The following is a 115343-nucleotide window of genomic DNA, read 5'->3' as shown; positions in this document are numbered from 1 at the left end:
CTCAGGATGTTAGCCTTATGACCCGGGCTATTCATCCACGCGGTCATAACTTCCTGAGGGGTCTTCTGGCCCATAGCGATATTCTCGCCGGCTGCCTTATAGGTAATACCAAAGGCCGACATCATATCGAAAGGTGATCCGTAGGTCGGAGATGTGTGTGAGAAATAGTTGTTCGAACGCATGTCCGCAGCCTTCGCCGCTGCCACTTTGTTCAGGCTGTCCAGTGCGGAGACAGGGGCTAGTCCAGCTGCAGCGCGCTCTTTGTTCACCAGTGCAACTACTTGCTGTGTGTAGCTGGAGGCGTTAGTACCCACCGCAGGAACTGCAGATGGTGCCGGAGCCGGGGTTACCACAGGTTTTGCAGTGGCAACGGGTGCCGGTGCTGGCTTAGCAGTGGCTGCCGGTGCTGCTGTAGCCACTGGTGCTGCTGTGGCAATCGGCTTAACCGGAGCTGCCGGCTGTGCTGCTGCTGGCGTTGTGTATACAAAGGTTTTAGTGACAGTGTACGTATTGCCACCCAGTACGAAAGTCTTCGAATTGTTCTGTGTGAAATATTCCATGAGCTGTGCGAAATTCATATCTGATCCGGCTGCCGCAGGGGCTCCGGCTGCTGCTGCTTTTGCTTGTAATGGAAGAGAAATGCCAAGCGCCATAACAGCGGCTACGCTTCCACCTATCACTTTTCTCAAAGTCTTGCTTTTCATTCTGCCATCTCCTTAATCTTCGTTGTGGTATATCGTGCTGCCAGGGGTGTCGGTCTACAAATGTTACAAAGTTGTAATCTGTTCCTACGTCATTGTAACACAAAACTATCAGCTGTGCGCTTCTAAATTCTGTAATTTTATAGATAGAGAGGCTTGTCCCCACCAGCAGCGGCAAATGAAACAGCATTGCCGTCCTTTTCAGGACGGCTGTTGGTTCTACTCTTTTATATCGGCGCTTCTATCGCTTATTTTAATGAAAAGACTGCCAGAACTCCCCTTCGGTTGAGATCAGGCCCATAATCTCTGCATAGGGAATGCGGAAGGTTGGAAATCCTGCCGAATAAGGAGCAATCTCATAAGGGGCAAAATACAGGTATAGTGCCTCCGCATCCACATAAAAGGGCTGATCCGCTGTAATGCCTTTATACGTGTCAGGGAAAACATAGGAATACTGCGGATCATTCTTAATCTGCTTGCCGACAATCTCACTGAGCTTCTGCACATATTTGCTTCCGGGCTTGAACAGGTCACTGAGCGTGTAGAATTTACCGGTGCGCAGATTGATATGCTCATAGATCCGGGTGGGCATGCCGTGCGCAGCGCCGAACGGAAAATGATAACCGCTAAGCTCCAGCACCAGCAGATTCTTGCGGAAGAAGGAGACGGCGAAATCCCCCGTATAGCTGAAATCCTGCGTGCCTCCCCCCGTCCCCGCCCCGTATGGGAGCGACAGAATGCGCAGCTTGTCATTTACCGCCCTCGAGACCTCTGCAACCGCGATCCCTTCCACTACCGGATAATAGACCAGATAATCCCGGTTCGGCTTATATTTCTTCTCCAGCACAGAGTATGGCGGTCTGAGCGGTATGACCCCGTTTTGACGCCAGACCTGCTTGCCTTTACGGTCATAATAGGAGGTGCGCAGATCAATATCCGCACGGATCAGGCTGCCGCTGAAGGACAGTGACCCTGAGCCAGGAATGACCGGGGGCTGGGCAGCTTTTTTCCCGCTGGTATCAATAAAATACGTATCCTTGGCATCGTACACCGACGCGAGTCCCTGCTGATAATTGTTCACACCCAGCAGCGGATGGGTGCTGAGAATTCTTCCGGTCAGCGCATCGGCTATAACATAGCTGGAGCCTCTGTAGGGCTGATCCGCATACAGCGGGGTCCCCAGCGCCACACGGTTCTCTCCCAGCTGCTGCACCTCATAATAGACGGCGGGAATAATCATTTTACCCTGCTTATCGATTAGACCGTAGGCGTTGCCGTAATCCGCAGCTGTGTTAATCACCGCCCGGCCCTCCGAGAACGGCAGAGCTGCCGTATACTGCGGCTGGATGGCAATCGTGCCGTCCGTGTGGAGATAACCGTATTTTCCATCCTCCGTCGCCTGAAAGGCCAGCAGTCCATCCCCCGGATACCCGACAAAAGGATGTTTGTACGTATGCAGCACCCCGCCATGAACATCAATCAGCGCATATTCCCCTTCGGCTACTTTGACCAGTGCAGTCCCGTTCGAGAAATCCCCGGCGTCCAGATAGACAGCTGGCAATACCTCTTTGCCTTGGGCATCCAGGTAGCCATAGAGTGAGATCCCCCCGGTAGTATTCTGCTTGGAGAACAGCGCCCGGCCTTCGTGCAGCGAATTCAGATAGTCATAGCGCGCGGACGTCACTTCTTTGCCTTTTTCATCAATGAAAGTGTAGCCCTTCGCATCCGACACCACGGCCCGCCCCTCGGAAAAAGGACCAATAAAAGAATAGACCGGTTTGACCCGCTCCCGCCCGGAGCTGTCAATCAGCCCGCTGACATTCCCCCGCTGCACCACCGCCAGGCCATTCTCCTGAAACTCCTCCGCATAGTCATATCTCGGCTCAATCCCAATCCGTCCCTCGTTGTTGATATATCCCCACAGCGTCCCGTCCTTGAGTTTAAAAGGAGCCGGATGCAGCAGCTCTGCCCGCAGGCCTCCGCCGTCATCCGGGAGCACAATGAGCGCTTCCAGCGGCTTTTTGGAGTAGTCTACACGGTATAAGCCCGCCTCTGCCGGGATCGTCACGAACAGCTCCTCTTCCGCCCGGATGAAATCCTCCTCCTGCTGCGGAATACACTCATTCCAGCCGATGCCGTCCCACCGCCATACCTCTGTGTGAATCAGACCGTTGTCATTCCCTTTTCCCAGCTCGTTCAGCTTAATCCTCAGCATGCTGTCGTTCTCCTTTACAAAGGCTTTTGCCTATAGAATATGAACGTGAGGGGGAAAGGGTGTGTCTGTGCTTGGGCGATAATAGAGCGTTTATAAAACGTTAATGAAACAGAAAGGCGATGTCGTAACTGCGGTGAGTTTTGGACTTCCGGCCGCTGTTAGGTTTGGATTTCCTGATTTGGACCGCTGTTCGCGGTAGAAATCCAAACCTAAAGGCGGACGCTGCCGCTCCAGTTCCAAAATCCCCTCCGTTACTGCTGCCTTTCTGTTGGTAAACCTTAAGGGCAACACAAACACACCCTTTCGGAGGGTGTGTACCGGGGATACAAGGGCTGCTTCGCCTGCCCTTGAAGAATGAGAATAATCCTTCTGCCGGGCGGGCAAAGGTTTAATAACAATCTATAAATGATAAAAGCATAAAACTCTATTCAGCGGACCGGATAAATAAGTTAGTTTGCATACGTGCCGTACCTAACCGTTGCCTGCTACCTCACTGCTACCTCACTGCTACCTCACTGCTAACTGCTTTCCTTCTGCAGCCTACCGCTTATTCCCTGCTACCTTACTCTAACTACCTGCCAACTACAGCCTACCCTCCACCCTCTACGCCTATGGAACAGAATAAAAACCATTAATTAGTTACTGTTAGCTGCGAAATCCTGCCTAAAATGCAACATTCGGCTCCCTACATCGACTTTAAACTAACATTGTTGTATAAAATGCAGCATTTGCCCGCCCACACCCCACTTAAAAGAAAAAATGTTGTAATTCGTGCAGCAATCCCCCCGAGTCCCCCTGTTCCAGCCCGCCGGAGTTGCATTTATTACAACAATTCACATTGGGTTGAGATGTAGTAGCGGGAGGGAGTTTGGAACTGAAGGAGCAGTAGCATCTTGAGGTCCAATACTCACCACCGCAGGCACATGTATTCTCATGATTTGGAGCAACGCTGTGACAAATCCGGGTAAGCCAAAAAACGTTTGCGTGGGTACCGCAAACGCTCTTTGGCCTGCCTACTCCACCCTTGGTGAGGTGATAGGAGTACCGGAGGGGATTTTGGAACTGGAGGAGCGATAGCGTCCGCCTGAAAGCTTTCCGCAGGAAAGCTCGCTTCGGAAGCATCAACAGTCTCCCGATTTCTACCGCGATTCGCGGTTTAAATCAGGAAATTGGGAGACAACAGCGGCCGGAAGTCCAAAATCCCCGCAGGTACGGATCATTACCGAACCGAACGCTACTTTTTCGACGAATATTTCCGCATATCAAACGACACCGCAGCGATGATAATCAGGCCTTTGATGATCAGCTGGTAGTACGGGCTGATGCCGATGAAGGTCAGGCCGTAGTTGATCAGGGTGAAGATGATAACGCCGACCAGGACGCCGGGCACGGTACCGATCCCGCCGGTGGTGGATACGCCGCCGACGACGCAGGCTGCGATGGCGTCAAGCTCGTACATGTTCCCGTAGTTGTTGGTAGCGCCGCCTGTTCTTGCAGCTTCAAGCACACCGGCCAGACCGTAGAGGGCACCAGCGATGGCGTAGATGTAGATCAGGTTCTTGGAGACGTTGATCCCGGATACCTTGGCTGCCTGCATGTTGCCGCCGATGGCGTACATGTTTTTGCCCAGCTTGGTTTTGTTGAACAGTACCCAGACGATCGCCGCGACTCCGAGGGCTATGAGTACGATGTACGGGATGGAATATTGGCCGCTGCCGATGAAGCCGGAGCCGATGTTGGTGAAGTCCTGGCGCAGACCGCCGATGGGCTGGGATTGGTTAGGGTCCATGTCAAAGTACAGGGAGTTCAGGCCATATACGATCAGCATCGTACCCAGAGTGGCAATAAACGGCGGAACGTTCAGCTTGGAGACGATAATCCCGTTGATGAGACCGCAGAGCAGACCAGCCACAATGGCGATCAGAATCGGCAGCCAGACCTGCACCTGCGGCAGATCAGGGAAGAAGCGGCGGGAGTAGTCGGGTATCTGCAGCATGGAAGCTGAGATCACCGCAGTGAAGCCGACCACCCGGCCTGCCGACAAGTCGGTCCCGGCGGTGATCAGGATAAAGGCTACCCCGAGCGCAATAATAACGCGTGTGGAGGACTGGATCAGTACATCCCGCAAGGTGTTAATGGACATGAAGCTTGGCTCGTATATGATAATCCCCATAATCAGCAGTACCAGCACGATGTAGATTGCGTTTTGAGTCACGAAGGACTGCCCTCTTTTAATAGTCATAATTGTGTTCCTCCTTAATTGTTACGCGAAGTTTAAGCATTCGTTGCTGAGCTTCTTCAGCCTTGCAGCAACTCTATTGCCTTCGCCGTCCTGTGAGCTGTAGCTCCTGATTAATGCTGTGCGGCGAGACGCATCACTTCGGTTTCCGTAGCCTGCACACCTTCTAATATTCCTGTCAGCCGTCCTTCCGACATCACCATGACTCGGTCAGACATCCCCAGCAGCTCGGGCATTTCCGAGGAGATCATGATGATGCTCTTCCCCTGCTTCGCCAGGTCGGCAATGATGGTGTAGATCTCGAACTTCGCACCGACGTCAATCCCGCGTGTCGGCTCATCGAGCAGCAGCACCTCAGGCTCAGTGAGCAGCCATCTGGCCAGCAGCACCTTCTGCTGATTCCCGCCGGAGAGATTCATAATCTGCGTCTTGGTCGTTGGCGTCTTGGTGCGCAGCTTTTCAATCATTTTATCGACTTCAACCTTCTTCTTGCGGCCGTTCAGCAGCAGATAAGGCGTCTTGTAGCGGTCGAGGTTGGCGATGGCGCCATTCTCATGCACAGACAGCACCGGGAAAATCCCTGTCACGCGGCGCTCCTCGGTCAACAAGGCCAGCCCGTGCTTCTTCGCATCCTGCGGAGAGTTGATCTTCACCTTCTTGCCGTCAATCGAGATGGAGCCGGATTTCACCGCGCGCAGTCCGAACAACGCTTCAATAACCTCGGTTCGCTGCGCGCCGACCAGACCGCCGACCCCCAGAATCTCCCCGCGTCTTAGCTCGAAGGAGACATCCTTGAAGGATCTGGGCTCCGGTGAGGTCAGGCCGTCTACCTTCATGAACACCTTGCCTGGAACATTGGTGCGCTCCGGGAAACGGTTCGTCAGATCACGCCCGACCATCTTGGAGATAATCAGATCCGTAGTCAGCTCGGCCGAGGGCCAGGTGCCGATCTTTTTACCGTCACGCATAATCGTCACTTCATCGGAGATCTCCAGGATTTCTTCCATTTTGTGAGAGATATAGATAATGGCTACGCCTCTTTTTTGCAGGTCCCGGATGATCCGGAACAGATGCTCCACTTCCACGCTCGTTAAGGACGAGGTTGGTTCATCCATGACAATAACGCGCGAGTGAAAAGAGACCGCCTTCGCGATTTCGATGGATTGGATCTTGGATACAGACAGCTTGCCCACCAGCGTTTCGGGATTCAGGTCGATATCCAGATCTTTAAATAAATTTTCGGTGTCGGTGAACATTTTTTTGTGGTCAATGAACTGAAGAGGCCCGATGCCCTTGGTTGGAAAACGACCCAGCCAGATGTTCTCCATCACGCTGCGGAAAGGTACAGGGTGCAGCTCCTGATGGATCATCGAGATGCCGTGCTTCAGTGCTTCGCTCGAACTTGTGATGGAGGCCTTCTGGCCATCCAGGAAGATCTCACCGGCATCCGGTGAATAGATTCCAAAGAGACATTTCATCAGAGTAGACTTGCCTGCCCCGTTCTCGCCCATAAGCGCATGAACCGAGCCCGGACGAACCTTAATACTAACGCCATCCAGCGCCTTCACGCCGGGAAATTCTTTGGTAATACCGTTCATTTCCAGCAAAAATTCCGTATTTGCCATGTTGTTACGCCCCCTACGCTTTTTGTCTTTTTCCATGAGAGGCACAGCGGTTCCATCCTGCTCCCTACCCGTAAGGAATTCCGGAGTGCGCATTGCAGCGCCCTCCGGGACTGGTATCTATGATACGTATCTGTAGCCTTGCACCTGTTAACGGATTATTGCGCGTCTGCTACGTTATCTTTGGTAATCTTTTTATAGGAGATCCATACGAACTGGTTGTCTGTGATGTCGAAGCCTACGTTCTCTTTGGTTGGTGTTTCGCCTTTGGCCAGCAGAGCGGCCAGGGTGATCGCTGCTTTACCTTGGTTGTTGGCATCGTTCAGTACGGTACCGAGCATCGTTCCGTCCTGCAAAGCCTGAACCGCAGGAGCTGTCGCATCCACGCCTACAACCGGCATGTATTTGTCGCCGCTGAAGTAGCCTTGAGCCTTCAGAGCTTCGATGGCGCCGAGTGCCATGTCATCGTTGTTGGCGAGTACGGCTTCAATCTTGTCACCGTGGGAGCCGAGGAAGGCTGCCATTTTCTCTTGGCCTTTTACACGGTCCCACATCGCGGTATCTTCAGCTAGCTTCTCTACCTTAATGCCCGCATCTTCAATCGCCTGGATGGAGTACGTGGTGCGCAGCTCGGCATCCTGGTGTCCCGGTTCGCCCTTCAGCATGACATATTGCAGCACACCGTCGCCGTTCTTGTCCGCTTCAGGGTGTGCCTTCCAGTAATCCACGATCAGCTGGCCGGACATGGTGCCGGACTCTTCAGCCTTAGCGCCTACATAGTAGACCTTATCCCATTTCTTCATATCTTCTGGCAGCGGCTCACGGTTCAGGAAGACCACCGGAATGTTCGCTGTCTTGGCCTTATCGATGATGACGCCAGCAGCTGTGCGGTCTACCGGGTTGATCAGCATGCCGTTATATTTCTTGGTGATGAACAGATCCACCTTATCATTCTGTGTGGGCTGGGAATTCTGGCTGTCTACGATATCAACTGTGGCAATGCCCTTGGCAGCAGCATCGATGGCGTTGCGGACACCCGTCATGAATGTATCGTCGAATTTGTAGATCGCTACGCCGACCTTTGGTGTCTCAGCTGAACCGGAATTCGCCGTGTTAGCCGCAGTTCCTGTGTTAGCAGCGTCAGCCGCCTTGTTATTGTTGCCGCCGCAGCCTGCGAGAGCCGCGCCCAGCAATGCACTGGCAAGTAAAACGGAAGTGATTTTTTTCATGTCTAATTGACCTCCTGAGGATATTTCTTTATTTGGATGAACCCGGTGTGTCCCGGGTACATCCTTATTATGCCCTACGTGAAAACGGTTGCGAATATAAAATCCTACTCAGTTTCATGAAAATTCTGCTATCTTACAAACGGGAACAGCAGCTTCTGATTCTCCGGCCACAGCATATTCTCCAGATCGATAAGCTTGGTGCCGGTGTCCACGCGTTCGGGAATATCCATGCCTTCGAGTGCCTCCACCGCATATTTCACTGCCAGATACCCGTTGCTGAACGGATTCTGGATTACGGTCGCCTGCACAGTGCCATCCTGAAGCGATTCCATCATGGAGGGCGAGCTGTCAAAAGCAATCATTTTCACACTATCCCTCTTCAGGCCCTGAATCACCCTGGCCGCGCCCTGTGAAGCAATCTCATTCAGGGTGGCAATACCGCGGAGCTCGGGATACTTGTTCAGCATCTCCCGGGTCAGATTCTCGGCATCGGAGGTACTGGAGGAGGTGTAGGCAATCGGTACGACCTTAACGTTAGGGAAGCGGGCGGCGTAGTTCAGAAAACCCTTTTCCCGCTCATCGGCATCCCGTGCACCATAGTCGATACTGCCAGTCTTGCCGGAGTCCGGGGTAAGCGACGAATTGGTGAAGTTAATGATCCCGATCTCGCCGTAGCCCCCCAGCAGCTCAATCAGCCGCTCGGCGGACTTCTGTCCGGCCTCGTAGCCGTTTGAACCCACGTAAGCCCGAACCTTGGCCGAGCCGACCTCCGCATCGACTGAGATCACCGGAATCCTGGAGTATGCCGCCTGGTCCACAACCTGAGCCAGTCCCATATAGCTGCTGGCCGCGAGAATAATTACATCTGCCTTCTCCTTAATGGACTCCTCCACCATGACGACCTGTTCCTCAATATCACTCTCTGAAGCCGGCGCCTTAAAGGTCAGATTGACATTGAATTCTTTTGCCGCAGCCTCTGCTCCGAGCTTCAGGGTGTTCCAGTAATCCCCTTTGTTCATCTTGACAATCAGGTGGATATTCCGCGTCTTGCTGGTGTTGATGTAAGCTGGAGAGGCATTGAAGCAAGAGGAAACAGAGATCCACAGCACTCCGCACAGCAGCACGGTGAGCCATACACGCAGGCTTTTCACAGGTTCGTCTCCTCCTTCTGCTCATCCATAGCCTCTCCCGCCGGTAGGGCCGGGAACACAATCGTAACAACCGTCCCCTCTTCCAGCTCACTCTCAAAAGCAAGCCCGTACTCCCGCCCGTAATACAGGCCAATCCGTTCATGCACATTCCTGACGCCGACCCCTGATCCGCTGGTGCTTTTGACACTTCCGCTTAGAATGCCGTTCACCGTCTCCTTGGACATCCCAAGGCCGTTGTCGCTGACCCTGATGATAATTAGCCCGTCCTGAAGCCCGGCGGTGATCGAGATCAGCCCCTCGTCCGGCAGCATTTCGATCCCGTGATAGAGCGCATTCTCCACGATTGGCTGCAGAATCAGCTTGATGGTCTGGCACTCCAGGACCTCCTCCTGCGCAGTAATCTCATAGCGGAATTTATTCTTGAAGCGGAAGCTCTGAATCACCAGGTAATGGCGGATATGGTCCAGCTCTTCCTGGATGGTGATAATATTCTTGCCTTTGCTGAGGCTGATGCGGAAGAATCTCGAGAGCGACTGGATCATGGTGACGACTTCATCTGTTTTGCCGCGTTCGGCCAGCCGGATCACCGAATTCAGCGTATTGTACAGAAAATGCGGGTTGATCTGCGATTGCAGCACCTCAAGCTCGCCCTTGCGCTTCGTCTCCTGCTCATAAATGATCTGCTCCATCAGCTGGCGGATACGCTGGAGCATCATGTTGAAGCGCCTCGACAGCTGCTCTACCTCATAGGCTCCGCTGACATTAATAGGCGTATTCAGATCCCCCTCCGCCACCTGCTTCACGGTACGCTCCAGCTTGCGGATGGGGCTGGCAATCAGCCAGGACAGGAAGACCGACACCGCAATAACACAGACGAGCACAACACCAAGAAACCACGCCAGGAACTGATTGAGATCCCGCTTGGTGGTGACAATCTCATCGTAATAGGCCACCCCGACAATCTTCCAGCCGGTCTGCGCCAGCGTGCGTACGGTAATAAACCGCTTCTCCCCGGTTGATTCGTCCAGGTAGCTGCGGTAGGCGTATTCCAGCACCGGCTCCACATTCTCATACTTCAGCCCGGCGTAGATGAGCTGCTGCTGCGGGTGGTAGACGATATTGCCGAGCGGATCGAGGATGTAGGCGTAGCCTCTTTTGCCCAGCTTGACCTGCTTGCTGAGTTCGTCAATCGTTCTAAAGTTGAAGTCCAGCAGCAGTACACCGGTTCTCAGCTCCCCGTTCTCTCTGTACTGAATCAGCTTCGAGATGGAGACCACCCAGGTATACCTGCCCTTGAACAGATTCTGGATATGCGGGGCGGAATAGGAGATCTCCGAGGTACGCTTGGCTGTAGTGAACCAGCTCTGGCTCTCCAGCCCCGTGTTCATGCGCATCGTCTGCCCCGGCGTCCCAACCACATACTGCCCCTGCGGGGTAAAAACAGCCACAGACACCAGATCCTCGCGGCTGCTCATCAGTGTATCCATCCGTTCATAGAGCAGCGGGGAATCGATGGAGGGGGTAGAGGTAATCTGCTTCTCGGCCGTCGCAAAAATACTGCCCATCCCCTTCACGTACAGCTCCAGGTTATAGTTCACCTGTTCAATAATTTGCTGCATGTTGAGATTGGCATTCTCCTCCGCCGTGTTGGCGAACTTGCCGTACAGCATCACACTGACGATTACCGCCACCGCCGCAGTCACCGCCATGAACGTCAGCGTAATAATCAGCTGAATGCTCCGCAGCTTCGAGGACAGGCGCAGCCTGCCGCTCTTGCCAGGCCCCGGCCGCAGCGGGAAGAAATAACCCTTCGGCTTGTTCATGGCTATTCTCCCCGCGCGCTGTTCTTATACTCTTTGGGGGATTGTCCGTATTTCTTGCGGAAGCAGAAGCTGAAATAATTCGGGTCGGCAAAGCCGATCCGCTCGGCGATCTCGAACGCCTTCAGCTCGGTGGAACGCAGCAGCTCCTTCGCGGCCTCCAGACGGATTTGCAGCAGATAGCTGACGAAGGTCATCTTCATTTCTTTTTTGAAAATGCTGCTGAAATAGCCCGTGCTGATATGCAGATGCTGGCACACCCTGCCGATGGACATATCGGATTCTTCATAGTGGCTGCGGATATAATCCTTAGCCTGGTCGATGAGCTGCTTGTAGCTTGACTGGCGCCCCGATGCAATGGAATCCATCAGCCGGGTACATACGGTAATAATCCACTGCCGGGCTTCTTCCAGGTTGTTAAATTTGTTCATATCACTTAGCGAGGTCAGGCCGGGGCCGATAAAATCATTCGTTCCGCTCCCGGATTCCTTCGCCACCCGCAGAATGGAGGTGATGATCTCCAGCAGGAAGATCTGATAATCCTGCGCCGAGACCTGCTCCGTATCCAATCCCCGGAATAGCTCGTCCACGACTTCGCGCAGCTCCTGGACGGTGCCCAGCTTGATCGTGCGGATCAGCGACTGCTGAGTCAGCTCATCAAAGTCCAGCATCCGGCTGGAGCGGGACTCCACATCCTCAATCCAGATGACCCTGTTGTTGCCGAGGATCAGCCGGTAATCAAGCGCTTGCAGCGCATCCCCGAAGGAATGGAACAGCATGGACGGTGCCTTGCAGACGGTTCCGGCCCCGGCGGTTACCGTCAGCTTCAGGAAGCGCTGGACATTCTGGCAGATCTCTTCGAGAATGCCGAAGGTTCTGGCGGTGATGTCACTCTCCTCGGGGCTCTGGCTGACCGAGAGCAGCACAACATCATCCCGGTGGATGAATACCTTGCCGAAGCCATGCTTCTGGCAGATCTCCTCCGCGATATTCAGCACAGCATAGAGCTGGAGATTACGGTCCCCGGTATCCCGCAGGGATACGGGCCGCCCTTCCTGAAGTCCGGGGGAACGGTCCGGACGGATATAATCGATGCTGATCACCGAGGACTGGAACAATGCTCCGGTGAGGGGGATGCCGTACTCTGTGCTTTTCTCAGCGATCTCTGCGGAACGCAGACGGCGGGACACCAGGGTAGAGAGGAACTGCTCGCGCAGAAGCGGCAGGCTCTTGCGGTAATGCTCGCTCAGCACGAACACATTCTCCTTCTCGGCGATCTCGGTCTCGATCGTCGCGCGAACCTTAAGCAGAACATCAATCAGCTCCCGGGACGAGAAGGGCTTCAGGATATATTCATCAATCTGCAGCTTGATCGCCTTCTGGGCGTATTCGAATTCATCATAGCCGGTCAGAATGATAATCTTCGTATTCGGATGGCGGCTGCGTATCCATTCTGCGAGCTGCAACCCGTTCATAAAAGGCATCTGGATATCGGTAACGACCACATCCGGCAGCAGCCGGTCGATCGCATCCGCCGCCTCCCGCCCGTTCTCGGCCTGCTCAACGACCTCGAAGCCGTACTGCTCCCAGTCAATCTGGGCAATAATGCCTTCTCTTACATCTTCCTCGTCTTCGGCGAGTATTAATTTGTACATGCTTCATCCCTCTTCGGCATAGGATATGGAGGTTCACAGAACTATAATAGCTGATTCAAATGGTCCAATCTATGTTTAAATAGAAGGAGCAATTTACTCAAGACTAGAACTCAAAGCTTGGTCGTCGCTGCGGTGAACATTTGGCCCTCCGGCCGCTGCCCAATCAACAAGTGGATTTCGTACACTTAATCTGATTATTTTAACCAATTAGGCTATTTTAAGTGGATAAATGACATTTATTTCTGCGGATTTGCTCATAACGCTGGGGTTACCGACGAATAGATGTACTTTTTCCAACTGCTGTTCTAGATAGGGGGATTTCGGGCGAAATAGATGCTCTTTTCCCACTAAATTCCTGGGGCGACCTCGGGGAAAAGGCGGAGCGGGGAGCATTCCAGACCAGCAGTGGCGGGGTTGTCACGCTATCTCCAAAAAAAAACCATCCCGATTACGCCGGGATGGGGATGTTCGGTTACACGTATAGGATTATAGCAGGGCTTTATTGAAGCGGTAGCCTGTTGTCTTTTCAAAGCCGATATGGCGGTAAAACGCATGTGCAGGTGCACGTTCCACACGGTTGCCGCTCCGCAGGAACAGCTGGCAGCAGCCCTGATGGCGTGCCCATTCTTCCGCTGCAGCTACGAGTCTTTTGCCAAGGCCTTGTCCTCTAAGCTCCTCTGATACAATCAGCGCGGTAATCTCCGTAATACAATCGGCATGCTTGTAGTAGGACTTCACCTGCCGTAAACCGATCATTCCCACAACTTCGTTATTGAGCTCTGCGACCAGTGTGCAGTGGAACGGATCATGCTCCATGCCTTCCATTCTCTCTTTCATCACGCTAAGCGTTGTCGGATAGCCGAATTCACGCAAAAGGGCTGTCACTCTTTCCAGATCATTCATGCCGCATTTGCGAATTTGCAGTACCTGCTCCTGAGTACTACTGTTCATCCTTGTATACCTCCACTTGTAGCTTAGACGCAGCCTGCTTGGCCGTCATCCGCGCGATTTCAATATCTTCCGCTGAACTGAGTGTTACTGCCATCCGCCGTCCTGGGCGGATCTCCGGCTTGCCGAATACCCGGACCTGCGTGCGGGGAAGGGCCAGCGCCTCTTCAATCCCAGTCACCGCAAAAGCTTGTCCGGCTCCATCCGTCTTCAGGGTGGCCGAAGCTCCCGGTGTCAACAAACGTACCGCTTCCAGCGGAAATCCAAGAATGGCTCTGACATGCAGAGCAAATTCCGACAAGTCCTGCGTAATCATTGTAACCATACCTGTGTCATGCGGCCGGGGGGAAACTTCACTGAACAGAACCCCATCCGCGGTGAGAAACAGCTCCACACCAAAAATTCCATAACCGCCAAGCTGATCGGTAACCTTCCGTGCGATAGCCTCAGCCTCTTCCAGCTGCGCCCCGCTCATCTGATGCGGCTGCCAGGACTCTACATAATCGCCATCCTGCTGAATGTGGCCGATCGGCGGACAAAACACGGTTCCGCTAACCGAACGGACGGTAAGCAGTGTAATCTCGCTCTCAAAGGTAACAAAAGCCTCCACGATGACGCGTGTCCCCTTCGCACGTGCGCCTTCAAGCGCCGTATTCCAGCAGCCTTCCGCATCCTCTGGTGTTCTGCACACGCTCTGGCCTTTGCCTGATGAGCTCATGATCGGCTTAATCACACAAGGCGTTCCCAGCTCTGACACGGCCTGGCGAAGTTCATCCAGGCTGTCAGCGAACCGGTAGGCCGCTGTAGGCAGGCCCAGCTCTTCTGCCGCCAGACGGCGGATGCCTTCGCGGTCCATGGTCAGCCGAGCAGCACGGGCGGTAGGAACAACGAGGAATCCTTCTTCCTCCAGCTCCACCAGCGCCCCTGTAGCAATGGCTTCAATCTCCGGTACAATCAAATCCGGCTTCTCAGTACGGATAAGCTGCTTGAGTGCCTCTGCATCCAGCATGTCCAGTACATAAGAGCGGTGGGCCACGCCCATCGCGGGTGCCGCTTCATAACGATCCACAGCTACGGTCTCTACGCCAAGGCGCTGAGCTTCGATAATGACTTCCTTACCCAGTTCACCGCTGCCGAGCAGCAGCAGCTTTTTACTCCGGGCTGATAAAGGAGCTCCCCACATTGTCGACTCCAACCTCTTTTCGCAAATTTGTCTGCTGACTTCTCTGTTTCTGTAAAATGTCGCAGTTTGATTGTAAATTTTCAGTCTTCTTTATTTTCATCCATCATCCACCAGATTGCAAGTGTTCTTCGACATTTTCCTACAAACTTCACAGATGGCTGTTCAACAGACAAGTGAAAACGGTTTTATCACGTGAACCCTATAAAAACTTATATTTCGGCGAAAGCCTGCTCCTGGAGCCGTAATTCTTGGGCGATCCGGCCCCAATGCTCCGCACCATCACCCCCTTTCAGCAGCGCTGACATGGCTGCCTCCTGTTCGGACAGGCCTTCACGCAGCTGGTCTGCGGCCTGGGATAAGGCCGCTGCCGCTGCATCGGTGTAGAATGTCAACAGAGAGTCCTCTTGTCCTTGCGCTGCCGCAGCCACCGCTTCTTTGAACCACGGCTCGGCAGCCGCGCGGATCTCTGCCCGGCCCGGTCCCTCGAAGAAGTGGCGCGGAGATTTGAAGCGGCTCCACAGTCCAGCCCAGTCCAGCGGAGCCAGAACGCAGTTCAGCTTCGCAGGTGCGGGCCAGCGCTCATCCGGATTCTCCAGCAGCTGAAGCTCCTGATCCGGGATGGACAGCTCGGCAGCAGCCGCTGTGGCCGCCTGGGTCACGAATCTGCGCCCTGCCGACTCCAGCCGCAGGGTCGTTGCCCACAGCTCCTGCTCCAGTTCACGCAGAAGACTGCGCTCCAGCTCCCGCCCGCAGGCGATGAAGATGTCCTTCAGGTTCCCTCCGTCTTCCCGGAGAATGGATGGATGGAAGGACTCCTGGAAGGAACGCCCGAACGAAAAGGCAATCCGCTGCCGGACATGATAGAGAAGCTCTGCACCTTCACGGCGCAGGTCCCGGAGCGGCCGGTCTTCCTGCGCAAGCGCAGCCAGCCGCAGATTCGCCGCTTCCCGGCGCTGCCGGAACTGCTTCATTCCTTCCGCCTGCTGGTCCGCCTCCATCAGCGCAAGGCGTTGCCATTCTTCGGCGCGCCCGCGCACCGAGCTTAGGCTGTCCTTGGCTGCTGCCAAAGACAGTCCCGGCAGTTCATCACCGGCGAAGGCGGAGAGTGCGGCTTCAAAGCTGCCGAACCCGGAGGCCTCGTAAGCCTCCCCCGCTCCGCTTGTCTTGCCCTCCAGCGCAAGCAGGCTGGACACGCTGTAGATCCGCGGCGAGGTCAGGCCTCCGGCCCGTAGATTTTGCGCCACATGCTGCTTCACCTCTTCAAGCTCGGTCTCGTCCGCTGCGAGGTCTGCGGCGTTGATGATGAAGAACATTTTGTCGAGTGCGAAGCTGTCTTTGATTCTCCCCAGCTGGGCAAGCAGGCTGCGGTCAGCCTTGGAGAAGGCGTGGTTATAGTAGGTCACGAAGCAGATGGCATCGGCGTTCTTCATGTAGCCGAAGGTTACACCGGTGTGACGGGCATGTAAGGAATCCGCACCTGGCGTGTCCACCAATACGATGCCGCTACGTGTCAGCGGACTGTCATAATACAGATCCGTGCTCTGCACAAAGCAGGCGCGCTTCTCGTCAGCGACCAGGCTGCGGTATTCCGCCAGGCTGACGGTCCGCTCTGTTCCGAGCAGCGGACGGGATTCCTCCCATCCGGCGGCAGCTGCCCGCAGGAAGCCGGCATGCGGCAGCGCGGACGGATGGAGCCCTCCGGTCTGCAGCCGGGACACGGCTGCGGTCCACGAGTCGTGCTGCGGCGGCGTCAGCTGCAGCACGCTGAAGGAATGGAGGATGTCCTCCCAGACCTCCTCCGCCCGCTTCATGGTGATGGCTGCCGTCCCGTGGGCGAAGCCGCCCTCCGGCGCCAGAATCCGCCCGACGGCCGCCGTGGCCGGATGCGGCGACACGGGCAGCACCTCTTCGCCCAGCAGGGCGTTGGCGAAGGAGGATTTGCCGGCGCTGAACGCTCCGAACAGCGCCATCGTGAAGCGGCCGCCGGCGAGGTCCTCCGCCCGCGCCGCCAGGCTGCGCGCCGCCGAGGCCATGGCCGGCTCGCTCCGCAGCACCCCGGCCGCCGCGTGCAGCGCCGCTGCGGCCTGCGTCAGCCGGCGGCGCCCGCCCGCCGGCTGTGCCGTGCCCGCCGCCCAAGCCGGGGCGGCGCTAGGGCTTGCCGCCGCTGCCACGCGCGGCGGCGGTTCCGGCTGGCGGCGCTTGGCGCGCCAGCCGCCAGGGCGGCACCCCGGCAGCGCGCCGGGGGTGAGGGTGCGGCGCGGCGGCAGCAGCGCCGCCAGGTCGTCCGCGCGGGCGGCAGCCGCGCGGTCCAGGGCGGCCAGCGCGGCGAGCGCCTGCGCCTGCCGCTGCAGGGCCGCCCGGCGGCGCGTAAGCTCCGCGCGCCGCTCCTCCACCAGCGGCGGCAGCTGCGCCAGCAGCGGCTCGCCGAAGGCCAGGACCGCGCGGCGGAACTGCGCCTTAATCTCTGCCGCAAGCGTGCGGCAGAAATTAAGCAACGCCTCGCCCGAAGCCCCGGTTCCCGGCTTCACCTGATCCGCCAGCCACTGCTGGCTCACCGCCGGGAAGGCCTGCTTCAGCAGCGGCTCCGCCTCCTCCTGCCACAGCTCCAGGCCTTCCGCCCATTCGCGCACGAGCTGGAGAGTGTGCCACTCCAGCTGGGCAGTGATCTCTCTCTGCTGAAGACCGTGCCAGTGCTGCAGCCGCGCTCCTTGCTCCTTCTCCCGCTTCGCAGCGGTGAAGAGCAGGCCGCGCCGGAAGCCCGGCTGGAGACTCTCGATGTACGCTCCAGCCGCATCCCGCAGATCGGCCGGCATCAGATTCGTGTTGCCGAGCAGAGCGTCCAGCCTGCTGCGAAGATCCGTCCGCGCCTCTTCTGGCAACTCCTCCAGCGATGCTTCCTCCTGCATCGTTGCCCGGATCTGTGCTTCCACAGCTTCCGCCGCTGCACCGCCAGTCTCTTCCAGCAGCGCAGCCCGCTCCTCCTCCTGCTGCTCACGATAATCGGCCAGGACAGCATCTGCAGTATGATGGATGGAACGGGACAAGCTGTATTCGAGCAACTCCTGCCGCTGCTCCAGCAGACCGGAGATCAATGCCAGCAGATCCTTCCACTGATTCAGCGGATGTCCCTCCACCTTAAGCGAAGTGAACAACAGTCCCGCAGAATGAATTCCCCATTCCCGGAAAGCGCTTTCCACTTGCTGCCGGTATTCCTCCAGCGGAATTTCCTGTTCTCTGTGCTTGTCGATCTGATTGATGATCAGGTAGAGCGGCTTACCCCAGTCGCTAAGGCTTTTGGCAAACGCCAGATTATTCTCCGACTGCACATGATTGTAATCCATCACATAGAACACGGCATCAGCCAGATGCAAAGCCGAGCGTGTCGCCGCCTGATGGCCCTCATCTGTCGAATCTACGCCGGGCGTATCCATCAGCACCCCGTGATCCCTCAGCACCGGGACATCCTCCCACACTTCTATCGCTGAATATTCTGTCCCCTGGCGGCAGTAATCCTGAAGCCGGTCAGGCGTAGTCTTGATCACCCCGGTATTTCCTCCGGAGCTTCCATCCACCGGATGCAGCAGCACCTGCGGTGCTCCGCTACGGATCGATACAATATTCGCACTGGTTGGAACCGGACCCGATGGCAGTACGGCCTTACCGCAAAGCTTGTTTATCATGCTTGACTTCCCTGCCGAGAAATGTCCGCAGAATGCCAGCGTCAGCTCATCTGCCTGCTCCTTGACCCTTAGATCAGCCACGATCTGCGCACTCTTCTGTTCTCCCCATTGCTTCAACCGTTCCTCCAGCAGCCTAAGCGCTGATGACCCCGCTGTAACCTGCTCCACTCTTTCCCGTTCTGCTCCCACAACATCCCGCCTCCGCTGCAATCTATAGCTTCTTTCATTATTATTACATTTGTATGATTTATCTCACTGCAAGAATAGAATAATTATATTTTATCATCAGATCGTCACAAATCAAATATCCACATTTACAAAATCAGCTATAAACCTTCACGAAAAACAAGATTTCGCAGATGCCATTCCAGCCTCGCCCGCAAACCCTGCTTCGATGGGTTCGGAACAACATCATCCTAACGGATGAATAAAATTAACTTCGCGCGAACACCATGTATGCTGTTTTTCACATACATTTGCTCTGCCCACCCCGTAGTTGCACAATGTACACTGTTATTCACATACATTTGCCCCGCTCACCCCCGTAGTTGTACAATATATGTTATTTTCCACATACATTCGGCACACACGCCCGCACATCAGTAAATGTATGCTGTTTTCCACATACATTTGGTCATAAGCCGCTGTACCAGCCAATTATATTCGCTTTTAAGCATACCTTCAGCCTTCAATCATATTCAGCATCAAAGTCATTCTACGAATCAATTAAAGAATGTTTCCTATTCAACAAAAAAAGAGGCTGCCCCGTCAGCCACTTCATGGCTATGGGACAACCTCTCTAATGAACTCCAATCAAATTAAGCTGTTTCCAGCACTGGAAGCAGGATTTCAAAGACTTTGCCGTGCTGCAGAATGGTCAGGCCACGGGATTTGTCTTTCATTACGACAACCTCTGGCTTCGCGGACATACGCTCCAGATAGAACTCAGGCACATCGCCGGAATGGCTGATGGTGATACCTTCCACTTCCTGCTCTTCGTTCTCTTCCATCGGGCTGTCCACTACGCGGTCAAAAATATCGGAAAATGCTTCAAAATTATCGGTATATACAGAAATGCACTTCATCTCTATCCCATCCTCTTCTTCTCTAATTCTTGTTTAGCTTTCGTATGATCCTTAGCTTTCCTGATTACAGCAGTTTTCATACGTTTTTTGCCCTCCCGGCATACATCCAGCAGCGGGCAGATCTGGCATGCGGGATTCTGAGCCTTACAGTGATATCGCCCGAAAAAGATCAGCCGGTGGTGCGTCAGCGTCCATTCATCACGCGGCACCGCCTTCATCAGCTTCTTCTCCACTTCCAGCACGGAATCTTTCCAGCCCGCAAGCGCGAGCCGTTTGGCTACCCGTTCCACATGAGTATCCACGGCAATCGCCGGCACTCCGAACGCATTCGATACGACCACATTCGCAGTCTTGCGTCCGACACCTGGCAGAGTTACCAGCAAATCATGGGCCTGCGGCACTTCACCCCCGTACTGCTCAATCAGGATGGTGCAGAGGTTCTGAATATGCTTGGCCTTGTTGCGGAATAGACCAATCCGCCGGATATCCATCTCCAGCTCTTCCAGCGGTACTGAGATATAGTCGATCGGAGCCTTGTATTTCTGAAACAGGTCCTCGGTCACCTTGTTCACTGTTGCATCCGTACATTGGGCTGAGAGCAGCACGGCTACGGTAAGCTCAAAAGCGTTGCTGTGATTCAGCTCACAATGTGCATCAGGGAACATGCCTCCGATAGTGTCCAGGATGTGGCGGACCTCTGCAGCTTTCATAGCGTCCCCTCCACGGAGCAGGTATAACTGCAAGTTCTCTTACAGCATATCTTCTCAATTCTTACGAAATATAAGCAAAGATACATTATATCGTATACTTTCGTAGCGTTCAAGCGAACACCGTGCTGCCCTTATATTTCAAAAAAAACGCCTTGATCCAAGGCAAACCCAAGGATCAAGACGGTGTTTCACACGGAAAATCACCAAAACGATTATTGTTTCACAATTTCTACAACCTTGCCGTTGTTGAAATACATTATAATATTATCATTTTCTTTGAGAGATTGCACGGGTAAAGTCGTGTCACCTTGATGAATATATACATTTGGGGCAAGCCCAAACGTATTATTCTCATTCAGCGTGGCGCGTTTGGTGTAAATTTCATTCGTTGCGCTCTCATAACGGGCGAAGGTCCGGTTCAACTGACTGAACACGGAGATGATCACTACACCAGCCGCATCCTTACGCACCAATACCCGGTCTGCTGTGGTAAGTCCGCTCAGAGCGTTCGTTGCAACACCGTCCCGGAGGATTCTTACTCCGCTGCCCGCAGTATAAGGCTGGGAGGCTCCCGTATAATCCTTCACGGTGAACGTACCTGCTGCGGCATCCACTGCCGTTACCTGTCCGGCAACCTGTTTCACCGACTGCAGCGCCAGCGGTGTGGAACCGTCAAAGCTGAGATTCACGAAATCTCCGGCTTTCAGCTCAGTCAGGGCGATCTTCTGGCCTGCTTCGTTGGTAAGCGGTACATTCGCCAGGTTCAGCTCGCTGCTGTTGCTGCCACCCTCAAGCTTCACGGTCATTTTGTTAGTACCCGCATTAATGGTAGCAATCTCGAACTGGGACGACCCGTTCACCCGCAGCACAGAGATGAGCTCCTGATTGCTGGCAAGCACTGCCGTTACCGGCACATTGAGCGGAACATCGGTGATGACTGCCCCGCTTTTGCCAAACATTTCAATGGCCTGCGGATAAGACATCGTCAGCAATTGTCCGTTACCCAGCTTGAACACAATCGTCCTGGCCGAAGTATTGATTGCCGTCAGGGTGCCGGAATATTTGGTTGTCAAATCAACAGACATTGCACGCTCATTAATGGAGGTCACATCAATCTTGCGGTTCTCAACCAGTCTGGACCCCATGGTGGTCAGCGAAGTGGTAATCAGCCCGCCGTACGACATCTTTGTTTTCTCATCCATTTTGACCACATGAGCCTTGCCGTTATTGTCCGTGAAGGTCAGGTACTGGGTCTTAGCGTTATAATCCACAACGGTAGCAGCCGCGTACTGTTCGATCTGACGGCTCAGCACCTCAATCTTGGTCACCTGGTCATTGCTGTTCAGCGTAAGCTGCACATTGTCTCCGCCTGTTTTGTCAGCAATCAGGTCAGCCATCACCGGACTTACAGCGTTCGGAATCACAATGGCCGGATTAGCAGCAAGCAGATTGACCTCACGGGTGCCATCACTCTTCTGATAGACAATCGTTGAATCTGTCAACTCATAGATGAAGCCCTTCATTATGCGCTCCACTCCTGAGGTCACTTCCACGGAACGGATCGTATTATCCTTGATGGTATAAGAGACAGCAGCACCGGCTTTCAGCTCCGCGGGCTGAATAATAGAATTCTGGGAGCTGAACAGCGTGGTCCCTTCTTCCCATTTGAACGTTTCTACTGTGCCGTCGGCGTTCTTGAACGTAATGCTCTTGGCAGCAGTGTCAACGCTTTGAACCGTGCCTTTAGCCGTCTTGTTCACAATACCGGAGGTGACCTGCACCTTCACAACCTTGCGGGAACCCGTGAAAGTTTCACGCAGCAGCGTAAGCTTGCTGCCGGCAGTGATCGAAGCAGGCTGAATAACCGCACCGTTCACATCCAAGAAGGCTGTGCCCGAATCGTAAGGATACTGATCGTATCCATTCGCGGAATCGACCCAGATGATACCCGGTGTATGCTTGGTGAACACACCCTCCGCCTGCTCAACCTGAACTGCCGGATCTGTCAGCTCTACATAAGCTGCGCTATAGGTAGCTCCAATGACAGTCACCTTCGTATAAGGCTGGATCTCGTTCATAGAAATGCGATTCTCGGATGTACTGGTGTAGTAGGCGGTATTGGCATTCAGAGTGAACTCCAGCGTGCTGCCGTTAGTGTACAATCCCAGCTTGCCATCCTTAAGAGAACTGATTGTTCCTTTGAACGTATTGTCATACTCCAGGTTATTATGCGCTTCAGCACGGCTGAAGAAGGTAGCGAGCTGCGCACGGGTCACAGCGCCTTGCGGATCGAAGCGGTTGCCGGTTAGCCCGTTCGCCAGTCCCAGTTCCACCGCTGTGTTAATGTAGCCGCGTTTGTTGGCAGACACTTTGGCGTCATCGGCAAAGCCTGTCGGCCGGCTTGCGGCCGCAGAAGCTGATGCACTCTGGCCAAGCGCACGGATCAGCAGCTCCGCGACCCATTCACGGCTGGCCTTGCGCTCGCCCCACGAGCTTTTAAGATTATCTGCAGCCATCTCAGTGGTCTTGTCCAGCAGACCTTGCTGGAAGGCTAAGATTACATATGGCTTGTAATAGTTCGTAACCGCAAAATCATTAGGCAGCGCAACTTCGGTACTGGTGTTCACATTCCCCTGCAGCTTCATGAAGCGCAGTGCCATCAGCACCGCTTCCTGCTGGGTCACAGAATCGCCAGGACGGAACAGGCCGTTATTGCCGACCACAATCCCCTGAGTTGCCAGCTTATAGATATGCTTTTCGGCCCAGAAGCCCGTCTTGACATCACTGAAGATCCCTGAACCAGTTACAGCCGTCTGCGGAGCTCCAGCAGCAGCGGTTGCTCCGGTTGAAGCGTTGTCGGCAAAGGCAGCCCCTGCCCCGCCAAGCACCATCGCACCGGCCAGAACGGCAGAGACCGCTTTTACAGAATAAGATTGAACCGTACGCTTTAATCGTTTTGGACCGGACAATTCGATATTCCCCTCTCTATGGCATATCTGGATTTCTATGTTGTTAATTTCGTTAGCCATCCGGCTTATTCCTGCCTAATGCCTATAATCCGTTGTTCTCGCGGGTGATGGGATGCACAAGATCCACATGCCCCATCAAGCTCTCCACCTGTTCTCCGTCTACCAGCACATCGATATTCTTCACTTCATCGAACTGGAAGAACATCTGTGACAATGCGCCGATCGCCAGAGCCTCGCCGCCTGCGCCAAGCTGCGCCTCATCCGGCTTATGAATATCCATCACAATCTGTCCATTGGAGAATTCCAGTGATTTCAGTTCAATCTTGTTCCACAGCGGAATCTGCTCAGCATTATCGCTCTTCTGAAGTGTTTTGAAGGCTTCCGTATATTTCTCCTTGGCATCCTTGAAGGTGATTGAGACTTCAGCCGGAACCAAGTCGTTCTGTTGCAGGTCTGTATAATACGTCTTGATCTTAAGACTCTGCTTCTCAGGCACTGCCGGTGCCTCCGTAGCCGCCGGAGTTACAGTTGCTGTAGGCTCAGGCGTGCTTGTAGCTGCCGGTGTGGCAGTGGGAGTAGCGGGAGTGTCATTCCCGGCATTGTTTCCTTCAGCGCCGCTGGATACCGAGGTTGAATCCTGACCGGACGCATTGCCCGGTGCTGCAGTAGGTTTATCTCCGCAGCCCGAAATTACGAGAAGCAGCATCGCAGCGATCCCTGCATATGTTAATTTCTTGTTCATTTGATTAACCCCCTCAGATGAATATGGGCAGGAGGGACCGCAAAGTCCTTTTGACCGCAATATAGGGTCTTCATCCGACTCTGCGGCCCCTGCTGCCGCCCGTTGTTATTGAATCCCGAGATACTCTTTAATTCCGCTGACCATTGATGCGGCTACATTGTTCTGCAGTGCTTCAGTGAACAGCAGAGCCTCGTCCTTTTTATTGCTGAGATAGCCAACCTCAAGCAGCACCGCAGGCATCTTCGTTTCGCGTATCACATGGAAGTTGCCGTAACGTACTCCCCTGTCGCTAAGTCCGGTAGCCTGCACAAGATACTTATGCATCACATTGGCCAGAGCCTTGCTGGCGTCCCGCTGATAGTAGGTCTCCGTTCCGCTAGAAGCCGCTGATCCGCTGCTGTTGGCATGGACGGATATGAATAAATCTGCGCCGAGATTATTGGCAATTGCCGCCCTTTCCTTCAATTCAAGGAAAGTATCATCGCTGCGCGTCAGCACCACATCAATCTTGTTCTCCTGTCTCAGCAGAGCAGCCGCCTTCAGAATTACGGCCAGGTTAAAGTTCTTCTCGTACTTTCCGGTAATGCCTACAGCCCCTGAATCCTTCGCACCATGTCCGGCATCGAGCACAACCAGCTTGCGCCCGCTGTTCCCGGGCTGCGTTGAAGTGTCGCCTGAAGCCGGTGCGTTCAAATCAATGACAATGAGCTTTGAGGAATCTCCCGACACCTCTACGCTATAATTTTTGGGGGTATTAAGATCAATTACAAATCGGACTGTATAAGGATTAGTGCTATACAGCGAATAGCGGATACCGGAGACATCCGGATAATCCGTAACTGTCAGGCTCCCGTTCAGGTCAGGGTCAAGGATTTGTCCTGTTCCGAAAATGTCCGAGAACGTGGCATTCGGCAGATCAACGATGATTCGGTCCGGTCCGCTGATCTTGGAGACCTTCGGCTCCGCATTGCCGTCTATGGCAATCGAGAACCTGTTCTCATTGAAGCTGATGCCGTTGATCATGCTCAGGCTGCTTGAGGGTTCTCCCGGCGGCACTACAACCGTTCCTCCGTCCCCATTGCTTTGTCCCGGGTCAATGTTAGGCTCGGGAATGGACGGGGTAATAAGATCTACAATCTTCTTCGTGTTATCCCATTTGACCGTAAGTCCGAACTGCTCACCAATGAACCGGATCGGTACGAGCGTCGTGCCGTTCCGCAGGAGAGGGGCCGTAGTCAAGACCGCTGTCTTGCCGTCAACGGAAGCTGCCGTCTGACCTACGATCAGTTGAATGGCCTTTCCCTGCTGTTCAATCTTGATGGTCTTGCTTGTCTGATTCCAATCCACCTTGTATCCAAGGTTCTCAGCAATCATTCTTAGCGGCACCATGATGGAGTTATTTACATTTTCCACCGGAACGTCTTGTCCTGCATTCAGTTCCTGGCCATCCAGGAAGATCTTGTTCTGGCCAGCAGCGGCTTGTCCATGCCCCGGCAGCACCACAACAAAGAGCAGCAGCAACAGCATAAAAGCAAATTTCTTCATTGTTCACCTCTAAGACTCTAGTATTCCGCCCCCAATCGAGCGTTCTTGATGGCATGCCAACTGACAACCTTCGACATAGTGTAGACGTTCGTAGAACTTAAAAGTTGCGAATAAATCCCAACTAACGTGGAAATGTCTGTGTATTCCCTATTACTAAAAGGTATGTAGTGCTGTTACAGACAACTCCGCTTATCCAGCGTTACAAGCCAAGATATTCCTTAATTCCTGCTACAATCTCCCGCGCGAGGTTATCCTGCATCTGTTCGCTGTACAAGGTTGCTTCATCTACCGGATTGGTCAGATACCCCGCCTCCAGCAAAATAGCAGGCATCCGGGTCTCCCGGGTCACATGCAGGCTCTTAGAGCGGACTCCGTTGTCTTTGAGGCCGGTTCCCGCTACCAGATGCTTTTGCATAATCTCGGCAAGCGGCAGGCTCTCACTGCGGCTGTAGTACGTCTCACTGCCATTCACTTTGCTCCGGTTCGGATAGGATACGTCGAGTGAATTGGCATGAAGGGATACGAACAACGTAGCGTTCGCTGCTTGGGCAATCTTCACACGATCCTGGAGACCCAAAGTAATATCCGATGTACGGGTGTAGATGACATCAGCCCAGCCTTCCTGCGTCAGAATAGCTCCGGCTTTCAGGATGACCGCGAGATTGAAGGTCTTTTCCAGTTTGCCGGTAAGACTGACCGCACCCGATTGCTTGCCCCCGTGTCCGGCATCCAGCGCAATAACCGGTCTTCCGGTGAATCCCGGATTCACAGGTGCCCCCGTATCACTGCCTGTTACATTCAGATCGATTGTGACTAGCCCTGTACTCTCATCCGTACTTACTTGATAATTCTGGTAGCCCGTAGTCTGGATTACGAACCTGACCGTCGGGGGATTCGTACTGAACAACGCATAACGTATTTCAGTTACCAGCGGGTAGCCGCTCACGTCCAGCTTGCCCTGGGGACTTCCTCCCGTGGATACGCCAGGGAAGCTCCCGCTGAAATCAGGAGCAAATGCCGCTCCGGCAAAATCCACTACAATCCGGTCGGGTCCGGTAACTCTTGTAACCGTAGCCTTGGCTCCTCCGGCAGCGGCTACAATCAGCCGGTTCTCGCTGAATACCGCCCCTTTCACCACCGGTGATGTAGCTGGCGGAGTCGGAGTAACTATAACACTTCCGTCCAATTCCTCGAGAATCTCTGTGCCGCTCTGGGGCGGAGTGGTCGGTGCAGGAGACTCAACAGCCACTGGAGCGGCTCCGGTTGACACGGAGGGAGCTGCGGTGGCTGACGGCAGCGGATCTGAAGTGGCAGGGGCCGTCTCTGTTACCCCTCCGCTCAAATACACCGTCTTATCCGTATTGTCCCAGCCGACGCTAAGACCGAACTGCTCGCTGACAAAGCGGACAGGCACCAGTACCGTGCCGCCGTTCTGCTTGGGTGCAGCATTAAGTGTCAGGTTAACACCATCAGCTTGAGCGGTGGTGCTGCCGACTGCAAGCTGTACAGACTTGCCGTCCTGCTGGAGAGTTACCTTGCGGCTGCTTTGTTCCCACAGCACTTTGAAGCCCAGATTCTCCACCACTACACGGATCGGAATCATAACGCTTCCATTCACATTCTCGAGGATTACCCCCTTGGGCAATGCAAGCTCCTTGCTGTCCATCACGATCTTACCGGGGTTTGTTCCGGCTGCCGCAGCTTTGTGGCCGGCGAATGACAGGAGGAGCAGTGGCAGCAGCAGTAGAAGCAACACCCGTTGTCCGGCTTTCTTCATCCTTTCCTCTCCTTTGGTCCATTGATAGATTTGCAGATAAGATTAAGACGACATGAATCCCCAAAAGTTGCCTTCACAGGCAATAATATCTCGATTATAGCAAAAAAACTTCTATTTCCGACACCCGGAAATAGAAGTTTTGTGTAAATACTAAGAATAAATATGCTTCAGCCGTTTACTTATCTTAGCTCTTAGGCAAAAAGCTTAGCTGCATGACGCTCTTCGTATGCGGCAATCTCATCAGCATGCTGAAGTGTCAGGCCGATATCATCCAGCCCCTGCAGCAGAAACTGGCGGCGGTGCTCATCCAGCTCAAAGGTGATGGCAAGGCCATACTCATCACTCAGCTTGTTGTTCTCCAGATCCACTGTAAGTGTGTAGCCCTCATGCTCTGCCGTACGGCTGAACAGATCATCTACCTGAGCTTCCGAGAGCTTAATCGGCAGAATGCCGTTCTTGAAGCAGTTGTTATAGAAGATGTCAGCATAGGATGGTGCGATGACCACTCTGAACCCGTAATCCATGATGGCCCAGGGCGCATGCTCCCGGGAGGAGCCGCAGCCGAAATTCGCGCGGGAGATTAGCACTGAGGCTCCCTCATAACGCGGTTTGTTCATTTCGAATGCCGGATTGTCATTCCCTGCTTCATCAAAACGCCATTCGTAGAAAAGAAATTGACCAAAGCCTGTGCGCTCGATCCGTTTCAGAAACTGCTTAGGGATAATCGCATCCGTATCTACATTAACCCGGTCTACCGGGGCTACAATTCCTGTTAACTTCTTGAATTCTTCCATTGCTGTATCCTCCTGCTCTCTCAATTATTCTATGAGTTGACGGCTTCCGTCTTGTAGTTCCAGTCACGCACATCCGTGAAGCGTCCCTTGATGGCTGCCGCAGCCGCCATGGCAGGGGAGACCAGATGCGTGCGTCCGCCGCGTCCCTGGCGTCCTTCGAAGTTACGGTTGGAAGTAGAGGCGCAGCGCTGTCCCGGCTGCAGAACATCCGGATTCATCGCCAGGCACATACTGCAGCCGGCTTCACGCCATTCAAAGCCTGCTTCGGTGAACACTTTGTCCAGACCTTCCTTCTCGGCCTGCATCTTCACGCGCCCGGAGCCAGGCACAACAATAGCTGTAACTTTGTCAGATACCTTATAACCCTTGGCTACTTCAGCCGCGGCCCGCAGATCCTCAATCCGGCCGTTGGTGCAGGAGCCGATGAAGACATAATCAATTCCAATCTCGGAGATCGGTGTACCTGGAGCCAGATCCATATATTCAAGCGCCTTCTCGGCTGCTTTGCGTTCATTCTCGGTAGTGAAATCAGCAGGGTTAGGTACGGTGGAGTTGATATCCGTTCCCATACCAGGGCTAGTTCCCCAGGTAACCTGCGGGATAAGTGTCTCTACATCGAATTCGACCACAGTATCGTACTGGGCACCTTCATCACTAACAAGGCCCTTCCAGGTCTCAACAGCGGCATCATACGCTTCACCCTGCGGCACATATTGACGTCCGCGCAGATAGTTGAAGGTGGTCTCGTCCGGTGCGATCAGGCCTGCTCTTGCTCCGCCTTCAATCGACATATTGCAGACGGTCATGCGCTCTTCCATCGACAGTTCACGGATAGCCTCACCGGTATATTCGATAACATAGCCAGTTGCAAAGTCCGTTCCGTATTTGGCAATTACACCGAGAATCATATCCTTGGCGGTCACTCCCGGATTACGTTTGCCGGTGAAGCGCACTTCCATGGTCTTGGCCTTGGACTGCTGCAGACACTGGGTGGCAAGCACATGCTCAACTTCGCTGGTGCCGATCCCGAAGGCCAGCGCACCGAAGGCTCCGTGAGTGGAGGTATGGCTGTCCCCGCAGACAATTGTCTTGCCGGGATGGGTCAGGCCAATCTCAGGACCCATGACGTGAACAACACCTTGGTCAATATCATTCAGGTCAAACAATCTCACGCCGAAATCACGGCAGTTCTGCGAAAGTGTATCAATCTGCTGCTTGGAGATCGGATCGGTAATATTGTAACGGTCCTTGGTAGGCACGTTATGATCCATTGTCGCAAAGGTAAGTCCCGGACGGCGGACCTTGCGGCCGCTCAGGCGCAGTCCTTCAAACGCCTGCGGGGAAGTCACTTCATGAACCAGATGAAGATCGATATAAATAATGCTCGGCTTGCCTTCTTCCTGATGAATAACGTGATTGTCCCAAATCTTCTCAAACATTGTCTTGTTGCCCATGAATTTCACCTCATAATAGTAGAATCGTTCCTAATGAAGAGAGCGTGGAGTCTCTCTTGAATGTTCTAAATATAACATCGGTGTGTTTATAATTCCAAGATATGATTTCTATAGGGTTTATAGGTTATACTTATAAACAGATGATCTACTCATTAAAGGAGCTTATGTATGGAACTTAGACAATTGCAATACACGCTGCAGATTGCTGCAGAACGGAATTTCTCCCGCGCGGCGGAGAAGCTTCACATCGCCCAGCCCTCGCTCAGCCAGCAGCTGTCGAAGCTGGAGAAGGAGCTTGGCGTGCTGCTCTTCCAGCGTAATACCAGCTCGGTGGAGCTGACCTATGCCGGTGAGAAATTCGTTGAACAGGCTCAGGGGATCATCGATGCCGTGGAACTGCTGCGGCAGGAGATGTCCGATATCTCCCAGCTGCGCACAGGACGCGTAATGGTCGGCAGCATGCCGATTACCGGAGCACATCTGCTCCCGCATGTGCTGCCTGTATTCAAGAGCAAATATGCCGAGGTTGAAATCACCCTGCTGGAGGACTCATCCATGAATCTGGAGAAGCTGACAGCCAGCGGCCAGACCGATCTCAGCCTGCTCTCCCTGCCGCTCGAAATTCCGACCCTGGCCTACGAGGTGCTCGGTGAGGAGCGGATCGATCTTGCCGTTCCGCCGGGACATCTGTTAGCCGGACGGGAACCGCAGGGCATCCGTACCAGCCTGGCCGAGCTTAAGGATGAACCATTTATCGTTCTCAAGGAAGGCCAAGGCTTCCGTAAAATGACTGTAGAATTATGCCGCCAGGCCGGATTTGAGCCGCGGATTGTTTTCGAGAGCAATAATATGGAGACAGTCCAGTCGCTGGTTGCAGCCGGGATGGGCGTTACCCTTGTGCCCCACTTTATTGCACGCGCTGCCAGGAGTGAATTCGTACCGGTCTACCTTCCGCTGGCTGAGCCGGTGCCGGGCCGGACGCTGGTCATTGCCTACCGGCGCGGACGTTATTTGTCCCGTGCAGCCGAAGCTTTTATCGAGACCTTCAAGGCAACCGTGGCCGGTCTAACCGATAGCTAGCCCTAACAAGCGAGCGGCGGCGCTCTCATCCACAGGTCCTCTGCCCCATAGGATAAACATAAATCGTGCTGCCTGCGCTGCATGAAAAAATTTGTCTGCGGCTCTTTGCAAACCCTGCTGCCCCATGGTATCCTAAGTGACAAATAGTGAAACGTGCTGACGGGACCAGTAAGAATTGGCGTATATTCGTGTGCAGAGAGTAGATTCCTGAAGGCTGGGAGAATCTACCGCGGATGACCATTCTGAATCCTACCCCTGAGCGGCCTGCCATGCAGGACGGAGACTCCCGTTATGAGAATGAAGTCGGATGAACCCTCATCAATGAAGGTGGTACCGCGGAAGTTAATCAAGCTTTCGTCCTTTGCTAAGTCTAAGGATGGGGGCTTTTTGTCATTTTCGGGCGTTACAGGCATTTCAATTTGAGAGGAAAGTGAAAGACAATGACGTCAAGAATTGTGGTCAAAATCGGCAGCAGCTCGCTCACGGGTCCCGAAGGCGGCCTCAATCGTGAGGCAGTCTCCTTCTTCGCAGCCGAGATTGCTGCGCTCCGCGAGGACGGCTGTGAAGTGCTGCTGGTCACCTCCGGGGCGGTCGCAGCGGGATTCCGGGGCATCGGCTATGCTACCCGGCCAAGGCTGCTGCATGAGAAACAGGCGGCGGCGGCAGTAGGACAGGTTATGCTGATGCAGGCTTATCAGGAGGCCTTCGCAGGCCACGGTATACCCACTGCTCAGATTCTTCTGACCCGTACAGACTTCTGCAGCCGCCGGGCCATGAACAACGCTTTGATGACGGTGGAAGAATTGCTCCGCCAAGGCGCCGTGCCCGTGTTCAACGAGAACGATACCGTATCGGTGGATGAGCTGAAGTTCGGTGACAACGATACCTTATCGGCGCTGGTTGCCAATCTGCTAAAGGCCTCGCACCTGCTGGTATTGACGGATATGGACGGCGTCTACAGCGGCGATCCCCGCAAGCATCCGGAAGCTGTACGGTATGAGCACATCGAAGAAATTACGCCTGAGATCTACGCCATTGCAGGCGGTGCAGGCTCAAGCGTAGGAACTGGCGGCATGCGCTCCAAGATCGATGCGGCCAAGATTGCCACGCGGGGCGGCGTTCCGGTCTTCGTGGGCCAGGTTAAGGAGCCGGGGGATTTATCACAGGCCGCAGCCGGAACGGGCAAAGGTACTTATTTTGCCACCACCCTCTCTTCTCTGCCGGTCAAAAAGCAATGGCTGGGCTTCATGTCCACCCCGCTCGGATCACTGTATGTCGATGACGGTGCTGTTGAAGCGCTGCTTCACGGAGGCCATAGCCTGCTGCCAGTCGGGGTTAGACGTATTGAAGGAAGCTTTCATTCAGGGGATGTCGTCGAAGTACTCGGCCCGGATGGGCAGCTGCTTGGACGGGGTATCGTCAATTACGATGACACCCAGCTCCGCAGCATTCAGGGGCTTCCCAGCCGCGAGATTGTGCCCAAGCTTGGTGAAGTACACCGGCTGGAGGTTATCCACCGGGACGAATGGATCACGCTTCGTTAATTTACGAAACCTATTGTGTCTCCCTATGCCAACATAACTTTTATTAGGAGGAATTGCCATGAGTGAAGTGGTTAACAAGACGACGCTGGCCAAAGCAACCACAGGGGTACTCGCTAGCTTGACTACCGCCCAGAAGAATGAAGCCCTGCTGGTGATGGCTGCTGCTCTGCGCGCCGAAGCTGATTACATTATTGCCGCCAACGCCGAAGACCTGGAGCGCGGCCGGCTGAACGGGACACCGGAGTCGATGCTCGACCGGCTGGCCCTGGATGCGGGCAGGATTGACAGCATAGCCGAAGGCTTGCAGCAGATTGCCGAACTGCCCGATCCGGTTGGAGACAATCTGGAGACGATAGAACGGCCGAACGGCCTGCACATCGAGAAGGTTCGGGTTCCCCTTGGGGTGATTGGCATTATCTATGAAGCACGCCCCAACGTCACCGTTGACGCTGCCGGACTGTGCCTCAAGACCGGCAATGCTGTGGTGCTGCGCGGCGGTTCCTCCGCTCTATCCTCCAACCGTGCCATCACCGAGGTGCTGCACCGCGCACTTGCGGGTACCGCCCTTCCGCCGGATGCCTTGCAGCTGATCGAAGATCCTAACCGCTCCTCCGTGGATGAAATGCTGAAGCTGAACGGACTGCTGGATGTCATCATCCCGCGCGGAGGAAGCTCTCTGATTCAGAATGTGGTTCTGAATGCCACCGTACCGGTTATTGAAACAGGGGCAGGCATATGCCATACTTATCTGGATGCGAGTGCCAGTCCGGAAATGGCCCGGCGCATTAGCGTGAATGCGAAGGCCCAGCGGCCTTCGGTCTGCAATTCAATGGAGACACTGCTGGTGCACCGTGCTTATGCTGAAGAACATCTCGCCGCACTTGCTGAAGCCTTCCGCGAGGCTCGTGTGGAGCTGCGCGGGTGCCAGGATACCGTTGCTCTTATTCCTTGGGCTGTGCCTGCCACGCCGGAGGACTTCGCTACAGAATACAACGATTACATTCTCAATATTCGTATCGTGGACACGCTGGAACAGGCTCTTGGGCATATCGCAGAGTTTGGAACCAAGCATTCCGAATGTATTGTGACTGAAGACACGGCGAATGCTGAACGCTTCCTGCAGGAGGTTGACGCTGCGGCGGTGTACCACAACGCTTCTACCCGGTTCACGGACGGCTTTGAATTCGGCTTTGGCGCCGAGATCGGGATCAGCACCCAGAAGCTCCATGCCCGCGGGCCTATGGGACTGCCTGCACTCACTTCAAGCAAATATATGATTCACGGCTCCGGCCAAATCAGAGGTTAACTCACTCAACTTATAGGGGGACTGCCAGCCATGTGCCAGCAACCAGCAATTCCGCTCATCAATCATAATATTGTTTTTTATGGCGCAGGCTCGATGGCCGAGGCCATTGTTCGGGGATTAATCGCCCGGAATGTAGTGGAATCGGGCCGGATTATCATGCTGAACCGCAGCAGCAGCGAGCGCCTCGCTGAACTCCGCAGCCGTTACGGCGTGCTCGGCTATAACGCTCCCGAGTCCAAGCTTGAGGCTCTGCGCTCTGCGCCGGTCATTGTTCTAGCCATGAAGCCCAAAGACGCTTCCGAAGCGCTCCGTTCACTCGGGCCGCTGCTGTCGCCGGATCAGCTCGTCATCTCCGTGATTGCCGGGCTGACCATCCGTACGATGCAAGGCTTACTGGGTAATCCGCAGCCTGTGGTCCGCACCATGCCGAATACCTCCAGCTCCATCGGCCTCGGGGCTACCGGGATTGCCTTCTCCAAGGAGGTTGGCGAAGAGAGCCGCCGTACAGCGCTTAATATCTTCGAAGCGGTTGGCCTGACGGCTGTCATTGACGAAGAACGGATGGAGACCTTAACCGGGATCTCCGGCAGCGGACCGGCTTATATCTACTACATGATGGAAGCAATGATCGCTGCAGGTATACGCGGAGGGCTGCCGCTTGAGCAGAGCCGTGAGCTGACTGTCCAGACCGTGCTCGGCGCAGCCCGTATGGTGCAGCAGACCGGTGAAGAGCCTGCCGCCCTGCGCAAGAAGGTCACCTCGCCGAATGGCTCTACCCAGGCGGCCATTGAAGTGCTGGAGCGCGGCGATTTCTTCGAGACCGTCATTTCCGCCGTCAACCGCTGTGCGGAACGTTCACGCGAGATGGGCTCAGCTTTGGAGCAGGAGCTGCACTAATTATTGATTACTTTTCACAACTTCTTAATGCAGAACATAACAGCCCGCAGTTCCTTCCATGTGAAGGGACTGCGGGCTGTATGCTGCCAGTGGCGAAATCAGGTGCATTTATACCCTTCATTTTGCTCATCAAGCCACTTTTACGGAAATCAGGTGCATTTATACCCTTCATTTTGCCCATCGAGCCACTTTTACGGAAATCAGGTGCATTTATACCCTTCATTTTCCTCATTAAGCCACTTTTACGGAAATCAGGTGCATTTATACACCCTTTATCTTCTTATTTAACACACTTTTCTTGGTTTCAGGAGCACTTCTGCTCCTCACCCCCGCTCCCCGCCCACTTTCAGCTAACTCCCAATCCTAAGTAACAAAAGAAAAAAAAGTGCCCCTTAAGCCACATACATGACTTAAGGGACACCTTTACCGGCCGGGCCTTGCCCTGGACCGGTATATATCTACCCCGCTCCGCTCATCTGCCGCCGCCCCGGAATTTCTGGGAATAGGCTTTGACATCCTGGGCATTCTTCACCCGGTTGCGGGCCCACTCCAGCAGAATGCGGTCAATGTAACGGAAATGAACCTTTCCTGCAAAGACCGACTCCTTCAGTGCGAGCAGAATCAGCTCTTCGGGATAGCGGTCTTCATCCACCCAGCCGGAAATAGATTCACATTCCATGGGGGATAGCGGACGCCCGAATTCCTTCTCGAAAATGCTGAACAGACTACGTCCGTCCTCTGACTCCTTGGCACCCGGCACAGCCGGGCGGCCATAGCCGCCGTCCGGTGCGGTAGCCCCGGAGTGATGAGCTACTGCCCGGGCCCCCGGCTCCCGCCCGCTCCGGCTGGGCTTCTCCTGGGCAGTCTCCCGTGAGAGTTCTGCCAGATAAGCTCCCAGCTTGGCGTATAGGCCGGAGAAGTTATAGCGCTCATAATGAATGTCTCTCAGCTCGTCGTTTTCTCCGTCGATACTGATGAAACCTTCCTTCATAAGCTTCTGCAGCTCTCCGGCAATCACCGGAATACTGCGCCCGGTTACTGCCTGCAGCTCCTCCAGGGAAGGGAAGTCTATTCCCTCCACCTGTCTGAAGGAGAGCAGATGAATCAGCAGCATGGACTCGCTGCCGCTCAGATTCAGCTTCCGGTAATATTTCAGGAGTGCATAAGGAATGACGGCCATTCCGTTCTCCAGGCCGAAGGCTACGCCCTCGCCCCAGGTATTCCAACCTTTTCCGTCCATACTTAAGCCCCCTTTCCCTATTCTTTAAGGGTAAAGACGGTACAGTGTACGAGGGAAGGCAATGGTCTCACGGACATGGTCCAGACCGCAGATCCAGGCTACTGTACGCTCCAGCCCCAGACCGAAGCCGGAGTGTGGAACTGTGCCATAGGTGCGCAGATCCATATACCATTTGTAGGTATCCATCGACAGGTTATGTTCCTTAAAGCGGGCCTCCAGCAGTGCCGGATCGTCAATACGTTGTGATCCGCCAATGATCTCCCCGTAGCCTTCAGGAGCGATCATATCCGCGCACAGCACCACTTCAGGACGATCAGGATGCGGCTTCATATAGAAAGCCTTGAAGGAAGCCGGATAGTGGGTAATAAAGACGGGTCTGTCGCTCATCTCCGCAATCGCCGTTTCATGAGGAGCCCCGAAATCATCGCCCCAAGCAATTTCATAGCCCTTTTCATTTAGGAACTTAATCGCATCGTCATAGCTGATACGCGGGAATGGTGCTTTGATGTTCTCAAGCTTCGAGACATCACGGCCCACCGCTTCCAGCTCGGCGCGGCAATTCGTCAGCACGGACTGCACGACGAAGCTGATGAAATCCTCCTGCACGCACAGGCTCTCTTCATGATCTGTGAAGGCCATTTCCGGCTCAATCATCCAGAACTCGATCAAGTGGCGGCGGGTCTTGGATTTCTCTGCACGGAAGGTAGGCCCAAACGAATAGACGCGTCCCAGAGCCATGGCTGCTGCTTCCATATACAGCTGTCCGCTTTGGGTAAGATAGGCGTCCTCTTCGAAGTACTTGGTGTGGAACAGGTTGGTCGTGCCTTCTGCTGACGTAGGTGTCAGGATCGGCGGGTCCACCTTCGTGAAGCCGCGCTCATTGAAGAACTGTTGAACCGCGCGGATAATCTCCGCACGAATAACCATTACCGCCCGCTGCTTGGAGGAACGCAGCCAGAGGTGACGGTGATCCATCAGGAAGTCGACGCCATGCTCCTTAGGTGTGATTGGATAATTCTCGGTAAGATGCAGAACTTCAATGCCTGTAACCGTCAGCTCGTAGCCAGATTGGCTGCGGGGCTCCTCACGGATGATTCCGGTAACATACAGTGAGCTCTCCTGGGTGAGGCTCTTGGCATCATCCCAGACCTGCTCAGGGACTTCTGATTTCACCACAACGCCCTGGATATAACCGGTACCGTCGCGAAGCTGCAGGAACTGAATTTTACCGCTGGAGCGCTTGTTGTTGACCCAACATCCGATGACAACACTCTCTCCGACATGCTCATTCACGTTCTTGATTACACTTTTGTTAGCCATGCCTACTATCTCTCCTCTAATTTAGCCGTTAACTCCTTGCACAATACGATAAGTATCGCGCGCGATCACAAGCTCTTCGTTCGTTGGAACCACAAGCACCTGTACCTTGGAATTGGCTGTAGAGATACGCCGCGGATCACCCGAACGGACCTTGTTGGCTTCTGTATCCAGTTCAATTCCGAGGAACGTAAGATTGTTCAGTACTTTTTCACGCAGCAGGGAAGCATTCTCGCCTACACCAGCGGTGAATACAATTACGTCTACCCCATTCATGGCTGCTGCATAAGAACCGATATATTTACGCAGACGATACTCGTACATTTCAAAAGCAAGCGTCGAATTAGGCTCGCCTTTCTCCGCACCGTCAATAATATCACGCATGTCACTGCTCACGCCAGAGATGGCCAGAAGTCCGCTGTGCTTGTTCAGCATGGAGTTCACTTCACCGACGGACAGCTCTTCCTTGTTCATCACATAAGGGACAATTGCCGGGTCAAGGTCTCCACTGCGGGTACCCATCATCAGGCCTTCCAGCGGAGTCATCCCCATCGAAGTGTCAACTGATATTCCTCCGTCCACTGCAGTTACACTGGCACCGTTGCCGATGTGGCAGGTGATAATCTTGAGGTCCTGAAGCGGACGGTCCAGATACTCTGCAGCAGCCTTGCTGACGAAATCATGGGAGGTTCCGTGCGCGCCATAACGGCGTACTTTGTATTTGTTGTAAAGCACTCTCGGAATGGCATACATATAAGCCTTCTCAGGCATAGTCTGGTGGAAGGCGGTGTCGAATACAACGACCTGCGGCACACCGGGCATATTATTCTCGGATGCGGTAATCCCCATCATCGCAGCCGGGTTATGCAGCGGCGCAAGGTCGAACAGCTGGCGGATCTTGGTCTTCGCATCGGCATCGACCAGCGCGGAGGATTTGAAGAATTCCCCCCCGTGCACTACACGGTGGCCCACAGCGTTAATCTCATCGGTGGATGCGATAACGCCATGCTCTTTGTCTGTCAGACAGGCAAGCACTTTGCGGATGGCCGTATTGTGCTCCAGAATTTCGCTGACTTCAGTAACTTCCTGTTTGCCGGTCGGCTTGTGATTCAGAATGGAGGAATCCATACCGATACGTTCTACCAGGCCTTTGGCGAGTACAGATTCATCTGTCATATTGTACAACTGGTATTTCAATGAGGAACTGCCGGAGTTAATTACTAAGATATTCATATACGGTCACCATCCTTGTCATACTTGAAGAAGCCTTCGCCCGATTTCGCACCCAGTTGTCCTGCACGTACCATCTTCTTGAGGATTGTCGAAGGACGGTACTTGAGCTCGCCGTATTCACGGAACATGTTCTCAAGTGCGGCAAGAACGGAATCCAGACCGAAACGGTCTGCCATTTCAAGCGGCCCGTTCTGGAACTGGTAGCCGATGCGCATAGCGTCATCAATATCTTCAGGAGATGCAACCCCTTCCTGGAGCACATGCATAGCCTCGTTAATGAACAGGCAAATGAGGCGTGAAGATACAAATCCGGGGGATTCGTAGATCATAACGCCTTTTTTCTCTACAATCTCATCGACAAAGGCTTTGGTATCTTCAAATGTGCTGTCCGAGGTTTTCAGACCGCGCACGATTTCAACCAGATCCACCTTACCTACAGGGTGTATGAAGTGCATGCCGATAACGCGTTCCGGATACATTGTAGAGCTTGCAAGCTCAGTCAAGCTAAGCGTTGACGTATTGCTGGCAAGAATAATGTGGCTCGGACACACCTGATCGAGCTGATTGAATACCTTTTGCTTCGCTTCCAGATCTTCAACGATAGTCTCAATGACCATATCGCATGAGCTCAGTTCAGCGAAGTGTGTAACCTTCTGGATGCGGGCCAGGATCAGCTTTTTCTCCGCCTGGGTAATCGCCCATTTCTCCAGTTGCTTGTCGAGACTGGTCTCGATCATTTCGTAGGAGTAGTTCAGCCGTTCTGCAGTTTTTTCCACCAGCATGACATCCAGGCCTTTGGCTGCCAGCATTTCAGCAATCCCTTGTCCCATTGTGCCTCCGCCGATGACACCGATCTTCTTAAAATTCATGTAAAAGTCTCCATCCTTTCAGGTATCTATACTTCTGTATTGTACCTTGTCTGTCGAAAAAAATAAGTAGCCCGACATATAATGATATCTTAGCATGTCTGAAAAGTAAAAAAAAATAACCGGCATAAAGAATTATGCCGGTAAAAGGACACTGTCACGAAATTGACAACGAAATTGCTCTCCGGAGAGAACTTCTTCCTTCATTAAAATGTCAAGAGAGTAATCAAATATATTTCTCTGCTGCTCCAGCAGGTCCTTCGTACGAATCATCAGATCATCCAGTATTTTACTGTTTTCCTTCATTAGCTCTTCGGTGGTAACCATTTGCAGATTCGCAATGCCGAGCGAGGTGAGCCCGGACTTCATCATGGTCTCAACAATATTAAGCGCCTGGTCGAAATCACCGCGGGAACCGGTACTGCGTCCGCCGTAATACATCTCTTCCGCAGCCGCTCCGCCCAGGGCAATCATAATCTGATGCTCCAGATAGTCCTTCGTATACAGATATTGTTCGGTCTGCGGATTATGCCGAACATAACCGAGTGCTTGTCCGCGCGGGGTCAGTGTGACCTGACTAACGCTTCCGGGACGCAGCAGCTCAGCCATAATAGCATGTCCAAGCTCATGGATCGCTACCCGCTTCTTCTCTTCATGGTTGGTCTCACGGTCGGTCTTCTCGCCCATCATGACCTTGTCGATCGCCATCGACAGATGACGCTGCTCTACCAGGGTCAGATTCTCGCGCATCATGTAGATCGCGGCTTCGTTCATGACGCTCTCCAGCTGCGCACCCGAGAAGCCGTAAGCTTCTTCGGCGATTTTATCCAGATCAACGGTGTCATGCAGCGGCTTGTTCTTGGCATGCAGGTCGAGAATCGACTTGCGGCCCTTCTTGTCAGGCATATCGACCTGAATGTGTCGGTCAAAACGGCCCGGACGCAGCAGCGCAGAATCAAGCATCTCCTTGCGGTTCGTTGCGGCTACCAGCAGAATGCGCGGGGTATCATTGTTATAAATCCCGTCCATCTCCGTCAGCAGCTGATTGAGCGTCTGATCATATTCTCGCTGCTGTCCGCCTTCGCGCTTCCCGCCGATAACGTCAATTTCATCGATGAAAATAATGGCGCTTTGCTTATTCTCCTTGAGCGCGCGCGTACGGGCATCCTTGAACAAATCGCGTACGCGTCCCGCACCCACACCGACATACATCTCAACGAATTCACTGCCTGAGGCAGCTACGAATACAGAGTTAGTATAATGTGCCGCAGCCTTGGCCATCAGCGTCTTCCCGGTTCCCGGAGGGCCTGTAAGCAGAATTCCCTTGAGCGGGCGAATCCCGAACTTGCTGATTTCTTCATGCCGGATCAGGAAGTCCAGCGCTTCACGCAGCTCCTGCTTGGCATTGTCCTGTCCGCCGATCTCTTCAAAGGTAAGCTTGGACGGGCCGTTCTTCTTGCGCTTCTTATCTGCACCTGCATTGACGGCCAGACCGCCGCGCGCATGGGCAATGAACAGGAGAGCGGCAACCATACCAAGTGCTATGATTACAGGGAAGATATTAATCCCCACAAAAGCCATAAAAATCAGCATGACCGGAACGAATCCGGCTACAACCTCTTTCCAGTACTTAGGCATTGTTCCACACTCCCATCTTGGCTGCTGCACGCGGCAGTATGATAAATTTGCTCTCAGTGCCGTTGCTCAGGCTCACGTACACATTATTGTCGTCAATCTCTGTGGCGGCTGTAACCCCGCTGTACTTGCTGTCCTGCTCCTTCAGCCCATCCAACTTCGCTGGTATCAATGTATACTTCCGGCTCTCCATCGCTTCCGCTACAGAGAACATTGCTTTATCCCAATACTCATCCAGCAGCTCACTCGGCTTCTGTTCCACATCCAGCTTCAGGGTCCTGCCGTCAATAGCAGTGCTGCCTTCTCTCGATACGTACTGCACCAGCTCACGTAATTTCGTGCCCGGCTGCAAATCCAGTTTCAAAGTGACCTCATTGCGTTTAATAGTAATATGGGAATCCTTCACTCCCTCGTAGGATGATACCAGCTTCTGCAGCGGCTCCTGCACCGCGAATTGACGGTAAGAATACCAGCCACCAAACAATAATGCAGCAGACAGCAGAGACGTTAGCAGCACAGGCATAAGACGCAGTTTCAAGAAACGTCCTCCTCTCAATAATGACCGAGCATAACTCTATAATAAAGACCATCCAGCGTGTCTAGCGCCCATCCGAGACTGACATGCTCTTAAGCATGTCTTAATACAAGTAGTAGTATATCACAGGTGTATATACGATTTTACATAAAGTTGTGAATATATTTAAAATTTTTGATTCTAATTTCTGGATGTTTCATACGGCATGAAAAAACGGCAGCTCAGATTCATAGCCTGAAATGCCGCTGATACATTCATATTCCGGTGTCCCCTATATCCGGCTAAGACCAATTTCAGCCATCATATATTCCGCAAAATCAGTTAAAAGCTCCAGTTCATAGCCTTCGGCAACGGCCGCGCCGCTATATTCCATCAGACAACGTATCAGCAGCCCATGATAGCGTTCCGGCAAATGCTGCAGTCCCCACTCCCCGCCTTCCTTCCTGGAAGAGACATGACCTTCCTGCACATAGTAGAGCACCCTGCATAGATTTAGTGTGTAATAGAGTGGAGCATTCCCAATATTCTCCTGCGCATCATCGATATCCCTGATAATGGAATCCAGATAGTACCTCTGGTCTACCGGCGCAAAGGCCTCGCGGATCGGCTCCCCGTACAAGATAAACCCGCGATGGTAGACTACTGCAAAATGTGCCGCCAGATCAGCATCCTCAAAGCCGGCGCACAGATAATTCTCATTGGTTCTATACCGCTCTAAATGAGCTTCTGAAAAGTGAAATTCAAATGGCGTAGGATACACAAAGTTGTGCAGGTATGTCTTCAGGACGATAGACAGTTCAATTCCGCGCTTATTCGGCAGACTGTCATGAAAGGTTACGATACGACCGGCAAGTCTATGACTGACCTCTGCTGGCAGCTTGTCCTCTACGACAATGAGCAGATCAATATCGCTTGAATCCGGTTGAAAACAACCCATGGCCAGGGAGCCGTGCAGATAAATCCCCGACAGATTATCCCCCAGCTCTTCCTTAAATAAATCCACCGCCTGATCCAAATATGCTAAAACTTCCAATTTATTCTTCCTCCTTGAGAGACATATATGCATGTTGGCGATAGCATTCGAAGTACACACTTCGTATATCAATTTGAGTATAATCATCGATGTATCTCAAACCATACATCTCCATTAAGCCACAGTTCCGCGTCTGCCACTAGTCCAAGAACGGTTCCAGAATATTTTCGACATGATGGATACAAAAAAACGGAAGAACAGATAATCTGTTCCCCCGCAATTTAGTTCTGCCGCTGAGTCCTTAGCTTAGCGGTTCGGCAGACTGTACCCCTCACCGATGGCGCTGCCATCCTTGAAGCGGTAGAAGTTGTAATAGAATCGCCCGTCTTTTTTGTAAAATAGCTGCCAGGCATATTCCCCGTTGTATACACCGGGCAGCAGCCGTTCGATCTTCACGTCCGGCAGCTGATCGGCTATGATTCCGCGCATTTTCTCCTCTGAGGTGCCTTTGCTCAGCTCTTCAGCATACAGGCCGTTGTCGCCACCGGCAGGCTTGCCCTCCAAGGTGAAACGGACCCACACCATCAGATCGGTCCCGGCTTCGTTTTTGCCGGTTAGCACCCAGTAGATCTCATTCTCATTCCAGACGGATTTCTGAGCCTTGGTTACCTCCGTTAGTCCGGCACGCGCCCGGGCCAGCTCCTTGGCCTCACTCCGCTCGTTCCACTGGTCCTTCATAATGTAGGCATAGAACTGGCTTAGTCCGAACAGAAGGAGCAGCACCACGGTAATCCCCAGCCAGATCCATTTTCTCCTCTTCTTCTTCACCACGCTGCTTCCTTTCCCGTTCCCCTGAATTACCGTTTAAGCAGGCTCTCGAACGTCTCCTGTGCTTTGCGGCGGATGGCTTCTTCATCAAGTGTCAGGCATTGTCCATGCTTCACAACCTGCTGGCCGTTCACCCATACATGCTCTACATCCTTGGCGCTGGCCGAATAGACGGCATGGGAGAGCAGATCGGTATGCGGGAGCATATGCGGCTGGTCAATATCAAGTGCGATGAAGTCGGCCTTCATCCCTGCTGCAAGCCGTCCTACCCCGCTCAGGAAAATAGACTGTGCCCCGTACTCCGTGGCCATCAGAAGCGCCTCAGGAGCCGGTACGGCTGTAGGATCACCGCTTACGCCCTTATGGATCAGAGCCGCCAGCCTCATCTCTTCAAACATATCCAGATTGTTGTTGCTTGCTGCACTGTCTGTACCCAAAGAGACCTTAACCCCGGCTCGCAGCAGCTCAGGAACACGCGCAACACCGCTCGCCAGCTTCAGGTTACTGCCTGGGTTATGCGACACACCAACGTTATGGCGGGCCAGAATTCCAATCTCCTCATCGTTCAGATGAACGCCGTGGGCAATGAGCGAAGGACGGGTGAACATGCCGAGCTTCTCCAGATGCGCGACCGGACGAAGACCGTAGTCGGCCACGTTCTGCTCCACTTCATGGCGCGTCTCGGACATATGGGTATGCATCGGCAGATCCAGATCATGCGCAGCCTGCACAAACTTCATGAAAAACTCTGGAGGACAGGTATACGGGGCATGCGGCGAGAGCATGGTCGTAATTCTGCCGTCAGCCTTGCCATGCCAGTTACGGGCAAAAGCAACGGCCTCAGCGAGCTTCGCTTGCTGTACCTCTGCCGGACACAGCCCAATCACGCCGCGCATCAGCACCGCCCGAATACCGGATTGCTCCGTCACTTCCGCTACCCGGTCCATATGATCATACATATCGAGGAAGGTGGTTGTGCCGCCCTTCAGCATTTCCAGTACGGACAATGAGGTTCCCCAATATACATCATCACCAGTGAATTTCTCTTCCATCGGCCACATCTTTTCCTGCAGCCACGTCTGAAGCACCATATCGTCGCCGTATCCGCGCAGCAGTGACATGGCAGTATGTCCATGGGTGTTGACCAGACCAGGCATAAACAGCAGACGGCTGCCGTCTACGACCTGAGCGCCATCGTCCACTACCGGCTCAGCTTCACCTATGTAAGTAATCAGATCATTCTCAAGGGTCATATACCCGCTTAGAACCGGCTTATCGCTGCCCGGAACCAGAAAGTGCCCGTTCTTGATTATCGTGATCTTACTGCTCATCTTCAGTTTCATCCTTTCCATCATGCAAATAATAGGCCAGGCTCTGCAGATCTGTGGTGAAATCTGCGGCATGAATCCGGATATTGGCAGGCGTCTTGAGAATAACCGGTGCGAAGTTCAGAATCGCCTCGATGCCGGAGTCCACAAGAATATCAGCTACATTCTGGGCTTCGCTGTCAGGTACGGTAATAATCCCGATCCGGATGCCCTGCGAGCGGATGGTGCTGCTTAGCTCCTCCATCGGCTGCACAACCAGCGAGTTGATCTGCTGGCCCACCTTTGGCGGGTAAGCATCGAAGATCGCAGTAATCTTCATCGTATCCTTCAAGTAAGCGTTGTAGTTAGATAAGGCATGACCGAGATTACCGGCTCCAACCAGTGCAACATTAATTTGCTGGTCAAGCTTCAGGATATGGCGGATCTTCTCAATCAGATAGGATACATCATAGCCGATGCCCTTCCGGCCGAAGTCACCGAAATAAGCCAAATCCTTACGGATCTGGGCGGGATTCAGATCAAGCTTCTGGCCCAGCTCCTGAGAAGAGACTGTGGAGATTTCACGTTTTTGGAGATCGTTCAGGAAACGCAGGTACACTGGGAGCCTGCGCACGACGGCCTCCGATATTTTATCCGATTTCATGTATTCTCCTCCTTAAAAGTTGTGTTAGACCCGTACAATTATAGCAACCGTGCCCCCCGCCTGCCGGACCGGCAGGACAGGGCGGGAACGGCTCTTCAGGTGAATCATGACTTATTAATAATAGCAATAGCAGATGAATTAGGAAACCCCGCCGTCATCCAGCCATTCGGCAATTCTCGGGACCATCTGCTCAGTGAGCATATGCTCCATCTTGGGACCGGGGAGTGAATACAGGAAGTACTTTCCGTAATACGATTCAATGACTCTGGTATCATACACAATTACGATGCCCCGGTCCTGCGCCGTGCGGACCAGCCGCCCGAAGCCCTGCTTGAAGCGGATGACAGCCTGCGGCACGGACAGCTTCATGAACGGGTTCTTCTTCTGTGCCTGAAGCAGCTCCGACTTCGCTTCTGCCAGCGGGTGATTCGGCGGCTGGAACGGCAGTCTGACAATCGCCAGGCAGGTCAATGCTTCTCCCGGAATATCCACCCCTTCCCAGAAACTGCTGGTACCCAGCAGGACCGAAGCGGGGCTGTCCTGGAAGCGGCGGATCAGCTTGCTTCGGCTGCCGCCCTCCACACCCTGTCCGAGCACCGCGATATCCTGAGAGGCAAGTGCTTCCTTCAGGGGGTCATACACCTGCCGCAGCATCTTGTAGGAGGTGAACAGCACCAGCATCCGGCCCCTTGTAGTTACAGCAGTCTCGGCAAGGGAATGTACAAGCGTGTCCACAAACCGGGCATCCCCTATACTTCCCTTGACGCTCGGGAAGTCGCGGGGAATGACCAGGAGCGCCTGCTCACGGTACTTGAACGGCGAAGGAAGCAGCGCAGTCATCAGACGCCCCTGCTCCGCAGCTTCACCAAGGCCCAGATTATCGATCATGAACTGGAAGGACTTATCCACGGATAAGGTGGCCGAGGTCAGGACAATACTTTTCTTCTTGTCGAAGAACAGCTCCCTGAGCTGGGTACTGACATCTACAGGAACGGCATACATTTGCAGCGACTTACCTTTATAATTACCGCTTCCCTCCAGCCAATACACGATATTCTCATCGTTCAGGCTCATGAAGAAGCGGATTTGCTCTCTGATGGATGCCAGATCCTTGAATAAGCCGCCGATATCAGTCACAAGACTGTCCGAGGAGGATTGGCTGTCCGTGTCCCGCATCTCACTGAGCATTTTGTCACCCTTACGGATGATGTCGCTTAGACTGAGGTTCAGTGTATTCTCAAGGGCAGCCAACTCCTCCCAATCCTTCGGCTTCTTGCCCGGCTGCAGGCGCGCCACCAGCTGGCCTGCTTCACCGGCCCCGGCATCGCTGCGCTCGGGCAGCAGGCTGAAGAGCCGGTCGCTGAGCGCATCCCAGGATTCCTTCACCGTCAGCAGATCGGGATAGATCCGGTCGATCACGCCGCTCCATTCGGAAGCCTGCTCACTGCCCGAAGACTGCAGACTCTGCCGGAGAGCAGGCAGCTGCCCGCTCCGGCTATCCTTGTAGAGACGGGTGAGGGTATGGGCAAATGTGAAATATTTCATCTGCATGCCAAGATGCTTGCCGGCAATATCCTCCAAATGATGGGCTTCATCAATAACAAGATGGTCGTAAGCCGGAAGAAGCTGATGTCCGGCTTTGACATCTGCGAACAGCTTGGAGTGATTGGTGACCACCACATCGGAGATCCCGGCTTCATGCTTAGCACGGTGGTAATAGCATTTGCGGAACCAGGGACAGGCGCGTCCCAGGCAGGAGTCGGTATCGCTGGCTACAGTCTCCCAGAAATCCCCGCCCCGTCCGCTTAAGTTAAGCTCCTCATCATCGCCGGTCGTCGTCTGGGTCAGCCAGACAAGCATCTGTGCAGCGGTGAGTGCTTCTTCCCTTGGACTCGTAAAATCCTTTTTGTTCATTCTATGCTCGAACTTGCGCAGACACAAATAGTGCCCTCTTCCCTTAAAGATGGAGGCCTTGAACGGGAACGGCACAACGCTGGTTAAGAGCGGGATATCCCGCTCACGCAGCTGGTCCTGAAGGTTGATGGTATGGGTGCTGACCATCACCTTCTGGTCACTTTTCACACTATGGTAGATGGCCGGAAGCAGGTAGCCCAGCGACTTGCCGGTGCCAGTTCCCGCTTCAATCAGCAGATGCTTGTCCTGCTCAAGCGCTGTAATGACCTCATGGATCATCAGCTCCTGGGCTTCACGGCTCTCATATTGGGGAAGAGCGGCCTTCAGCCGCAGCGTCACCTCATCCATATACTCTTCAAAGGTAATATTCTCCAGCGGGTTGACGCTTCCTTCCTCCCGCGGCGAAGCCAGCTCCGCCCAGTCCCCCACCGCCAGCGCAAGCTGGCGGTAGAAGCTAAGCTCCCCTTCCGGCTGAAAGGTCTCCATCTCCCGTTCCCGCAGCAGACCGTCGAAGTACCAGGCCAAATCACTGTCTTCGTCCGCGAACAGCTCATTCAGCCGCTGAATGGTCAGCAGCGGCAGACTGTGCAGCTCTTCCAGACATTTGAGCAGCACAATAGCCGTGGCAAGTGCATCACTGTCCGCCTGATGCGGACGGTCATGCGTAATGCCGAAGTGGCTGCTTACCGCGCCTAACTGATACGTGCTCAGCGAGGGAAAGCATATTTTGAGAAAATCAATCGTATCCAGAATCCGCCCCTGAAACGGCAGATAGCCGCAGCGGTCCAGCGCATTCTGCAAAAAATGAAAATCAAACGCTACATTGTGTCCGACAAGAACGACATCATCCAGCAGCGGCACCAGCTCCATCATCATCTCATCAAGCTCCGGCGCATCCTGTACATCACTGTCTGTAATTCCGGTCAGGCCCGTAATAAAAGGAGGAATTGGCGCTCCGGGCTTGACGTAGGAACCATACACCCGGGAGATCGTCCCGTCTTCTTCTATAATGGCAAGGCCAACCTGGATGATCTCTCCCACAGATTGGGTTCCCGTAGTTTCAAAATCAAGCACGGCAAATTTCATTATAAGTTCTATTCCCTTTCACTTGAGACTCTTTATCAGCATAACAGAAGTTACGAAAAAAGGCGATGCACACCCCGGGAAACGGGGCACATCGCCTAAAGAAACCGAGGATAAAGTTATAAAAGCGAAACCAGCTGATGGCCAAACTCCAGCTTCCCGCCCCGTCTGCGGCATACCTCCAGATTCACATTCGGCTCCGGCAGATCCGGGTCATGCAGTAGCGACAGGCTGAACAGCTCGCTGGCTTCATTGAAGCGTTCCTGGGAAGCCCGGATACAGCCCAGCGCATTATAGATCATCGCCTTCAGCTTCACCTCACGGATCAGGCCCAGCATGTGGTTCAGATGTCCCCAGGCGGTGTCGCCTTCACCTTCCTGGAGGTAAGCCATGGCCAGATACAGGCGGGCAGCGAGGCTGTCCGGATACTTAGCCGTAACCTCCCTGAACTGTTCAATGCACTTGCGGTACATCAGCAGCTTGTAATAGCCCTGGCCCCTGACAAAAGCATCCATCCCAAGCTCGGGCGCTTCCTCTTCCGGCAATTCCTCTGGCGGAGTCTGGAAATCGGCCTGTTCCCGGAACTCGCTCAGCTTCTCGGCGAAGAGCAGCCACTCATCCATTACATTATCACTGATTCGGTGGAGCATATTATACTTGGATAAAAGATCGCTTCGGCGGGCACCCTCCGCAGTAGGATAGTCGGCTTTGATCTCCTGGAGCATCTTGTTCATCTCAGCAAATAAATGTTGAAACACCGGACATCCCACCCTTACTGATAATGAAGTCAGCTTAAGCTTGCCTAAGTTCATTATCAGCAAGTACAGGGGTCTTCATCCCTGCCATTGATTACATGGCTCAAAGCGCGGACTTCAGGCAATTGTAGCGTGAATCTCGTGATCCGCCAGCTTCACCGGCTTGTTGCCAGCATCAACGAACACTACAGTCGGCTTGTGGGCCGCCAGCTCCTCGGAGGACATGACAGCGTAGGAAATTATAATCACGGTATCGCCAGGCTGAACCAGACGCGCCGCCGCCCCGTTCAGACAAATGACGCCGCTGCCGCGCGGACCTGGAATGACATAAGTCTCCAGACGGGAACCGTTATTATTATCCACGATCTGCACCTTCTCATTCTCCAGCAGATCAGCGGCTTCCATCAGATCCTCATCAATGGTAATGCTGCCCACATAATTAAGATTGGCTTCAGTAACCGTTGCCCGGTGGATCTTGGATTTCATCATATGTCTAAACAAGAGCGTGTGCCTCCTTAGGAATAAATACATTATTATCAATCAGGCGGGTTCTGCCGAACTTCACAGCCAGAGCCATTATAACCTCTCCGCCCGCATCCGTCAGCCTGTTGCCGCCTTCCAGCTCTTCCAGATCAGGGAAGGTTAGAATTTCCGCATAATCAATCACTGCGAGCGGGGATTCAGAAATGACCGAGACCAGCAGGGCCCGCGCTTCATCTACCGTACAAATGCTGCCCTCTTCCATAGCCTGACGCACTTCGCGCAGGGAACGCGATAATACCAGTGCCTGTCTGCGCTCCTCGCTGCTCAGATAGACATTACGGGAGCTAAGCGCCAGCCCGTCTTCCTCGCGCACAATAGGACAGGCGATGATGTCCACGTTCATGTTAAGATCAGACACCATCCGGCGGAGAACAGCTACCTGCTGGGCATCCTTCAGTCCGAAGAAGGCGTAATCCGGCTGCACGATATGGAACAGCTTGCTGACCACAGTAGTCACTCCGTCAAAATGTCCCGGACGCGAAGCGCCGCAGAGCTGCGACGTAAGCGAGGAGACCGATACGCCTGTACGGATCGGCTGCGGATACATCTCTTCAACACTGGGGATGAACACCAGGTCCGCGCCTTCACGTTCAGCCAGCTCCAGATCGCGCTGTTCATCCCGCGGATAGGAAGCAAAATCCTCATTCGGGCCAAACTGCAGCGGATTGACGAAAATACTCATCACCACCGTGCCGCTCTTCTCCCCTGCCTTACGCAACAGGCTGGCATGTCCTTCGTGCAGATATCCCATGGTGGGCACAAAACCAACCGGGCCATGGCCCCCTTGACGCATATATTCAAGCGCTTCGCGCAGTTCAGCAATCGTTCGGATGACTCTCATGTTATTTCGCTCCTTTGCCGGCATTGCCGTATAAAGATTCCAGAACCGTCTCGTCCGCGCTGAACACATGCTCTTCCGCAGGGAACGAGCGGTCCTTCACTTCCTGAACATAGCTGGTGATGCCTTCACGGATCAGGGAGCCGACATCGGCGTAGGTTTTGACGAATTTTTTCTCCCGGTAAGGGGAGGCATACCGCAGTACGTCATGGAACACCAGAACCTGTCCGTCACAGTAGCGTCCTGCACCGATACCGATGGTCGGTATACTGACCGCCTTGGAGATCGCCTCCGCCACCTCTTCTGTCACCAGCTCCAGCACAATGCCGAAGGCCCCAGCGGCTTCCAGCGCCTTCGCTTCGTCCATCAGCCGCTGTGCATCCTTGGCATCCTTACCCTGAATCCGGTAGCCGCCGATCATATTAACCGACTGCGGGGTCAGGCCGATATGGCCGAGCACCGGAACTCCGGCAGCGACAACAGCGGATACTGCGGAGCAGATTTCGAGGCCGCCTTCCATTTTGATCGCATGGGCCTGGCCTTCCTGCATCAGTCTGCGCACACCGCGCAAGGTCTCATCCACGCTTCCGTGATAGGTCATGAACGGCATATCTGCCACTATAAAAGTATTAGGCGCCCCGCGCTTCACCGACCGGGTATGGTAGACCATATCCTCTATGGTAACCGGCAGCGTGGTGTCATAACCAAGCACAACATTTCCCAGAGAATCACCGACCAGAATCAGATCAATGCCGGCTTCTTCCGCCAGCAGGGCTGAAGGGTAGTCATAAGCGGTCAGCATGCTCAGGGGAACACCGTCCGTTTTCATTTTTTTCATCTTGATAATATTCAGTGCGTGTTTGTCTGCCATGTCGCTCTCATTCCCCTTTTCCATAAAATACGCGGGTATCCGCGCAAACAAAAAAACCTTTTAGCATGGTCCGCTAAAAAGGTCCGAAGGGCAAAAAAGAGTCACTCGCGATCGTCCCTTCTGTCTCGGTCCTTACGGCTCAGAGCAGAATCCAACGTAACCGTTACATCCAGTTATGAAGGTACATCCGGTAAAACAAAGAAAACAATTACGTGAGTACAGCTCGCCATGCGATGCCGCCTCATGAGCACAGTATACCAAAAAAACACAAAAATAAACACCTTAAAATATGACATGGCCGCCCTCGTGGTCGTGAGGAGCGGCCTTGATGGCATTCTAACAAGGTAAAGTACAAAGCTGCGTTCATAGCTAAAAAGAGAGATAAGTGTATTATGTACAAATAACAACAGTGAAGCGGAAGACTTTCCTCTCAGGAGTTCGTGTAACGAAACCCTATCATTCCCAAAAATCTAACGGACCGAAGAGACCTTATTCCCGCGATAACGCCCCTTTTTGCAGCGTAACGGACTCAGGAGATCTTATCATCTTTCTGAAAGACGTTTTGGGGCTGAATTGCAGGGGATAAGGTCCTTGCGGTCCGTTAATCGCCCAAGTGACGGCTTTCTTTATGCATAAGAGCACCTCAGTCCGTTATGCTAAGCCAAACGCCCTTAAAGAACACCCCCCGCTTGGAAAAGATGTAAATTGAAGGGGAATTGTGTCTGCTCCACTAACTTTAATCTGATGAGATACTAGTTAAATCTGACGCTCTACTAGATCATCTCAATTTCGCCGGACAGTACGCTCACTACCTCACCGGATTCGTTACGCAGCAGCAGCCCGCCGTTGTCGTTCAGACCTACAGCAGTAGCCTCGGTGCGGCCTTGGGGAGTATTCACGCATACCTGACGCCCCAGTGTTACCGACATCGACTCCCACAGCTCCTTCACGGGCTGAAAGCCGTGTTCCAGATAGACAAGATACAAATATTCGAGTTCCTCCAGCACAGCTTCCGCAAGCCTCGTACGGTCTACAGGAATGCCGCCGCCTTCGATCAGCAGCGATGTACCAATCCCGCGCAGCTCCTCCGGGTAGTCTTCCCCGGTCAGATTGGCAGCGATGCCTATACCGGCGATGCAGTAATGCAGCCTGCCTTCGCGAAGCGAGGATTCCAGCAGGATTCCGCAGATTTTGCGGCCGCCGGCCAGCAGGTCATTCGGCCACTTGATGCCGGCAGGCACCCCGGTAACCTTACGGATTGCTGTGCAGACAGCCACTCCGGCCAGCAGCGTCAGCTGCGGAGTCAAGGCCAGCGGCAGATCCGGACGCAGCACCAGGCTCATCCAGATTCCTTTGCCGTGAGGGGAGTGCCATTTGCGGCCCATCCGCCCGCGCCCGCCGGTCTGCGCTTCGGCCATGACTGTTGTTCCTTCCGGTGCGCCGCCCTCGGCAAGTATTTTGGCTTCCTCCTGTGTGGAAGCGACTGTATCCAGCCGCTGAATTCCCTTGGACCAGCCGGGAACGAATGCCTCCCGCTTCAACACGCCGGAATGCTGCGTATGACCGCTATTCATCTCTATCCATCCTTTGCGCTGCTTGCAGCAGTAATTGGGTGTCATTGGCAAGGTCACCTGCCGCGACAGCCAGAAGAAGCTGGTTCAGCAATACGCCCAGCCACGGGCCGGGACGCTTCTCCAGCGCCGCTGTCACCTCATGGCCGCTCACCGCCAGCTCAGGGAGCGTGCGGACCGGCATCTCTGCAGTCCAGGACCGCAGGAGGCTGGTGGAGACCGTTGGGATGGTACTTGCGTCCGCAGCTGTGGCGGGGACATCTGACGACGTGGCGGATACGCCGTCTCTGCCTGGGACGGCTGACAACGTGGCGGATACGCCACCGTCTGTGTAAGGGACGTATGACGACAGGTCGGCTGCACCTGCGTCAGAAGCGGACGCGGCGTTAGCCCCCGCCGCCGCCTCAAGCAGCGTCAGCCACCCTTCGGCGGCTGACTGGCCATAGCCCAGCACGGCGGCGATCCACCGCCGCCGCAGCAGCTCCCCGGCGCCGGAAGCCTCCGGCCGCGCCGAGGACAACGCCGCGTCCCAGGCTTCGCGGACGCGGAGCACGGCGACGACGCCAGTGCGCGTCGCCCCCGGGAACGTCCATGCCCGCAGGAGCTCATCGGCGCACTGCGCCGACGATCCCAGGGCATGCAGCAGGAGCGCCCAGCGCAGGCGGGCGCTCTCCAGGTTCCCGAGACCGGCGAGGCGGGCGGCGGCAGCCGCCAGGTCCCGGCCGGTCCAAGGGAACGGCGCTTTGCCGCGCGGCAGCAGGCCGCTGCGCAGCAGGAGCCCCAGCCCGCGCTGCGGGTGCGGGCCTTCCAGGATGCGCTCCACCTCGGCGCGCACCCGCTCCACAGCAATATGCGCCAGCTTGTCACGCTGGCGCAGCAGACCGCGCCAGGTATTCTTCGCAATCGCGAAATCCAGCACAGAAGCAAAACGTACGCAGCGCAGCATCCGCAGCGCATCCTCCTCGAAGCGTTCCTCTGCTTCGCCTACACAACGGATCACGCGGAGCTTGAGATCACGCTCCCCTCCGAAAGGATCAATCCACCCGCCGTCCAGGCCGCAGCAGATGGCGTTGATCGTGAAATCACGTCGGCGCAGATCCTCCCGTACATCCCTGACGAATACGACATGCTCCGGACGCCGGTGATCGGCATAGCCGCTCTCCGTCCGGTAGGTCGTAACCTCTAAGCTGTAGCCCTCCTGCAGCACAGTGATCGTGCCATGCGCCAGTCCGGTAGGGACGCAGCGCGGAAACAGGGCCATCACCTCCTCCGGCAGTGCGGAGGTAGTAATGTCTATGTCATGCACCGGACGGCACAGCAGCTCATCGCGCAGGCAGCCGCCGACGAAATAAGCTTCATGGCCGCCTGCCAGCAGGCCGGCAACAACAGCTCCGGCGGCTTCCGCCATGCCGGGTGGTGCCATTCTCCATTCCATAACGGACTCCTTACCCCCGGATCGGGTCTAATCCGGATACCTTGCGCCCAAGCACACGGTAGTAGATATCTTCATATTGATTGGTAATCATATCTCTGCTGAAATCATGGCACGACCGATCCAGACAAGCGCGCCGGAAGCTCTCAGCCATTGCTGCATCCGAGAGCAGCCGGACGGCATACTCTGCCATCGCTTCTGTGTCGCCGACTGGCGCGAGGAATCCGGTCTTGCCATGCTGAATCAGCTCCGGAATGCCCCCGGCCTGTGAGCCGATAGTGGGAACACCGCAGGCCATCGCTTCCAGAGCGACAAGCCCGAAGCTCTCTTTCTCAGAAGGAAGCAGCAGCAGGTCCGCCAGGGAGATCACCTGGGCAATCTCGTCCTGCTTACCCAGGAAGCGGACATGATCGTCCAGCCCCATCTCGCTGATCTTGGCTTGAATCTTAGGCAGGTCAGGCCCTTCGCCGACCAGCAGCAGCTTGGAAGGCACCTGCCGGTTCACCTTGGCGAACACATCCACCACATCACTTACCCGCTTGACCGGGCGGAAATTGCTGATATGCATCAGAATTTTCTCATCCGGTGCCGCGAAGTCGCCCCGCAGATCCGTGACATCCCGTGGATAATAGACACGCTTATCCACAAAATTATAAGTCAGATCAATTTCACGCGTAATATCAAGCGCCTTACGGGTCTCCTTGATCAGATCACGGGAGACTGCGGTTACCGCATCGCTCTCGTTAATGCCCAGCCGGATCAGATCTTTCAGGGACTCATCCTGGCCCAGTACTGTAATATCCGTGCCGTGCAGCGTGGTTACCACTTTGATATCATTGCCAAGAATCTGCTTGGCCAGATAAGCACATACTGCATGCGGAACCGCATAATGGACATGGAACAGATCCAGATTCTGCATTTTGGCTACCTGCGCCATCTTGGTCGCCAGCGCCAGATCATATGGCGGATAGCGGAATACATAATAATCGTTAACCTCTACCTCATGGTAGAAAATATTCTTCTGAAACGTTCCCAGCCGAAACGGGATGCTGTGGGTAATAAAATGAACCTCATGGCCTTTTTCAGCCAATAGCTTGCCCAGTTCAGTAGCCACCACACCCGAGCCGCCAAGAGAAGGATAACAAGTGATGCCTATCTTTAGCCGCTCCATAGCTCCGCCCCTTCATTTAACTTAGCTCTATTACTTCAAGTAACGATATGAATTAATTATAGTTGTTTTCCGGGCTTTGTCGAGTTCCGCCTTATCCGCGTGCAGCGCGGAACAGATCTACAGTATACGGAACCTTACCGGCGAACCCTTCGGCATAAGGAATCAGCCTGCGCTGGCCGAGCAGCATGTCTCTTGAACGGACGCGCTCGATATACCCTTCCGTCAATGGCGTTGCAACGGTATCTTCACCCGGAGCGAGTCCGAATTGGGAACGGTAGCAGGACAATGCCTGCTCCTTCAGCGGATACTGCGCAGTCACATCGACAATCAGATCCGTCCGTCCGAGATCATTAATGAAGTAGAAATATAACTCAGGCTCTGGAATAGCAGGCTTGTCCGGCATATATTTGCGCAGCTTGGCATTGAATACTGCTTCCTCCACCAGCTTACTGCAGGCAATATGGTCGGGATGGCGGTCTTCCCAGTAAGGGGCAAATACCATCGACGGGGCATTGCGGCGGATTTCCGCAGTTACAGCCGCCAAATGTCCTTCTGTCATATACAGGCCGCGGTCAGGCAGCCCCAGATTCGTCCGCACCGCCGCGCCCAGCACTGCGGCAGCCTGCTGTGCTTCCTGTTCCCGTAGCTCCACCGTTCCGTTCGAGGACATCTCTGCCCGGGTCAGATCGCACATTCCCACCTTGAAACCGGCGGCAGTATGCTTGGCAATCGTTCCTGCCATGCCGATCTCAGCATCATCCGCATGCGCGCCGAATACCAGAATGTCAAGCTTCATAACTCGTCCACACCCGGCTTGTATTTATGTACCAGCTCACGCCAGCCGAAATCTCCCCGGTCAATAGCCTTCACCAGGATTTCTGCTGTAGCAATATTCGTGGCAACCGGAATCCCGTACACATCACACAGACGCAGCAGCGCCGTAATATCCGGTTCATGCGGCTGGGCCATCAGCGGATCACGCAGGAAAATAATCAAATCCAGCTCATCTGTAGCGACCATCGAGCCGATCTGCTGGTCGCCGCCAAGCGGCCCGGACATGTAACGGTGAATGGAGAGCTTGGTCACTTCCATGATACGCTGGCCCGTAGTTCCGGTGGAGAATAACTTATGCCCTTCGAAGACATGCTCATAAGCAGTTACGAAATTAACTATTTCATCTTTTTTGCGGTCATGTGCGATAAAAGCAATTTTCAACATTCTGTTTCTCTCCCCGTCTATTCTATAAAATGCTCAAAACCGTAAATCAAGCCGGTATAGCCCATCACCTTTTGAATCCCGAGCTTGACTCCAGGCATATAACCCGCGCGCTCATAGGAGTCATGACGGATCTTCAGCGACTGCCCGAACCCGCCGAAAACAACCTCCTCCTGGGCAAAAACGCCCGGAAGACGCACACTGTGAATACGGAAGCCGTTATAATACCCGCCGCGCGAGCCTTCAATAATCTCTTCTTCCTCGGGATGTCCCTGGCGGAGCTCCTGCCGCGCCTCAGAGATCATCTCTGCCGTCTTAATCGCTGTTCCTGACGGAGCATCCAGCTTCTGGTCTCCGTGATATTCGATAATTTCGAGATGAGGGAAATACTTGGCGGCCTGGGCAGCGAATTTCATCAGCAGGATGGCGCCGATGGAGAAGTTAGGCGCAATCAGTCCGCCGATTCCCCGCTCCTGGCATTGCTTGTCCAGCCCGGCGATCTGCTCCGGCGTGAAGCCGGTGGTGCCGATAACCGGACGGACGCCGTACTTGACCGCCAGTGCAGTATTGCTATATGCCGACTGTGGAATCGTAAAATCTACCATTACATCGGCCTCTGTATCTGCAAGCGCAGTCTCCAGATCCGAAGTCACAAGTACACCGCATTCCTCAAGACCAACCAGCCGGCCGGCATCACTGCCATGTGCAGAGCGGTCAACCGCTGCTGCCAGCTCGAGTTCATCATCCTGCAATACCAGCTTCACAACCTCTTTGCCCATTCTGCCTCCGGCTCCGGAAACAACAATTCTGATCTTGTCACTCAAATGAATTCTCCCCGCTTTCCCTGGCTCTGTTATTATTGTATATAGTGTTGCAGCGATTTCTGCAGATCCTTCATCAGCAGACGCAGTCCGCTGTCATCCGGGTGCAGCGACATGACTTCTTTTAATACCGCAATCGCCTGCAGATGTTCGTTCATCCGGCTGTGCGCAATCGCCAGCCATACATAAGCATCTCCGTAGAGTGGGTCAAGCGATACAGCTTCCTTCAGCAGCGTAATCGGATGGTACGGATTCACACTGTCCGCTGCTTCATCCTCCAGCAGCCGCTTCGCTTCCTGCACAAGCTGTAGGGCCTGCAGATGCTGAAGATGCAGCTGATACTCCGGTTTGGTCCCATCCAGGCGGCGTGCGGCTATAGCATGTTCAAGTGCTTTATCCAGCATGCCGCTGCGGGCATAGGTAATAGAGCAGCGGTATCTGACTTCCGCATCATCAGGACTAGCAGCAATGGCCGCCTCGAACAAGATGATGGCCTCAGCAAAGTCACTGCGGAGTATCGAGCGGTAGGCCGCTTTTACATAATCATTATGATCCATATCCTCACCATCCTTACGGCTAAATCCCGTTCGTTTGGTACAGCATATGTAGCATAGGCCTAATCGGTGTTTTTGGGTGTCCAGCGCCCGGCATCACGCGTATTGAATTTGTGCATAACCTTATTATGTGCCTCAGTTAAGTCTATACCGAGTGAATTGGCGAAACAAACGGTAATGAAGAGAATGTCGCCCAGCTCCAGCTCAATCGAATTATCGGCTTCATCCGCTTTTTTCGGCTTCTCACCGAATTGATGGTTCACTTCGCGTGCCAGCTCTCCGACTTCCTCGGACATCCGGGCCAGCATCGACAGCGGACTGAAGTAGCCTTCTTTAAACTGTGAGATATAGGCATCCACCTCACGCTGAATGTCACCAAGACTTTTATCCATAAATTGTCGTTTCACCCCCGTGTGTTCTTGCCTTCTGTTTGCCCCTATGTTATCGTAAAGACGTTTTGAAGACAAATCTTTTTTGCAATGACGCCTGGAGCTTACGTGCTCTCCGGGGGGATCATTACATATAAATTGCCCATTTAGAGGCGTAGGCGAGGGATTATATGAGTTCAACCGTTAAAATCAGCACAGTCAGCAAAACAGTGGCCCCCATCATGCTGGGCACAGCCATCTACGCATTCGGACTACTGTATTTCATCATTCCCAACCAGCTGATGGAGGGCGGAGTTACCGGGATTACCATCCTGCTCAATTACGCCTTTAACATCCCGATCTTCTTAACGACACTGCTGCTGAACCTCCCGCTCTTTCTGCTCGGCTGGAAGGTGCTCGGGGCGAATCAGATCGTCTATACCGGACTCGGCATCGGCTCCCTGTCTTTTTTCCTCTGGTTATTTGAGCGGATGATCAAGGCGGGCTGGATTGTAACGTTCAGTACAGAGCATGATTTTATTCTTGCTTCATTATATGCAGGGGTCACTCTGGGTCTGGGTCTGGGGATTGTCTTCCGCTTCGGGGGGACTACCGGTGGTGTAGATATTGTAGCACGGATACTCAGCCGCAAGTTCGGCTGGAGTATGGGACAGATTATTCTGGCCGTGGATATCATCATAATTGGGGCTTCCCTGCTCTATATTCCCCGTGAGAAAATACTGTATACCCTCGTGGCGGTCTTCATCGCCTCACGCGTCATTGATTTCATCCAGGAAGGGGCTTACGCCGCCAAGGCCTTCACCATCATCAGCGATGAGGCTCCGCAGATTGCCGAGCTGATCACCGCAGAGATGGACCGCGGTGTAACCTTGATCCCGGCGATCGGCGCCTATTCCAAGCAGGCCAAGCACATGGTCTACTGTGTGGTCTCCAGACAGGAGATCCGCCGGCTTAGCCTGCTTGTGAAGTCGGTGGACCCTAAGGCCTTCGTCATTATCAGTGACGTTCATGATGTTCACGGCGAAGGCTTCCGGGAGACCTGATCTAATACACACATAAGGGCGGACCCCACAAGCAGCTATTGCTGGCTTGCGGGGTCCGCCCTCTTTATATCCTCTGTTACTACGCTACACAGTCTTCAAATCCCGCTTCTGGCCGCGGTACTTGCGGTAAGCCGTATACGCCAGCACCGTAAGGATGAATGTGCCAGCCAGCAGGGCCCAGAACCCGTATTGCTGCGGAGCCAGCGGCAGCGACAAGACCGGCTCGCTGCGGTCCTTGCCGAACATCACTCTTGCTGCATCTTGCCCATAGGATACAATCTCCAGCAGGCGGGCCCGTTCCACGGGCTGCTCCGAGCTTGCCATCCCTCCTGCGTAAGAGAGCCAGGAATCAAAGGTGTTCACCGCCTCAGCAGGCCGGGAGATAATCACCGCAGGCCGGATATTCGCGTACCGGCTCTGAAGTCTTGCCAGCGCCGCTGTCCAGCTCTTCAGATCATTCGCGGCGGCGCTTTGCTCCATATCGTTCAGATCCTCACGGACCAGCTTATAATACTGCATCCACATAGGCTGGCGGGGGTGATTGAGGCTGTTAGCGGCAAGCCGCAGCTTCGCCGCAGCCGCTTCCCATCTCTCCGGGGACGGCTGGGCCGCAGCCAGTGCGGACTTCATATCCAGGATCACGGACGAGAGTGCATTGATCCCCTCCACTGAGGTCATCCCTTCGAAGGAGGACGAGATGAAGATCTGCGAGATCTTCTCCGCTTCCTGGCGGGCCTTCAGCACATCACCTTCAAGCACATAGCCGTACAGAGCTTCCGCAGCCTGCTCCAGCCGCTGTGCTCCGCTTCTGGCCGTGAGCGCAGCGGGATCACTGGGTACACTTCCGGCTGCTTCTATGTAAGCTGTACTTCCCTGGTCTGCAGCAGCATCCCCTGCTTCAGCCTGAACACGGCCTCCGCTGATACCGGCGAGCAGCCAGCACAGCAGGATTCCTGACAGTATGAATACTTTTCTGCGCGGCATAAGACATCCCTCCCACCTTATTGTATGGCGGAAGGACAAGAGTTAGAACGGAGGCTCAGCGCTTCATCACAGTTCTGTCCGGAAGTGCCGGACGCCTTGTCCGGCCACAGAACAGCCAGGCAGCGGCCGTACTGAACAGCGTAAGCCCCATGGTGGAATACTGAACAGTGATAAGATCATCATCAAGCACCGAAGGCAGCCATGGATACACGCCTTGTGAATAATCCACTATATCATTAGCGAACGTCCACGCAAGCGCCACAGGCAGCATTCTCCGGAAGGTGAAGAACCGGGCATAGATCAGGACTTCCACAGCCATTCCGGTATGGGAGATCATCAGCATCCAGTCCTTCCAGGTGATGGAATCCCCCTGATAACCGCCGGCCACAATGATGCTGACCGCCCATATCCCGTACTTCACCGATGTTAACACAGCCAGCGCTTCAATCAGCTCACGCACCAGCGTTCCTGTAAGCCCTCTTGGCGGATAGAGCAACAGTAGTAGTGCAGCCGTGAAGAACAGACTGGCCGTAGGGCTGTCGGGAACGAACGGCAGCAGCCAGAGCGGTTCAGTCTGCGCTGTGAACGTGAGCTGATTGCCATACCACATATATCCGTAGACCGTCCCCAGCAGATTCACGATAAACAGCAGCCATATTATTCTGCGGTCCCTAAATAACTTCTCAAACCAATGACCCGGCATATGTACAACTTCCCCCCGACTGTAGCAGCTTCTTTTCATTACAACACTCATGACATAACAAAAACCTGAGCGCATATACGATCAGGTTTTGCGTTACTGTTATTTTACTGTCCGCTTTTTTGTTTGGCAAGCCAGCCGGCCAGCTCATCGATATCCTGGTCTGTCAGCCCTGCCCCCATAGCTGTCTCGTACATTGGCGGCATCTGACCCTTACCTTCTTTTATAATAGTAAGAATCGCCGCCTGATCATGCTTGTCGCCTACACCGCGAAGCGCAGGAATATTGCCTGAGCCCTTCATGTCTACCGCATGGCAGGTTATACAGGTTGCTAGCTTATAGAGAGCCATCGCCGGATCATCCTTGTCCACAATGGCAATATCCTTCGGCTTGACGGCGCTTGTGGTTGGCAAGCCCGCCGCCCTGTTCTCGGCCGCCTTCTCCTCGCGCTGAACATCCTCTGGTATCTGGCCGGTTTCAGCCATCTCATGCTTGTATTCTGTCCAGGCTGTGTTGGTCAAATAGACGATTGCAGCGAGGGACAGGAACATCAGTGAGGATGCAATCGGTCTGCGGTAGAACCGCCGCTCCGGGCCGGTATCCAGGAAAGGTGCCAGCAGCAGTGCCCCGAAGGCCACGCCTGTCACGCCCAGCGTTCCCAGCACAATATAGTCACCGGATGCGTAAGGAAGCTTCAAATACTGATAGAGGAACAGGAAATACCAGTCGGGAATTGGAATAACCGATGCTGCCGGATTGGCAGGGAACCCGAGCGGAGCCGGCTCTGAGATGGTCAGAACCAGAATTCCCACCAGCACCACTACGCCAACCATCCATTCCTTGAGCAGAAAGTTAGGGATAAAGGCTTCCGATTTGCCCGGATACGCCGTATAATCCGGCGGGGTAATGAATCCGTTCCCTCTGCGGACCCGGGAATCCCCGACGAATACCACCTTCTCTTTGGAGTCGTCTCCGTGTGCCATGACCGTGCCTCCTATACGTTATTTTACAGCGGACCGGATATGCCTTGTCTGCGGATCATAATGAAGTGCCCGACAAGCAGAATAAGCAGAACCGCCGGGAGGAAGAATACATGTAAGGCGAAGAACCGGGTCAGCGTCTCGGCGCCGGCAATACTGCCGCCCTGCATCAGCTCCTTGAGCACCGGCCCCATGAACGGAACCGAATTGGCGATCTCCAGCGTAACCTTGGTGGCGAAATACGCCTTGTTGTCCCACGGAAGCAGGTAACCGGTTAGTCCCAGTCCCAGCATGACGAAGAAAATCAGCATCCCCACCACCCAGTTCATCTCGCGCGGAGCCTTATACGAACCGGTGAAGAACACACGCATCGTATGAAGGAACATCATGACAATGACGAGACTCGCGCCCCAGTGATGCATGCCGCGGACGATTTTACCGAAGGCGACCTTGGTCTGCAGATATTCCACACTGGCGTAGGCATTAATGATATCCGGGACATAGTACATGGTCAGGAACATTCCTGAAAGGATCTGTATGACTGTGATGAAGAACGTTAGTCCGCCGAAGCAGTAGACAAAGGCTGAAAAGTGGTGTGCAGGATTGACATGCTCGGGGACCTCGTGGTCGGCAACATCTCTCCAGATCGGTGTAATATCCAGACGTTCGTCAATCCAGTTATATACGTTTTTGAACACGCCGTTCACGCCTCCTTCGCCGAAACAGTATTAGGGACGATTTCACCGAGATATACCCAGCCTCCGTCGATCTTGGTGGTGTACTGGTCCAACGGCTTGGCAGCTACGGCCAGTTGCCGGCCCTGCTTCGTATAGCGGGCGCCATGGCAAGGGCAATGATATTCATCGGGATACGCCTTGTTATTATTCCAGCCTACGGTGCAGCCCAGATGCTTGCAGATGGGTGAAAGCGCATAAATATCTCCGTTCGCGTCTTTACGAATCCACGCCGTAAGCATTGCTGTACTGGCATACCATCCGTCCTGCTGCGGAAGCTCGAAGGTGAACTCCTGAGGCTCCTCTGTAATTTTGGACGCTTCGGCTACCTTGATGAATTCCCCCTCGCCTTTTTTCTGCAGAATCGGATCTACAGCAAACCGGACCATCGGCAAAATAACGCCGGCCCCCATAAAGGCGGTAGCCCCACCTAACGTATAGGTCAAAAACTGTCTGCGTGACATCTCGTTTCGGCTGGGCGGTTCTTGCGGAAGTGACTCTTCTTCTTCATTAAGGCTGCTCATACTGTATGTAACCCCCTTTTCAAAATGTGAGAAGGCACCTGCAGAGTTGTTGCATAGTATTTTAGGTAAAAAATCCGTTTTCAATGAAAAATATCACAGTTCATATAAGTTCATCCTAATCATAGCTTAGGGTCCAAAACCCGTCAAGAATATTGTCTAAATTGTGACAGGCGTTTTAGGTGCTTTTTTTATAAATTGTTGATTTTCCGTCACATTTAACTCATTTTTCATTCTGCCATAAGGCCTGGATTTCACTGCGTACATACGCGCTTACCTCAGCCCTGGAATCAGCCACTATCTCAGGCAGGCAAAGGAGTAAATCGCTTTCAATAAGTTTCTCCCCGCGCAACCCTTCATTAGCAGACATTACGATTACATACTGGAAGCCGCTGGATTTGACTTTTCGGCAAAGCTCATTCACATGAGCTTCCATTCCGGGCCCGGCATACTGTACCGCCGGATAAGTCACAACCCTCCCCTTATACGGCTGTTCGGCCAATTCCAGGAAATCACGCTGCCGTTCAAGTAACGAGGCGGTCTCAGGCGGAGTTTCCGTACCTTGAAGTCCGCTATACGGAATGATGCACGTATCATAATAATGTCCGTCGGTCTCCCAGGCTCTACTGTCAAAATCACTGAATTTCATAGATTCGCCCCTCTAGCCGCATCCCGCAGCATGCATTTTTACTTTAAAAGCATCATAAACAAGTGTATTCAGCTTGGCAATCCTTAAATTAAAAAAAAAAGAAATGCGCCAGGCGCATTTCCTATGCCAAACTTTTCAGTTCTTCAGTCAGATTCCGGAAAGCCGCCTCATCACCGGCAGCCAGCGCCGTGTCGATCTCCAGGTACAACATGTCGGTACGACGCTTTCTTAACGCTTCATCCCACACCATTTCCGCAGCCAGCCCCAGCATCACTTCATAAGTAGCCTTCATTTTGTCCATTCGATACACCTCCGCTGTTTAAGAAATTCCGTATTCCAATGCCTTCTTCACATAGCTTTCACTTGTGCGTGCCATCCTCAGCAAATCCTGCTCAGTCAGTTCACGGACCACTTTGGCCGGTGTGCCCAAGGAGAGTGTGTACGGAGGAATGATTTTGTTCTCGGTTACAATGGAGCCGGCTCCTACTAAAGCATATTCACCAATCTCTGCTCCGTTCAGTACAATTGCACCCATTCCGATTAATGTGCCCTTGCCTATCCGGCAGCCGTGGATGATTGCTGAATGCCCGACCGAGATGTCATCCGCAAGCACCAGCGGCAATCCTTCCGCCACATGGCCGACCACACCGTCCTGGATATTGCATCGCTCCCCGATGATCACCGGCGCCAGGTCACCGCGAAGTACGGCGTTGAACCAGACACTGGATTGTTTGCTTATCCTTACATCGCCAACTAGCTTAGCGCCTTCCGCCACATAGACTGATTCGTCAAGCTGCGGTATGTAACTCCCATAGGCAATCCGCATCTCTCTCCCCCTTACCTGAGCAGATGCTTCGGCACAGCCGCCTCACATCCCCAGGGTGTCATCATGACCATTGTTCCTGCGGGTTCCTCACCAAGCTTAAGCATGCCCAGATGCAGCATCATCCGCAAGATGCGCTGTTCGAGAATGGAAGCGGCATCATCGTAATAAAAGGGCTTGATCAGCCAGCCGATTCCTTCTGACAGCGAGGCTGTGGTCACCCATCTGCCGGCACTTAGACTGATCCAGTAGACCAGCGAAGGCAAATTGGGAATAGCCCCTTTATACAGTCTTAACCAAAAGGAGAATAACTGCATCAGCTTTTCCGATTTCCCCTCCGCCAGAAAATGCTCGCCTGCAGCTGTAAGCTGCAGCCTGTAGCCTTCCTCGGAGATCCAGCGGCGGTGGCGGGCATAATCATACAGCAGGGCAAATCTGGGCGGATAATGCTCACAAGCCCTGCCGTAGCCGAACCTCCAGCCGCCCTTGCCGAGCAAAGGCTCCGCAATCTGCAGCGCATTCATCACTCCCTGCTGATTGCGCTTATATAGCGCGCCTTCCTGGTTCAGCTCAGGCTCATTCTCCTTCACATACCGCAGGAACAGCAGCAGATCTCCGGCCAGCAAATCCCCCTCCCCCCTGTACACTGCCGGCTCCGGAACAGGAATAATCCGCTGCTGCAAATACTGGCCCATCTGCTCACGGAAGCGCTTCTTCAGATCCAGCGGAACCTGGAACAGATACCGGCTCTGCTGGGAAGCTCCGCTGAACAGCCAGCCGCTGTTCTTAAGCCGGCTGACCAGCTCGCGGTAGTCCCCGCTTTTGCCGGGCGGGGCATCGAAGGAGGCCTGCCTGGCGGCAGCCAGCAGATCCTCCAGGCTGAAGTGGCTGCGTTCATCGAAGAGCAGGCTGTTCAGCAAACGCAGCTCTCCCGGAGAACTCCCCTTAATATGGGACTCCATGAACTCCCGGCTGCCCAAGGTGATCAATATACTCTGAATCAAATCATGTTTGGAATTCCGTTTGCACTCACACTGATAGCGTCCCGCAATGGCGGTTAGCTGACCAATGTCTGCATAAGTGAGCATATCCGCCAGATTCATCTCTCATCGCCTCACTGTTTTACTACCATTATGGGAAATACAGCCCTTTTTATTCCTTTTGCCGCAAAAAAAATAACCCGAAGGGTCGGGTTAATGCTGTTTTTGTAAAATATGGCGGGAACAGTTGTATAATAAAGGATTCCATTCCTGCTCGTTCTTCTCCAAAATCGTGAGAGAGAGATTGCCGAGCCGTTCGGAATATTTGTCTTTGTAAAGTGCGGTGTAGAGCTGTGCCAGGAATCCTCCATGGGAGATGACCAGGACATTCTTACCCGGGAAGCGGGCCGTAATATCCTCCAGGAATGCAAGACCCCGGACCTGAAGCGCCTCATCACTCTCCTGCCCCAGAGACAGCAGCTTCCAATCCTTGCCCCATTTGGTTTCACGGGCTTCAGCCGTCATGCCTTCCACCTGGCCGTAGGCACGCTCACGGATACGGTCATCCGGCTCAAGTAGAGGAATACCCAGCTTGGCCGCTACGATCTTGCCGGTCTCTGCTGCACGCGACAGGCTGCTGGTAATACAATAGTCCCAGTGGTAAGGCTCCTGCAGCAGCCGGTCGCCCAGCATCTCAGCCTGCCGTCTGCCTTCATCATTCAGCGGAATATCACTTTGTCCCTGAATTTTACCTACCGCATTCCAATCCGTCAGCCCATGGCGTATTAAGCCGATCAGCATCGCCTATCACCGTTCCCTTCCCTTTTATGTTTGCTTACTAATGTAACACGAATGAAAACAAATGTCTTCTTTTTTAGAACAAGCGGAAACATATAAATCCTATAGTCAAATCAAAAACCCTCTTCTCCATATTCGGGAAGGGGGTTCTCATTGTCTGCGGTACCGGTTCAGACGGACCAGCAGGAATATGGATAATCCGACGCCCAGCGTCGACAATACCATCCAGTACTGCGGATGTGCAGGGCCCATATTGGCCACCAGCGGCTCAATGATCCCGCCCTCAGACTCCACCGGATAGGAAGAAGACCAGTCCAGGGTTAAACCTGCCACACCTGTCTCGACGATTCCGCTCTGTGCCGCCGTCGTATTCGAGGGGGTCTTGAACACGGTGAAGTATAAGAAGCTGGAGATAAACACCGCTAAGAAACAGGCAATCCAGAGGCTTAAGCGATGCCGGAATACTGTAGAACTCCCCGCAGACTTCCCGTCACCGGGCATAAGCCAGGGGCTCTCCAGATAGATCCGCTCCATAACCTTACTGTTAATCGCTTCTGCCCGCTCATCGCTGACATCGAATCTTGTATCCTGCATAAGCTCACTGGTCTCCTGCCACAGCGCCCATTCGGCACTGCAGTAGGAGCAGGTTGCGATATGTCTCTCAAGTCTAATCCGCCTGGGATCTGTGGGGGGAGCGTCCCACAAGTGTGGAATGGAATCCTGCGCTTCCCTGCAATTCATAGGCTTACACCCTCTCAGCCTGCTCTTCAACTTCAGGCTCATAGAAATAGGATTCGAGCTGCAGCTTCACACTGCTCCTAGCCCGGAACAGCAGTGACTTCACAGAGCTGACGCTCTGCTCCAGAATCACGGCAATTTCCTGGTAATCCATCTGATCATATTCACGCAGAATCAGCGCAGAACGCTGCTTCTCCGGGAGTTTGTTAATCGCTTCGCGGACGAGCTCCATCCGTTCCTTACGCAATGCTGCCTGTTCCGGGGCAACATCAAGCGGTGCCACAGGCGTATACCCGCTCTCTTCGAGCGACACATTCCCGGCACGGTTCTTACGAAGTTCACTCAGCACTGTATTGCGGGCAATCGTGTACAGCCATGTGGAGAAAGAAGCATCCACTTCCCGGAAGGAATGAAGACTCCGGAAGGCTTTGTAGAAGGTCTCTGAACAGAGGTCTTCGGCAATCAGCTCCATATGGGAGTTCTTCAGCATGTGGTACACAAACGCCAATATCTTGCGTTGATATCGCCGCATGAGTTCCGAGTATAATTCTGTATCGCCTTGCTTGATTAGCTGGATCAACTGGGAATCCGTCATGGTGAGTCGGCCCTCCTCGCCCTTGCACGTGTAATCCCGTCCGGTCCGTATCTACTTATACCGGGCAGGTAACAAAAAGTTGCGGCATTACTTCAAATTTGCAGCACAAAAATCCAATCTTCCTATGTATATTCAACTTACCGTTATTTAAGGCTTGGTGTATGTAAATACTGAAAAAAATTCGCATATTTACAACTTTCATTCTTTTCAAGTCAGAAGAAAGGCAGCATTCTGCTTACAGGACAACACAGCCCGTCTCCACTTGTTCAGCAAGCGGTTACCTATACTTGGAAGGAATCTATAAACATACTTAACCCAGTATAGCACAGTTTCTAACAGGAGGAAATTAATAGACTTTGAGAGAAGCACAGACAGGCCGGTGAAAGCGGTGTTATTTTCTTTGAATAAAGTGTTGACAAAATGTAAACGGATACATATAATAAAAGTACAGTATGGTTTCTCTCCACTCCTATCCAAACACTACACGGTTCCAAGAAATTGTGAACTGTAACCGCTTATTATGTAAGCGGTCTTTTTTTTGTCCATTTTTGCGAACATTTGGGTGTTTACTGAGCGCTTGTTTACTGCTGGAGCGTGGGCATCACCCTAGAGAAAGCTGTTAGTGTTCAAAAAAAGAGCCTGGGCTTCTGGCCCCGGCTCTTTTTTTACATATATACGGTATAATCATTCTCCTGCAGCAGAACTCTGGCCCGCTCCATGTCATTCTCCTGGCGGAAAGATAAGCGCATGATCCCGGGAACATCCTCACGGCTCTCAATAATCTGCACGTTGCTAAGGTTGATACCCTGGTCGCCCAGCTCCGTAGCAATACGGCCGATAATGCCGGGGTGATCGGGAACATCAATATGCAGATCGAACAGCGGAGTGATCATTCCCTTGCGCCGCTCAGGCAGCTGGCTGCGGAATTGATTCGCCTCCTGGAAGGCTGACTCGATCCCTGCACCATCCCCGCTCTCCAGCAGATGGATGAACGAAGACACCTCATCGTTCCAATCCTTCAGCAGCCGCAGCATCACAGAGCGGTTATTCAGCAGAATATCGCGCCAGATGATCGGATCGCTCGAAGCAATGCGGGTAATGTCACGGAAGCCCCCTGCAGCCAGCGTGCTGTACAAGGAGTCCGAATGGTCATATGCATGAATCTGATTCACCAGGGCTACCGCAATAATATGCGGCAGATGGCTGATCGCTCCAACAATCTCATCGTGGCGCTCCGGATCAAGCCGGACAATCTGCGCTCTAGTATGTAGCAGGAGCGACTCCAGAGCCTGGTATGCCGCTTCAGGTACGCCTGGAGGGGGCGTAAGCACGTAGTACGCATTCTCAAACAGTAAGGAGGAGGCTGCCTCTACGCCTGAACGCTCCGATCCGGCCATGGGATGGCCTCCGATGAAATGTACACCGGGAATATCCAGTGCAAGGGCACACGCGGCGATGCTAGCCTTGGTACTGCCGACATCTGTAATGATGCAGCCCGGCTTCAGCGGCAGCCTGCTTAACCGCTGAAGATAGTCCTCAAGCATGCCAACCGGCACACACAGAAAAATATAATCCGCATCCAGTGCAGCTTCCTCTAGTGATAATGTCGCCTGATCAACCACACCTCTGCTCACATATTTGGCAGCAGATTCAGGGCGGTGGGCATGGCCAACAACGGTCACCCCCTCCTTGCCTTTGAAGCAAAGGGCTAGTGAGCCGCCGATCAGGCCGACACCGAAAATTGCTATTTTTGTCGTCATGTTCTTAGTACTACCTGCCTTCTGTGGTATCGTCAATCCAGCTTCTGAGCCTTTTGCGGTTATGCGCGAACTTCCTGCTCCTTCAGCGCTTGCTCCAGAGCAGCTACGAAGGCTGTGTTCTGCTCGGTGGAGCCGATGGTCACCCGCAGATAGGTCGGATACCGGTGGAAGCCTGTTCTGACGATGATTCCTTGGCGCAGCAGCGTATCAAAGACTTCAGCGGCCGGTTTGCGTACATCCACCATAATGAAGTTGCCGTGGGCCGGGAACGACGTCAGCCCGAGACGCGTGAATTCCGCCTGGAGCTGCACAATCCCTGCACTGTTAAGCGTACGGCACTGCTGCACATATTCCTGATCGGAAAGTGCCGCCACTGCAGCCACCTGAGCCAGGCGGGTCGTATTGAACGGCTCACGCACCTGATTAATCAGGGAAATGACCTGCTGGCTGGCTACACCATAGCCGATACGGAGCGCAGCAAGACCATAGATCTTGGAAAAGGTACGAAGGACTACCAGATTAGGATATTTGTCAATCAGCTGAATACCGTCAGTGTAGCTGAGATCGGTCACATATTCGTAGTAGGCCTCATCCAGGACTACCATCACGCCGGCAGGTACTGCATCCAGGAACGAAATCAGAGCATCCTCAGGCACAATGGTACCGGTCGGATTGTTCGGATTACAGATCCAGACGATCTTGGTCCGGTCAGTAATCTTCGCCAGCATCGCATCCAGATCATGCGTTCCGTCCTTAAGCGGGACTTCTATGGTTACTGCCCCTTCTATATCGGCATTGCTCTTATATACAGAGAAGGTCTGATCGGCCATAATCGTCTCGTCCCCGGGCAGGAAGAAGGCACGGGCAATCAGAGCAATAATCTCATCCGATCCGCATCCGAAAATAATACGGTCGCCCGCCACGCCCAGGTGCTTAGCCAGCGCTGCCGTCAGCTCCGCGGCAGAGCCGTCCGGGTATAAAAAGAGGTTATCCAGCTCCGCTACAATAGCGGCCTTTGCACTTGGTGCAGCCCCGTAAGGGTTCTCGTTGGATGCCAGCTTAATGACTTCGCTTAAGCCCAGCTCCTTCTTGACTTCTTCAATTGGTTTCCCGGGCTTGTAGACAGGAAGGTCAACAATATTCGGTTTTGGATTCATGGGTGATCCTCGCTCTCCAAAAGTTAATTAGGTCTTAATTGTGCCACAAATTCACGAATTTGCAACAGTCCGGCGCTTCTCGTCTGCGGCTGGGACAGCAGGGGAATAACCTCCTCCACCTTGCGGACAATGGCGCTGCCCACTACTACCCCATCACAGATCTTGGCAAAACGGGATACCTGTTCTCCAGTGGAGATTCCGAATCCTACAGCAATCGGCAGGTCCGTAGACCGGCGGACGGACGCAATGAACTCATCTACTCCGCTGTGGAAGCTAGAGCGTTCCCCGGTTACACCGAGCGAGGATACGCAATAGACAAAGCCGCTGGCGCCGGATACAATCCGGGCAATCCGTTCGCTGGAGGTCGGGGCCACGAGCGGAATGAGATTCACTCCGGCGGCATGGCTGCGTGCACGCATGTCTTCTGATTCCTCAATCGGCAGGTCGGGTATAATCAGCCCGCTGATCTCATGGGTATTCAGCTCCGCAAAAAACGTATCCAGCCCCATCTGCAGCACCGGATTATAATACGTGAACAGGATGAACGGCAGCCCGCTGCCTGCCTGCCTTGCTTTCAGCGCCGTCTCCATACAGGTGCGCAGATGAACCTTGCTGCGAAGCGCTCTAGCGGACGCCCGCTGGATAACCGGACCGTCGGCAAGCGGATCGGAGTATGGAACACCAAGCTCCAGGATATCCGCTCCTGCTGCCTCCAGCTCGGCAATAATATCCAGCGTAGTCTCAAGATCAGGATCGCCTACGGTAAGGAACGGAATAAGGGCAGTACGGCCTTCCGCCTTGAGCCGGTTAAACGCCAGGTCCATCCGGTTCGTCGTTTCAGTTGTCATTGCTGCTCCGCCCCTTCCGTATAAGCCATAATGGATTCGACATCTTTGTCGCCGCGTCCCGACAGGCAGATCACCACAATATCATCCTTGGTCAGCGTCTTGCCAAGCTTCACCACATGGGCAATGGCATGAGCCGATTCCAGGGCGGGAATGATGCCCTCCGTCACGCAGAGCAGCTTCAGCGCATCCAGCGCTTCCGCATCGGTCACCGGCACGTACTGGGCACGGTGAATGTCCTTGAGATAAGAATGCTCTGGCCCAACGCCCGGATAATCGAGTCCGGCCGATATGGAATGGGCCTCAATGACCTGTCCATGCTCATCCTGCAGCAGATAGCTCATTGAGCCCTGGAACACGCCATGGCTTCCCTTGCTCATGGTTGCTGCATGGAAGGGTGTGTCTACGCCTTTACCGGCAGCTTCAACACCGATCATCCCCACCTGCTCATCCTCCATGAACGGATAGAACATGCCGATAGCATTGCTGCCTCCGCCTACTGCGGCAACCAGCAGATCCGGCAGACGCCCTTCGGCCTCAAGGATCTGGCGGCGGGTCTCATCCCCAATAATCCGCTGGAAGTTACGGACCATCATCGGATACGGATGGGGACCTACCGCAGACCCAAGCACGTAGAACGTATCTTCTACGTTACTCACCCAGTAGCGGAGTGCCTCATTCCCGGCATCCTTCAGCGTTCTGGAGCCGGAGGTCACCGGAATAACCTCTGCCCCGAGCAGCTTCATCCGGAAGACATTGAGCGCCTGGCGGCGGGTATCCTCTTCACCCATGAACACCTTGCATTCCATACCGAGCAAGGCGGCTACCGTAGCTGTAGCTACTCCGTGCTGGCCTGCGCCGGTTTCGGCAATCACCTTGGTTTTACCCATCATTTTGGCCAGGATGCCTTGTCCGATCGCGTTGTTGATTTTGTGGGCGCCTGTATGATTGAGGTCCTCCCGCTTCAGATAGATCTTGGCTTCGCCAAGCTGCTTACTTAGCCGCTCTGCATAATACAGCGGGGTCTCGCGGCCCGAATACTGCTTGAGCAGATAATCTATTTCCTCCTGAAAGGCCGGGTCTGCCGAGAATTTATTATAAGCCTCTTCCAGCTCAATCAGTGCAGTCATCAAGGTCTCAGGAACGAAGCGGCCTCCAAAAGAACCAAAACGTCCATTTTTGTCCGGTACTTGTATCATGATTGCTTCACCCTTTCTACGAAAGCTGTCATTTTAGCAATGTCTTTACTGCCGTTACTCTCTACTCCGCTGGAGACATCCACGCCATAAGGGGCGTATCCGTCCAGCAGCTCGTTCACATTGTCCGGATGCAAGCCTCCGGCTATAAATAAAGGCAGCGCATGCTTCGCCGCCGCTTGCTGGTATAAGGGGATCTGCTCCCAATCAAAGGTACGGCCCGTTCCGCCGCTGTCCTGCGGATCATAGGTATCCAGCAGCAGCGCATCAATAGTGCCTGCATAGCTGTCCAGCAGAGTCTGAACCTCATCCCCCGCATCAGACCTGCGTCCGGCAACCGAAAGGGCCTTCCAGACCTTAACCTGGGGAAAAGCCGCCTTGACCTCCGCACAGAACTGCGGACTCTCTTGTCCATGAAGCTGCACAACATCCAGCGGTACCGTTCTCAGCAGCTCTGCCAGCTCAGAGAGTCCGGGGTTAACGAATACGCCTACCGGGCGGGGCGCAGGCTCAGACTTCCAGTTGCCCAGCTCCGCAATCAGCTCCGCAGCCACACCCGCGGTAACTCTCCGGCGGCTGGGTGCAAACACCAAGCCCACATAATCGAGCGGCAAACTATTCATAGATTTTAGCACTTCAACGCCCTGAAGTCCACAGATTTTTACGAGAGGTTCAGTCACGCTGCACACGATCCTTCCCGGCTGGAAGCGGACCGAGCAGCTGATGGATTGCCTGCTCTACATCCGGCTGGCGCATCAGGTATTCTCCGACCAGCACACCGGTTGCCCGTGTCTTGCGGAGATACGCAATATCCTCCGGCCCGGTAATCCCGCTCTCGCTGATTACGGGAAGACCGGCTGGCAGCAAGGCTGCCAGCTCCTCCGTAGCGGAGAGCGATGTTTCGAACGTTTTGAGATTCCGGTTATTGATGCCCAGCAGAACCCCGGGATGTTCAGCCTTACCAGTAGACAATACCGTCTCCAGTTCAGTGCGGTCATGGACCTCAATCAGGATATCGAGCCCAAGCGCGGCAGCGGTGTCCGTGAACTCGGCGAGCTGCTGCGGGGTCAGAATGGCCGCAATCAGCAGAATGGCATCTGCACCAAGCAGCCGGGCCTCATAGATCTGCTTCTCATCGATAATGAAGTCCTTGCGCAGCAGCGGAAGCTGCACAGCCTCTCTTACCTGCTGGAGATACACGCCGCTGCCCTGAAAATAATCCTTGTCCGTCAGCACGGACAGGCAATCCGCGCCTCCCGCTTCGTAACCCCGGGCAATCGTCACCGGATCAAAATCGGCCCGGATCAGCCCCTTGGACGGTGAGGCCTTCTTCACTTCAGCGATCAGCCCCATCTCCCGGTTCCGGCGTTCAGTCAGGGCACTGCGGAAGCCTCTTGTAGCAGGCAAACCTGCAATGGAGCGCTCCGCCGCAGCGAGCGAGAATTGCACGCTTAACGCTTCTACCTCTTTCACTTTCGTGGCAACAATCCGGTCAAGATACATAATCAAGCTCCTTTGTCATCGCTTTTAACTGTTCCAGCTTGCGTAGAGCCGCTCCTGAATCCACAACCTCTCTGGCACGGTCCACGCCTTCCTTAAGTGTATCGGCAAGACCGGCGACATAGATGCAAGCTCCGGCATTCGCCAGTACGATATCACGGTACGGATTGATATTACCCTCCAGCACGGTAGTGATAATCGCCGCATTCTCTGCGGCATCCCCGCCCATTACATCCTCCAGCGGATGCTGGCTGAGGCCAAGCTCCTGCGGTGTAATTACGTAGGTGGTGACGACGCCCTGCTTCAGCTCGGAGACCTGCGTCGGTGCCGAGATGCTGATCTCATCCAGGCCGTCCAGGCTGCTGACAATCATCGCCCGCTTGGAGCCCAGCTCACCCAGGACCTTGGCCACCGTCTCTGTCTTGTTACGGTCGTAGATGCCCATCAGCTGCCGGTCTGCTCCGGCCGGATTGGTCAGCGGACCCAGCATATTGAAGACCGTCCGCACACCCAGCTCACGGCGGGGAGCAGCGGCATGCTTCATGGACGGATGATAGATTTGAGCGAACAGGAAGCAGATGCCGATACTATCCAGACATTGCCGCGCCTGCTCTGCATTCAGATGAATATTGACGCCAAGCGCCTCCAGCACATCTGCACTGCCCGCTCTGCCGGACGCCGAACGGTTGCCGTGCTTCGCCACTCTTACAGAAGCAGCAGAAGAGATGATCGCCGAAGCTGTGGAGATATTGAATTTATGAATGCCGGAGCCGCCCGTGCCGCAGGTATCCAGCAGCTGGCTCCGCTCAGTAAGCACCTGTGTGCCGAAGCCGCGCATTGCCTCTGCGAAGCCGGTGATTTCTTCAACGGTCTCCCCTTTGATCCGCAGTGCGGTCAGCAGCGCACCGATCTGCGCCGGTGAAGCTGCACCTTCCATAATCGTGCCCATAATCTCGCGGGCCTGCGTACGGGTAAGATCCTTTCCCTCGATTAAACCGGCAATTCCTGATTGTAGTAACTGGCTTGCGTCCATGGTGGATGTCCTCCTAAAAGTTTTAAGTTTTATGGAGCATTCTCTGCTCTTCTGATCTCGTCTCTGCTAATTCCCGGCTCACGGGGTATATTCGTACATATAATCCTGGTTAATGACCTGCTTTTCCTTCACCTCGGCGGGGAACATTGCTTCCGCCATACGGATGGCCTTCAGCATTCCTTTGGCCTTGTTCACCGTCTCCTCATATTCCTTCTCCGGCACTGAATCCCAGACGATTCCTGCTCCGGCCTGCACGTAAGCACGGCCCTTGCGGAAAATAATCGTGCGGATGGTGATGCAGGAATCCATGTTCCCGGAGAAGCCGAGATAGCCGATCGCTCCGGCATAAGCCCCGCGGGCTTCCCGCTCCAGCTCGGCAATAATCTCCATCGCCCGCAGCTTTGGCGCTCCCGATACCGTACCTGCCGGAAGGCAGGAGAGGAACGCATCGAAGAAATCCTTATCCTCAGCCAGCGTTCCGGTCACATTCGAGACTAGATGCATAACATGCGAGTATTTCTCGATCTCCATGAACGTATTGCATTTCACGCTGCCGAATTTCGAGACCCGGCCCAGATCATTGCGGCCCAGGTCGACCAGCATCAGATGCTCCGCACGTTCCTTCTCGTCCTCAAGCAGCTCTGCGGCGAGCTGATGATCCTCAGCCGCGCTCGCTCCGCGCGGCCGGGTTCCGGCAATCGGCCGGGTCTCCACCCGTCCGCCATCCACCTTGACCAGCGCTTCCGGCGAGGTGCCGACGATGATCTCCTCATCCATTTTCAGATAATACATGTAAGGAGAAGGATTCAGAATGCGCAGCATCCGGTACACATGCAGCGGAGAGACCTCGGTCTCGATATGCATCCGCTGTGACAGCACCACCTGGAAGATATCTCCGGCACGGATGTATTCTTTGGCCTGCTCTACGTTGCTTATATACTGCTCCTTCGTGAGATTCGAGTGAATCTCTCCCAGCTCGATATCCTGCGGAATGCTGCGGCGGTTGACGTTCTCCTTCGGGCCTTCCTTTTGCAGCTCCTCTGCCAGATTCACTAAGCGGTTGCTCAGTTCCTCGTAATTGGCCCGGATATCCGAATCCGTATCGCCATCCTTAATATGAAGATTACCCACCAGCAGGATCTGCTGCTTCACATGATCGAAGACGATAATGCGGTCACAGAACATAAAGCGGATATCATCCATATTCAGGTCATCTACCGCATGTGCGGACAGCTTCTCGTAATACTGCAGAAGATCGTAGCCGAAGAATCCGATGGCTCCGCCTGTGAACGGCGGCATGCCGTCCAGCTTGGGACTGCGGTAGGAACGGAGCAGCGCTTTCAGCTCCTCGACAGGTTTGCCGGACAGCTGTTTTTTCTCGCCGCCGACCTCCACCTGGATCTGCCCCTTTTTGCCGGAGATCATCAGGAACGGATCACTGCCGATAAAAGAATAACGCGCCCACTGAATGCCGCCCTCTACACTCTCCAGCAAAAATGCGCGGTCCTGCTCGGCAAACCGCTGGAACAGCCGGATCGGCGTTTCCATATCAGCCAGCAATCTTGTTACAACAGGGATCAGATTATATTCGCGCGACAGCGACACCACTTCTTCAATGCTCGGATTCGTCACTTGGGTAACCTCCTAGGGGGATAACGGATAGGGTCCGAAATACAGAAAAACCTCTACCGGAGTAGAGGTTTGTTGATAGTCAGTATGTGAATAAGCACCTGGGACCGGCATGAACAAAGCCGAATGCAAGAGATTCCTCCATGGATACAGGGATAGCGCAGATGCAACTTATCATAAGTTACGGCTATACAGGTATGCCAAAAAAGAACACTGACAATCAAGGGTCTGCTCTGCTATAGGTCCTACACTCAGCTCAACTATACTCTACTCTACTCATTCTAAACTCTGCTTTACTCGGCTAACTTCACTATACATGATGACGGTAGTCATTGACAACCCCGTAACTATAATTATTACTTGCTCTGTGAGAGATCCGGGCGAAGCCGCTGGGCTTCATTCAGATACACATGCCGGATATCGCGCTGGGATTTGTCGGTATTCACCTGCACCATCAGGCGGATGCAATTCGGCAGGCTGCCCTTCACAGGGATCTCCACGGAACACATCAGCGGAACCATCTCCCAGCCTTCAATCTCACGGATCGCCCGTGCCGGGAAGGTTGCATCCAGATCGGTGGTCATCGTAATCCACACACTGCAGATATCCTCTGCGATCACATCATTGCGCTCCACAATCTCCCTCAGCAGGATCACCGTTTCACGTAAAATTTCCGTCTCTTCATTCTGGGTTACGGTTGTTGCACCGCGTATGCCCCGGTTCACCATGGGCTCCCCTCCTTCTTAAGCTGGGCTATGACCTCTGATACATCGCTTGCCTGCACATCACTGATGATGCTAACTTCACCAATGGCCTCCGGCACGATAAAAGTCATTCGGCCTTCCTTGAATTTCTTGTCATGCATCATCGCATCCATCAGCTCTTCCCCGCTATACTGCGAAGGAAGCCGGGTGGGCAGTGACAGGGCGGTAAGCATGGATACAGTATCCTCGTAGATCTGTCTGTCCCGGCCCAGCTTCGCTGCGAGCAGAGCAGATCCGGCCATCCCGATGGCAATCGCCTCTCCATGCAGGAAGGTTCCATAGCCGCCGACAGCTTCGATAGCATGTCCGATGGTATGGCCCAGATTCAGAATCGCACGCTGCCCGTGCTCGCGCTCATCACCGCCGATTACGTCCGCCTTGATGGCACAACCGCGTTCCAGCGCATATCCCAGCGCCTCTGGATTCAATGCCAGCAGCTCATCCGCATGCTCACGGCACCAGTAAGCGAACTCACGGTCCAGGATCAGCCCGTGCTTGACCACCTCAGCCAGGCCTGAAGCGACCTGCCGGGGTGGAAGCGTAGTTAAGGTATCCAGATCATATACCACCATAGAAGGCTGATAAAAGGCGCCCAGCATATTCTTGGCCAGCGGATGGTTAACGGCCACTTTGCCGCCTACGCTGCTGTCATGGGCGAGAATGGTCGTTGGAATCTGCATGAACCCGATTCCCCGCATATAAGATGCGGCAACGAAGCCAGCCAGATCCCCAACGACTCCCCCGCCAAGCGCCAGCACGGCTGAGCTGCGGTCCAGACCGCCTTGAATGGCGGTGGTAATAACTTCTTCATAGACAGCTAGAGACTTCGAAGCTTCACCTGCCTGAATGACATGGCTGATTACCGTATATCCGCTGCTGCGGAGGGAGGCCTCCACCTGCTCCAGATACAGCGGCGCTACTTCCGTATCACTCACCACCAGCAGCGGGCTGCGCTGCGCGAACCCCGCTTCGGTACAGCGTTCACCGATACTCTGCAGCAGACCGCTGCCGATATAAATCGGATAAGAACGTTCGCCTAAGTCAACAGTAATGCTGCGCATCCTAGTAGCTCTCCAGCTGGGCCAGGTAATTATTATAGTTCGCGCGGATCTCTTCCAGAGAGTCCCCGCCGAATTTGTCCAGGAACGCCTTGGCAATCTCCCAGGCTACTACACTCTCCAGTACGACACAAGCTGCCGGAACGGCACAGGCATCTGAACGCTCCACCTGGGCTGTGAACGGCTCCTTCGTATCGATATCCACACTCTGCAGCGGCTTGTACAGCGTCGGGATCGGCTTCATTACCCCTCTGACGACCACTGGCATTCCATTGGTCATTCCGCCTTCGAACCCGCCCAGCCGGTTGCTCGCCCGGTAGTAACCCTTCGAGGCTTCATACATAATCTCGTCATGGACCTGTGAGCCGCGCAGCTTCCCGGCTTCGAAGCCGATTCCGATCTCCACGCCCTTGAAGGCATTGATCGACATCACGGCTCCGGCGATGGCACCATCCAGCTTGCGGTCGGACTGTACATAACTGCCAAGGCCAATAGGCAGACCTTCGACAATACATTCCACAATCCCGCCGATGGAGTCGCCTTCTTCCTTGATCTTGTCTATGTAAGCCTCCATCTTCTGCTCCGTCTCCTTGTCCACTACCCGCACAGAGGATTCTTCAGTCCGGGCAATCAACTCATCGATAGGCAGATCGTTAGCAGGTGCTTCAATCTCTCCGATCCGGATGACTTGTCCGGCAATCTTCACCCCGAAGGCTGCAAGCAGCTGACGGGCTACTCCGCCTACGGCTACTCTTGCGGCCGTCTCACGGGCGCTGGAGCGCTCCAGCACGTTACGCAGATCGGTATGATTATACTTAAGTCCGCCGTTCAGGTCCGCATGACCGGGACGCGGACGGTTCACCCGGCGCTTCTCTTCGTCACTGCCCGGAATCGGCTCAATGTTCATAATGTTCTTCCAGTGTGTCCAGTCCTTGTTCTCCACAATGAGCGCTACAGGAGCTCCGGTAGTATAGCCGTGGCGTACACCGCCGGCAATCTGGGCAGTATCCTTCTCAATCTGCATCCGGCGTCCACGGCCGTAGCCCTTCTGTCTCCGGTGCAGCTGGAAATTAAGTTCTTCAAAGTCAAGTGTTAAATTACTGGGCAATCCCTCAATAATGGCAGTAAGCTGGGGGCCGTGCGTTTCCCCCGCTGTTAAATAGCGCAAACTCATGCTGCGTTCCCCCTTCACACTTTTGGACTGTAAACCGCTAAAATGTTAAATGTCTTTGCTTATTATAGTATAGGCTCTCCGCTTTGACAAGAAAGCAATAGCCCGGCCCGCTGCTTCCCGCTGAACAAAACAAGCGCCGCTCCTGCTCTTTCGAGTAGAAGCGGCGCTGCTGTGCTCCCCGTTCAGGAGCCTGTCTCCAGAGCGTCGCTGCCGGGTGCCGGAAGACGGCTGCCGGTTCTGCCCTCTTCCGCAGTAAGCAGGCTCTGGAGCTGCAGCTCCTCGATGCCGAGAATCTGCCCGCATTCGCGGACGGTGAGGAACCCCCGCCGGTACGCGGTGATGACCTTGCTTTTGTCCATCTGGGTTAACGACCTTTCACTTGGCGTTAGGTTTCTTCCTACTTCCCAGTATCACTGAAAAGCGCCTAAAGTATACCTTGCACCAAGCGAGCCCCCATTAGACTAAAGCTATTTCTTGCGGTAAAAGAAGGTTTCGGTCGACTCGAAGCCATACTGCGCCGGTGTAAAGATCTGCTCCGTGCTGCCCACGAACAGATAGCCCCCCGGACGCAGACTGGCCGAGAATTTATGATACAGCTTATTCTTGGCTTCTTCGGTGAAGTAGATCATGACATTGCGGCAGATAATCAGATCGAAGCCTTCGTCGAATTTATCCAGCAGCAAATTCTGCTTGCGGAAATCAATATTCTTCTTCAGTCCTTCACTGACCTTGAAGACCGGTCCTTCCGGTGTGAAATACCGGTCTGCCACATCTTTGGGCACATCCTTCAGGGAGCGCTCCAGATAGATTCCCTGCTTGGCTTTGGCCAGCGCCCCGTCATCAATATCTGTAGCCAGAATCCCGGTCTGGGCCAGAATATTCTTGTCTGAAAGAATCATCGCCAGCGTATAAGGCTCTTCCCCCGTTGAACAGGCGGCACTCCATAGCTTCAGTCTGCGGCCGGAACGCTGAAGATCCGGGAGAATCACATCCCGCAGCACTTCCCAGCGGTTCGGATTCCGCCAGAATTCGGAGACATTGATCGTCATGCGGTCCAAAAACTCATAGAACAGAGCCTTGTCCTTCATCATGGCCGCATAGAATTCGTTAAAGGTATTATAGCCGTTCTTCATACGGAGCGTAGTCAGCCGCCGCTTCATCTGTGCTTCCTTATACTGTGCAAGGTCAATGCCGGTGCTTTGTTTGATATTATGAATAAATCCGGTGTAATCAGGGTCCGGGGTTAATGAGGATTCTTCACGTTCAGCCATAATAATTCTCCTGTCTCCTGCCCGGATTTTACATCCAGGCTGCGATGTCTTTATGATACTGTGCCAGCTCATCCGGAGCGAAGAAATTGGCGATCTCACGTGCTGCACTGTCCGGTGAATCCGATCCGTGAATCAGATTAAGCGGAGTATGGCTGGCATAATCCCCGCGGATGGTGCCCGGCAGAGCCTCACCGACCTTGGTTTTGCCGATCAGCAGACGCGATAACGCGATGACATCATCGCCTTCCCATACCATGGCGAACACAGGGCCGGAAGTGATGAAGCTTACCAGCTCCGGGAAAAAATCCTTGCCGTCATGCTCTGCATAATGCTTCTTAGCCTGCTCCTCAGTCACGGTAATCAGCTTGGCAGCGACCAGCTTGAATCCCTTGTCTTCCAGACGGGCGACGATGCGCCCGATCAGTCCGCGCTGTACACCATCCGGTTTGATCATCAGATACGTTTGTTCCATAGAGTCACTCTCCAATTTCCCTTATTCTAAATGAATGGGCTGTTTATGGTCTGATATTATCAGAAACCCCGGCATCTGTGAACGTAAATTTGCAGTTGAGCTCTTATATTTTCAATAAGCCCGGCCGGTCACGAAAAAGGCGATATCGCGCAAATTGCGCTTCGTCCGGTTGCTGGGCAGCTGCTCCAGTGCATCCAGTGCCTTGGCGATATAGCGCGAAGCTAACTCCTCCGCACGGGAAATTCCGTCGCCGGAGAGAATCAGATCGATCGCGCGGCCCACCCCGCTATTTCCTTCACGAATCGCTTCAAGCTCTTCAAGCAGGCGGCTGCGGAGCCGCTCATCCTGCAGACTGTAGATGACAGGCAGAGTAATGTTCCCCTGCCGCATATCGCTTCCGGGCGGCTTGCCAATTTGCTTCTCCGTTCCGGAGAGATCGAGCAGATCATCACGGATTTGAAACGCCATCCCAACGTTATATCCGTAATTATAGAGGAGCCTGGCTGTTCCCGGCTCCGCATCTGCAGCCAGAGCGCCAAGCTGACAGCTGACGGCAATCAGCAGCGCTGTCTTCCGGCGGATTCTCCGCAGGTAATGGCGCACGCTCTGTCCGCTGTTGAAGAAGTCGCGGATCTGCTCCATCTCTCCGATGGACATCTCTACCATCGCTTTGGAGAGAATCTGATGAATCAGGGGATTCTTCAGCCCTGAAGTCATTACAAGTGCCTTGGCATAAATATAGTCACCGGTATACATGGCGATCTTGTCGCCCCATTTCGCCTTGACGGTTGGCTCTCCCCGCCGGAGTTCCGCATCGTCAATGACATCATCGTGGACCAGCGAGGCGCTGTGAATCAGCTCCAGCGGAATAGCGACGCGCTTCAGCTTTTCGAGATCATAGGTCCCGAATTTGCCGCCCATCAGAACGAATACCGGCCGGAGCCGCTTGCCCCCTGCTCTCAGCAGATGCAGCGAGGTCTCGCTCAGCAGTTCATCATCCCCCTGGACACTGCGGTACAGCTCTTTCTCAATCTGATCCATATCTTTGTTCAGCAAGCCGAATATTTGCAGTCGCTTCATTCTTTCACCCGTGTCAGCAGATTGTGGCTCCAAAGCTCCATCTTCACTTCCTGCGGCAGCAGGCCCATTTCATAGGCATAGCGGAAATAGAGGTTCAGACCTTCCTGCTGCCTTTCCCCAAAGTCATAACATAAATTACGGAAGTAATCTCTCCAATAGGCGGCCGTGCCCCCGATCGTGCAGCAGGCTTCGTGAATTACCGGTCCCAGATCATTCAGGCCGCGTCTCTTGCTCCGCTCGAAGGCTTCGGCAATCTCGGCAATAGCCTCAGGATTCCGGGCCGCAGCCTTGCGGTTGACTGCCCATACAGCAAAGGTCATACTATGGCCGGTCCATTCCTTCCACAGCCCGCCCAGATCCGTCACTTCATAGCCCTGATCCTGCCAGGAGGCGCGAATGGCATGGTCACCGATCAGGAGTCCGGCATCCGCCTGCTGCATCATGGTGTTCAGATCGGGATCGCTGCTAATATACTCCGGGCTGGCCCCTAAGGCCTTATGCATCAGAATCTTCAGCAGATTGACCGAGGTAGCTGAGGTGTTCGTCACGGCTATCGTTCCGCTGCCAAGCTGCTGTAGCGGCTTTTTGGAGAAGAGAAATATCGACCGCACCGGACCGTCCGCGCTGACGGACAGACCTGGCAGCAGCAGCAGCCGGTCGCTGGATGCAGCGTAAGCAAAGGAGGATAAAGCCCCAACGTGAATATCTCCTGCTGCCATGCCCCGGTTAAGCACGGCAGGCACCTCACTCACCATTTCAGCAGGAAAGCTTAAAGCAGAGGGATCGAAATAATGATAGACCGGCCATGAATTGGTGTAGCTGATTTTGCCGATGACGGTGTGTTCCAGATCTGTCATCCTTCATCCCCCCATCTGCGAAATAAAGCATGCTCTATCCCGAAGCTGTCAAGCACCTTACCGACCATGAAATTAATCAGATCATCCATAGTGGCAGGACCGTAATAGAACGCTGGCATTGCCGGAATCAGCTTGACGCCCATCCGCGACAGCTTCAGCATATTCTCCAGGTGAATCGCATGCAGCGGTGTCTCCCGGGGCACCAGAACGAGCGGACGCCCTTCCTTCAGCATGACATCCGCAGCCCGCGTCATCAGATTATCCGAGCTGCCATGTGCTACTGCAGACAGTGTTCCCATCGAGCAGGGCATAATAATCATCCCCTCTGTCCGGAAGGAACCGCTGGCAATCGAAGCACCGATATCCTGTACCGGGTGATACAGAAGAGAACCGGGATAGCTGCCGAACTGCTCGTTCAGCAGGCCTTCCCGGTCAGTTACAGCATAACCCAGCTCCTCCTTGAAGACACGCCAGCCCGCATTACTGACAACCAGATGTACTGTATAATCGAGGGACAGGAGTGTCTCTGTCAGCCGGATGCCGTAGATCGCACCGCTCGCACCAGTAATGCCAACCACGAAGTTCTTTGGCTTATGTTCGGTCATTTGTAGAACTGCACCACCAGGTCAATCAGAGTAAAGGAAAAGACCACAATGCTAAGTACACCATTCATGGTGAAGAAGGCGGTCTGCAGCTTGCTTAGATCACCTGGAGACACAATGTAGTGCTCATAGAACAGTATAATGTAAGCAATCACCATGCCGGCCACATACCACCAGCTCAAATCGGTGATGAACAAGAGAGAGATGAAGCCCAGTGCTGTCAACAGGTGAAAGACCTTGGCAATCCCCAGCGCACGCGCCACCCCGAAGCGCACCGGAATCGAATACAGCCCTTCCTTGCGGTCGAAGTCCACATCCTGGCAGGAGTAGATGATATCAAAGCCTGCTGTCCAGAATACGATCGTGAAATAGAAGATCATAGCGGTCAAATCTACCGTTCCTGTAACCGCAACCCACCCGCCGAGAGGTGCAAGGGCAATCGTAAGCCCGAGAATCAGGTGGCAGGCCCAGGTAAAGCGTTTGGTGAAGGAATAGAGGACCAGCAGAAAAACAGCAATCGGCAGCAGCTTGGCTGACAGAGGATTGAGCTTGAAGGCTGCCCAGAACAGCAAAAAGAACGAGAACGCGATGAACAACGATACCTCTCCAACCTTCAGTAATCCTGCCGGAATGGCTCTTCCCGCTGTCCGGGGATTCTTCGCATCACTGATCCGGTCGATCAGCCGGTTAAGCCCCATGGCCGCGCTTCGTGCGCCGAACATGGCAACAACCACCCATCCGATCTGGCTCCAGGAGGGCAGTTCTCCAAACATGACTACCGAACCAAGCAAAGCCCCCATAAAAGCAAAGGGTAAAGCAAAAACTGTGTGCTCAAATTTAATCATTTGTAGAAAAATACCGATTTTCTTAAACATTACAGTTCTCCTTGAGTCCAAGATGTAACGCCGCGATGCCACCGTTCAAGGGGAACGATTCCACTTTTGTAAGTCCGGTATCCCGGAAGATCTCCTCTAATTGCTTCCTGTCCGGGAAGAGTGCCAGTGATTCAGGAAGCCATTTATATTGCTCATACCGCTTGGCGAACAGTCTGCCGAGCAGTGGAAGCACACGCTGGAAATAAAAATAATAAATACCTTTGAACGGCTGCTTCATCGGCTTCGACAGCTCCAGGCATACCACCATACCGCCGGGCTTCACCACGCGCTTCATCTCGCCCAGCACCTGAACGGGATCAGGCACATTACGGAGTCCAAAGCCGATCGTCGCGTAATCGAAGGAGTTATCACCGAACGGCAGCTCCATCGCATTCCCCTGAATCAGGGAGATCCGGTCCTGCAGTCCGCGCGCTTCCACCTTGCGCCGTCCCACCTCCAGCATGCCTGCGCTGAAGTCCAGCCCCATAACATTTCCGGTCTCGCTCGCATCCGCGAGGGCAATGCTCCAGTCGCAGGTACCGCAGCACAGGTCCACTGCCGAGTCCCCGCGCTTCATGCCCATCTTGCGCATGGTGAACTTCCGCCAGGCCTTATGGCGCCGGAAGCTCAGAATATCATTCATCAGATCATATTTGCCGGCAATGCTCTCAAATACCGAATGGACAAATTGCTCCTTCGGCTTCTCGCCTTGCGCGCCTGTTACGGTAGCTTTATCTACTGTCATTCTCTAACCCTCCACGGCAGCTTGTCCGGAAATTTTCATTTGCAGAAGCAGGCGGTCCAGTGCTGATCTAAGCTGACCCGCCAGTTCCTCGTCCCTGATGCTCTGCAATAACGACTGAATGGACGCAAGCGAACTATGCAGCTTGTCCGTCAGCAGTGTATCACATTTGCACCTCAGCTTCAGCTTCTGCCAGTCCTTGGGGTCCAGAGTCTGCCCCTTAAGCTGCTGACGCTCCTCTTCGGTCGCCGACTCCATCACTTTCCAGTAAGCATAGCCCGTAAGCGCACTTGCCGGAGCTGCCCCCCGGCGCAATTCCTGGGCTGCCGTCTCACACTGGCTGAATTCGGCGAGCAGCTTCTGCCAGATGTCTCTCAGGGACGCTTCAATCATTGGTGTAAAAGAAAGAAACAGCCTCATATTGAGCTGTACCGTGTGCTTCAAGTATTGTTCAGCCGGGACAAGCGTTCCGCTCATCTTGCCGTAAAGATTGGCCTTCATCACATTGAAATCAGCGATAGCCGTGCTGAGCGTGCCCACCATTTCAATCTGACCGTGCTTCGCAAGCAGATGGTAGAACCAGCTGCTGAAATAATCACCGGCCAGAACCTTCAGCTGGCGGGTGCGCATCATATCACCGCCGGGCTCTTCATGATTCCGGTCAATGCTCTCATGGGTATCCAGTCCAAGCTGGACGAGTCCGGTCACCAGGGTGAACAGCTCTCCCTGCTGGAAGTCTGCCCCCCGGCCTCTGCCGAGAAAAATATATAACAAATGACCCCGCCCGTCTGAGAACGGCGGCAGTTCCGTATGCCGCTGAATCATATCGTAGTCGGTGTAGGGTTTAGCCAGTTGCGGTATGCGGTACGGTTTCATTTTAGCCTCCGAAGCCATTGACGTTTGTCAAAATGATTTGTTCACAATCTTGTCTATTATATCACATGTTTTTTTGTCACGCACGAGTGAAGCCTTCTAGTTTCAATTACCCGGTTCAGGGATAAATGAACTGTTTTTTCCACAGCTCGCTTTCGCTAATGCGGAAGCCGTTCTTCAGGTAATCGGGAAGAGGCGAATTGCCTGCGTTCTCCAGCGCCTCCTGCAGCAGAGGGGTCCACTCGCTGCGGCGGAAATCCCCCGCAAGAAGCAGGCGGCGGGTATCCAGCCACTGATCCTCTGCCACCACACGCAGCAGCAGCTGGTCCACGTTCGAGGTCTCCTGAATCGCGAACCCGATTGCCAGAGCCATGTTGCGGTACAGTTCCTGAGGTTCATGGACATCACCGTTCACCTTGAGATCCAGCGACAATACCCCGTTCTCCCAGCCAGCCTTATCAATCATCAGACTCAGCGGAATCTCACTGAGCGCATCTACCAGATTGTCATTCTCCAGCACCAGGCCCTTCGGGCCTATAGTCTCTACTGCGCTATACTTGCTCTGGGCAGTTAGAACGTTGCCGGCCAGTTGCGGCAGCAGCAGGGTAGTAGCTGCACTAAGCAGCAACGCCGTTCCGATCAGCCAGCTCCGGTTCATAACATGCCCCCTTCTCATAGTTTCCGCTGCTATGCAGGATTATACGGCACCGCAGAGCGGCCCATATCTAGTTATATTTTGAAAAAAAGCAGGCTATGCCTGCTTTTCAGCTTTCACTCTCTAATTGTCCGTGTTTGCTCCAGATTTCAGCCTTGCCGCGGATTTTCATTGCTGAGGTGTGATCGGTGAATTGGGCAATGAGCACCTCGCCTTTGTCCAGCTTCTCCGTATGGTGAAACCGTGTGTCCAGCCCTCTGGTCAGCCCGATGACCTGAACACCGTTCTCCTTAGCCTTGACTACGATATAGTCGCTGCCGGACGGTGCAGGATTCACTTCATTCTTCTTCTCAGTCATTGTAATCCTCCTCAACGTTTATGAGCCTCTCAAAAACAAATGCCGCCTTGGAAGGCGGCATCGTTGGTATTCAAGGACTATGGGGCAGATATGTAGAAATCTTTATTTGATTCCGTCTTTCAGCGCTTTACCGGGTTTGAACGCCGGTACTTTGCTTGAAGGAATTTCGATTTCTTCACCAGTCTGCGGGTTGCGGCCTTTACGTGCGGAACGTTCACGCACTTCAAAGTTTCCGAAGCCAACCAGCTGAACCTTATCGCCGCTTTGCAGTGCACCTGTGATTGCTTCAAAAACGGCATCTACCGCTTTCGTAGCGTCTTTTTTGGGAAGTTCAGTTGCTTCTGTAACTACGTTGATCAAATCTGATTTATTCATGTCTTCTCACCTCCCTGGTTAAAAGTTCCGGTATCATACACTCTTTCCGTTTCAACGTAAAATATACGTGATAATCCCGTTTATTACTAGGGTACTGGCACCTCTCTTCTAGAAGCGCAACAAACTTATAGTAATACAGCCCAACCATAATATCAAGGCGTTCCTCAAAAAAGGAGCAGAAAGTAGCAATTTTCCTTTCATTCCGCTGCAATTGCGCAGTCTATTACTACCAGTTATGCCGTAAAAACGGAAGCTTTCCAGGGAGAATTCCCCTTTTCCACTCTAGCAGCATTGGACCCGGAAATAGCAAAAGAGCGGGAAATGCTCCCGCTCCAAAGGACAAGCTTATTTCATTTAGAGGATGATGGCAATCAGGCCGCCCGAGCCCTCGTTGATAATCCGGCCCAGCGTTTCCTGCAGCTTGTAGCGGGCATTGTCCGGCATCATCGCGATCTTGCCCTGAATGCCCTCGCGGACTATGGAATGCAGGGACCGGCCGAAGATGTCGGATTCCCAGATTTTGATCGGGTCATTCTCAAAGTCCTGCATCAGGTAACGGACCAGCTCTTCACTCTGTTTCTCTGTACCGATGATCGGCGAGAACTCTGACTCGACATCCACCCGGATCATATGGATCGACGGTGCCGTAGCCTTCAGCCGGACTCCGAAGCGGGAGCCTTGACGGATCAGCTCAGGTTCATCCAGCGCCATTTCGGCCAGCGAAGGTGCAGCGATGCCATACCCCGTGGTCTTAACCATTTCCAGCGCTTCCGAGAAGCGGTCATATTCACGCTTGGCGTGTGAGAAGTCCTGCATCAGCTGGAGCAGGTGATCCTTGCCGCGAATCTCGACCCCGACTACCTCCATCAGCACCTGATCATACAGCTCTTCGGGAGCATAGAGGTCGATCTCGGCTACCCCTTGGCCCATGTTCATGCCGCTGAGGCCTGCCCGGTCGATGAAATCATATTCGGTGAACTGGGAGACCAGGCGGTCCACATCACGCAGACGGCGGATATCCTTCACGGTATCGCGGACAGAATTCTCATAGCTGCTGCGCAGCCAGTGATTCTCGCCCAGCACCATCACCCAGCTCGGCAGATTAACATTAACTTCATGTACCGGGAATTCATACAGCACTTCACGCAGCACGCCGGTTACATCGTCCTCGGTCATATTCGCAGCGCTGAGCGTCATCACCGGAATATCATATTTGAGGGCAAGCTCACTGCGGAGCTGCTGGACTTCCTCACTGCGCGGCCGGGTGGAGTTGATGACCAGCACGAACGGCTTGCCGACCTCCTTCAGCTCTGCGATCACGCGCTCTTCGGAATCGACATACGAGCTCCGCGGAATCTCGGCAATCGTACCATCCGTAGTGACTACCACACCTAGAGTCGAGTGTTCCTGAATGACCTTGCGTGTCCCGATTTCAGCCGCTTCCTGGAAAGGAATAGGTTCCTCGAACCAAGGCGTCGAGATCATGCGCGGACCATTCTCATCCTCATACCCTTTTGCGCCTTCCACTGCATAGCCCACACAATCGACCAGCCGGACGTTAACCTCCAGGCCTTCGGCCACCTTAATCTGCACCGCATTGTTGGGTACGAATTTAGGCTCGGTAGTCATAATAGTTTTGCCTGCCGCACTTTGCGGCAGCTCGTCGACCGCTCTTACGCGGTCTGCTTCACTGGTGATGTTCGGCAGAACAATCGTTTCCATGAAGCGCTTAATGAATGTCGATTTCCCCGTGCGAACCGCGCCGACGACGCCAAGATAAATGTCTCCGCCGGTACGCTCGGCAATGTCCTTGAAAATATCCACTTTTTCCAAAAGAGATCCCCTCCTCATATTACTCCGAAGAAAAAATGCCTGAAGAGCATCGACTTCGCGTTCCGCCGGCAAACTGACCCTTGCAGGACAACCACCGGACTAAGCTTTGCCCGCCCGAAGCCTAGCTTACTTGCCTGAGGCGAAGCAAGGTTGCCCCGCGCTAAACTCCGAATGCTCGGACATGCATTTGGACTAGTATCATCATATGTATCCGTAACGGATTTATGACCAGCGTCCGCGCATTTTTGCATCTGAAATTTCGTGTACCCCATCTAGCTCGCCACTGCGTCAAGACACCCGGAAGTCTTCTCATCAAGTCTATGAGGGCGGCCTGCGGCCTAGAACTACTATCCTTCTGAGACTCCCCATAGCAAAATAGCAAAAAAGCAGCAATCCCCCACTCGGAGAACTGCTGCCATAATTCATAACAGTGTATTGCTATTCCTGCGGAGCCTGCGGGACCGGACGGCCGTCAACCCACAGATAAGGGAGTGACTTGACGGGAACATAATAAGAAGCCTGTGTAAGCTCCAGCCTCAGGTCACGCTCTGCCGCAGGCGCACTTCCGTTCTTATCGATGGCCGAGGAGATATCCGCGCCGTAATTCACATAGACCGTCCCGCTGCTATCCATCAGGAATTCTAGCGGCTGCCCCGAATATACGCTGCTTAGCTTGATCGTCCCGGTTCCAGCCCGCTTGGTATCAATGGACACAAGGCCCGGATACAGCTCCTCTCCTGCCGGAAGCTTCCCGCCGTGCGCAGACTTATAGAGGTTCACCTTACGCTGAATATCGTTGACCTTCTGCACGGTCACCAGGTCCATCAGCTTGACCTGAGGGTCCGTCTCCTCATCCAGCACCAGAAAATGGGCGCTGCCGCCCTTCTCAAACGCTGCCGCCGGAATCTCATCCAGGTATCCTTCCTGCTGCAGCTTATTCAGGTCAATTACGAATTTCTCGTATCTGGGCGTGGCCTGATCGCTGGTCAAGATCGGCAGCAGCCCCTTCTGCTCCTGATAATCATCGACCGCCGCCTGCACCCGCTTCACACTCTCGCGGTAACTGCTGCCGGGCTGCTGCTGCTCCCGGGGATACATGCAGCCGCTTAGAGACAAGAGCAGCAGAACAAGCAAAGGCAGCAGAATAGCAGACCTGTTCCGCCTCTGCCGGAGCTTCACCAGATGCATCGAGTCCATTTGCAGGTCTCCTCTCTGTTCGCTTACGGTTGCAAATGTGCCGGGAGTAGCCTTCACCATAAATCCTCCGTTTCGCCACGGCGCGCCGCTTCCAGCCTGCGGCGTACAGCCGCCTTCAGCGGGTCCTCGGGAATATACACCCTGACATCGCCCCATACGGCGGCCTGACAGGCCAGACGGACGCCTTCATCGAGCAGGCTGCCAAGCTTGCGCTTCTCCGCCTCCGCAGGAGGTCTGAGTGCCCCGGCCTCCGCACGCTCCACAGACACTTTGCACATCATGCACCCCGCCTTCCCCCCGCAGCGGGTAGGCAGGACAATTCCGGCTTTGCGCACAGCCTCCAGCAGCGATGTACCATGCTTGACAGAAGCTGTGCGTTGTTCCGGAAGGAAAGTGACCGTTATTTGTGATTTCGCATTCATCTTACAGCCTCCTTCCCTGCATTCAGGTTATATACGCATAGATTCAGTGATCCCCAGCAGCTCGTCCAGCCTAGGCTGGAGGCCGGCGGCTTCCAGATGATTCTCCTCAAAGAGCTGCTCCAATAGCGGCAGATGACCGGTTATATCCCGCTTAACCAGCTCAGCAATAGCCCGGCAGCGTTCTTCCCTGCCGCGCAGCAGATTGAAGATCAGCTCGTGGACAAGCGGCATCAGGGCCAGCTGTCCGCTCCCTTCGAGCGCATATATCGGAGCATAGGGCTGCAGCTTGCTGATATCCACTGAATATTGCCCGGAGCCGCCGCCGATCCTGAATCCCCCCACCAGCTCAACCTTCACCTCCCCGATGAAGTAGAGTCCGCGCAGAGAGTAACAGCCTCCGCTATAATCCTCTTCCGGCGCACAGACCGTGTATCTCAGCAGTGCCTGATGAAGCTGTGCGGCATCCTCCAGATCACAATAGAGGTCAATATCGCGCGGTGCAGCACTCAGCTGAACCCCGTGCAGCAGCAGACCACAGCTTCCCCCCAGCAACCACACCGGCGGCTTACCCGGCCCGATACAATCCAACTCCTCCGCAATACTGCCCAGTGCCGTCTCCAGCGCATAGGGAACTCCTGAACCGGCCATCAATCTACACACGCCCCATTCCTGTAAAATCAACTAACGATTCTGTCAGAAATACGTCTGCCTGATTATAATGTAAATGCTTACATAATTGAAGCGGCCCCGCCCAAAACTCCGATCAGCAGGATGACAAAAGCAATGACCGATAAAACAGCTCTAAGCAGTCCCTTCGTCTTGCTGCGTGCAAAAGTAATCAAAAAAACGGATAAGCCCATAATCAGTACCGCAATCAGAGACAGCCACATTTTTGTCATCGGGTCCATAGGTCATGCGCCTCCATTTCACTTTTCCCGGATTGCGACTATTATAGCGTGAAATCGGTCATTTTTTAAGTATTAATTTACAGATCAGCCCCTGCCGATGGAAAAAAAGAGCATCAACCACGGAATCAGCTTACCTTCCGGAGTTATGCCCAATCTGAAAAAGAGCCATCCCGGCAGGAATGGCCTTACTTCACGGATATGCTATTTTTTCAGCATCATTTTCATTAAAGACTCCATCGTACCGGAACCGGCGCCGCCTTTTTTAACAGCATTGACGATCTCCTGTACGGTAGCCTCGCTGACCGGCACTTTAGCCATAGCGGATACCTGTTTAATTAACTGGCGGAGCTGGGCTTCATTCTGTGTGGTGCCCGGCTTAACCGTACCGGCCAGCTTTTTGATGGCACCTTCCGAAATGTTTTTGCCCGTCTTCTTGTTGATGGCGTTCAAAGCATCCTTGGAAAAATCTCTGCTCACTGTTCATCCCTCCTCCGTCAATCCCCATTAACAACATATGAGATATTCAGGCAAAAGGTGAACGTGATCAGGAATGCCACTGCTCCCAGGTCTCCTGGGAAATAGCCTCCATCTCCGTCTTGCGGTCACGGCCCATCAGAGCTTCCACGGCATTACGCGGTGTTCTGCCCTTGAACAGCACATGATAAATCTGATCGGTAATCGGCATCTGTACGCCCAGCTTCAGCGAGATTGCATAAGCCACCTCCGTCGTCCGGATGCCTTCGACAACCATCCCCATCGAGTCCAGCACATCATTCAGCGGCTGGCCCTGGCCCAGCATAGAGCCCGCACGCCAGTTCCGGCTGTGCTGGCTCGTTGCCGTTACGACCAGGTCACCGAGTCCGGCAAGGCCGGAGAAGGTTAAGGGATTCGCTCCCATCTCCACACCGACCCGGGAGATCTCGGCCAGGCCGCGGGTAAGCAGCGCCGCCTTCGCGTTGTCCCCGAAGCCCAGCCCGTCGGACAGCCCTGCACCCAGCGCGATAATATTCTTCAGTGCACCAGCCAGCTCTACTCCCAGCTGATCCCTGTTGGTATACACACGGAAGTCATTGTTAATGAATAGCCCCTGTGCCGCCTTGGCACGGCCCTCATCCGGCGATGCCACTACGACCGTAGTCGGACAGAGCCGTACCACTTCTTCCGCATGGCTCGGCCCGGAGAGCACAACAATGTCACCTTCGCCGCAGCCCAGCTCTTCCGAGATCACTGTGGACATCCGCTTCATGGTCTCGGTCTCGAAGCCCTTCGTGGCGTGAATGCAGAGCATGTCTTCCTTCCAGAATGGCTTAAGGCTATGCGCCACCTGACGCATTCCGGAAGAAGGCGCGACAATGACTACCGCCTTCGAACCGGAGACAGCAGTCTCCATGTCCGTGGTGGCAATAATATTCCCGGGGAGCTTGATTCCCGGCAGGAAATGATGATTCGTATGTGTCTCATTAATCTCGGCAGCCTGCTCAGGCTTTCGCGTCCACAGATAAACCTCCGAGTGGTTAGCCGCCAGCACAGTAGCCAGCGCAGTTCCCCAACTGCCCGCGACCAGCACGGTTACTTTATCAGACAACGCGATTCCCCTCCTTGGCTTTGGAGCCGATTTTGTTCTCACGGCCCTGCGAGATCTTCACGATATTGCTGCGGTGACGCCAGAAGGCGAACACCACGATGATCAGACTTCCCCATAGCTCCGGGGTTGTATGCTCGGTGAACAGCAGAAACACCGGTGTAAGCGCCACAAAAATCAGCGAGCCCAGTGAGACGTATCGTGTAAGTACAATAGCGAGAATAGCAATCACACCGGCAATCAGGGCAGGCCAGAATACCAGCGTAGCCATCACGCCAATCGTTGTTGCAATCCCTTTTCCCCCGCGAAAGTGAAAATAGACCGGCCAGTTATGTCCGATGATGGCAGCGAGACCGCAGACCACTGCGACCCAGCTTCCCCATCCGCCGGCCCATGTGCCAAGCCAAACTGCGGCAATTCCCTTCAGTACGTCCAGAAACAGCACCAGTATGGCCGGTCCCTTCCCCATCACACGCAGCGTATTGGTCGCTCCCGCATTGCCGCTTCCATATTGGCGGATATCAATGCCCTTAAGCAGCCGGGCGAGCAATACACTGAAGCTGACGGAGCCAAGCAGATAGCTTATAACGATTACCAGAAGTTCAAACGCCACTACTCTTCTCCCCTAACCTTCGTTCTCGGATTTGCGCCGTGTAAAGAGGCGGATCGGTGTACCCTCGAAATTGAATGCTGCGCGGATCTTGTTCTCCAGATAACGCTCATAGGAGAAGTGCATCAGCGAAGGATCATTGACGAATACCACGATGGTGGGCGGCTTTACAGCAACCTGAGTTACATAGTTAATGCGCAGACGGCGGCCTTTGTCCGTAGGCGGAGGATTGATCGCCACGGCATCCGACACCACATCATTCACCAGATGGGTAGTAATCCGCAGGGCGTGCTGTTGGGCCACATGCTGTACGACAGGCAGCAGCTTCTGCAGACGCTGTTTGGTAAGCGCAGACAGGAATACCACCGGAGCATAGCTCATGAACAGGAAGTGATCGCGGATGGTGCGTTCGAAATTCTGCATCGTCTTGTCGTCTTTCTCAATGGCATCCCATTTGTTAACGACAAAGACGGAAGCCTTACCTGCATCATGGGCATACCCGGCAATGTGCTTGTCCTGGTCGATGATGCCTTCTTCACCGTTGATTACAACGAGTACAACATCAGCGCGCTCAATCGCCTTCATCGCTCTCATGACACTGTATTTCTCCGTGTTCTCATAGACCTTGCCGCGTTTGCGCATGCCCGCTGTATCGATCAGCACATAACGCTGGCCATCCCGTTCGAACGGCGTATCAATCGCATCGCGTGTAGTCCCTGCAACATCACTGACAATAACGCGTTCTTCACCCAGAATCGCATTAACCAGTGAAGATTTACCCACATTCGGACGTCCGATCAAGGCCACACGGATGACATCTTCATCATATTCCTCATCTACCTTATCGGGCAGGCGTTCGACAACCGCATCCAGCAGATCGCCGATGCCGGTTCCATGGCTTCCTGAAATGCCGATCGGATCACCAATTCCAAGGGTGTAAAATTCATAAATATCTTCGGTGCGCTTCATGTTATCGACTTTATTGATAGCCAGAACGATCGGCTTGCCGGAACGGAACAGAATCTGCGCCACTTCCTCATCCGAACTCGTGAGTCCGCTCTTCGCCTCGCACATGAAGACGATCACATCTGCTTCCTCAATCGCCAGCTCCGCCTGAACGCGGATGGATTTCAGAATAGCGTCTTCTCCGTCAATCTCAATCCCGCCAGTATCAATGACACTGAAGGATTTGCCGTTCCAGTCGGAGACTCCATATATCCGGTCACGTGTAATCCCCGGTTTATCTTCTACGATGGCCAGTCTATCGCCAATCAGCCGGTTAAAGATCGTCGACTTTCCGACGTTAGGCCTGCCGACAATGGCCACTACGGGTCTTGCCATATTCATTCCTCCTGTCTTCCTTACGTTACTCATCATAGCAAAAAACCTTACAATTGGCTAACCGTGAAAAGACAATCGGCGAACCCTCTGATCGAGGGCTCGCCGATTACTTTACCCGTTATGATGAGATAACAAAGGGATTAGTTGTTACCCTTGAATTTGTCCAGCTTGTCGCCGAAACGTTCAGCCAGTGTGAAGCTGAGGCCTTCGTTGCTGAGCGATACGTTAGGATTGTTCAGCACTTCTTTAGGCGCTCTGTCTCTGCTGTTGCTGCGTTCTGGTCTGGCCGAAGGAGCCGGAGCTTCTTCAGTTTCCTTGATGCTCAGGCTGACGCGCTTCTCGGATGGGTTGAAGTCAAGTACTTTCACTTGTACTTCCTGTCCTTCCTTGAGCACTTCGTGCGGAGTACCAATGTGCTTGTGAGAGATCTGGGAGATATGCACAAGGCCTTCAACGCCTGGCAGCAATTCAACGAATGCGCCGAAGTTTACAAGGCGTTTAACTTCGCCTGTAACTACATCGCCGATGTTGATCTGACCAGCTGCGGAATCCCAAGGACCCGGAGCAGCTGCTTTGATGCTGAGGCTGATTTTGCCCTTTTCAGGATCAACCTTAAGTACTTTAACACGAACCTTGTCGCCTTCGGATACTACATCGGATGGCTTCTCTACATGGTTCCAAGCGATCTCGGATACGTGAACCAGTCCGTCTACGCCGCCAACATCGACGAATGCGCCGAATTGAGTCAGGCGTTGAACCGTACCTTCGATGATTTGGCCTTCGGACAGCTCAGCCATAATCTTCTGCTTGTTCGCTTCGAATTCTTCCTCCAGAACTTCTTTGGCGGAGAGAATTACCTTGCTGTTCTCACGGTCAAGTTCTTTCACTTTGACACGCAGTGTGCGGCCCTTGTAGTCGCTGAAATCTTCAACGAAGTGACGCTCAACCATGGAAGCCGGGATGAAGCCGCGTGCGCCAACGTCAGCCACAAGGCCGCCTTTGACAACATCAGCTACAGTAACTTCGAAGGATTCCTGGGAAGCGAAATACTTCTCCAGATCTTCCCATGATTTCTCGCTGTCGATGGCACGCTTGGACAGCACCAGGCTCTCCTTGTTGTCGTTGATGCTGACAACCTTGCATTCCACTTCCTGGCCAACTTCTACCGCTGCTGCAGCATTGTCCAGCTGAACGGAAGACAATTCGCGAATAGGAATAACGCCGTCGTATTTATATCCAATGCTTACATAAGCTTGGTTATCTTCGATTTTGACGATTGTTCCTTTCACGGTATCGCCTTTTTTCAGAGAAATGATTTCCAGACCTTCCTGGCTTGTCACTTCTTCTTCATTGCTGGCAACAACTTCTGCAGATTCCGTTACAGCGGATTCTACAGCTTCTGTCCCTTCTACGGTCTCGTTATTCTCAACGTTATCCGCAGCTTCTTGATTCTTGATTTCTTCAGACATGTGATTACCCTCCTCGATTCAAAACCCCATTTATTTAAACCCGCGTAGAGCAGAGTTCAAAACAATCATTGCTTCGTTAAACCATTTCACTTTGTTGATTAGTATGTTCCAAAAAATAGCGGTTATGCTGTAATTTATAAGCTATTCACGGAAGCAGGAGATTTGGCTCCCGGACTTACCGCGAACTGGGCTTACCGGTACTGATCATTTCATGGATGCGTCCCATAATAACATCGGTTACAGCTTCCAGAGAATCACTTCCCGCACCTTCAAATGCGCTGAGATCAATGGGTGCCCCATATACAACAGTCATCCGGCGGAACGGCTTGTAGGACCCGATAATAGCTGCCGGTACAACGGCTGCGCCGCTGCGGAGCGCGAAGCTTGCCGCACCCTTCTTGGCTGAACCGGAATCGGAGTTCCGCGTTCCTTCCGGGAAGATGCCCATCACATGTCCGCTGCGAAGCGTATTGAGGGACGTCTTAATGGATTCTTTGCTTACGCCGCCACGTTTGACAGGAAAAGCGCCCAATTGCTTAATGAGCCAGCCCAGCACCGGAACATTAAATAATTCCGCCTTGGCCATATATCTTACTTGTCGCTTCAGCTTAATGCCGATCGTCATGGGATCAAGCAGGCTGATGTGGTTCGCGCAGAGCAGGACTCCACCCTCCTTCGGCACATTCTCTCTTCCCACAATCTTAAGCGGGAACAGTATGGCATAAATCATACGAAGCAAGGCCACGCAAATTGCATAAATCATAGATGATTTCTCTCCCCGTCAACATAGGTTCTGCAGTGGGAGACGATGGCTTCCACGGCCTGAAGGATATCCATATCCGTTGTATCGAGAAGTATAGCATCCTCGGCACGGCGCAGCGGTGAAATCTCCCGGCCTTCATCAAGCCGGTCCCGCGCTGCAATATCATGTTCAAGCTGCTGGAGAGTCACTGTTTCCGTATCCTTCAGTTCCTTGTAACGACGGAGAGCACGCTCCTCCACACTTGCCGTCATGAAAATCTTCACTTCGGCATCCGGCAGTACGGTTGTACCGATATCCCGGCCATCCATTACAACCCCCTTGCGGAGCGCCATCTGACGCTGCAAGTGACTGAGTCTGGATCTTACACCCTCAATCTTCGAATACTGCGACACCTGGCCGCTGACCTGAAGACTGCGGATATGCGGGGTCATGTCTTCCCCATTAATCAGCACTTTCTGCACATCTTTCTCCGGCAGAAGCTCAATCGCCATATTCTGGACCTTCCGGTCCACCAGCTCATGATTCTCTGCAGCTATGCCTTCACGAAGCATATACCAGGTGATTGCCCGGTACATGGCACCCGTGTCCACATAAATGTAAGACAGCTCCCGTGCTACCAATCGGGCTACAGTGCTCTTGCCTGCCCCGGCAGGTCCGTCGATGGCGACGTTAATTCGGTCGTTAGTATGTGTATCCTGCCTGTCCAACGGGGCATTCCTCCTCAAACACTCTTCCGCAGAAATACGCCTATCGACATATCTCTCTAGGAACTTGCTGATATTCTCAAGAAAAAAGCAGGCATTGCCTGCGACTTATAAAATTATACCACAGTTTGAACCCCAGTGCAAAATGACATTGAGGTTTTTTAGGGAGAAAAAAGCTGATTTAGGGCCCGTTTGAAGATTCCTGACAGGGAATCAGCGGTTGCGGAAATCGAATTGGCGTTCAAAGCAGTACCGGATAATTTTTTGCCGCTCCGTATCGGAAATGGCCGAGAATTTAACCATGACCAGATTCCGCCCGGTCTCCAGCGGTTTGATCCGTACAATCTCACCTTCGAAATTAACATGCTCAGTGCTTCCGTTCCGGTAGGAGACGAGCAGCCAGCAGGACAGCTTGTCTGCCACCCCTAATGTAATCTTGGCATCGCTTAAGAATGACGTTCCGCCGCCGCCGATATCCTCGGTGCGCACCAGAAACCGGCTGCCCAGAGCATCCTTAACGGCAAGCTCCAGCTCGGCATTGACGCGGAAGAAGCTGCGGCGCTGAATTTTGAAGATGGATTCTGCCTCGGGCTTGCGCAGCCGGACCATCCGGATGACATCTTCCTTGAATCCGAGCACATGAGTATTGAAGTAATTCTTGATGCCGCCCTCTGTGAGAAAATAGACCGACAGCTCGTCACCGACGAACAGCTTTTTAAGCCGGCCGTTGCTCTCCTGCATGGGAATTTCTATCAGGATGCTCTCGTCCTCCATATCAGCAATCCTTGCCCGGTACTGGATCTCAGACTCTGCCGCATCACTGGATGCGACCTGGAGGAATAGATATTCATTGATTTTGGGATACAAACCTGTCACCGCCGCTTGAGTTAGTAATAAATGCTAAACCGATTATAGCACGCCCCTTCATAGCCGGTCAGAATTATTATTAGGTATAAAAAAAAGACGCCCTCCGTTTCCGGAAATGCGTCTTCTGTATTATAGCGGGTATAGCGGAGCTTAGCCGTCCTCTATCTGTCCTGTGCCCCCGAGGAGGTGCGGATCTGTTCCACCGCTTCCTCATTGCCGTCAGCGGCATTCAGATAAATTCTGAACTGTGAGCCGTTTATTTTGCCGCCAAATTCATAGGTCAACAGCTCCACCGCATCCTCATTCTCGATCCAGGCCAGCCGGTTATACAGCTCCTTGAACTCCGGGTTAAGCATCGCTCTGGCTTCAGCCAGGGACAGCTTCGGCTTAGGCAGCACGCGCTTCTCCTTATGCTCATTCACATAGTCGCTTGCCTGAAACCCTACCGCTTCCCCTGTATCCAACCCGACACGAACCGTCATTTTCTCAGGATAGATCAGCACGCCGTCCTGGCTGCTGACGAAGGTCAGATTGCCCAGATTGTCATACCGGTCCGCACTGACTGCGGTCATGCCGTGATATCCCTTCTTCTCCAGGAACTTGCCCGCCTTCTCCACAGCTTGCTTCATGGATACTTTGGCCGGTCCAACCTCGCGGTTGTCATTGTAAGAGATCAGCAGTCCGCCTTCCGCTGTGAAGTCCATCGAAACCGGCTCTTTATGCTCTGCGGAAGTCACAGTAGCTGTATAAGAGGCCCACTCGGTTCCCTTCCCGTTCTCCTGAATCTTCACCTGTGCCTTCCCGCCGAGCCCGGCGAACTTCATCGCCTTGCCCTTGATTTGGTCAGCGGTAACCGGCTTGCCGCCCAGCTTTTTCACCGACCGCTTATCATAGATGCTTGCAACTGAAGGGCCGTAGTCCAGCTCCGGGTATGCCGCTACGCGTTTATCCACGGTTTTGAACCCGTCGATAATCGTATTGTCTTCAGCCTTCTGCTCTGTAGCCAGTGCAGTCTCTACATCCATCCAGCGCAGCTTTTTGCCGATGACCTTGTCCTGAACCTTCTGCAGGTCCCTGGAGATTTCAGACGAATTCTGGTAGAGCGTCTTCAGATTCGCCATCTCCCCCTCAGTCAGCGGCTTCTTGGTGAAGTCACGCACCGCAGCCTTGTAGGAGAAGTTAGCGATTTTGGAGAGAAACTCCTCTGTCTCACTGAACGGCAGCAGCGTCAGCGGCAGCTGGTTAATCTCGTTCTGCGCCTCGCTGGTGATCCGCCATACATTGACCAGTCCCTTGCGGTGCATTCCGTTAGAGGTAGTATTCACCGCAAGCGTATTGCCCAGCTCACCATGAAGCCGCTCCACATGGAAGGAGAGATCATGGAACGCGCGCTGATACTGATTCTCCGCCTTGATCAGAATCGAATTCTTCTCCTGATTCTCCTGATACCCCCAGACGAGCGCTCCAAGCAGCAAGAGTGCGGTAAGCGGGAACATTATGGCACTTAATCTTTTGTACATAGGTCCGCATAGCTCCTTTCAGTAGCTTATTGCCGTTAGTTTGACAATAACTGAGAAGTCTTATGCACTATTTCAAGAATCCGGTCTTCAGGCCCGTTCCTCAATCTCAAAGCCGCTTACACAGCTGCACAGACATTGCTTGAAGCCGGTCTGGACAACCCCTTGCTCCTTGTTCCCTCTTAATATGTAGGTTTCACCGCACTGCTTGCAGACAATCCGAACTTTTACTCGCAAAAAAAGACACCTCTCTCTCCTTTCTGGAATTCCTTGCCTTAAGGAACTGCCCTGTAGGATTAAGTGTGTCCATCTCGATTATAGGTTAACCTCTTCCTCGCGCTTCAAAAAGCGAAACGGAGAACGGCTGTTGGCCCGCGCTACCTTCCCCATGCCTCTATACCATAAAACCGCCATCAGGGGCACGATAAACCAGATCCAGTAGTTAGCTGTCGTGGCGATCAGAAAATCATAGATCCCATGCCACAGCCAGGGCAGGAGCAGTGAAATCAGCAGAATCTTCCGGGTCTTAACCCCGCCGGAGAACTTGGCTCTGCCCATATGGTAGCCCATAATCACGCCAAACATGGCATGTCCGGAGACTGGAAGCAGCGCCCTTAGAATCATGGTGCCGAATGAAGCATTGCTGTACCACGCATACATTACATTCTCTATTGTTGCGAAGCCGAGCGAAATCGCTACGGCATATAGTATTCCATCATAGGGCTCGTCAAATTCGGTATGATTGTAAATCATATGGTACAGCACAAACCACTTCAGGGCCTCTTCCACCCCGGCTGAGATCAGAAAAGAATCCACATAAGGACCACCGCCCAGCCCCAGCACAAGCCCCCTCTGGATAATCATCACCGGCAGCACGATCAACAGGCCAAGCAGGAACACCTTAAGCACCATATGGAGCGGTTCCTGATCATACTTGTCTTTCAGATAGAAAAAAGTCAGCAGCGCAAGTCCCGGTGCAACTGCTGACGAAATGACCGATAACAAAAGCACCGAATAGCCTCCCTTGCGCTTAAACCTAATCCCTGCTGAAGATGTTATGGAAGGAACCGTACCTTACCATACTCTCTTATTCCTGGCGTTTAAAATGATTGCACAGCGTCTGAATCGCGTTCTCCGCCATAACAGTCTTGCCGTATTCAGCCAGAACAGCCTGAGTGACCGGAGAGGAATCTCCGAATTCAGCGAGCACACCTACCAGCCCTGACAGTGCAGCCTCTTCAAACTCCTTCGGATCGAAGTAGAGGTACCATTTATCATTATAAGAATACAGTTGTCCTTGAGAAGTAATATTGCCGATTAGCACATGAGCCGCTTCCACCAGAACCTCGAAGTCGCGGAACGCATATACAATGGAGTCGCTTTGTTCAAGAGTAACTTCCATTTCGTAAATCTCTTCAGGCAATTCATCTTCCCCGGCCCCACCGTACTGATGGTGATCATATTTCCCCCGGGTCACAATAACGACCATGCCTTGCGCGGGCAATGCGAACACTTCCACGGCAAGCGGACCCGTAGCGTCAAAACCAAGCTCGCTGTATGCCTGATCCATCATTTCCGTAAAAAGGTCGTGCACCTTGGGAACCTCCTGCCACATATCTTCCTTCTGGATGCCCCGCTCGCTCAGGTCGTCAAAAGTGAGGAAAATCCGTATCTTATCTTGACTTAATCGCTCTATTCTCATGACAGGATCCTCCTTTTGCAAGCTCATTTAATATTAATGTATGATGAGTCCCGAGTAATGAGCCAAAAATGGTTACTATATATGTATGTTATCATTTTGAAGCTACAAATGCACGTAAATAAATATAGATTCAGCCCAATTTGCTGCCCATTATATGTAAAGCCATATTAAAAAAGAATCACTTTAGCGATGCCGGCATCGCCAAAATGATTCTGCAGCGGTTAAATCCGGTTACAAACCCGGTATGGCGGTATGAGTATCTTTGAGAATCTGCTCGACTTCATGCTTCACATCAGGGTTGCTGCGGATGAAATCCTTCAGCATGTTCAGATTTGATTCTTTGGACTTTAACGGGGAGTCCTCTTTATGATCGCCGCCGGATGCATGAGAGCCTGAATGTTCATGGCTGCTGCCTGCTGCTGTGCTGCCGAAGCCGGTCATAGCCATCCCCATAATTTTGTCCTTCGCCTTGTCACCCGCATTGTAGGAAGAACCATTCGAGTGCAGTAAGGCAGACATCATGGCGCTGCGTTTTTTGGACATAATCATACTGGCGGCTGCACCAATCAGCACCCCGCACAGAAATGACGAAGTATTCATATCTCCAACCTCCTTGTATGGTAAAATCATGCTTAGTGTTCGCGGAAAGGTAGCCGCTCATACAGCCAAACAACAAGAAAGCGAGATGAAAAAAGTGGGTAAAGCAACAATAACGCTGCTCCTGGCGGCTTGTCTGCTGTCAGCTTGCAGCAACAGCGGAAATAAAGGCAGTCAGGCAGCGGAAAAGACGCCGCAGCCTGCGGCAGCAACAGCCGCCGCGGAGACAGCCGCATCTCCTGCACCTGAGGTAACAGCCTCAGCTGCACCTGAGGCCACTGCATCACCGGAGGCCACGCCTGCGGCAGCCAGCGATGCGCAGGTGCCGCTGCTGTATCATATGAACAAGAATTATGACATTGTCCCGAATGATCCGGCAACGAACAAGAAGGTAGTCCTGCTGACCTTCGACGACGGGCCGAAGGAAGCGGAATTAATCAATCCGCTGATGGATACGCTGGACAAACACAAGGCCAAGGCGATCTTCTTCGTCAACGGCTACCGGGTGAAGGAGCATCCCGAGCTGCTGGAGCTGATCCACAAACGGGGCGGCGTACTCGGCAATCATAGCTGGGATCACATTGTGCTGAAGGACAAGCCGGAAGCCGAAGTGAAGAAGCAGATTGAAGATGTTCAGAAGATCGTTAAGGAAATTACCGGTGAGACCCCTCACTTCTTCCGTCCGCCGCACGGTGCCGGAGGTGACGTAGGCAAAAAAATCGCTGCTGCAAACGGCATGCTCTATATGACCTGGTCCAATGGCTCCCTGGACTGGGAGATGAAAGCCAAGGATGCGGATAAGACCGGCAAGCTGGTCAGCAATGTTACCGGTCAGCTCCATTCCGGCAGCAATATCCTAATGCATGAGCTGCCTTGGACGGTAGAGGCGCTTGACACTCTGTTGACTACGCTGGAGGGCAAGGGCTACAGCTTTGTAGACCCGCGCAGCATTGAGCTGAAGATGCGCTAAGCACTGAATTCGTCAAGTGGAAACGGTGCCGTCCTTTTAAGGACGGTACCGTTTCAGCAAGAAATAGAAGGATAAGTTATCGTGTGAAACATATAAATTCTTATATTTCAAAAAAAACGGTTGTCCCGCAAAATGTGGGCAGCCGTTTTTTTTGTGTTAAGTATCTATCTGATTACTCCCTGAGATCCTGAATGCCGCCCTCCGCAGCGCAGGGTCAGCACATGCATCTCAGCCGGACTGCGCCAGCGCAGCGGCAGGTGCGCGGTACCGAATCCCCGGCTGATCAGCATCTTCAGCGGCGGGAGAGCCGTATTATAGCTCCGGGGGATCTCATACATCCCCGCATTATACTGGCGGTAGAACTCATCGGTATGCCGGTGCCCGATCAAGGGCAGCACAACCTGGCCTCCATGGGTATGCCCGGCCAGAATCAGGTCAGCCGGAACCTCCTGCTGCCGGGACAGCCAGAGCGGATCATGCACGAGGATGATCCGGAAGGCATCCGCATCCGCTTCAGCTACGGCGGGCAGAGGCCCGTAGGCCTTTTTGCCGCCTTGCCTCGGGAAGTCCACCCCAGTAAGAATAAACTGCTCACCGTCCCGCTCAATGACGCAGTTCTCATCCACCAGCAGCCTGGCTCCGCTTCCCCGGATGATGTTATCCACCAGTGTAATGTTCGCCCGGTAATCATGATTGCCGTGAACGGCATACACAGGCGCAATGGAGGCGGCCAGTGTCATATTCTCCAGCAGACGTTCTATGGATGCGCCCTTCTCCGTCATATCACCGCCCAAGAAAACTGCGTCCACCTTCCCCCGCATCGGGCTCAGCATTGCCTCCGGCAGACGGCGGCGGTGAATATCCGTAATGAGCAGTATCCGGTAGCCGTCGAACACGGCAGGAAGCCGTTCCAGTACAATATCCTGATGATTCAACCGTTTCTTGAAGGCAGCAGCAACCATCAGGAGGCCCATACCCCCTGCTCCCACAAGACACACACCAAGCAGAATCAGGAGCACCGCAGTCAACTCCATAGGCTATCCAGATCCGGTGCCCCGTTAATTCCCCACCACAGGAGGAAGCCGAGCAGCATCAGAAATACGACAATCAGCGAATTGATGAACATTTTGCTGAAGCGGATTCGTTCTGACGGATAGCTCTCTGCACGTGATGGAGTCTGCTCCCCTTCCTGCTGTGCCGCCTCACGCTCCGGCCTTCCGGCGGCCCTGCGTCCGGATAAGCGTTCCTTTCTGGACAGTGTCCCTGCCACCGGTACCGGACTTCCCGCACGCTCTTCTGCTGCCACGGAAGCCGGCTGACGCTTGCCTGCTCTGGCCGGAGGCTGTTGTTCTCTCTTCTGCTGTTTCTGGCGGGACCTTACCCGGCTTAATTGTTCTGTCATGATACCCTCCTGTAACGAATAACCATACCGGAGAACAAATCTATAAGGAAATGGCACAATATAGGTGCCCACAGACTGCCCGAATGGATGTAAATAAGCCCAAGACCATAGCTGCTGAGGAAGACCCAGCCCGTTGGAATCCAGTGCCGCAGATAACGGACATGAATAACGGCAAACAGTATACTTGTCCAGTACGGCCCAAGGGAATGCTGGATCGCTCCGCGGAAGAGCAGCTCCTCACACACCGCAACCACCGCAGAAATGACCACAATATGCCACAGCGGCCGTTTGCCGAATAACAGCTCGTTGATTCCCCCGTCATCCATGCTGTCTTCAGGAACAATATGGGTTAGCAGGAAATCCACAGCGAGCATAATAACTGCCAGGCCAAGTCCCCAGTACACGAAATGTACACTATCCGGAAAATTTAATATGTGAATAGGATTTCTTTTCTGTAATAATATCCATATCAAACCGATAAATAAGGTAAGGCCCTGAGTAATGTACAGATTAATGAGTAACAGCTTGTCTGTTAACTGCTGTGGATCGGCCTTTTTAATTTTGATGTCACCCAATTTGAATTTTTTCATTATAACCTGCCTGTTCTATAAATGTTTTTACATAAGTTAATTTACCTATACGAAGGAGCACCTAATCATGAACAGCCGTACCTCCCGCACTCAAATGATGTACACACTAGGTTTTTTGTTTTTTCTAATATCCGCATTCGCTTCATTTTTCACGGGAGTCAAGGTTGGAGCTGACAAGACAGAAGCCAAGTATTCACAGCTGAAGGACCACCCAAGCGCCCAGGAATTCTCCGGCTCCTACCAGCAGCAGGATCTTGTCACCTTTTATCATAACGTATTTTTGCCCTACCGGGAATTCAAGCGCAATTGGAACGAACAGCTGGACGGTCTTGCCCGCAGCACGGATGCCCGCCAGAACGCGGCAACGCTGAAGAATCTGAGTATTCTGGCGGACAAGCAGTATGATAAGGTTACCCAGGATTCGCTCTTCACTAATTCACCGATGCTCTATGAATCTCAGCTCAATATTCTTAAGAGTCTCACACTCTTCTCCCAAGCCTCCGGCAAGGTGACGGCGGGTGCTTCCGGCGCAGAAGCCGCCAAAATGCTGAGAAGCGACAACTTCACAACCAGTGCCGTGAGATTCGGGCTGCTGGCCCAGAAGAACTTCTATGATTCCATGCTGAAATGGGGGTCGAAGACCCATTCGTCCATTCCGCAGCAGTCCGGCGAGCTGAAGACAATCTCTTTCATTCAGTGGAAAAAAATGCCGCTCTTGCTCAAGAACGCTTCCATCGCCGATATGATGCTGAACCGCGGCATCTATGCCGGATATGATCCGCAGGATATCACTGCCAAGATTGATGATATGATCTACTCCGGGACCGCCAGCTCGCTGAAGCTGAATAATGTTCAGTCCTCCGTCACTCTGCTCATCTCCACCGGTGCGGTGCAGGAGCAGGACTTCATCAAGTGGCGGGAACAATATTACGGCAAGGAGATCATGCCGCAGCTCCCTTTCTTCTACGAGTAAGACCAGTTATTGCATCATAACGAAAATTACGGCCCACTTCAAGGCGGACCCGCTCAGAAGAATCCTATTGACACACTTGGCATCACCATGTTACATTATGACAAATTAATCAAGCAAAACCGATGATGGAACAAAGATTACTTGCAGTCTTCAGAGAGCCGGTGGGTGGTGAGAACCGGTGACGGACATTAATCTTTAGCGCTCCTGAGATATTGTATTGAACACAAGAGTAGATACAATCGGATCACTCCGTTACCAGTGTGGCCTTTGCAGGCCAATGAGGCTGCCTCTTAACCGTCGCAGTGAATTAGGGTGGTACCACGACAACTCTCGTCCCTTACTACGGCAGTAGTATGGGGTTGGGAGTTTTTTTATTGCCATATCCCTAAGAATCTGGTACCTCTGCATGCTGTTTCTTTTATGCGACAGCGCGTTACCCTGGTGTCAATATGCTCTTTAGGCTCTCGTAAGTTCTGGTACTGCGGATTGCCTTACCCGGTGATCCTTGGCATATACAATAGCTTTCCCATTTGAAGGAGGACAAGAGACCATGTTTAAAGTATTAGTATCGGACCCGATCAGCGATCTGGGCATTCAGCAATTGATGGACGCAAGCGATGTGACTGTAGACAAGAAAACAGGACTAAGTGAAGATGAGCTAGTTGCAATCATTGGCGAATATGACGGCTTACTCGTTCGCAGCCAGACTACTGTAACGGACAAAATTATCGCAGCCGGTACTAATCTCAAGGTTATCGGCCGGGCCGGAGTCGGCGTGGACAACATCAAGCTGGAGTCCGCCACGCAGCGCGGTGTAGTTGTTATCAACGCTCCGGACGGCAACACCATTACGACCTGTGAACATGCTTTTGCCATGATGATGGCCTTGGCCCGTCATATTCCTCAAGCCTATGCGAAGACCATTTCCGGTGTATGGGACAGAAAGACCTTCCTCGGCGTCGAGCTGCGCGGCAAGACACTGGGCGTACTCGGCATGGGCCGGATCGGCAGCGAGGTGGCCAAGCGCGCCAAAGCCTTCGGCATGAGCATCCTGGCCTATGACCCGTTCCTGACGGCTGACCGTGCAGAGAAAATGGAAGTGAAGCTGGCTTCGGTAGACGACATTGTGCGCGGGGCAGACTTCATCACGGTTCACACACCGCTCACACCGGAGACCCGCCACATGATCTCCCGTCCGCAATTTGAAGTCATGAAAAAAGGCATGCGTATCATCAACTGTGCCCGCGGCGGTGTTATCGATGAAATGGCGCTCGTAGAAGCGATTGACAGCGGCATTGTGGCCGGCGCTGCATTCGACGTGTTCGAGAAGGAGCCGCCTGAAGCAGACCACCCGTTCCTTACAAATCCGAAGATTATCGTGACCCCGCATCTGGGTGCTTCGACGATTGAAGCCCAGGAGAACGTGGCGATCGATGTATCGGAGCAGGTCCTCCATATCCTGCGCAACGAACCGTTCATCAACGCGGTGAACATTCCGCCGGTTGCACCTAGCGTGATGAACAAGCTGCAGCCGTACTTCACCCTCGGCGAGAAGCTGGGCAGCTTCGCTACTCAGATTACAGACGGGGCGATCCGCGAGATCCATGTGGAGTATGCCGGTGATCTCTCGGATGTGGATACCCAGCCGCTTACCCGTTATGTCGTCAAAGGTGTGCTCACCCGCCACTTCGCCGGAGATGTGAACATCGTCAACTCGATGCATCTGGCGAAGACCCGTGACGTGAACGTAGTGGTGACCAAGGCTTCCAAAACCAAAGGCTTCACCAATCTCATCACGGTAACACTCAAGGCTGAGCATGATGAAGAGCGTCTGGTTGCCGGTACCCTGCTGCAGGGCTACGGCGAACGTATCGTTAAGGTCAACAAGTTCCCGGTCGATATTGCTCCTGAAGGCCATCAGCTGGTCATCTCGCATAACGATAAGCCGGGTATCATCGGACTCGTCGGTACTCTGCTTGGCGAGAACGGCGTCAATATCGCATCCATGCAGGTTGGCCGTACCATCATCGGCGGAGCCGCCATCATGCTCCTGACCGTTGATAAGGGTGTGCCGAAGGAGGTCCTGGTGAAGCTGGCCGGACTGCCGGAGATCAACACCGCTGAGGAGATCATTCTGCTCTAATTCTTATTTCTTCACAATAAAACACTCTTCGGGAGTGCAGGCCCCAGGCTGCGCACTTCCAAAGAGTGTTTTTGCATTCTGACTATGAAATTTGGTAGGCCGGCACCTGCCGGCCGTCGGTGTCCGTAAAGCCATATTTCCGTGCCAGGTCCCCTACCTTCTGTGGAACACCCGTCATGGATATCACTTCAGGATCAGCAGCAAGCGCTGCAACTGCCCGTCCGATATAGGCTGTTGATTCGGTGGTCCTCAGCCCCTCCTCCTCCTGCCAGTGTTCTTCATCTGTACCGAAGCTGTCCAGGACCAGCTCGGTCCGCATCCAGCCGGGAGAGACGGGGATCACTGCGATGCCGTCCGCAGCCACTTCTAGGGATAATCCGTAGGCCATGCGCACCAGCGCATTTTTGGACAGATCATAATAGAAGTTTCCGGTGTATTTATACTCATCCCAGAAGGTCGTATGAACGATTAATTTACCCGCCCCCGTTCCTTCGCTGCGCATTAGAGGTATAGCATAATAATTGGTCATTAACTGTGCCCGGACCCCGGCAGTGAACATATGATCCCAATGCTGCACCGGCTGCTCCCAGAACGGTTCATTCCCGATAGCGAGACTATTGCCGCCCCAGACGTTATTGACCAGAATATCCAGTCTGCCCTGCTCTGTGCTAATCTGCCGGATTACAGCTTCTGTCTCGCTATCATTCGTATGATCACAGCGGATCACGGCTCCGTCCCCGCCTAACCGGCGGATCTCAGCCAGCACCCCTTCAAGCGTTCTTGCGTGTGCCTGCGGCATACCGGCATTCCTGCCTGTAGTGTATACATAGGCGCCAGCCTTCGCCAGCTCCAGCGCAATGCCTCTGCCTGCCCCCCTGCTCCCTCCTGTTACCAATGCCACTTTCCCTTGCAAATTAGTCATTTGATCCGCTCCCTTTCGTCTATCATGCCCGGATTAGAAGATCATTTGCGTTAATCCGTACTCTTGTCTAATATATACCTTATACATGACAACCATTGACATATATAAATAATACATTTTAGGGAGGCAGCTGAATGAGAGCGGATCGCCTGATCACTATTGTTCAACTTTTACAGAGCCGCGGGAAAATCAGCTCCAAAGAGCTGGCACAAACGCTGGAGGTATCCGAACGCACGATCTTCCGGGATATGGAGGCGCTCAGCTTCTCCGGCATTCCTGTGCTGGCGGAGCGCGGCCGGGAAGGCGGCTGGAAGCTGGCGGAAGGCTACCGGAATTCGCTGAGCGGAATGAACACCAAGGAGATTGCCGCGCTGCTGGTGCCCGCTGATCCGGCGATTCTGCGCGCTCTGGGCATTCAGGAGGAATTCTCCTCGGCCGCCCGCAAGCTGCAGGCCGCTGCTACCAGGCAGCCCCTAACCCCCTTCAGCTTCCTCAGCCAGCGGATTCACATCGACGGAGCCGGGTGGCATTCCTCCGGGGAGACCTATCCCTGCCTACCCGCTTTGCAGGAAGCCTTATGGGAGAACCTCAGGGTGAGCATCACCTATCTGCGCGGGGAGGACGCTGCCGAGCGGCTGGTTGCACCGCTGGGACTGGTAGTCAAGCGCGGCGTCTGGTACTTGGTCGCGGGGCATGACAGCGAGCTGCGGACCTACCGGGTCTCCAGAATCACTGAGGCCAAAGTCACAAATGAGTCTTTTGAGCAGCCTGAGGATTTCGTCCTGTCTGAGTACTGGGAGACCTCCACCGCCGCGTTCAAGTCTGCCTTGCCCCGGTATCCCGCCAGCCTGCTTGTCAGGGACCACACGATGAAGGAGCTGCAGCGGGAACGATACGTCGCCCTGTTGCACCAGGAGCCTTCTGAGGCCCCTGGCTGGATCAGGGCCGAGGCCGAGTTCAACACGCCGGAGTCTGCGTGCCGGATCATCTTGTCCTTGGGTCAAGGCATCAAAGTGACCGCACCGCCTGAGCTTGCAGATACGGTTGCTTCGGCTCTGCGGGAAGCGGCAGCATTATACGATTTTTAATAATAGACCAAATGCACTAGTATCCCCTATAATATTACAATACACATTATTCTTTATAGGGGGACTTTACATTATGGACTGGATGAACAAGCTGCCGTTGAAACAAAAAATCGTCACCGGATGTTACTTGGTGGCCGCTTTATTCGCTGTCCCTGTCTTAATCACGCTAATCCTGATGGACAGGCTGCTCGTCGGCATTATTCTTGTCGCCGTCCTGGCAGCGCTGACATACCCGCTCGCGCGCTTCATTGAGAGAACGCTTACATCTTCATTTGAGGATATCTCCAATGTGACGCACACGATTGCCAAAGGCGACTTCACCAGCCGTGCCGACGAGAATGGCTCCATGGGCGACATTAGCCGCTCCTTCAACACCATGATTGACAAGCTCAAAAAAATCCTCACCGATGCCTCACAGATTACCCGTCAGGTTATGGACGCCAGCCGCGGGATTGAAGACAAGAATCAGAACCTGAAGTTTGTAATGGCTCAGGTGGCCTCCTCCTCCAATGAACTGGCTCTAGGTGCTAACGAAATCTCGGTGGATATCGCTGATATGACCGAATCGATCAAGGATATCGAAATCAAGGTCTCCAATTATACGAATTCCACCAAGGAAATGAATAGAAGGTCTGTACATACGCTGGAATTGGTAGAACAGGGACGGCAATCGGTGGATACCCAAGCCGAAGGCATGCGCAAGAACATCCAGGCTACCCAGAAGGTGGCGGATACGATTGAAGCCCTATCGCAGAACGCACGCGGCATTACGATGATAACCAAGACGATTACCGAAATTGCCGAACAGACTAATCTGCTGTCGCTCAATGCCTCTATTGAAGCTGCCCGCGCAGGCGAGCATGGCCGGGGATTCGCAGTTGTTGCCCAGGAGGTCCGTAAGCTGGCCGAGGAATCCACCGCTTCCACCAAAGAGGTGTTCGGACTGGTCCGCAGCATTGAAGCGGATATCAAGCAGGCCATCGATAATATCGCCATTAACGAAGAGGTAGTTCAGGTACAGAATGAGATGATAACAGAAACGGCTAACATCTTTGCTCAAATTGTGCATAGTGTCCAATACATAACCGAGCAGATCGCTTCCTTCTCCGCAGAGAGTGACCTTATGCTGGAGAGCGCACTCAAGATCTCCGGGGCAATCGAGAATATCTCAGCCATTACCCAGGAGACCGCCGCAGGGACCGAAGAGGTATCCGCAGCGATGAACGAACAGATTCACGCGCTGCAATCCGTGGCTGAGGAGACAGAGAAGATGACCTCCGCAGTCTTCAACCTGCAAAAAACAATTCATATTTTCAAATTCTAGCTCCGGCACAATGAGACACGCGCCTGCGGAAATACTGCGGGTGGTGTCTCTTTTTCTATGCAAAAATCAGATTGTTATGTAATATTCACAAATTGTTGAAATTGTGCATAAGGGTAAAAAATGTGTTTTGCACTTCTTTACTATAGTCGTTCTATTGTCATAGCTTGTCTATAAGTCAACAGCTCACATATCCGTTACTTAAGTCCTATCATTTAATTTTGCAATGCTGTATATCTAGCGAATTCTTAACATTTTGCAGTACCTCAGGATTGTAATGAGTCTTTGTGCTTACTCTCCATAATAAGGGCCCGAAATTTTCATTTGCATTTTAAGACTTTAGTCTTCCAGGGACAACCATTTTCAAAAGTTTGAAATTCCAAATATTTAGCCATTTCAACTCCTGAATATTCGCCAAATTCCGAGTTTCTTCTCACTGGGGTTATTGACAAAAGAGGAGCTAGGAATATATTGTAAAGGAAAATTCTCCAAAGATTGATTTATAACCGCATACCGGCAAAATTCACCGAAAGGGAATGACGCAAAGCCATGGATCTACAGTCTCATTTCTGAAGTGGGATCATGACAGCCAGGTTGCTGAAAAACTGTGAACGCCTTAGGTTTCGCGTTTGATTATGGTGATTCGTGCAACAGACCTGTGCTCCAATATTGAGTACAGGTTTTCTATTGCTGACTTATACAAATAACAACATGCGGGGTGGATGTTCTGAAGACAGTTGCAGATTATATGGCGGAAGCATTGCACAATCTGGGAGTCACTCATTCTTTTGGAATCATAGGCAAATCTATTTGCCCCATCGCTTTGAAAATGGTTGACTACGGCATAGAGTTCATCCCCGGCCGGCACGAATCCAGCTCCGGCTTCGCCGCTGGCGGTTATGCTCTGAAGACCGGCAGCCTCGGGGTAGCCTTCGGCACTTCCGGTCCGGGCGGAACGAATCTGCTCACCGCTGCAGCGCATGCCAAGGCCAATAATCTTCCCGTCCTCTTCATCACCGGCCATCAGTCCATCAAGGAGCTGGGCATTCCCCAATGCCAGGATTCCACTTCTTATCTGGCTGATTTGGCGGATATGTTCCGGCCGGCCACCCTCTTCAGCAAGCTTGTTGAACGCGGCGATCACTTCAGCACGATTTTCAACCATGCCCTATCCATCGCCCTCGGTGACCGGAAAGGTCCGGTCCATCTCTGCATTCCGTTTGATGTGCAGACAGAGCGGCTCGCGGAATGCCGGATTGTTCTGCCGGAGCGCGAGGGACTAGTCAGTTATCAGAACTATGACCGGGTCATCTCGGCGATTAATCAATCCGTCAGCCCTCTGATCATTGCCGGTAAAGGCGTCAACCGCTCCGGGGCCCATCAGGAACTGGTGCAGCTGGCCGAAACCTTCAACATTCCTGTAGTCACCTCTCCAGGCGGCAAAGGCGCCATAGCTTATGATCACCCGCTCTACCACGGTCCTGTCGGCGTCGGCGGCTCCCCGCACGGCGATGAATTGCTGAACAACAGCGACCTGTTCATTGTTCTGGGCTCCCGTCTCAGCGATATGACTATCTGTAACCTGAAGCCGGAGAATCATCCGCAGCAGCTGATCCAGTTCGATGTAGATCCAACCTTTGTCGGCAAAATACTCACCTCATCCACCATCGCTGTCGGCGGAGACTTAAGGGACAACCTGGCACTGTATCTTCAGAAGCTGGACCCCTCTGCGGTCACCAAGCATGAAATTAATATTTCCAATGATTACAATGACGAGCTGCCCGTGCTGGCGGGACTATCTCTGGCTTCGGTAATGAGCACGATGAGCGAACAAATCCCCTACAACAGCAGCGTGTTCGTAGATGACGGCAGCCATGGGTTCAATGCTGTGAAATGGTTCAATGTCCGCAGGCCCGGCAGCTTCATATTTGATGCCTACTTTGCCTGCATGGGCAATTCAATTGGCATGGCCATCGGCGCCAAGACTGCCTCTCCCGGAGAGACCGTCTTCTGTATAACCGGTGACGGCTGTTTTATGATGCTCGGTGCTGAAATAAACACGGCCGTTTGCAAGGATATTCCGGTGATTTTCATCGTGGTGAACAATATGCAGCTGGATATGGCGCTCAAGGGCATGGAGAAAACGACCGGCCGGATTGACGGTACGATCTTCGAGGTTCCGATGGATGCTGTGAAATTCGCCGAATCATTGGGAGCAGCCGGCTTCCGCTGTGAGACGCAGGAGGAGTTCGCCGCCGCAATCCGCGAGGCTATCGCGCTTAACAAGACCTCTGTCATTGAGCTGCTGACTGACCGTGATGAGATGCCTCCCACGGCTCACCGCACGCTGGATCTTACGTAAGGAAGCCGTATTCGCACACATTTTCTAACCTACTGTCAGGAGGTCAAAAGCATGAAGCAGAACATGAACAGCGGACTCGATCATTTCACTGATCTCTCAGGAGATTACGGGGCCAAAGCCCTGGCTCCGATCAAAGAG

Annotated in this window: 111 protein-coding genes, 1 riboswitch and 1 other annotated feature (2 of these 113 only partly in view); of the genes, 12 read left to right on the top strand and 99 right to left on the bottom strand. The window is 53.5% G+C overall.

All coding sequences use genetic code 11. The annotated features are described in order from the left end of the window. The 19 genes from NST04_RS15895 to leuC form a co-directional block, all read right to left on the bottom strand. Positions 1-704, bottom strand: partial view of a CAP domain-containing protein gene (locus tag NST04_RS15895; RefSeq protein WP_341185021.1) — the 5' portion only. It extends 70 nt beyond the left edge of the window; 704 of the gene's 774 nt are visible here — the first part of the coding sequence; the start codon lies at positions 702-704; its stop codon lies off the left edge, out of view. Between the two features lie 250 nt (positions 705-954). After that, entirely contained in the window at positions 955-2916 is a 1962-nt protein-coding gene (locus tag NST04_RS15890; protein WP_341185020.1) for a WG repeat-containing protein, read from the bottom strand. 1234 nt (positions 2917-4150) lie between these two features. Further along, entirely contained in the window at positions 4151-5158 is a 1008-nt protein-coding gene (gene mglC / locus NST04_RS15885; protein WP_341185019.1) for a galactose/methyl galactoside ABC transporter permease MglC, read from the bottom strand. A 110-nt stretch (positions 5159-5268) separates the two neighbouring features. Continuing rightward, a complete protein-coding gene (locus NST04_RS15880) occupies positions 5269-6780 on the bottom strand; it encodes a sugar ABC transporter ATP-binding protein (protein ID WP_341185018.1) in 1512 nt (503 codons plus the stop codon). Positions 6781-6935: 155 nt separating this feature from the next. Next, positions 6936-8006, bottom strand: coding sequence for a galactose ABC transporter substrate-binding protein (locus NST04_RS15875; protein ID WP_036732933.1), 1071 nt, complete (start codon positions 8004-8006; stop codon positions 6936-6938). Between the two features lie 128 nt (positions 8007-8134). Next, on the bottom strand, positions 8135-9157 hold the full coding sequence (locus NST04_RS15870; RefSeq protein WP_341185017.1) for a substrate-binding domain-containing protein: 1023 nt from the start codon (positions 9155-9157) through the stop codon (positions 8135-8137). Continuing rightward, the gene (locus NST04_RS15865; RefSeq protein WP_341185016.1) at positions 9154-10980 is read right to left on the bottom strand and encodes a sensor histidine kinase; all 1827 of its coding nucleotides are present in this window, start codon (positions 10978-10980) and stop codon (positions 9154-9156) included. The genes NST04_RS15870 and NST04_RS15865 overlap by 4 nt, the downstream gene beginning before the upstream one ends. Positions 10981-10982: 2 nt before the next feature. Next, entirely contained in the window at positions 10983-12632 is a 1650-nt protein-coding gene (locus NST04_RS15860; protein ID WP_341185015.1) for a response regulator, read from the bottom strand. Between the two features lie 486 nt (positions 12633-13118). After that, on the bottom strand, positions 13119-13583 hold the full coding sequence (locus NST04_RS15855) for a GNAT family N-acetyltransferase (protein WP_209993071.1): 465 nt from the start codon (positions 13581-13583) through the stop codon (positions 13119-13121). Beyond that, entirely contained in the window at positions 13573-14763 is a 1191-nt protein-coding gene (gene purT / locus NST04_RS15850; protein WP_341185014.1) for a formate-dependent phosphoribosylglycinamide formyltransferase, read from the bottom strand. Before purT ends, NST04_RS15855 begins: the two co-directional genes overlap by 11 nt. 209 nt (positions 14764-14972) lie before the next feature. Beyond that, positions 14973-18632: a dynamin family protein gene (locus tag NST04_RS15845; protein WP_341185013.1), complete on the bottom strand. Its 3660-nt coding sequence runs from the start codon at positions 18630-18632 to the stop codon at positions 14973-14975. A gap of 629 nt (positions 18633-19261) precedes the next feature. Then, entirely contained in the window at positions 19262-19528 is a 267-nt protein-coding gene (locus NST04_RS15840) for a hypothetical protein (RefSeq protein ID WP_036697991.1), read from the bottom strand. A 2-nt stretch (positions 19529-19530) separates the two neighbouring features. Next, the gene (gene nth / locus NST04_RS15835) at positions 19531-20238 is read right to left on the bottom strand and encodes an endonuclease III (protein WP_341185012.1); all 708 of its coding nucleotides are present in this window, start codon (positions 20236-20238) and stop codon (positions 19531-19533) included. 212 nt (positions 20239-20450) lie between these two features. Then, entirely contained in the window at positions 20451-23267 is a 2817-nt protein-coding gene (locus NST04_RS15830) for an S-layer homology domain-containing protein (RefSeq protein WP_341185011.1), read from the bottom strand. 22 nt (positions 23268-23289) lie between these two features. Next, positions 23290-23949, bottom strand: coding sequence for a GerMN domain-containing protein (locus NST04_RS15825; RefSeq protein WP_341185010.1), 660 nt, complete (start codon positions 23947-23949; stop codon positions 23290-23292). A 105-nt stretch (positions 23950-24054) separates the two neighbouring features. Further along, entirely contained in the window at positions 24055-25494 is a 1440-nt protein-coding gene (locus NST04_RS15820) for an N-acetylmuramoyl-L-alanine amidase family protein (RefSeq protein WP_341185009.1), read from the bottom strand. Between the two features lie 199 nt (positions 25495-25693). Continuing rightward, positions 25694-27271, bottom strand: a complete 1578-nt coding sequence (locus NST04_RS15815) for an N-acetylmuramoyl-L-alanine amidase (RefSeq protein ID WP_341185008.1) — start codon at positions 27269-27271, stop codon at positions 25694-25696. A gap of 191 nt (positions 27272-27462) precedes the next feature. Next, entirely contained in the window at positions 27463-28065 is a 603-nt protein-coding gene (leuD, locus tag NST04_RS15810) for a 3-isopropylmalate dehydratase small subunit (protein ID WP_076079215.1), read from the bottom strand. 29 nt (positions 28066-28094) lie between these two features. After that, positions 28095-29519, bottom strand: a complete 1425-nt coding sequence (gene leuC / locus NST04_RS15805) for a 3-isopropylmalate dehydratase large subunit (protein ID WP_036727197.1) — start codon at positions 29517-29519, stop codon at positions 28095-28097. A 168-nt stretch (positions 29520-29687) separates the two neighbouring features. On the opposite strand from leuC, the gene NST04_RS15800 reads away from it, so the two are divergent. The 4 genes from NST04_RS15800 (at position 29688) to proC (ending at position 34346) form a co-directional block, all read left to right on the top strand. Continuing rightward, the gene (locus NST04_RS15800) at positions 29688-30599 is read left to right on the top strand and encodes a LysR family transcriptional regulator (RefSeq protein ID WP_341185007.1); all 912 of its coding nucleotides are present in this window, start codon (positions 29688-29690) and stop codon (positions 30597-30599) included. Positions 30600-31039: 440 nt separating this feature from the next. Continuing rightward, positions 31040-32143: a glutamate 5-kinase gene (proB, locus tag NST04_RS15795; RefSeq protein ID WP_341185006.1), complete on the top strand. Its 1104-nt coding sequence runs from the start codon at positions 31040-31042 to the stop codon at positions 32141-32143. A gap of 58 nt (positions 32144-32201) precedes the next feature. Next, positions 32202-33449, top strand: a complete 1248-nt coding sequence (locus NST04_RS15790) for a glutamate-5-semialdehyde dehydrogenase (protein WP_341185005.1) — start codon at positions 32202-32204, stop codon at positions 33447-33449. 30 nt (positions 33450-33479) lie between these two features. Further along, positions 33480-34346: a pyrroline-5-carboxylate reductase gene (proC, locus tag NST04_RS15785; RefSeq protein ID WP_341185004.1), complete on the top strand. Its 867-nt coding sequence runs from the start codon at positions 33480-33482 to the stop codon at positions 34344-34346. A 472-nt stretch (positions 34347-34818) separates the two neighbouring features. On the opposite strand, the gene NST04_RS15780 is transcribed toward proC, so the two are convergent. From NST04_RS15780 to NST04_RS15670, 23 genes are all read right to left on the bottom strand, one after another. Then, positions 34819-35586: a DnaD domain-containing protein gene (locus NST04_RS15780; RefSeq protein WP_341185003.1), complete on the bottom strand. Its 768-nt coding sequence runs from the start codon at positions 35584-35586 to the stop codon at positions 34819-34821. Positions 35587-35610: 24 nt separating this feature from the next. Beyond that, a complete protein-coding gene (gene asnS / locus NST04_RS15775; RefSeq protein ID WP_341185002.1) occupies positions 35611-36906 on the bottom strand; it encodes an asparagine--tRNA ligase in 1296 nt (431 codons plus the stop codon). Positions 36907-36927: 21 nt separating this feature from the next. Further along, positions 36928-38136 carry an acetate/propionate family kinase gene (locus NST04_RS15770; protein WP_341185001.1) on the bottom strand — a complete coding sequence of 403 codons (1209 nt, stop codon included), beginning with the start codon at positions 38134-38136 and terminating at the stop codon, positions 36928-36930. Continuing rightward, entirely contained in the window at positions 38133-39005 is an 873-nt protein-coding gene (locus tag NST04_RS15765; protein WP_036698052.1) for a 3-hydroxyacyl-CoA dehydrogenase family protein, read from the bottom strand. Before NST04_RS15765 ends, NST04_RS15770 begins: the two co-directional genes overlap by 4 nt. A 132-nt stretch (positions 39006-39137) precedes the next feature. Further along, positions 39138-40640, bottom strand: coding sequence for an AAA family ATPase (locus NST04_RS15760; protein ID WP_341185000.1), 1503 nt, complete (start codon positions 40638-40640; stop codon positions 39138-39140). Then, positions 40633-41175, bottom strand: coding sequence for a hypothetical protein (locus tag NST04_RS15755; RefSeq protein WP_341018397.1), 543 nt, complete (start codon positions 41173-41175; stop codon positions 40633-40635). The genes NST04_RS15760 and NST04_RS15755 overlap by 8 nt, the downstream gene beginning before the upstream one ends. A gap of 268 nt (positions 41176-41443) precedes the next feature. Beyond that, complete coding sequence (locus NST04_RS15750; RefSeq protein ID WP_341184999.1) at positions 41444-42205, bottom strand: aminoglycoside adenylyltransferase domain-containing protein; 762 nt, start codon at positions 42203-42205, stop codon at positions 41444-41446. A gap of 246 nt (positions 42206-42451) precedes the next feature. Further along, positions 42452-42973: a cell wall elongation regulator TseB-like domain-containing protein gene (locus NST04_RS15745; protein ID WP_341184998.1), complete on the bottom strand. Its 522-nt coding sequence runs from the start codon at positions 42971-42973 to the stop codon at positions 42452-42454. Between the two features lie 29 nt (positions 42974-43002). After that, the gene (locus NST04_RS15740; RefSeq protein WP_341184997.1) at positions 43003-44304 is read right to left on the bottom strand and encodes an amidohydrolase; all 1302 of its coding nucleotides are present in this window, start codon (positions 44302-44304) and stop codon (positions 43003-43005) included. Beyond that, entirely contained in the window at positions 44294-44944 is a 651-nt protein-coding gene (locus NST04_RS15735; protein WP_341184996.1) for a redox-sensing transcriptional repressor Rex, read from the bottom strand. Before NST04_RS15735 ends, NST04_RS15740 begins: the two co-directional genes overlap by 11 nt. A 138-nt stretch (positions 44945-45082) precedes the next feature. Next, positions 45083-47944 carry an ATP-dependent DNA helicase DinG gene (gene dinG / locus NST04_RS15730; RefSeq protein WP_341184995.1) on the bottom strand — a complete coding sequence of 954 codons (2862 nt, stop codon included), beginning with the start codon at positions 47942-47944 and terminating at the stop codon, positions 45083-45085. A gap of 116 nt (positions 47945-48060) precedes the next feature. Next, positions 48061-48699, bottom strand: a complete 639-nt coding sequence (locus NST04_RS15725; protein WP_341184994.1) for a tetratricopeptide repeat protein — start codon at positions 48697-48699, stop codon at positions 48061-48063. Between the two features lie 114 nt (positions 48700-48813). Further along, positions 48814-49197 (bottom strand): aspartate 1-decarboxylase, encoded by a 384-nt coding sequence (panD, locus tag NST04_RS15720; protein WP_036727238.1) that lies wholly within the window; start codon positions 49195-49197, stop codon positions 48814-48816. Continuing rightward, positions 49190-50080, bottom strand: coding sequence for a pantoate--beta-alanine ligase (panC, locus tag NST04_RS15715; protein WP_341184993.1), 891 nt, complete (start codon positions 50078-50080; stop codon positions 49190-49192). The genes panD and panC overlap by 8 nt, the downstream gene beginning before the upstream one ends. Before the next feature lies 1 nt (position 50081). Further along, positions 50082-50948, bottom strand: a complete 867-nt coding sequence (gene panB / locus NST04_RS15710; protein WP_341184992.1) for a 3-methyl-2-oxobutanoate hydroxymethyltransferase — start codon at positions 50946-50948, stop codon at positions 50082-50084. Between the two features lie 773 nt (positions 50949-51721). Further along, positions 51722-52522 carry a biotin--[acetyl-CoA-carboxylase] ligase gene (locus NST04_RS15705; RefSeq protein ID WP_341184991.1) on the bottom strand — a complete coding sequence of 267 codons (801 nt, stop codon included), beginning with the start codon at positions 52520-52522 and terminating at the stop codon, positions 51722-51724. Continuing rightward, the gene (locus tag NST04_RS15700) at positions 52515-53954 is read right to left on the bottom strand and encodes a CCA tRNA nucleotidyltransferase (protein ID WP_341184990.1); all 1440 of its coding nucleotides are present in this window, start codon (positions 53952-53954) and stop codon (positions 52515-52517) included. Before NST04_RS15700 ends, NST04_RS15705 begins: the two co-directional genes overlap by 8 nt. Positions 53955-53964: 10 nt before the next feature. Continuing rightward, on the bottom strand, positions 53965-55122 hold the full coding sequence (bshA, locus tag NST04_RS15695; protein ID WP_341184989.1) for an N-acetyl-alpha-D-glucosaminyl L-malate synthase BshA: 1158 nt from the start codon (positions 55120-55122) through the stop codon (positions 53965-53967). A 91-nt stretch (positions 55123-55213) separates the two neighbouring features. Then, positions 55214-55918 carry a bacillithiol biosynthesis deacetylase BshB1 gene (gene bshB1 / locus NST04_RS15690; RefSeq protein WP_341184988.1) on the bottom strand — a complete coding sequence of 235 codons (705 nt, stop codon included), beginning with the start codon at positions 55916-55918 and terminating at the stop codon, positions 55214-55216. Then, a complete protein-coding gene (mgsA, locus tag NST04_RS15685; protein ID WP_076079195.1) occupies positions 55915-56340 on the bottom strand; it encodes a methylglyoxal synthase in 426 nt (141 codons plus the stop codon). Before mgsA ends, bshB1 begins: the two co-directional genes overlap by 4 nt. A 17-nt stretch (positions 56341-56357) precedes the next feature. After that, positions 56358-57161 (bottom strand): 4-hydroxy-tetrahydrodipicolinate reductase, encoded by an 804-nt coding sequence (dapB, locus tag NST04_RS15680; RefSeq protein WP_341184987.1) that lies wholly within the window; start codon positions 57159-57161, stop codon positions 56358-56360. A gap of 32 nt (positions 57162-57193) precedes the next feature. After that, positions 57194-57715, bottom strand: coding sequence for a tetratricopeptide repeat protein (locus NST04_RS15675; RefSeq protein ID WP_341184986.1), 522 nt, complete (start codon positions 57713-57715; stop codon positions 57194-57196). A gap of 59 nt (positions 57716-57774) precedes the next feature. Continuing rightward, positions 57775-58104: a nucleotide pyrophosphohydrolase gene (locus NST04_RS15670; protein ID WP_036698080.1), complete on the bottom strand. Its 330-nt coding sequence runs from the start codon at positions 58102-58104 to the stop codon at positions 57775-57777. Between the two features lie 167 nt (positions 58105-58271). Between NST04_RS15670 and NST04_RS15665 the strand changes: the two genes are divergently transcribed. Next, a complete protein-coding gene (locus NST04_RS15665; RefSeq protein ID WP_341184985.1) occupies positions 58272-59144 on the top strand; it encodes a YitT family protein in 873 nt (290 codons plus the stop codon). 84 nt (positions 59145-59228) lie between these two features. On the opposite strand, the gene NST04_RS15660 is transcribed toward NST04_RS15665, so the two are convergent. The 53 genes from NST04_RS15660 to NST04_RS15400 all read right to left on the bottom strand — a co-directional run bounded on the left by NST04_RS15660 (position 59229) and on the right by NST04_RS15400 (position 103437). After that, positions 59229-60128: a sporulation protein YpjB gene (locus tag NST04_RS15660; protein ID WP_341184984.1), complete on the bottom strand. Its 900-nt coding sequence runs from the start codon at positions 60126-60128 to the stop codon at positions 59229-59231. 55 nt (positions 60129-60183) lie between these two features. Continuing rightward, positions 60184-60831, bottom strand: a complete 648-nt coding sequence (locus tag NST04_RS15655; protein WP_341184983.1) for a DUF1405 domain-containing protein — start codon at positions 60829-60831, stop codon at positions 60184-60186. A 104-nt stretch (positions 60832-60935) separates the two neighbouring features. After that, a complete protein-coding gene (locus tag NST04_RS15650; RefSeq protein WP_341184982.1) occupies positions 60936-61811 on the bottom strand; it encodes a menaquinol-cytochrome c reductase cytochrome b/c subunit in 876 nt (291 codons plus the stop codon). Between the two features lie 23 nt (positions 61812-61834). Further along, entirely contained in the window at positions 61835-62506 is a 672-nt protein-coding gene (qcrB, locus tag NST04_RS15645) for a menaquinol-cytochrome c reductase cytochrome b subunit (RefSeq protein WP_036727267.1), read from the bottom strand. Positions 62507-62511: 5 nt separating this feature from the next. Continuing rightward, positions 62512-63066: a ubiquinol-cytochrome c reductase iron-sulfur subunit gene (locus NST04_RS15640; protein WP_340752899.1), complete on the bottom strand. Its 555-nt coding sequence runs from the start codon at positions 63064-63066 to the stop codon at positions 62512-62514. A gap of 220 nt (positions 63067-63286) precedes the next feature. Then, positions 63287-63712, bottom strand: a complete 426-nt coding sequence (locus tag NST04_RS15635) for a DUF2487 family protein (protein WP_341184981.1) — start codon at positions 63710-63712, stop codon at positions 63287-63289. Between the two features lie 121 nt (positions 63713-63833). Next, positions 63834-64013 (bottom strand): IDEAL domain-containing protein, encoded by a 180-nt coding sequence (locus tag NST04_RS15630; protein ID WP_341018363.1) that lies wholly within the window; start codon positions 64011-64013, stop codon positions 63834-63836. A gap of 18 nt (positions 64014-64031) precedes the next feature. Beyond that, entirely contained in the window at positions 64032-64538 is a 507-nt protein-coding gene (locus NST04_RS15625) for a gamma carbonic anhydrase family protein (RefSeq protein WP_341184980.1), read from the bottom strand. A gap of 11 nt (positions 64539-64549) precedes the next feature. Further along, a complete protein-coding gene (locus NST04_RS15620; RefSeq protein ID WP_341184979.1) occupies positions 64550-65638 on the bottom strand; it encodes a hypothetical protein in 1089 nt (362 codons plus the stop codon). A gap of 90 nt (positions 65639-65728) precedes the next feature. Continuing rightward, the gene (locus NST04_RS15615) at positions 65729-66316 is read right to left on the bottom strand and encodes a histidine phosphatase family protein (RefSeq protein WP_341184978.1); all 588 of its coding nucleotides are present in this window, start codon (positions 66314-66316) and stop codon (positions 65729-65731) included. 147 nt (positions 66317-66463) lie between these two features. Continuing rightward, positions 66464-66907 carry a hypothetical protein gene (locus NST04_RS15610; protein WP_051478164.1) on the bottom strand — a complete coding sequence of 148 codons (444 nt, stop codon included), beginning with the start codon at positions 66905-66907 and terminating at the stop codon, positions 66464-66466. Between the two features lie 151 nt (positions 66908-67058). Beyond that, positions 67059-67646 carry an RNA polymerase sigma factor gene (locus NST04_RS15605; RefSeq protein WP_341184977.1) on the bottom strand — a complete coding sequence of 196 codons (588 nt, stop codon included), beginning with the start codon at positions 67644-67646 and terminating at the stop codon, positions 67059-67061. A 665-nt stretch (positions 67647-68311) separates the two neighbouring features. Beyond that, positions 68312-69406, bottom strand: coding sequence for a prephenate dehydrogenase (locus NST04_RS15600; RefSeq protein ID WP_341184976.1), 1095 nt, complete (start codon positions 69404-69406; stop codon positions 68312-68314). 59 nt (positions 69407-69465) lie between these two features. Further along, positions 69466-70563 (bottom strand): histidinol-phosphate transaminase, encoded by a 1098-nt coding sequence (gene hisC, locus NST04_RS15595; protein ID WP_341184975.1) that lies wholly within the window; start codon positions 70561-70563, stop codon positions 69466-69468. A gap of 23 nt (positions 70564-70586) precedes the next feature. Then, positions 70587-71411 carry a tryptophan synthase subunit alpha gene (trpA, locus tag NST04_RS15590; protein WP_341184974.1) on the bottom strand — a complete coding sequence of 275 codons (825 nt, stop codon included), beginning with the start codon at positions 71409-71411 and terminating at the stop codon, positions 70587-70589. Then, complete coding sequence (gene trpB / locus NST04_RS15585) at positions 71408-72607, bottom strand: tryptophan synthase subunit beta (protein ID WP_341184973.1); 1200 nt, start codon at positions 72605-72607, stop codon at positions 71408-71410. Before trpB ends, trpA begins: the two co-directional genes overlap by 4 nt. Next, positions 72604-73284 (bottom strand): phosphoribosylanthranilate isomerase, encoded by a 681-nt coding sequence (locus NST04_RS15580; protein ID WP_341184972.1) that lies wholly within the window; start codon positions 73282-73284, stop codon positions 72604-72606. The genes trpB and NST04_RS15580 overlap by 4 nt, the downstream gene beginning before the upstream one ends. After that, positions 73277-74107 (bottom strand): indole-3-glycerol phosphate synthase TrpC, encoded by an 831-nt coding sequence (gene trpC, locus NST04_RS15575; protein ID WP_341184971.1) that lies wholly within the window; start codon positions 74105-74107, stop codon positions 73277-73279. Before trpC ends, NST04_RS15580 begins: the two co-directional genes overlap by 8 nt. Then, a complete protein-coding gene (trpD, locus tag NST04_RS15570; protein WP_341184970.1) occupies positions 74097-75137 on the bottom strand; it encodes an anthranilate phosphoribosyltransferase in 1041 nt (346 codons plus the stop codon). The genes trpC and trpD overlap by 11 nt, the downstream gene beginning before the upstream one ends. A 78-nt stretch (positions 75138-75215) precedes the next feature. After that, a complete protein-coding gene (trpE, locus tag NST04_RS15565; protein ID WP_341018336.1) occupies positions 75216-76769 on the bottom strand; it encodes an anthranilate synthase component I in 1554 nt (517 codons plus the stop codon). Positions 76770-77122: 353 nt separating this feature from the next. Next, positions 77123-77494 (bottom strand): chorismate mutase, encoded by a 372-nt coding sequence (aroH, locus tag NST04_RS15560; protein ID WP_036698124.1) that lies wholly within the window; start codon positions 77492-77494, stop codon positions 77123-77125. Further along, complete coding sequence (aroB, locus tag NST04_RS15555; protein ID WP_341184969.1) at positions 77488-78591, bottom strand: 3-dehydroquinate synthase; 1104 nt, start codon at positions 78589-78591, stop codon at positions 77488-77490. Before aroB ends, aroH begins: the two co-directional genes overlap by 7 nt. 1 nt (position 78592) lies before the next feature. Continuing rightward, positions 78593-79762, bottom strand: a complete 1170-nt coding sequence (gene aroC / locus NST04_RS15550; RefSeq protein WP_340752883.1) for a chorismate synthase — start codon at positions 79760-79762, stop codon at positions 78593-78595. A gap of 182 nt (positions 79763-79944) precedes the next feature. Beyond that, the gene (locus tag NST04_RS15545; RefSeq protein ID WP_341150924.1) at positions 79945-80121 is read right to left on the bottom strand and encodes a hypothetical protein; all 177 of its coding nucleotides are present in this window, start codon (positions 80119-80121) and stop codon (positions 79945-79947) included. Positions 80122-80229: 108 nt separating this feature from the next. Next, positions 80230-81033 (bottom strand): CheR family methyltransferase, encoded by an 804-nt coding sequence (locus NST04_RS15540; RefSeq protein WP_036727302.1) that lies wholly within the window; start codon positions 81031-81033, stop codon positions 80230-80232. A gap of 28 nt (positions 81034-81061) precedes the next feature. Beyond that, on the bottom strand, positions 81062-81505 hold the full coding sequence (ndk, locus tag NST04_RS15535; RefSeq protein ID WP_036727303.1) for a nucleoside-diphosphate kinase: 444 nt from the start codon (positions 81503-81505) through the stop codon (positions 81062-81064). 111 nt (positions 81506-81616) lie between these two features. Continuing rightward, positions 81617-82585 (bottom strand): polyprenyl synthetase family protein, encoded by a 969-nt coding sequence (locus NST04_RS15530; protein ID WP_341184968.1) that lies wholly within the window; start codon positions 82583-82585, stop codon positions 81617-81619. Continuing rightward, entirely contained in the window at positions 82582-83442 is an 861-nt protein-coding gene (locus tag NST04_RS15525) for a menaquinone biosynthetic enzyme MqnA/MqnD family protein (protein WP_341184967.1), read from the bottom strand. Before NST04_RS15525 ends, NST04_RS15530 begins: the two co-directional genes overlap by 4 nt. Then, on the bottom strand, positions 83439-84047 hold the full coding sequence (locus tag NST04_RS15520) for a UbiX family flavin prenyltransferase (RefSeq protein ID WP_341184966.1): 609 nt from the start codon (positions 84045-84047) through the stop codon (positions 83439-83441). The genes NST04_RS15525 and NST04_RS15520 overlap by 4 nt, the downstream gene beginning before the upstream one ends. After that, positions 84044-84919 (bottom strand): UbiA-like polyprenyltransferase, encoded by an 876-nt coding sequence (locus tag NST04_RS15515; RefSeq protein ID WP_341184965.1) that lies wholly within the window; start codon positions 84917-84919, stop codon positions 84044-84046. The genes NST04_RS15520 and NST04_RS15515 overlap by 4 nt, the downstream gene beginning before the upstream one ends. Then, positions 84912-85664: a demethylmenaquinone methyltransferase gene (locus NST04_RS15510; protein WP_341184964.1), complete on the bottom strand. Its 753-nt coding sequence runs from the start codon at positions 85662-85664 to the stop codon at positions 84912-84914. The genes NST04_RS15515 and NST04_RS15510 overlap by 8 nt, the downstream gene beginning before the upstream one ends. A 3-nt stretch (positions 85665-85667) precedes the next feature. Further along, positions 85668-86537, bottom strand: a complete 870-nt coding sequence (locus NST04_RS15505) for a heptaprenyl diphosphate synthase component 1 (RefSeq protein WP_341184963.1) — start codon at positions 86535-86537, stop codon at positions 85668-85670. A 115-nt stretch (positions 86538-86652) separates the two neighbouring features. Next, positions 86653-87192, bottom strand: a complete 540-nt coding sequence (locus NST04_RS15500; protein WP_341184962.1) for a hypothetical protein — start codon at positions 87190-87192, stop codon at positions 86653-86655. A gap of 106 nt (positions 87193-87298) precedes the next feature. Beyond that, positions 87299-87547: a trp RNA-binding attenuation protein MtrB gene (gene mtrB / locus NST04_RS15495; protein WP_051478165.1), complete on the bottom strand. Its 249-nt coding sequence runs from the start codon at positions 87545-87547 to the stop codon at positions 87299-87301. Between the two features lie 102 nt (positions 87548-87649). Then, positions 87650-87922: an HU family DNA-binding protein gene (locus NST04_RS15490; protein WP_019909963.1), complete on the bottom strand. Its 273-nt coding sequence runs from the start codon at positions 87920-87922 to the stop codon at positions 87650-87652. 354 nt (positions 87923-88276) lie between these two features. After that, on the bottom strand, positions 88277-89755 hold the full coding sequence (spoIVA, locus tag NST04_RS15485) for a stage IV sporulation protein A (protein WP_036727319.1): 1479 nt from the start codon (positions 89753-89755) through the stop codon (positions 88277-88279). A 438-nt stretch (positions 89756-90193) separates the two neighbouring features. Continuing rightward, positions 90194-90952 (bottom strand): DUF3939 domain-containing protein, encoded by a 759-nt coding sequence (locus NST04_RS15480; protein WP_341184961.1) that lies wholly within the window; start codon positions 90950-90952, stop codon positions 90194-90196. A 53-nt stretch (positions 90953-91005) separates the two neighbouring features. Then, complete coding sequence (locus NST04_RS15475) at positions 91006-91374, bottom strand: 2Fe-2S iron-sulfur cluster-binding protein (protein ID WP_341184960.1); 369 nt, start codon at positions 91372-91374, stop codon at positions 91006-91008. A 27-nt stretch (positions 91375-91401) separates the two neighbouring features. Further along, positions 91402-92034, bottom strand: a complete 633-nt coding sequence (locus tag NST04_RS15470) for a hypothetical protein (RefSeq protein WP_341184959.1) — start codon at positions 92032-92034, stop codon at positions 91402-91404. A gap of 68 nt (positions 92035-92102) precedes the next feature. Continuing rightward, positions 92103-92282 carry a DUF2768 family protein gene (locus NST04_RS15465; RefSeq protein WP_036698144.1) on the bottom strand — a complete coding sequence of 60 codons (180 nt, stop codon included), beginning with the start codon at positions 92280-92282 and terminating at the stop codon, positions 92103-92105. Between the two features lie 201 nt (positions 92283-92483). Beyond that, entirely contained in the window at positions 92484-92759 is a 276-nt protein-coding gene (locus NST04_RS15460) for a stage VI sporulation protein F (RefSeq protein ID WP_036698146.1), read from the bottom strand. 67 nt (positions 92760-92826) lie between these two features. After that, positions 92827-93867, bottom strand: a complete 1041-nt coding sequence (locus NST04_RS15455) for an NAD(P)H-dependent glycerol-3-phosphate dehydrogenase (RefSeq protein WP_341184958.1) — start codon at positions 93865-93867, stop codon at positions 92827-92829. Beyond that, positions 93860-94477, bottom strand: coding sequence for a glycerol-3-phosphate 1-O-acyltransferase PlsY (gene plsY, locus NST04_RS15450; RefSeq protein ID WP_341184957.1), 618 nt, complete (start codon positions 94475-94477; stop codon positions 93860-93862). Before plsY ends, NST04_RS15455 begins: the two co-directional genes overlap by 8 nt. 12 nt (positions 94478-94489) lie before the next feature. Continuing rightward, on the bottom strand, positions 94490-95815 hold the full coding sequence (gene der, locus NST04_RS15445; RefSeq protein ID WP_340752867.1) for a ribosome biogenesis GTPase Der: 1326 nt from the start codon (positions 95813-95815) through the stop codon (positions 94490-94492). 140 nt (positions 95816-95955) lie between these two features. After that, positions 95956-97284, bottom strand: a complete 1329-nt coding sequence (gene rpsA / locus NST04_RS15440; RefSeq protein ID WP_341184956.1) for a 30S ribosomal protein S1 — start codon at positions 97282-97284, stop codon at positions 95956-95958. A 175-nt stretch (positions 97285-97459) separates the two neighbouring features. Next, the gene (locus NST04_RS15435; protein ID WP_341184955.1) at positions 97460-98047 is read right to left on the bottom strand and encodes a lysophospholipid acyltransferase family protein; all 588 of its coding nucleotides are present in this window, start codon (positions 98045-98047) and stop codon (positions 97460-97462) included. Then, positions 98044-98754, bottom strand: a complete 711-nt coding sequence (cmk, locus tag NST04_RS15430) for a (d)CMP kinase (RefSeq protein ID WP_341184954.1) — start codon at positions 98752-98754, stop codon at positions 98044-98046. Before cmk ends, NST04_RS15435 begins: the two co-directional genes overlap by 4 nt. Before the next feature lie 210 nt (positions 98755-98964). Then, a complete protein-coding gene (locus NST04_RS15425; RefSeq protein ID WP_341184953.1) occupies positions 98965-99618 on the bottom strand; it encodes a flagellar brake protein in 654 nt (217 codons plus the stop codon). Positions 99619-99779: 161 nt separating this feature from the next. Then, the gene (gene ypeB, locus NST04_RS15420; protein WP_341184952.1) at positions 99780-101138 is read right to left on the bottom strand and encodes a germination protein YpeB; all 1359 of its coding nucleotides are present in this window, start codon (positions 101136-101138) and stop codon (positions 99780-99782) included. A gap of 87 nt (positions 101139-101225) precedes the next feature. Further along, positions 101226-101372: a hypothetical protein gene (locus NST04_RS15415; protein WP_179090427.1), complete on the bottom strand. Its 147-nt coding sequence runs from the start codon at positions 101370-101372 to the stop codon at positions 101226-101228. Between the two features lie 78 nt (positions 101373-101450). Beyond that, the gene (prsW, locus tag NST04_RS15410) at positions 101451-102146 is read right to left on the bottom strand and encodes a glutamic-type intramembrane protease PrsW (RefSeq protein WP_340752861.1); all 696 of its coding nucleotides are present in this window, start codon (positions 102144-102146) and stop codon (positions 101451-101453) included. Between the two features lie 76 nt (positions 102147-102222). Next, positions 102223-102837 (bottom strand): genetic competence negative regulator, encoded by a 615-nt coding sequence (locus tag NST04_RS15405; RefSeq protein ID WP_036698160.1) that lies wholly within the window; start codon positions 102835-102837, stop codon positions 102223-102225. Positions 102838-103068: 231 nt separating this feature from the next. Next, on the bottom strand, positions 103069-103437 hold the full coding sequence (locus NST04_RS15400) for a hypothetical protein (RefSeq protein ID WP_341184951.1): 369 nt from the start codon (positions 103435-103437) through the stop codon (positions 103069-103071). A 94-nt stretch (positions 103438-103531) separates the two neighbouring features. Here NST04_RS15400 and NST04_RS15395 point away from each other — a divergent pair, with 94 nt between their 5' ends. Continuing rightward, complete coding sequence (locus NST04_RS15395) at positions 103532-104404, top strand: polysaccharide deacetylase family protein (protein WP_445667921.1); 873 nt, start codon at positions 103532-103534, stop codon at positions 104402-104404. 164 nt (positions 104405-104568) lie between these two features. On the opposite strand, the gene NST04_RS15390 is transcribed toward NST04_RS15395, so the two are convergent. The 3 genes from NST04_RS15390 to NST04_RS15380 are packed head-to-tail and all read right to left on the bottom strand — an operon-like array spanning position 104569 to position 106396. Further along, complete coding sequence (locus NST04_RS15390; RefSeq protein ID WP_341184949.1) at positions 104569-105438, bottom strand: metallophosphoesterase; 870 nt, start codon at positions 105436-105438, stop codon at positions 104569-104571. Further along, a complete protein-coding gene (locus tag NST04_RS15385; protein WP_341184948.1) occupies positions 105429-105806 on the bottom strand; it encodes a hypothetical protein in 378 nt (125 codons plus the stop codon). The genes NST04_RS15390 and NST04_RS15385 overlap by 10 nt, the downstream gene beginning before the upstream one ends. Continuing rightward, the gene (locus NST04_RS15380) at positions 105803-106396 is read right to left on the bottom strand and encodes a CPBP family intramembrane glutamic endopeptidase (RefSeq protein ID WP_036698166.1); all 594 of its coding nucleotides are present in this window, start codon (positions 106394-106396) and stop codon (positions 105803-105805) included. Before NST04_RS15380 ends, NST04_RS15385 begins: the two co-directional genes overlap by 4 nt. 67 nt (positions 106397-106463) lie before the next feature. On the opposite strand from NST04_RS15380, the gene NST04_RS15375 reads away from it, so the two are divergent. Both NST04_RS15375 and serA read left to right on the top strand, forming a co-directional pair. After that, positions 106464-107369: a hypothetical protein gene (locus tag NST04_RS15375; protein ID WP_341184947.1), complete on the top strand. Its 906-nt coding sequence runs from the start codon at positions 106464-106466 to the stop codon at positions 107367-107369. Positions 107370-107482: 113 nt separating this feature from the next. Then, positions 107483-107710: a binding site (T-box leader), on the top strand. 209 nt (positions 107711-107919) lie between these two features. Continuing rightward, positions 107920-109512: a phosphoglycerate dehydrogenase gene (gene serA / locus NST04_RS15370; protein ID WP_341184946.1), complete on the top strand. Its 1593-nt coding sequence runs from the start codon at positions 107920-107922 to the stop codon at positions 109510-109512. Between the two features lie 82 nt (positions 109513-109594). On the opposite strand, the gene NST04_RS15365 is transcribed toward serA, so the two are convergent. Beyond that, positions 109595-110434 carry an SDR family NAD(P)-dependent oxidoreductase gene (locus tag NST04_RS15365; RefSeq protein ID WP_341184945.1) on the bottom strand — a complete coding sequence of 280 codons (840 nt, stop codon included), beginning with the start codon at positions 110432-110434 and terminating at the stop codon, positions 109595-109597. Positions 110435-110568: 134 nt separating this feature from the next. On the opposite strand from NST04_RS15365, the gene NST04_RS15360 reads away from it, so the two are divergent. The 4 genes from NST04_RS15360 to NST04_RS15345 form a co-directional block, all read left to right on the top strand. Then, positions 110569-111522, top strand: coding sequence for a helix-turn-helix transcriptional regulator (locus NST04_RS15360; protein ID WP_341184944.1), 954 nt, complete (start codon positions 110569-110571; stop codon positions 111520-111522). A 73-nt stretch (positions 111523-111595) separates the two neighbouring features. Next, positions 111596-112846, top strand: a complete 1251-nt coding sequence (locus tag NST04_RS15355; RefSeq protein WP_341184943.1) for a methyl-accepting chemotaxis protein — start codon at positions 111596-111598, stop codon at positions 112844-112846. Between the two features lie 502 nt (positions 112847-113348). Next, a riboswitch (cyclic di-GMP riboswitch) is annotated at positions 113349-113445 on the top strand. Positions 113446-113561: 116 nt separating this feature from the next. After that, on the top strand, positions 113562-115205 hold the full coding sequence (locus NST04_RS15350) for a thiamine pyrophosphate-binding protein (protein ID WP_341184942.1): 1644 nt from the start codon (positions 113562-113564) through the stop codon (positions 115203-115205). A 51-nt stretch (positions 115206-115256) separates the two neighbouring features. After that, positions 115257-115343 carry the 5' end (the start) of a carboxymuconolactone decarboxylase family protein gene (locus NST04_RS15345; RefSeq protein WP_341184941.1) on the top strand. Its footprint extends 294 nt past the window's final position, so only the first 87 of its 381 coding nucleotides appear in the window; it begins with the start codon at positions 115257-115259; its stop codon lies off the right edge, out of view.

It is taken from the genome of Paenibacillus sp. FSL H7-0756, assembly GCF_038006765.1.
Taxonomy (GTDB): domain Bacteria; phylum Bacillota; class Bacilli; order Paenibacillales; family Paenibacillaceae; genus Paenibacillus_AQ.
Note: the sequence above shows the minus strand (reverse complement) of the source record. Positions and strands in the feature narration are given on the sequence as shown.

Bases quoted from the DNA above. Each gene is read 5' to 3' on its own strand.
- NST04_RS15780 (WP_341185003.1), bottom strand. From the start codon at position 35,586: ATGGACGGAAAAGGTTGGAATACCTGGGGCGAGGGCGTAGCCTTCGGC.
- NST04_RS15790 (WP_341185005.1), top strand. From the start codon at position 32,202: ATGAGTGAAGTGGTTAACAAGACGACGCTGGCCAAAGCAACCACAGGG.
- NST04_RS15615 (WP_341184978.1), bottom strand. From the start codon at position 66,316: ATGCTGATCGGCTTAATACGCCATGGGCTGACGGATTGGAATGCGGTA.
- panC (WP_341184993.1), bottom strand. From the start codon at position 50,080: ATGAGAGTCATCCGAACGATTGCTGAACTGCGCGAAGCGCTTGAATAT.
- trpC (WP_341184971.1), bottom strand. From the start codon at position 74,107: ATGTATCTTGACCGGATTGTTGCCACGAAAGTGAAAGAGGTAGAAGCG.
- NST04_RS15610 (WP_051478164.1), bottom strand. From the start codon at position 66,907: ATGCAGGATACAAGATTCGATGTCAGCGATGAGCGGGCAGAAGCGATT.
- NST04_RS15510 (WP_341184964.1), bottom strand. From the start codon at position 85,664: ATGACAGTAGATAAAGCTACCGTAACAGGCGCGCAAGGCGAGAAGCCG.
- purT (WP_341185014.1), bottom strand. From the start codon at position 14,763: ATGTGGGGAGCTCCTTTATCAGCCCGGAGTAAAAAGCTGCTGCTGCTC.
- proB (WP_341185006.1), top strand. From the start codon at position 31,040: ATGACGTCAAGAATTGTGGTCAAAATCGGCAGCAGCTCGCTCACGGGT.
- proC (WP_341185004.1), top strand. From the start codon at position 33,480: ATGTGCCAGCAACCAGCAATTCCGCTCATCAATCATAATATTGTTTTT.
- asnS (WP_341185002.1), bottom strand. From the start codon at position 36,906: ATGGCTAACAAAAGTGTAATCAAGAACGTGAATGAGCATGTCGGAGAG.
- aroH (WP_036698124.1), bottom strand. From the start codon at position 77,494: ATGGTGAACCGGGGCATACGCGGTGCAACAACCGTAACCCAGAATGAA.
- NST04_RS15660 (WP_341184984.1), bottom strand. From the start codon at position 60,128: ATGCCGCGCAGAAAAGTATTCATACTGTCAGGAATCCTGCTGTGCTGG.
- mgsA (WP_076079195.1), bottom strand. From the start codon at position 56,340: ATGTTGAAAATTGCTTTTATCGCACATGACCGCAAAAAAGATGAAATA.
- NST04_RS15705 (WP_341184991.1), bottom strand. From the start codon at position 52,522: ATGAATAGCGGTCATACGCAGCATTCCGGCGTGTTGAAGCGGGAGGCA.
- NST04_RS15735 (WP_341184996.1), bottom strand. From the start codon at position 44,944: ATGAAATCGGATAAAATATCGGAGGCCGTCGTGCGCAGGCTCCCAGTG.
- NST04_RS15525 (WP_341184967.1), bottom strand. From the start codon at position 83,442: ATGACAGATCTGGAACACACCGTCATCGGCAAAATCAGCTACACCAAT.
- bshB1 (WP_341184988.1), bottom strand. From the start codon at position 55,918: ATGAAGCTTGACATTCTGGTATTCGGCGCGCATGCGGATGATGCTGAG.
- mglC (WP_341185019.1), bottom strand. From the start codon at position 5,158: ATGACTATTAAAAGAGGGCAGTCCTTCGTGACTCAAAACGCAATCTAC.
- NST04_RS15740 (WP_341184997.1), bottom strand. From the start codon at position 44,304: ATGAGCAGTAAGATCACGATAATCAAGAACGGGCACTTTCTGGTTCCG.
- NST04_RS15840 (WP_036697991.1), bottom strand. From the start codon at position 19,528: ATGAAGTGCATTTCTGTATATACCGATAATTTTGAAGCATTTTCCGAT.
- aroB (WP_341184969.1), bottom strand. From the start codon at position 78,591: ATGCGCAGCATTACTGTTGACTTAGGCGAACGTTCTTATCCGATTTAT.
- NST04_RS15760 (WP_341185000.1), bottom strand. From the start codon at position 40,640: ATGCCTAAGTACTGGAAAGAGGTTGTAGCCGGATTCGTTCCGGTCATG.
- NST04_RS15390 (WP_341184949.1), bottom strand. From the start codon at position 105,438: ATGGAGTTGACTGCGGTGCTCCTGATTCTGCTTGGTGTGTGTCTTGTG.
- NST04_RS15545 (WP_341150924.1), bottom strand. From the start codon at position 80,121: ATGGACAAAAGCAAGGTCATCACCGCGTACCGGCGGGGGTTCCTCACC.
- mtrB (WP_051478165.1), bottom strand. From the start codon at position 87,547: ATGACTGAGAAGAAGAATGAAGTGAATCCTGCACCGTCCGGCAGCGAC.
- NST04_RS15700 (WP_341184990.1), bottom strand. From the start codon at position 53,954: ATGGAATGGAGAATGGCACCACCCGGCATGGCGGAAGCCGCCGGAGCT.
- NST04_RS15765 (WP_036698052.1), bottom strand. From the start codon at position 39,005: ATGAATTTTAAGAAGATCGGTGTCATCGGCGGAGGCACAATGGGACAA.
- NST04_RS15655 (WP_341184983.1), bottom strand. From the start codon at position 60,831: ATGCCGGGTCATTGGTTTGAGAAGTTATTTAGGGACCGCAGAATAATA.
- NST04_RS15670 (WP_036698080.1), bottom strand. From the start codon at position 58,104: ATGGATAAAAGTCTTGGTGACATTCAGCGTGAGGTGGATGCCTATATC.
- NST04_RS15505 (WP_341184963.1), bottom strand. From the start codon at position 86,537: ATGAAACCGTACCGCATACCGCAACTGGCTAAACCCTACACCGACTAC.
- NST04_RS15360 (WP_341184944.1), top strand. From the start codon at position 110,569: ATGAGAGCGGATCGCCTGATCACTATTGTTCAACTTTTACAGAGCCGC.
- leuD (WP_076079215.1), bottom strand. From the start codon at position 28,065: ATGGAAGAATTCAAGAAGTTAACAGGAATTGTAGCCCCGGTAGACCGG.
- NST04_RS15820 (WP_341185009.1), bottom strand. From the start codon at position 25,494: ATGAAGAAATTTGCTTTTATGCTGTTGCTGCTGCTCTTTGTTGTGGTG.
- NST04_RS15620 (WP_341184979.1), bottom strand. From the start codon at position 65,638: ATGAATCTGGCGGATATGCTCACTTATGCAGACATTGGTCAGCTAACC.
- NST04_RS15815 (WP_341185008.1), bottom strand. From the start codon at position 27,271: ATGAAGAAAGCCGGACAACGGGTGTTGCTTCTACTGCTGCTGCCACTG.
- dinG (WP_341184995.1), bottom strand. From the start codon at position 47,944: ATGAAATTTGCCGTGCTTGATTTTGAAACTACGGGAACCCAATCTGTG.
- NST04_RS15515 (WP_341184965.1), bottom strand. From the start codon at position 84,919: ATGTTTAAGAAAATCGGTATTTTTCTACAAATGATTAAATTTGAGCAC.
- ypeB (WP_341184952.1), bottom strand. From the start codon at position 101,138: ATGTACAAAAGATTAAGTGCCATAATGTTCCCGCTTACCGCACTCTTG.
- panB (WP_341184992.1), bottom strand. From the start codon at position 50,948: ATGGCAGACAAACACGCACTGAATATTATCAAGATGAAAAAAATGAAA.
- NST04_RS15540 (WP_036727302.1), bottom strand. From the start codon at position 81,033: ATGGCTGAACGTGAAGAATCCTCATTAACCCCGGACCCTGATTACACC.
- NST04_RS15890 (WP_341185020.1), bottom strand. From the start codon at position 2,916: ATGCTGAGGATTAAGCTGAACGAGCTGGGAAAAGGGAATGACAACGGT.
- NST04_RS15640 (WP_340752899.1), bottom strand. From the start codon at position 63,066: ATGAGCAGCCTTAATGAAGAAGAAGAGTCACTTCCGCAAGAACCGCCC.
- bshA (WP_341184989.1), bottom strand. From the start codon at position 55,122: ATGGAGCGGCTAAAGATAGGCATCACTTGTTATCCTTCTCTTGGCGGC.
- NST04_RS15520 (WP_341184966.1), bottom strand. From the start codon at position 84,047: ATGACCGAACATAAGCCAAAGAACTTCGTGGTTGGCATTACTGGTGCG.
- NST04_RS15605 (WP_341184977.1), bottom strand. From the start codon at position 67,646: ATGACGGATTCCCAGTTGATCCAGCTAATCAAGCAAGGCGATACAGAA.
- nth (WP_341185012.1), bottom strand. From the start codon at position 20,238: ATGAAAGCTGCAGAGGTCCGCCACATCCTGGACACTATCGGAGGCATG.
- NST04_RS15860 (WP_341185015.1), bottom strand. From the start codon at position 12,632: ATGTACAAATTAATACTCGCCGAAGACGAGGAAGATGTAAGAGAAGGC.
- NST04_RS15675 (WP_341184986.1), bottom strand. From the start codon at position 57,715: ATGGATCATAATGATTATGTAAAAGCGGCCTACCGCTCGATACTCCGC.
- der (WP_340752867.1), bottom strand. From the start codon at position 95,815: ATGGCAAGACCCGTAGTGGCCATTGTCGGCAGGCCTAACGTCGGAAAG.
- trpB (WP_341184973.1), bottom strand. From the start codon at position 72,607: ATGATACAAGTACCGGACAAAAATGGACGTTTTGGTTCTTTTGGAGGC.
- rpsA (WP_341184956.1), bottom strand. From the start codon at position 97,284: ATGTCTGAAGAAATCAAGAATCAAGAAGCTGCGGATAACGTTGAGAAT.
- NST04_RS15625 (WP_341184980.1), bottom strand. From the start codon at position 64,538: ATGCGGATTGCCTATGGGAGTTACATACCGCAGCTTGACGAATCAGTC.
- serA (WP_341184946.1), top strand. From the start codon at position 107,920: ATGTTTAAAGTATTAGTATCGGACCCGATCAGCGATCTGGGCATTCAG.
- NST04_RS15770 (WP_341185001.1), bottom strand. From the start codon at position 38,136: ATGAATATCTTAGTAATTAACTCCGGCAGTTCCTCATTGAAATACCAG.
- NST04_RS15875 (WP_036732933.1), bottom strand. From the start codon at position 8,006: ATGAAAAAAATCACTTCCGTTTTACTTGCCAGTGCATTGCTGGGCGCG.
- NST04_RS15880 (WP_341185018.1), bottom strand. From the start codon at position 6,780: ATGGCAAATACGGAATTTTTGCTGGAAATGAACGGTATTACCAAAGAA.
- NST04_RS15475 (WP_341184960.1), bottom strand. From the start codon at position 91,374: ATGAATGCGAAATCACAAATAACGGTCACTTTCCTTCCGGAACAACGC.
- leuC (WP_036727197.1), bottom strand. From the start codon at position 29,519: ATGGGCAACAAGACAATGTTTGAGAAGATTTGGGACAATCACGTTATT.
- NST04_RS15800 (WP_341185007.1), top strand. From the start codon at position 29,688: ATGGAACTTAGACAATTGCAATACACGCTGCAGATTGCTGCAGAACGG.
- NST04_RS15830 (WP_341185011.1), bottom strand. From the start codon at position 23,267: ATGGCTAACGAAATTAACAACATAGAAATCCAGATATGCCATAGAGAG.
- NST04_RS15530 (WP_341184968.1), bottom strand. From the start codon at position 82,585: ATGAAGCGACTGCAAATATTCGGCTTGCTGAACAAAGATATGGATCAG.
- NST04_RS15855 (WP_209993071.1), bottom strand. From the start codon at position 13,583: ATGAACAGTAGTACTCAGGAGCAGGTACTGCAAATTCGCAAATGCGGC.
- NST04_RS15405 (WP_036698160.1), bottom strand. From the start codon at position 102,837: ATGAGAATAGAGCGATTAAGTCAAGATAAGATACGGATTTTCCTCACT.
- NST04_RS15365 (WP_341184945.1), bottom strand. From the start codon at position 110,434: ATGACTAATTTGCAAGGGAAAGTGGCATTGGTAACAGGAGGGAGCAGG.
- NST04_RS15500 (WP_341184962.1), bottom strand. From the start codon at position 87,192: ATGAACCGGAGCTGGCTGATCGGAACGGCGTTGCTGCTTAGTGCAGCT.
- NST04_RS15665 (WP_341184985.1), top strand. From the start codon at position 58,272: ATGAGTTCAACCGTTAAAATCAGCACAGTCAGCAAAACAGTGGCCCCC.
- NST04_RS15635 (WP_341184981.1), bottom strand. From the start codon at position 63,712: ATGAAATTCAGTGATTTTGACAGTAGAGCCTGGGAGACCGACGGACAT.
- NST04_RS15465 (WP_036698144.1), bottom strand. From the start codon at position 92,282: ATGGACCCGATGACAAAAATGTGGCTGTCTCTGATTGCGGTACTGATT.
- NST04_RS15435 (WP_341184955.1), bottom strand. From the start codon at position 98,047: ATGATTTATGCAATTTGCGTGGCCTTGCTTCGTATGATTTATGCCATA.
- ndk (WP_036727303.1), bottom strand. From the start codon at position 81,505: ATGGAACAAACGTATCTGATGATCAAACCGGATGGTGTACAGCGCGGA.
- trpD (WP_341184970.1), bottom strand. From the start codon at position 75,137: ATGGACGCAAGCCAGTTACTACAATCAGGAATTGCCGGTTTAATCGAG.
- aroC (WP_340752883.1), bottom strand. From the start codon at position 79,762: ATGAGTTTGCGCTATTTAACAGCGGGGGAAACGCACGGCCCCCAGCTT.
- NST04_RS15825 (WP_341185010.1), bottom strand. From the start codon at position 23,949: ATGAACAAGAAATTAACATATGCAGGGATCGCTGCGATGCTGCTTCTC.
- NST04_RS15380 (WP_036698166.1), bottom strand. From the start codon at position 106,396: ATGAAAAAATTCAAATTGGGTGACATCAAAATTAAAAAGGCCGATCCA.
- NST04_RS15375 (WP_341184947.1), top strand. From the start codon at position 106,464: ATGAACAGCCGTACCTCCCGCACTCAAATGATGTACACACTAGGTTTT.
- NST04_RS15600 (WP_341184976.1), bottom strand. From the start codon at position 69,406: ATGACGACAAAAATAGCAATTTTCGGTGTCGGCCTGATCGGCGGCTCA.
- hisC (WP_341184975.1), bottom strand. From the start codon at position 70,563: ATGAATCCAAAACCGAATATTGTTGACCTTCCTGTCTACAAGCCCGGG.
- NST04_RS15480 (WP_341184961.1), bottom strand. From the start codon at position 90,952: ATGGACTCGATGCATCTGGTGAAGCTCCGGCAGAGGCGGAACAGGTCT.
- NST04_RS15630 (WP_341018363.1), bottom strand. From the start codon at position 64,013: ATGGACAAAATGAAGGCTACTTATGAAGTGATGCTGGGGCTGGCTGCG.
- NST04_RS15385 (WP_341184948.1), bottom strand. From the start codon at position 105,806: ATGACAGAACAATTAAGCCGGGTAAGGTCCCGCCAGAAACAGCAGAAG.
- NST04_RS15400 (WP_341184951.1), bottom strand. From the start codon at position 103,437: ATGAATACTTCGTCATTTCTGTGCGGGGTGCTGATTGGTGCAGCCGCC.
- NST04_RS15490 (WP_019909963.1), bottom strand. From the start codon at position 87,922: ATGAATAAATCAGATTTGATCAACGTAGTTACAGAAGCAACTGAACTT.
- NST04_RS15865 (WP_341185016.1), bottom strand. From the start codon at position 10,980: ATGAACAAGCCGAAGGGTTATTTCTTCCCGCTGCGGCCGGGGCCTGGC.
- trpA (WP_341184974.1), bottom strand. From the start codon at position 71,411: ATGACAACTGAAACGACGAACCGGATGGACCTGGCGTTTAACCGGCTC.
- NST04_RS15650 (WP_341184982.1), bottom strand. From the start codon at position 61,811: ATGGCACACGGAGACGACTCCAAAGAGAAGGTGGTATTCGTCGGGGAT.
- NST04_RS15355 (WP_341184943.1), top strand. From the start codon at position 111,596: ATGGACTGGATGAACAAGCTGCCGTTGAAACAAAAAATCGTCACCGGA.